Annotated in this window: 123 protein-coding genes, 1 tRNA gene and 1 pseudogene (1 of these 125 running past the window's edge); 67 read left to right on the forward strand and 58 right to left on the reverse strand. The window is 32.4% G+C overall.

The window, feature by feature from the left end:
- Window positions 1–179 precede the first annotated feature (179 nt).
- The 3 genes from HXZ74_RS00005 to HXZ74_RS00015 all read left to right on the forward strand — a co-directional run bounded on the left by HXZ74_RS00005 (window position 180) and on the right by HXZ74_RS00015 (window position 1,585).
- On the forward strand, window positions 180–869 hold the full coding sequence (locus HXZ74_RS00005) for a hypothetical protein (RefSeq protein WP_038331193.1): 690 nt from the start codon (window positions 180–182) through the stop codon (window positions 867–869).
- A gap of 95 nt (window positions 870–964) precedes the next feature.
- Window positions 965–1,309 (forward strand): arsenate reductase family protein, encoded by a 345-nt coding sequence (locus tag HXZ74_RS00010; RefSeq protein WP_038331194.1) that lies wholly within the window; start codon window positions 965–967, stop codon window positions 1,307–1,309.
- A gap of 48 nt (window positions 1,310–1,357) precedes the next feature.
- Window positions 1,358–1,585 carry a hypothetical protein gene (locus HXZ74_RS00015; RefSeq protein WP_038331196.1) on the forward strand — a complete coding sequence of 76 codons (228 nt, stop codon included), beginning with the start codon at window positions 1,358–1,360 and terminating at the stop codon, window positions 1,583–1,585.
- Window positions 1,586–1,635: 50 nt separating this feature from the next.
- On the opposite strand, the gene HXZ74_RS00020 is transcribed toward HXZ74_RS00015, so the two are convergent.
- From HXZ74_RS00020 to HXZ74_RS00045, 6 genes are all read right to left on the reverse strand, one after another.
- Complete coding sequence (locus HXZ74_RS00020; protein WP_244957946.1) at window positions 1,636–2,715, reverse strand: peptidylprolyl isomerase; 1,080 nt, start codon at window positions 2,713–2,715, stop codon at window positions 1,636–1,638.
- A 25-nt stretch (window positions 2,716–2,740) separates the two neighbouring features.
- Window positions 2,741–3,268 carry an FKBP-type peptidyl-prolyl cis-trans isomerase gene (locus HXZ74_RS00025; protein ID WP_280061209.1) on the reverse strand — a complete coding sequence of 176 codons (528 nt, stop codon included), beginning with the start codon at window positions 3,266–3,268 and terminating at the stop codon, window positions 2,741–2,743.
- A complete protein-coding gene (locus HXZ74_RS00030) occupies window positions 3,268–4,293 on the reverse strand; it encodes a DHH family phosphoesterase (protein ID WP_280061210.1) in 1,026 nt (341 codons plus the stop codon). The genes HXZ74_RS00025 and HXZ74_RS00030 overlap by 1 nt, the downstream gene beginning before the upstream one ends.
- Window positions 4,294–4,463: 170 nt before the next feature.
- Window positions 4,464–4,838, reverse strand: a complete 375-nt coding sequence (locus HXZ74_RS00035) for a DUF1203 domain-containing protein (protein WP_280061211.1) — start codon at window positions 4,836–4,838, stop codon at window positions 4,464–4,466.
- Between the two features lie 256 nt (window positions 4,839–5,094).
- Window positions 5,095–5,925: a DUF2705 family protein gene (locus HXZ74_RS00040; RefSeq protein ID WP_286473348.1), complete on the reverse strand. Its 831-nt coding sequence runs from the start codon at window positions 5,923–5,925 to the stop codon at window positions 5,095–5,097.
- A 1-nt stretch (window position 5,926) separates the two neighbouring features.
- Window positions 5,927–6,823: an ABC transporter ATP-binding protein gene (locus HXZ74_RS00045; protein WP_280061213.1), complete on the reverse strand. Its 897-nt coding sequence runs from the start codon at window positions 6,821–6,823 to the stop codon at window positions 5,927–5,929.
- A gap of 74 nt (window positions 6,824–6,897) precedes the next feature.
- On the opposite strand from HXZ74_RS00045, the gene HXZ74_RS00050 reads away from it, so the two are divergent.
- The 8 genes from HXZ74_RS00050 (at window position 6,898) to HXZ74_RS00085 (ending at window position 14,322) form a co-directional block, all read left to right on the forward strand.
- A complete protein-coding gene (locus HXZ74_RS00050) occupies window positions 6,898–7,782 on the forward strand; it encodes a ChaN family lipoprotein (RefSeq protein ID WP_280061214.1) in 885 nt (294 codons plus the stop codon).
- Window positions 7,783–7,864: 82 nt separating this feature from the next.
- A complete protein-coding gene (locus HXZ74_RS00055; RefSeq protein WP_280061215.1) occupies window positions 7,865–9,235 on the forward strand; it encodes a Gfo/Idh/MocA family protein in 1,371 nt (456 codons plus the stop codon).
- Window positions 9,210–10,145, forward strand: a complete 936-nt coding sequence (locus HXZ74_RS00060) for a nucleotidyltransferase family protein (protein WP_286473350.1) — start codon at window positions 9,210–9,212, stop codon at window positions 10,143–10,145. The genes HXZ74_RS00055 and HXZ74_RS00060 overlap by 26 nt, the downstream gene beginning before the upstream one ends.
- A gap of 6 nt (window positions 10,146–10,151) precedes the next feature.
- Window positions 10,152–11,183: a phosphotransferase enzyme family protein gene (locus HXZ74_RS00065; RefSeq protein ID WP_125349268.1), complete on the forward strand. Its 1,032-nt coding sequence runs from the start codon at window positions 10,152–10,154 to the stop codon at window positions 11,181–11,183.
- A complete protein-coding gene (locus tag HXZ74_RS00070; RefSeq protein WP_038331212.1) occupies window positions 11,155–11,643 on the forward strand; it encodes a GNAT family N-acetyltransferase in 489 nt (162 codons plus the stop codon). The genes HXZ74_RS00065 and HXZ74_RS00070 overlap by 29 nt, the downstream gene beginning before the upstream one ends.
- Window positions 11,640–12,737, forward strand: a complete 1,098-nt coding sequence (locus HXZ74_RS00075) for a Nif3-like dinuclear metal center hexameric protein (protein WP_409450510.1) — start codon at window positions 11,640–11,642, stop codon at window positions 12,735–12,737. Before HXZ74_RS00070 ends, HXZ74_RS00075 begins: the two co-directional genes overlap by 4 nt.
- Window positions 12,738–12,739: 2 nt before the next feature.
- A complete protein-coding gene (locus HXZ74_RS00080; RefSeq protein WP_125349270.1) occupies window positions 12,740–13,525 on the forward strand; it encodes a zinc ribbon domain-containing protein in 786 nt (261 codons plus the stop codon).
- A gap of 143 nt (window positions 13,526–13,668) precedes the next feature.
- Window positions 13,669–14,322: a hypothetical protein gene (locus tag HXZ74_RS00085; protein WP_219034331.1), complete on the forward strand. Its 654-nt coding sequence runs from the start codon at window positions 13,669–13,671 to the stop codon at window positions 14,320–14,322.
- Between the two features lie 71 nt (window positions 14,323–14,393).
- Here HXZ74_RS00085 and HXZ74_RS00090 read toward each other — a convergent pair whose 3' ends face one another.
- A complete protein-coding gene (locus tag HXZ74_RS00090; RefSeq protein WP_115000890.1) occupies window positions 14,394–15,728 on the reverse strand; it encodes an NAD(P)/FAD-dependent oxidoreductase in 1,335 nt (444 codons plus the stop codon).
- A 297-nt stretch (window positions 15,729–16,025) separates the two neighbouring features.
- Between HXZ74_RS00090 and HXZ74_RS00095 the strand changes: the two genes are divergently transcribed.
- From HXZ74_RS00095 to arfB, 8 genes are all read left to right on the forward strand, one after another.
- Window positions 16,026–17,105 carry an NADH:flavin oxidoreductase/NADH oxidase gene (locus HXZ74_RS00095; protein ID WP_286473351.1) on the forward strand — a complete coding sequence of 360 codons (1,080 nt, stop codon included), beginning with the start codon at window positions 16,026–16,028 and terminating at the stop codon, window positions 17,103–17,105.
- A 3-nt stretch (window positions 17,106–17,108) separates the two neighbouring features.
- On the forward strand, window positions 17,109–17,498 hold the full coding sequence (gene gloA2, locus HXZ74_RS00100) for an SMU1112c/YaeR family gloxylase I-like metalloprotein (RefSeq protein ID WP_280061221.1): 390 nt from the start codon (window positions 17,109–17,111) through the stop codon (window positions 17,496–17,498).
- 8 nt (window positions 17,499–17,506) lie between these two features.
- On the forward strand, window positions 17,507–18,661 hold the full coding sequence (locus HXZ74_RS00105) for an MFS transporter (RefSeq protein WP_115000887.1): 1,155 nt from the start codon (window positions 17,507–17,509) through the stop codon (window positions 18,659–18,661).
- Window positions 18,662–18,741: 80 nt separating this feature from the next.
- Window positions 18,742–19,536, forward strand: coding sequence for a LytR/AlgR family response regulator transcription factor (locus HXZ74_RS00110; RefSeq protein ID WP_280061222.1), 795 nt, complete (start codon window positions 18,742–18,744; stop codon window positions 19,534–19,536).
- Window positions 19,523–22,555 carry a sensor histidine kinase gene (locus HXZ74_RS00115; RefSeq protein WP_286473352.1) on the forward strand — a complete coding sequence of 1,011 codons (3,033 nt, stop codon included), beginning with the start codon at window positions 19,523–19,525 and terminating at the stop codon, window positions 22,553–22,555. The genes HXZ74_RS00110 and HXZ74_RS00115 overlap by 14 nt, the downstream gene beginning before the upstream one ends.
- Window positions 22,556–22,816: 261 nt before the next feature.
- Complete coding sequence (locus HXZ74_RS00120) at window positions 22,817–23,770, forward strand: aldo/keto reductase (RefSeq protein WP_115000882.1); 954 nt, start codon at window positions 22,817–22,819, stop codon at window positions 23,768–23,770.
- 1 nt (window position 23,771) lies between these two features.
- Window positions 23,772–24,953 carry an MFS transporter gene (locus HXZ74_RS00125; RefSeq protein ID WP_286473353.1) on the forward strand — a complete coding sequence of 394 codons (1,182 nt, stop codon included), beginning with the start codon at window positions 23,772–23,774 and terminating at the stop codon, window positions 24,951–24,953.
- On the forward strand, window positions 24,953–25,345 hold the full coding sequence (gene arfB / locus HXZ74_RS00130; protein WP_038331233.1) for an alternative ribosome rescue aminoacyl-tRNA hydrolase ArfB: 393 nt from the start codon (window positions 24,953–24,955) through the stop codon (window positions 25,343–25,345). Before HXZ74_RS00125 ends, arfB begins: the two co-directional genes overlap by 1 nt.
- Window positions 25,346–25,350: 5 nt before the next feature.
- Here the strand turns inward: arfB and HXZ74_RS00135 are convergent, their stop codons facing one another.
- Window positions 25,351–25,620, reverse strand: a complete 270-nt coding sequence (locus tag HXZ74_RS00135; protein ID WP_286473354.1) for a DUF1294 domain-containing protein — start codon at window positions 25,618–25,620, stop codon at window positions 25,351–25,353.
- 146 nt (window positions 25,621–25,766) lie between these two features.
- Here HXZ74_RS00135 and HXZ74_RS00140 point away from each other — a divergent pair, with 146 nt between their 5' ends.
- The 8 genes from HXZ74_RS00140 (at window position 25,767) to HXZ74_RS00175 (ending at window position 31,937) form a co-directional block, all read left to right on the forward strand.
- The gene (locus HXZ74_RS00140; RefSeq protein ID WP_280051155.1) at window positions 25,767–26,486 is read left to right on the forward strand and encodes a 3-ketoacyl-ACP reductase; all 720 of its coding nucleotides are present in this window, start codon (window positions 25,767–25,769) and stop codon (window positions 26,484–26,486) included.
- A 118-nt stretch (window positions 26,487–26,604) separates the two neighbouring features.
- Window positions 26,605–27,237: a hypothetical protein gene (locus tag HXZ74_RS00145; RefSeq protein WP_286473355.1), complete on the forward strand. Its 633-nt coding sequence runs from the start codon at window positions 26,605–26,607 to the stop codon at window positions 27,235–27,237.
- 9 nt (window positions 27,238–27,246) lie between these two features.
- Window positions 27,247–27,546, forward strand: a complete 300-nt coding sequence (locus HXZ74_RS00150) for a winged helix-turn-helix domain-containing protein (RefSeq protein WP_038331250.1) — start codon at window positions 27,247–27,249, stop codon at window positions 27,544–27,546.
- Between the two features lie 65 nt (window positions 27,547–27,611).
- Window positions 27,612–29,015, forward strand: coding sequence for a cell envelope integrity protein CreD (creD, locus tag HXZ74_RS00155; RefSeq protein ID WP_286473358.1), 1,404 nt, complete (start codon window positions 27,612–27,614; stop codon window positions 29,013–29,015).
- Window positions 28,997–29,596: a hypothetical protein gene (locus HXZ74_RS00160; RefSeq protein WP_286473359.1), complete on the forward strand. Its 600-nt coding sequence runs from the start codon at window positions 28,997–28,999 to the stop codon at window positions 29,594–29,596. The genes creD and HXZ74_RS00160 overlap by 19 nt, the downstream gene beginning before the upstream one ends.
- A 12-nt stretch (window positions 29,597–29,608) precedes the next feature.
- A complete protein-coding gene (locus HXZ74_RS00165) occupies window positions 29,609–29,809 on the forward strand; it encodes a hypothetical protein (protein ID WP_125349284.1) in 201 nt (66 codons plus the stop codon).
- Between the two features lie 220 nt (window positions 29,810–30,029).
- Window positions 30,030–31,319 (forward strand): branched-chain amino acid transport system II carrier protein, encoded by a 1,290-nt coding sequence (gene brnQ / locus HXZ74_RS00170; protein WP_286473361.1) that lies wholly within the window; start codon window positions 30,030–30,032, stop codon window positions 31,317–31,319.
- A 279-nt stretch (window positions 31,320–31,598) separates the two neighbouring features.
- Entirely contained in the window at window positions 31,599–31,937 is a 339-nt protein-coding gene (locus HXZ74_RS00175; protein WP_115000866.1) for a cysteine-rich CWC family protein, read from the forward strand.
- 291 nt (window positions 31,938–32,228) lie between these two features.
- Here HXZ74_RS00175 and HXZ74_RS00180 read toward each other — a convergent pair whose 3' ends face one another.
- Window positions 32,229–32,999 carry a hypothetical protein gene (locus HXZ74_RS00180; RefSeq protein WP_286473362.1) on the reverse strand — a complete coding sequence of 257 codons (771 nt, stop codon included), beginning with the start codon at window positions 32,997–32,999 and terminating at the stop codon, window positions 32,229–32,231.
- An 810-nt stretch (window positions 33,000–33,809) separates the two neighbouring features.
- Between HXZ74_RS00180 and HXZ74_RS00185 the strand changes: the two genes are divergently transcribed.
- Window positions 33,810–34,154, forward strand: coding sequence for a hypothetical protein (locus tag HXZ74_RS00185; RefSeq protein ID WP_147280008.1), 345 nt, complete (start codon window positions 33,810–33,812; stop codon window positions 34,152–34,154).
- Window positions 34,155–34,199: 45 nt separating this feature from the next.
- On the opposite strand, the gene HXZ74_RS00190 is transcribed toward HXZ74_RS00185, so the two are convergent.
- Complete coding sequence (locus HXZ74_RS00190) at window positions 34,200–34,547, reverse strand: GIY-YIG nuclease family protein (RefSeq protein ID WP_147280007.1); 348 nt, start codon at window positions 34,545–34,547, stop codon at window positions 34,200–34,202.
- Between the two features lie 7 nt (window positions 34,548–34,554).
- Window positions 34,555–34,977, reverse strand: a complete 423-nt coding sequence (locus HXZ74_RS00195) for a MarR family winged helix-turn-helix transcriptional regulator (protein WP_115000858.1) — start codon at window positions 34,975–34,977, stop codon at window positions 34,555–34,557.
- Window positions 34,978–35,130: 153 nt separating this feature from the next.
- Between HXZ74_RS00195 and HXZ74_RS00200 the strand changes: the two genes are divergently transcribed.
- From HXZ74_RS00200 to HXZ74_RS00215, 4 genes are all read left to right on the forward strand, one after another.
- Window positions 35,131–36,018, forward strand: a complete 888-nt coding sequence (locus tag HXZ74_RS00200; protein WP_115000856.1) for an alpha/beta fold hydrolase — start codon at window positions 35,131–35,133, stop codon at window positions 36,016–36,018.
- 57 nt (window positions 36,019–36,075) lie between these two features.
- A complete protein-coding gene (locus tag HXZ74_RS00205; protein WP_115000855.1) occupies window positions 36,076–37,008 on the forward strand; it encodes a helix-turn-helix domain-containing protein in 933 nt (310 codons plus the stop codon).
- Between the two features lie 91 nt (window positions 37,009–37,099).
- Window positions 37,100–37,864, forward strand: a complete 765-nt coding sequence (locus tag HXZ74_RS00210) for an SDR family NAD(P)-dependent oxidoreductase (protein ID WP_115000853.1) — start codon at window positions 37,100–37,102, stop codon at window positions 37,862–37,864.
- Between the two features lie 247 nt (window positions 37,865–38,111).
- The gene (locus HXZ74_RS00215) at window positions 38,112–38,759 is read left to right on the forward strand and encodes a DUF6891 domain-containing protein (protein WP_286473363.1); all 648 of its coding nucleotides are present in this window, start codon (window positions 38,112–38,114) and stop codon (window positions 38,757–38,759) included.
- 12 nt (window positions 38,760–38,771) lie between these two features.
- Here HXZ74_RS00215 and HXZ74_RS00220 read toward each other — a convergent pair whose 3' ends face one another.
- The 9 genes and pseudogenes from HXZ74_RS00220 to HXZ74_RS00260 all read right to left on the reverse strand — a co-directional run bounded on the left by HXZ74_RS00220 (window position 38,772) and on the right by HXZ74_RS00260 (window position 45,216).
- A complete protein-coding gene (locus HXZ74_RS00220) occupies window positions 38,772–39,242 on the reverse strand; it encodes a GNAT family N-acetyltransferase (RefSeq protein WP_115002085.1) in 471 nt (156 codons plus the stop codon).
- A 320-nt stretch (window positions 39,243–39,562) separates the two neighbouring features.
- Window positions 39,563–40,807 (reverse strand): beta-ketoacyl-ACP synthase II, encoded by a 1,245-nt coding sequence (gene fabF / locus HXZ74_RS00225; RefSeq protein ID WP_115000849.1) that lies wholly within the window; start codon window positions 40,805–40,807, stop codon window positions 39,563–39,565.
- Complete coding sequence (locus tag HXZ74_RS00230; protein WP_038331282.1) at window positions 40,804–41,235, reverse strand: PaaI family thioesterase; 432 nt, start codon at window positions 41,233–41,235, stop codon at window positions 40,804–40,806. Before HXZ74_RS00230 ends, fabF begins: the two co-directional genes overlap by 4 nt.
- Window positions 41,236–41,285: 50 nt before the next feature.
- Window positions 41,286–42,689, reverse strand: a pseudogene (lpdA, locus tag HXZ74_RS00235) (dihydrolipoyl dehydrogenase).
- Between the two features lie 84 nt (window positions 42,690–42,773).
- The gene (locus HXZ74_RS00240) at window positions 42,774–43,367 is read right to left on the reverse strand and encodes a TetR/AcrR family transcriptional regulator (RefSeq protein WP_115002083.1); all 594 of its coding nucleotides are present in this window, start codon (window positions 43,365–43,367) and stop codon (window positions 42,774–42,776) included.
- 113 nt (window positions 43,368–43,480) lie between these two features.
- Window positions 43,481–43,687, reverse strand: a complete 207-nt coding sequence (locus HXZ74_RS00245) for a GDCCVxC domain-containing (seleno)protein (RefSeq protein WP_115000847.1) — start codon at window positions 43,685–43,687, stop codon at window positions 43,481–43,483.
- A complete protein-coding gene (gene merTP, locus HXZ74_RS00250; RefSeq protein ID WP_115000845.1) occupies window positions 43,688–44,287 on the reverse strand; it encodes a mercuric transport protein MerTP in 600 nt (199 codons plus the stop codon).
- Window positions 44,284–44,658: an ArsR/SmtB family transcription factor gene (locus HXZ74_RS00255; RefSeq protein ID WP_115000843.1), complete on the reverse strand. Its 375-nt coding sequence runs from the start codon at window positions 44,656–44,658 to the stop codon at window positions 44,284–44,286. The genes merTP and HXZ74_RS00255 overlap by 4 nt, the downstream gene beginning before the upstream one ends.
- Before the next feature lie 165 nt (window positions 44,659–44,823).
- A complete protein-coding gene (locus HXZ74_RS00260; protein ID WP_115000842.1) occupies window positions 44,824–45,216 on the reverse strand; it encodes a barstar family protein in 393 nt (130 codons plus the stop codon).
- Window positions 45,217–45,334: 118 nt separating this feature from the next.
- Here HXZ74_RS00260 and HXZ74_RS00265 point away from each other — a divergent pair, with 118 nt between their 5' ends.
- Together HXZ74_RS00265 and HXZ74_RS00270 are read left to right on the forward strand one after the other, a co-directional pair.
- Window positions 45,335–45,784, forward strand: coding sequence for a nuclear transport factor 2 family protein (locus HXZ74_RS00265; protein WP_115000840.1), 450 nt, complete (start codon window positions 45,335–45,337; stop codon window positions 45,782–45,784).
- Window positions 45,785–45,805: 21 nt separating this feature from the next.
- Entirely contained in the window at window positions 45,806–46,171 is a 366-nt protein-coding gene (locus HXZ74_RS00270) for an MmcQ/YjbR family DNA-binding protein (protein ID WP_115000839.1), read from the forward strand.
- Window positions 46,172–46,278: 107 nt separating this feature from the next.
- Here the strand turns inward: HXZ74_RS00270 and HXZ74_RS00275 are convergent, their stop codons facing one another.
- Window positions 46,279–46,668, reverse strand: a complete 390-nt coding sequence (locus tag HXZ74_RS00275) for a VOC family protein (RefSeq protein WP_115000837.1) — start codon at window positions 46,666–46,668, stop codon at window positions 46,279–46,281.
- 42 nt (window positions 46,669–46,710) lie between these two features.
- Here HXZ74_RS00275 and HXZ74_RS00280 point away from each other — a divergent pair, with 42 nt between their 5' ends.
- On the forward strand, window positions 46,711–47,919 hold the full coding sequence (locus HXZ74_RS00280; protein WP_221408234.1) for an MFS transporter: 1,209 nt from the start codon (window positions 46,711–46,713) through the stop codon (window positions 47,917–47,919).
- Window positions 47,920–47,921: 2 nt separating this feature from the next.
- Window positions 47,922–48,671, forward strand: coding sequence for a DeoR/GlpR family DNA-binding transcription regulator (locus tag HXZ74_RS00285; protein WP_115000835.1), 750 nt, complete (start codon window positions 47,922–47,924; stop codon window positions 48,669–48,671).
- 141 nt (window positions 48,672–48,812) lie between these two features.
- Here HXZ74_RS00285 and HXZ74_RS00290 read toward each other — a convergent pair whose 3' ends face one another.
- The 6 genes from HXZ74_RS00290 to HXZ74_RS00315 form a co-directional block, all read right to left on the reverse strand.
- Entirely contained in the window at window positions 48,813–49,235 is a 423-nt protein-coding gene (locus HXZ74_RS00290; protein WP_038331309.1) for a winged helix-turn-helix transcriptional regulator, read from the reverse strand.
- A gap of 76 nt (window positions 49,236–49,311) precedes the next feature.
- Entirely contained in the window at window positions 49,312–50,430 is a 1,119-nt protein-coding gene (locus HXZ74_RS00295) for an alkene reductase (protein WP_038331311.1), read from the reverse strand.
- A 279-nt stretch (window positions 50,431–50,709) separates the two neighbouring features.
- On the reverse strand, window positions 50,710–52,161 hold the full coding sequence (locus HXZ74_RS00300) for an MFS transporter (RefSeq protein ID WP_286473365.1): 1,452 nt from the start codon (window positions 52,159–52,161) through the stop codon (window positions 50,710–50,712).
- Between the two features lie 265 nt (window positions 52,162–52,426).
- The gene (locus tag HXZ74_RS00305; RefSeq protein WP_286473367.1) at window positions 52,427–52,927 is read right to left on the reverse strand and encodes a helix-turn-helix domain-containing protein; all 501 of its coding nucleotides are present in this window, start codon (window positions 52,925–52,927) and stop codon (window positions 52,427–52,429) included.
- 30 nt (window positions 52,928–52,957) lie between these two features.
- Window positions 52,958–53,227: an AraC family ligand binding domain-containing protein gene (locus HXZ74_RS00310; protein WP_286473370.1), complete on the reverse strand. Its 270-nt coding sequence runs from the start codon at window positions 53,225–53,227 to the stop codon at window positions 52,958–52,960.
- 115 nt (window positions 53,228–53,342) lie between these two features.
- Window positions 53,343–54,206, reverse strand: a complete 864-nt coding sequence (locus tag HXZ74_RS00315; protein ID WP_038331319.1) for an SDR family oxidoreductase — start codon at window positions 54,204–54,206, stop codon at window positions 53,343–53,345.
- 166 nt (window positions 54,207–54,372) lie between these two features.
- On the opposite strand from HXZ74_RS00315, the gene HXZ74_RS00320 reads away from it, so the two are divergent.
- The 5 genes from HXZ74_RS00320 to HXZ74_RS00340 all read left to right on the forward strand — a co-directional run bounded on the left by HXZ74_RS00320 (window position 54,373) and on the right by HXZ74_RS00340 (window position 57,533).
- Complete coding sequence (locus HXZ74_RS00320) at window positions 54,373–54,750, forward strand: winged helix-turn-helix transcriptional regulator (RefSeq protein WP_038331322.1); 378 nt, start codon at window positions 54,373–54,375, stop codon at window positions 54,748–54,750.
- Window positions 54,751–54,854: 104 nt separating this feature from the next.
- Window positions 54,855–55,634 (forward strand): helix-turn-helix domain-containing protein, encoded by a 780-nt coding sequence (locus tag HXZ74_RS00325; RefSeq protein ID WP_435653703.1) that lies wholly within the window; start codon window positions 54,855–54,857, stop codon window positions 55,632–55,634.
- Between the two features lie 127 nt (window positions 55,635–55,761).
- Window positions 55,762–56,145, forward strand: a complete 384-nt coding sequence (locus HXZ74_RS00330) for a nuclear transport factor 2 family protein (protein ID WP_038331726.1) — start codon at window positions 55,762–55,764, stop codon at window positions 56,143–56,145.
- A gap of 40 nt (window positions 56,146–56,185) precedes the next feature.
- Complete coding sequence (locus HXZ74_RS00335; protein ID WP_286473371.1) at window positions 56,186–56,818, forward strand: YceI family protein; 633 nt, start codon at window positions 56,186–56,188, stop codon at window positions 56,816–56,818.
- Between the two features lie 7 nt (window positions 56,819–56,825).
- Window positions 56,826–57,533: a DsbA family oxidoreductase gene (locus tag HXZ74_RS00340; RefSeq protein ID WP_038331329.1), complete on the forward strand. Its 708-nt coding sequence runs from the start codon at window positions 56,826–56,828 to the stop codon at window positions 57,531–57,533.
- 84 nt (window positions 57,534–57,617) lie between these two features.
- On the opposite strand, the gene HXZ74_RS00345 is transcribed toward HXZ74_RS00340, so the two are convergent.
- Complete coding sequence (locus HXZ74_RS00345; protein ID WP_038331334.1) at window positions 57,618–58,436, reverse strand: class I SAM-dependent methyltransferase; 819 nt, start codon at window positions 58,434–58,436, stop codon at window positions 57,618–57,620.
- 304 nt (window positions 58,437–58,740) lie between these two features.
- On the opposite strand from HXZ74_RS00345, the gene HXZ74_RS00350 reads away from it, so the two are divergent.
- From HXZ74_RS00350 to arsB, 4 genes are all read left to right on the forward strand, one after another.
- A complete protein-coding gene (locus HXZ74_RS00350) occupies window positions 58,741–59,070 on the forward strand; it encodes an ArsR/SmtB family transcription factor (RefSeq protein ID WP_038331335.1) in 330 nt (109 codons plus the stop codon).
- Between the two features lie 63 nt (window positions 59,071–59,133).
- Window positions 59,134–59,598, forward strand: coding sequence for a DUF6428 family protein (locus tag HXZ74_RS00355; protein ID WP_286473374.1), 465 nt, complete (start codon window positions 59,134–59,136; stop codon window positions 59,596–59,598).
- 10 nt (window positions 59,599–59,608) lie between these two features.
- Window positions 59,609–60,226: an arsenate-mycothiol transferase ArsC gene (locus tag HXZ74_RS00360; protein WP_115000834.1), complete on the forward strand. Its 618-nt coding sequence runs from the start codon at window positions 59,609–59,611 to the stop codon at window positions 60,224–60,226.
- The gene (arsB, locus tag HXZ74_RS00365; protein ID WP_115000832.1) at window positions 60,227–61,261 is read left to right on the forward strand and encodes an ACR3 family arsenite efflux transporter; all 1,035 of its coding nucleotides are present in this window, start codon (window positions 60,227–60,229) and stop codon (window positions 61,259–61,261) included.
- Window positions 61,262–61,500: 239 nt separating this feature from the next.
- On the opposite strand, the gene HXZ74_RS00370 is transcribed toward arsB, so the two are convergent.
- Both HXZ74_RS00370 and pdxR read right to left on the reverse strand, forming a co-directional pair.
- On the reverse strand, window positions 61,501–62,118 hold the full coding sequence (locus HXZ74_RS00370; protein ID WP_115000830.1) for a GNAT family N-acetyltransferase: 618 nt from the start codon (window positions 62,116–62,118) through the stop codon (window positions 61,501–61,503).
- A gap of 76 nt (window positions 62,119–62,194) precedes the next feature.
- Entirely contained in the window at window positions 62,195–63,667 is a 1,473-nt protein-coding gene (gene pdxR / locus HXZ74_RS00375; protein ID WP_115000828.1) for a MocR-like pyridoxine biosynthesis transcription factor PdxR, read from the reverse strand.
- 332 nt (window positions 63,668–63,999) lie between these two features.
- On the opposite strand from pdxR, the gene HXZ74_RS00380 reads away from it, so the two are divergent.
- The 4 genes from HXZ74_RS00380 (at window position 64,000) to HXZ74_RS00395 (ending at window position 66,458) form a co-directional block, all read left to right on the forward strand.
- Window positions 64,000–64,070, forward strand: a tRNA-Cys gene (locus tag HXZ74_RS00380).
- A 17-nt stretch (window positions 64,071–64,087) separates the two neighbouring features.
- Window positions 64,088–64,939: a pyridoxal kinase gene (pdxY, locus tag HXZ74_RS00385; RefSeq protein ID WP_286473376.1), complete on the forward strand. Its 852-nt coding sequence runs from the start codon at window positions 64,088–64,090 to the stop codon at window positions 64,937–64,939.
- Window positions 64,936–65,679 (forward strand): AAA family ATPase, encoded by a 744-nt coding sequence (locus HXZ74_RS00390; RefSeq protein WP_115000825.1) that lies wholly within the window; start codon window positions 64,936–64,938, stop codon window positions 65,677–65,679. Before pdxY ends, HXZ74_RS00390 begins: the two co-directional genes overlap by 4 nt.
- Before the next feature lie 38 nt (window positions 65,680–65,717).
- Window positions 65,718–66,458: a YggS family pyridoxal phosphate-dependent enzyme gene (locus HXZ74_RS00395; protein WP_286473377.1), complete on the forward strand. Its 741-nt coding sequence runs from the start codon at window positions 65,718–65,720 to the stop codon at window positions 66,456–66,458.
- Between the two features lie 78 nt (window positions 66,459–66,536).
- Here HXZ74_RS00395 and HXZ74_RS00400 read toward each other — a convergent pair whose 3' ends face one another.
- The 10 genes from HXZ74_RS00400 to HXZ74_RS00445 form a co-directional block, all read right to left on the reverse strand.
- A complete protein-coding gene (locus tag HXZ74_RS00400; RefSeq protein ID WP_115000821.1) occupies window positions 66,537–67,658 on the reverse strand; it encodes an FAD-dependent monooxygenase in 1,122 nt (373 codons plus the stop codon).
- Between the two features lie 352 nt (window positions 67,659–68,010).
- Complete coding sequence (locus HXZ74_RS00405) at window positions 68,011–68,583, reverse strand: Crp/Fnr family transcriptional regulator (RefSeq protein WP_260392463.1); 573 nt, start codon at window positions 68,581–68,583, stop codon at window positions 68,011–68,013.
- Window positions 68,584–68,610: 27 nt separating this feature from the next.
- Complete coding sequence (locus HXZ74_RS00410; protein WP_115000817.1) at window positions 68,611–69,138, reverse strand: condensin complex protein MksE; 528 nt, start codon at window positions 69,136–69,138, stop codon at window positions 68,611–68,613.
- Window positions 69,119–70,351 carry a hypothetical protein gene (locus tag HXZ74_RS00415; RefSeq protein WP_115000815.1) on the reverse strand — a complete coding sequence of 411 codons (1,233 nt, stop codon included), beginning with the start codon at window positions 70,349–70,351 and terminating at the stop codon, window positions 69,119–69,121. Before HXZ74_RS00415 ends, HXZ74_RS00410 begins: the two co-directional genes overlap by 20 nt.
- Entirely contained in the window at window positions 70,351–71,046 is a 696-nt protein-coding gene (locus HXZ74_RS00420; RefSeq protein WP_286473378.1) for a hypothetical protein, read from the reverse strand. The genes HXZ74_RS00415 and HXZ74_RS00420 overlap by 1 nt, the downstream gene beginning before the upstream one ends.
- A 100-nt stretch (window positions 71,047–71,146) precedes the next feature.
- Window positions 71,147–73,864: a coiled-coil domain-containing protein gene (locus tag HXZ74_RS00425; RefSeq protein ID WP_115000811.1), complete on the reverse strand. Its 2,718-nt coding sequence runs from the start codon at window positions 73,862–73,864 to the stop codon at window positions 71,147–71,149.
- Window positions 73,865–73,994: 130 nt separating this feature from the next.
- Complete coding sequence (locus HXZ74_RS00430; RefSeq protein WP_115002075.1) at window positions 73,995–74,525, reverse strand: GNAT family N-acetyltransferase; 531 nt, start codon at window positions 74,523–74,525, stop codon at window positions 73,995–73,997.
- Window positions 74,526–74,536: 11 nt separating this feature from the next.
- Window positions 74,537–74,902, reverse strand: a complete 366-nt coding sequence (locus HXZ74_RS00435; protein WP_115000809.1) for a DUF4180 domain-containing protein — start codon at window positions 74,900–74,902, stop codon at window positions 74,537–74,539.
- An 18-nt stretch (window positions 74,903–74,920) separates the two neighbouring features.
- Window positions 74,921–75,487: a TetR/AcrR family transcriptional regulator gene (locus HXZ74_RS00440; protein ID WP_115000806.1), complete on the reverse strand. Its 567-nt coding sequence runs from the start codon at window positions 75,485–75,487 to the stop codon at window positions 74,921–74,923.
- Between the two features lies 1 nt (window position 75,488).
- A complete protein-coding gene (locus HXZ74_RS00445; RefSeq protein WP_280061267.1) occupies window positions 75,489–76,379 on the reverse strand; it encodes a DMT family transporter in 891 nt (296 codons plus the stop codon).
- Between the two features lie 145 nt (window positions 76,380–76,524).
- Between HXZ74_RS00445 and HXZ74_RS00450 the strand changes: the two genes are divergently transcribed.
- Entirely contained in the window at window positions 76,525–76,758 is a 234-nt protein-coding gene (locus HXZ74_RS00450) for a RidA family protein (protein WP_147280005.1), read from the forward strand.
- 483 nt (window positions 76,759–77,241) lie between these two features.
- Here the strand turns inward: HXZ74_RS00450 and HXZ74_RS00455 are convergent, their stop codons facing one another.
- Window positions 77,242–78,126, reverse strand: coding sequence for a LysR family transcriptional regulator (locus HXZ74_RS00455; RefSeq protein WP_115000800.1), 885 nt, complete (start codon window positions 78,124–78,126; stop codon window positions 77,242–77,244).
- A 117-nt stretch (window positions 78,127–78,243) separates the two neighbouring features.
- Here HXZ74_RS00455 and HXZ74_RS00460 point away from each other — a divergent pair, with 117 nt between their 5' ends.
- Together HXZ74_RS00460 and HXZ74_RS00465 are read left to right on the forward strand one after the other, a co-directional pair.
- Window positions 78,244–78,993: a sulfite exporter TauE/SafE family protein gene (locus HXZ74_RS00460; RefSeq protein WP_038331736.1), complete on the forward strand. Its 750-nt coding sequence runs from the start codon at window positions 78,244–78,246 to the stop codon at window positions 78,991–78,993.
- A 955-nt stretch (window positions 78,994–79,948) separates the two neighbouring features.
- The gene (locus HXZ74_RS00465; protein WP_286473379.1) at window positions 79,949–81,070 is read left to right on the forward strand and encodes a redoxin domain-containing protein; all 1,122 of its coding nucleotides are present in this window, start codon (window positions 79,949–79,951) and stop codon (window positions 81,068–81,070) included.
- A gap of 1 nt (window position 81,071) precedes the next feature.
- Here the strand turns inward: HXZ74_RS00465 and ybaK are convergent, their stop codons facing one another.
- The gene (gene ybaK, locus HXZ74_RS00470; protein WP_280061270.1) at window positions 81,072–81,563 is read right to left on the reverse strand and encodes a Cys-tRNA(Pro) deacylase; all 492 of its coding nucleotides are present in this window, start codon (window positions 81,561–81,563) and stop codon (window positions 81,072–81,074) included.
- Between the two features lie 66 nt (window positions 81,564–81,629).
- On the opposite strand from ybaK, the gene HXZ74_RS00475 reads away from it, so the two are divergent.
- From HXZ74_RS00475 to tyrS, 4 genes are all read left to right on the forward strand, one after another.
- A complete protein-coding gene (locus tag HXZ74_RS00475; protein WP_280061271.1) occupies window positions 81,630–81,998 on the forward strand; it encodes a hypothetical protein in 369 nt (122 codons plus the stop codon).
- 1 nt (window position 81,999) lies between these two features.
- The gene (locus tag HXZ74_RS00480; RefSeq protein ID WP_280061272.1) at window positions 82,000–82,302 is read left to right on the forward strand and encodes a hypothetical protein; all 303 of its coding nucleotides are present in this window, start codon (window positions 82,000–82,002) and stop codon (window positions 82,300–82,302) included.
- A gap of 21 nt (window positions 82,303–82,323) precedes the next feature.
- A complete protein-coding gene (locus HXZ74_RS00485) occupies window positions 82,324–82,458 on the forward strand; it encodes a hypothetical protein (RefSeq protein ID WP_260392460.1) in 135 nt (44 codons plus the stop codon).
- A gap of 202 nt (window positions 82,459–82,660) precedes the next feature.
- Window positions 82,661–83,863, forward strand: coding sequence for a tyrosine--tRNA ligase (tyrS, locus tag HXZ74_RS00490; protein ID WP_280061273.1), 1,203 nt, complete (start codon window positions 82,661–82,663; stop codon window positions 83,861–83,863).
- Between the two features lie 42 nt (window positions 83,864–83,905).
- Here the strand turns inward: tyrS and HXZ74_RS00495 are convergent, their stop codons facing one another.
- Window positions 83,906–84,745 carry a GNAT family N-acetyltransferase gene (locus tag HXZ74_RS00495; protein ID WP_115000789.1) on the reverse strand — a complete coding sequence of 280 codons (840 nt, stop codon included), beginning with the start codon at window positions 84,743–84,745 and terminating at the stop codon, window positions 83,906–83,908.
- 588 nt (window positions 84,746–85,333) lie between these two features.
- Between HXZ74_RS00495 and HXZ74_RS00500 the strand changes: the two genes are divergently transcribed.
- Window positions 85,334–86,659 carry a DcaP family trimeric outer membrane transporter gene (locus tag HXZ74_RS00500; protein WP_115000787.1) on the forward strand — a complete coding sequence of 442 codons (1,326 nt, stop codon included), beginning with the start codon at window positions 85,334–85,336 and terminating at the stop codon, window positions 86,657–86,659.
- Window positions 86,660–86,674: 15 nt separating this feature from the next.
- Window positions 86,675–88,057, forward strand: coding sequence for an MFS transporter (locus HXZ74_RS00505; protein ID WP_115000785.1), 1,383 nt, complete (start codon window positions 86,675–86,677; stop codon window positions 88,055–88,057).
- A gap of 128 nt (window positions 88,058–88,185) precedes the next feature.
- Here HXZ74_RS00505 and HXZ74_RS00510 read toward each other — a convergent pair whose 3' ends face one another.
- The 4 genes from HXZ74_RS00510 to HXZ74_RS00525 form a co-directional block, all read right to left on the reverse strand.
- Window positions 88,186–88,473: an HU family DNA-binding protein gene (locus tag HXZ74_RS00510; protein WP_019975917.1), complete on the reverse strand. Its 288-nt coding sequence runs from the start codon at window positions 88,471–88,473 to the stop codon at window positions 88,186–88,188.
- Window positions 88,474–88,605: 132 nt separating this feature from the next.
- Window positions 88,606–89,547, reverse strand: coding sequence for a methionyl-tRNA formyltransferase (gene fmt / locus HXZ74_RS00515; protein ID WP_286473380.1), 942 nt, complete (start codon window positions 89,545–89,547; stop codon window positions 88,606–88,608).
- A 2-nt stretch (window positions 89,548–89,549) separates the two neighbouring features.
- Window positions 89,550–91,412 (reverse strand): RecQ family ATP-dependent DNA helicase, encoded by a 1,863-nt coding sequence (locus HXZ74_RS00520; RefSeq protein ID WP_286473381.1) that lies wholly within the window; start codon window positions 91,410–91,412, stop codon window positions 89,550–89,552.
- Window positions 91,413–91,578: 166 nt separating this feature from the next.
- On the reverse strand, window positions 91,579–91,860 hold the full coding sequence (locus tag HXZ74_RS00525; protein WP_135836558.1) for a hypothetical protein: 282 nt from the start codon (window positions 91,858–91,860) through the stop codon (window positions 91,579–91,581).
- A 62-nt stretch (window positions 91,861–91,922) separates the two neighbouring features.
- Between HXZ74_RS00525 and HXZ74_RS00530 the strand changes: the two genes are divergently transcribed.
- Together HXZ74_RS00530 and HXZ74_RS00535 are read left to right on the forward strand one after the other, a co-directional pair.
- Complete coding sequence (locus HXZ74_RS00530; RefSeq protein ID WP_286473383.1) at window positions 91,923–92,600, forward strand: hypothetical protein; 678 nt, start codon at window positions 91,923–91,925, stop codon at window positions 92,598–92,600.
- A gap of 25 nt (window positions 92,601–92,625) precedes the next feature.
- Entirely contained in the window at window positions 92,626–93,468 is an 843-nt protein-coding gene (locus HXZ74_RS00535) for a hypothetical protein (protein WP_286473384.1), read from the forward strand.
- On the opposite strand, the gene HXZ74_RS00540 is transcribed toward HXZ74_RS00535, so the two are convergent.
- The 4 genes from HXZ74_RS00540 to HXZ74_RS00555 form a co-directional block, all read right to left on the reverse strand.
- A complete protein-coding gene (locus tag HXZ74_RS00540) occupies window positions 93,465–94,466 on the reverse strand; it encodes a hypothetical protein (protein ID WP_286473386.1) in 1,002 nt (333 codons plus the stop codon). The two genes, HXZ74_RS00535 and HXZ74_RS00540, sit on opposite strands and share 4 nt — an antisense overlap.
- A 61-nt stretch (window positions 94,467–94,527) precedes the next feature.
- Complete coding sequence (locus HXZ74_RS00545; RefSeq protein WP_286473387.1) at window positions 94,528–96,570, reverse strand: S9 family peptidase; 2,043 nt, start codon at window positions 96,568–96,570, stop codon at window positions 94,528–94,530.
- Window positions 96,571–96,602: 32 nt separating this feature from the next.
- The gene (locus HXZ74_RS00550; protein WP_286473388.1) at window positions 96,603–97,379 is read right to left on the reverse strand and encodes a hypothetical protein; all 777 of its coding nucleotides are present in this window, start codon (window positions 97,377–97,379) and stop codon (window positions 96,603–96,605) included.
- A gap of 7 nt (window positions 97,380–97,386) precedes the next feature.
- Entirely contained in the window at window positions 97,387–98,145 is a 759-nt protein-coding gene (locus tag HXZ74_RS00555; RefSeq protein ID WP_125349842.1) for a hypothetical protein, read from the reverse strand.
- A gap of 188 nt (window positions 98,146–98,333) precedes the next feature.
- Between HXZ74_RS00555 and HXZ74_RS00560 the strand changes: the two genes are divergently transcribed.
- Both HXZ74_RS00560 and fsa read left to right on the forward strand, forming a co-directional pair.
- Window positions 98,334–99,086: an SDR family NAD(P)-dependent oxidoreductase gene (locus HXZ74_RS00560; RefSeq protein WP_125349843.1), complete on the forward strand. Its 753-nt coding sequence runs from the start codon at window positions 98,334–98,336 to the stop codon at window positions 99,084–99,086.
- A gap of 83 nt (window positions 99,087–99,169) precedes the next feature.
- The gene (gene fsa, locus HXZ74_RS00565; RefSeq protein WP_038331430.1) at window positions 99,170–99,826 is read left to right on the forward strand and encodes a fructose-6-phosphate aldolase; all 657 of its coding nucleotides are present in this window, start codon (window positions 99,170–99,172) and stop codon (window positions 99,824–99,826) included.
- 387 nt (window positions 99,827–100,213) lie between these two features.
- Here the strand turns inward: fsa and HXZ74_RS00570 are convergent, their stop codons facing one another.
- The 4 genes from HXZ74_RS00570 to gldJ all read right to left on the reverse strand — a co-directional run bounded on the left by HXZ74_RS00570 (window position 100,214) and on the right by gldJ (window position 105,111).
- A complete protein-coding gene (locus HXZ74_RS00570; RefSeq protein ID WP_038331432.1) occupies window positions 100,214–101,317 on the reverse strand; it encodes an endonuclease in 1,104 nt (367 codons plus the stop codon).
- Window positions 101,318–101,584: 267 nt separating this feature from the next.
- Complete coding sequence (locus HXZ74_RS00575) at window positions 101,585–102,109, reverse strand: hypothetical protein (RefSeq protein WP_038331434.1); 525 nt, start codon at window positions 102,107–102,109, stop codon at window positions 101,585–101,587.
- Between the two features lie 21 nt (window positions 102,110–102,130).
- Window positions 102,131–103,411, reverse strand: coding sequence for a UDP-N-acetylmuramoyl-tripeptide--D-alanyl-D-alanine ligase (locus HXZ74_RS00580; protein ID WP_038331438.1), 1,281 nt, complete (start codon window positions 103,409–103,411; stop codon window positions 102,131–102,133).
- Window positions 103,412–103,476: 65 nt separating this feature from the next.
- Window positions 103,477–105,111, reverse strand: a complete 1,635-nt coding sequence (gldJ, locus tag HXZ74_RS00585) for a gliding motility lipoprotein GldJ (protein ID WP_448371213.1) — start codon at window positions 105,109–105,111, stop codon at window positions 103,477–103,479.
- 158 nt (window positions 105,112–105,269) lie between these two features.
- Here gldJ and porU point away from each other — a divergent pair, with 158 nt between their 5' ends.
- From porU to HXZ74_RS00605, 4 genes are all read left to right on the forward strand, one after another.
- Window positions 105,270–109,148: a type IX secretion system sortase PorU gene (gene porU / locus HXZ74_RS00590; RefSeq protein WP_286473389.1), complete on the forward strand. Its 3,879-nt coding sequence runs from the start codon at window positions 105,270–105,272 to the stop codon at window positions 109,146–109,148.
- Between the two features lie 36 nt (window positions 109,149–109,184).
- On the forward strand, window positions 109,185–110,390 hold the full coding sequence (gene porV, locus HXZ74_RS00595; RefSeq protein WP_038331444.1) for a type IX secretion system outer membrane channel protein PorV: 1,206 nt from the start codon (window positions 109,185–109,187) through the stop codon (window positions 110,388–110,390).
- A 126-nt stretch (window positions 110,391–110,516) separates the two neighbouring features.
- Window positions 110,517–111,437 (forward strand): pirin family protein, encoded by a 921-nt coding sequence (locus HXZ74_RS00600; protein WP_115000764.1) that lies wholly within the window; start codon window positions 110,517–110,519, stop codon window positions 111,435–111,437.
- Window positions 111,430–111,831: an OsmC family protein gene (locus HXZ74_RS00605; RefSeq protein WP_115000762.1), complete on the forward strand. Its 402-nt coding sequence runs from the start codon at window positions 111,430–111,432 to the stop codon at window positions 111,829–111,831. The genes HXZ74_RS00600 and HXZ74_RS00605 overlap by 8 nt, the downstream gene beginning before the upstream one ends.
- A 50-nt stretch (window positions 111,832–111,881) precedes the next feature.
- On the opposite strand, the gene HXZ74_RS00610 is transcribed toward HXZ74_RS00605, so the two are convergent.
- The 3 genes from HXZ74_RS00610 to HXZ74_RS00620 all read right to left on the reverse strand — a co-directional run bounded on the left by HXZ74_RS00610 (window position 111,882) and on the right by HXZ74_RS00620 (window position 114,539).
- The gene (locus HXZ74_RS00610) at window positions 111,882–112,787 is read right to left on the reverse strand and encodes a polysaccharide deacetylase family protein (protein WP_286473390.1); all 906 of its coding nucleotides are present in this window, start codon (window positions 112,785–112,787) and stop codon (window positions 111,882–111,884) included.
- A 79-nt stretch (window positions 112,788–112,866) separates the two neighbouring features.
- Window positions 112,867–113,682: an HAD family hydrolase gene (locus HXZ74_RS00615; RefSeq protein WP_280061332.1), complete on the reverse strand. Its 816-nt coding sequence runs from the start codon at window positions 113,680–113,682 to the stop codon at window positions 112,867–112,869.
- A 50-nt stretch (window positions 113,683–113,732) separates the two neighbouring features.
- A complete protein-coding gene (locus tag HXZ74_RS00620; RefSeq protein WP_038331456.1) occupies window positions 113,733–114,539 on the reverse strand; it encodes a TerC family protein in 807 nt (268 codons plus the stop codon).
- A gap of 182 nt (window positions 114,540–114,721) precedes the next feature.
- On the opposite strand from HXZ74_RS00620, the gene HXZ74_RS00625 reads away from it, so the two are divergent.
- On the forward strand, window positions 114,722–115,343 hold the 5' portion of the coding sequence (locus HXZ74_RS00625) for a DMT family transporter (RefSeq protein WP_115000757.1). It continues 254 nt past the right edge of the window; 622 of the gene's 876 nt are visible here — the first part of the coding sequence; it begins with the start codon at window positions 114,722–114,724; its stop codon lies beyond the right edge, outside the window.

Below are 115,343 nucleotides of genomic sequence, written 5' to 3' on the forward strand. Positions count from 1 at the left end.
AATATTTGCTGTTGTTAAAAGAGAGGAACCTTTTGTAAAATTAATTGCTTAAATAGTTGGTTTTATCTTAGAATGCTCAGAGGAATAATAGAAAATTAAACTATTTGTAACATTTGTCCAATGCTGCTTTTGATATTTTTCTATTATTTTTATTACATATTTAAAACATATACATTCTGATGAAAAAATTACTTTTACTTACCTTATTTGTTGTTTGTTTCTCATGTGAAGATGATGATAATAAATACAATTTGAAAGCTGGAATTGCGACTAAAATAAGTGGAGAAATAACAGACGAAGAAAATAAACCTTTTGTAAATGTTAGAATTCTCGTGAATGAATATAAAAAAGGAGGCGTAATGGGAATGGGTGAATTTGTAAAAATTGTTGATTCTGTATTTACAAATTCGGAAGGAAAGTACGAGAAAACGTTTTATACAACAGGTGCAGGTAGAGAATATAGATTAAGTATTACTGGAGCTCCAATTTTAACACAAGATTATTTTGGAGATGTCCGTGATGTAGTGATTAATAATATTGGAAAATCTTTTACCTACAATCATTCATTTATAAGACTCTATCCTTGTGATATTACGATTAATACAGAGAATACAACTATTTTTCCGTTGTTAATAAGTCAAGGAACTACAAATATGAATCATTATCAAAATAATGATTATCAAATTCTTGAAAAAGGAATTGTTACAAAAAGATTTTATCTTGCGAAGAACTTCTTTCAACCTATTGATTTTTACAGAACTGTTTCCTCTACAAAATCTCAAAGAGCAAGTTATATTCTCGAACCAATAAAAGGAGCAGGAAATTATCCACAAGTATTAAGAATAGAAGATAAAGATTTTAAGGATTAGAAAACTTTATAGACAGCTTTTATCTGTTTTTTTCTAATGATACTTACTTGTAAATCTTATTTCATTAACTTTATCTTTTAAAAAAGATAATTAAAATGTACACAATATTACATAATTCTCGCTGTGGGAAAAGCAGAGATGCGATGAAAGTTTTAGAAGAATCTGGAAAAGATTTTGTAGTAAGAGAATATTTGAAAGAACCTTTAACGAAAAATGAATTGAAGGAAATTTTGACTAAACTAAATTTAAAACCAATTGATATTGTGCGTACAAATGAGGAAGATTGGAAAGCAAATTTCAAAGGAAAAGAACTTTCTGATGATGAAGTTTTGAATGCTTTGGTTGAATATCCAAAATTGATTCAACGTCCGATTGTAACAGATGAAAAAAATGGAGTAGTAGGTCGTCCAAAAGAATTAGTAGAAGATTTTATTAAATAAAATTGGTTTGATAATTGTTAGTATTTCTAAAACTAAACATAAAAAGCTATGAAAATTTTAGAAGCATTAACAAAAAATCACACCGAGAAAGGAACTAAAATAGGTCTTTTAACAACTGCAGCTACAACAGGCGTAACCGTTGCTAAATTTCTAGGAAAAAGGTCTATTTATGGAATAATTGGAGGGATTGCTGTGACATTGGCAGCAGAGTATATCCGAAAAAAATACGAGAAGAAAGTTGAAGCAGAGAATGAAACTGTTTTAGAGAATAAATAAAGAAAGCCACTCAATTTGAGTGGCTTTTCTACTTATTTTGAATAGATAAATTATTTATCTAAAACTTCCATATCAAAATATAAAGTTGCGTTTGGTGGAACAACACCTCCAGCACCTCTTGATCCGTAACCTAATTCAGCAGGGATAATTAAGAAAACTTTAGAACCTCTGTTGAACATTGTCAATGCTTCCATCCAACCTTGGATTAATCCTGTTACACCAACTGTTGCGTCTAATGGTTGATTGCGATCGTAAGATGAATCTAATTTTTCACCATCGTTTAAACGTAAAGTATAATGTACTTGAATTGGATCTCCTTGAACTGGTTTTGCTCCGTTACCTTCTTCTAAAATTACATATTTTAATCCAGAAGGAGTTGATTGAGCTTTTGCTTCTAATTCTTTTTGACGAGCAATTTCTGCATCTTTTTCAGCTTTTGCTTTCGCTTCAGCTTCAGCTTGTTTTTTTGCGTGATTTGCTTTTGCAGCTTCAAATGCTTCAGCTCCGTTGTATTTAGCATATTTATCACCTTTACGAGCGATTTCTACTTTTTCAATTACAACTGGAACAACTGGTTTATCACTTGGCGTTTTTTCTACATTTGCAATAGAATCAACTACATCTAAACCTTCTACAACTTGTCCGAAAATAGTGTGACGTCCGTCTAACCATGGTGTAGGAACTTCTGTGATGAAGAATTGAGAACCGTTTGTAGCTGGTCCTGAATTTGCCATAGATAAAACACCTTTTTTATCGTGTTTTAAAGTTGGTTCAAACTCATCTTCGAAATCGTAACCAGGTCCACCTGTACCAATTCCGTCTGGATCACCACCTTGAATCATAAAATCTTTAATTACACGGTGAAAAATGATTCCATCATAAAAAGGAACTCCTTTTGCTTTTGCTTTATTTTCTTTTGTACCTTCTGCTAATCCAACAAAGTTAGCAACCGTCATTGGCGCTTCTTCTTCGTATAATTTGATTGTCATTGCACCATGATTTGTTGTCATTTTTGCATACAATCCGTCTTCTAAACTTTTAAATTCTTCTTTACTCATCGATTTTGGAATTTTAACGCCACAACTAACAAGGGTAGTGATGACAGTTAAGATTAATAATATTTTTCTCATTTTAACTTTACAGTCTTTGTGTTTATTAGTGTTTTTTTATTTTTAAAACTTTTACATCCATAATAATAGGCGAGTCTGGTGCAATTTTTTGCGTATCGCCATAACCTCCATAAGCTAAAAACGAAGGTAACAATAATTTAGCAGTTTCACCTTCAGGAATCAATTGTAAACCAGCTTGTAAACCTCTCACAATATCAGCTTTTCCTAAAATTATTTTCTGAACTTTATTATCGTTAAACGAATATAAAATGTTGTTTTCGAGATCAGTTACTTGGTATTCAAATTCGATATAATCTCCATTATTAGCTGTTTGAGCTGTTCGTTGACCACTGTTCGAAATCCAAAATCCCGAACTCGTTTTAACAAATTTTAGGTCAGATGTTTTCATATAATCATCAAACCATTGCAATTCTTCTTGATGCAATAATTTTCCACGCTCTTGCGAACGTTTCATAAAATCATCATTAGAATATGAAACGGGATATTGTATCACTTTTTGATCACAACTCATCAACGCAAAAATAGCGAAAGTGAATAAAATAACTTTTTTCATTAGATAACGATACTGGCTAATTTTTCTTGATATTCTGGTAAAAGCGATTGGAAATAAGCAATTGTTTCTTCCATATTCATGTCCGAACGACCTCCAGCAGCATTCATATGACCACCGCCGTTGAAATGTTTGCGAGAAAATTCATTCACATCAAAATCACCTTTAGAACGTAACGAAATTTTAATGAAATTATGATGTGTATCTTCAATAAAAATTACAGAAAAGATAAAATTCTCTACACTCAAACCATAATTTACAAAACCTTCTGTATCTCCTTTCTGAAAACCATTTGCTAATAAATCTTCACGTTTTAAGAACATGAAAGCTGTACGATGTTCTGGTAAAAAAGTTAGATTATTTAGCGTTAATGATAACAATTTTAAACGTCCTTGCGTTTGCGAATCGTTTACATACGAAGTCACTTTGTCAACTTCTACACCTTTATCAATCAATTCTGCAACAATTCTGTGCGTATCTGCCGATGTATTACGAAAACGGAATCCGCCTGTATCCGTCATTATTCCAGTATAAATACATTCAGCAATGCCTTTGTCAATTTTATCCAAATCATTCATCGCTTCGATAAAATTATAAACCATTTGACAAGTCGCTGGCATTTCGATATCCGAATACATAAAATCAAATGTATCTGGTTCACGGTGATGATCGATTAATATTTTTGGTGCTTTTGAACGTTCAACCCAGTTTCCTAAGTCGTCAATTCGTTTTACGGTATTAAAATCTAAGATAAAAATTAACTCAGCTTGATGTATAATTGCTTCGGCAACTTTTGGTCGGTAATCTGCAATTACAATATCTTTTGCTGAAGGCATCCATTTTAGGAACTTCGGAAAATCGTTTGGTGAAACAATGTTACACGTATGTCCCAATTTATTTAAATAATGAAACATCGCCAATGTAGAACCTATCGCATCTCCATCAGGATTTTTGTGCGGTAGAATTGCAATTTTCTTTGGTGTTGATTTTAAAAGAGTTTTTAACTCTTCGAAATTTGTCATTTGCATAGTTGCAAAGATAATCAAACAAGTGAAATTGTAAATTGCTTTGAAGAAGAAAACTGCAAATTTTAGATGAATTAATTATTTTTTTTGAATTGATTAATGGTAATAAAAAAATAAAAACCTTTGTAAACTAAAATTCAGATTTAATTTTTTAACAAAAATACTAATTAGCTTTAAGCTCTTTCTACTAAGCAATTATAACAACCAGGTCTTGCGTTGTGAATATGAATGTATTCGACTTCTTGGTTTTCTAAGATTTCATTTAATTTTTCTTTTAAATAACCTCCTTTTATTGCATCAGCAAAAATCATTATTGAATTCTTGTTGTAAGCACGAATAGACAAAAACCGATGGTTAAACATTATTGGAATTTCATTAATAGAAGATTTATAAGTTTGTGCGTTTTTACTTATAAAAATAGGACCAGATGCCTTGTAAGGAGAGTTTACCGAATGATGTTCAAAATTAAGTAGAATAACTTCTTCTCCAACTTGCACATCTGTTAAACTAACTCGGCAAGGATATCCTGGGAATTTATCTACAATCATTCTCGAGATATTTTGTTTTGACAATTCCTTATCACTTAGATTAAAATAATCACTAAAAAGCTCATTATCTAAGGCGACTATTCTAAAGTTATTTTTCATTTTAATTTTATTAGATGATTGATTATAACTAATTTAAATAAAAAACAATAATTTAAAAAAAATAAAATAAATATTAACGTAGTAGAAATGTAAAAAAAACTAGAGCATGAAGTAATTTCAAACTCTAGTTTATAACTTGATAATTTATTATAATAAATTATAAATCTCTTTTCTTGATAATTAATAAGGATAAACCAAGAAATAAAATGATGTAGAAAATATTTACCGCAAAATGATCCCATTGTACATGATCGGCAACAAATAACTTACCTTCCATAATTGCTTTTTGTATATCTACAGAAGGATAATCAACTATTTTTCCGTTTGAGTTTAGTGGTAAATAATTAGTTAAGATTTTAATTTCTTCAGGATTTTTTGGAGGATTTTTACCAAATCGAACTAAAAATTCAACAACTTTAGCAACAGATTCTATAATATTCAAAACAATTAAAGACAAAATTGCAAAAGCACTTTTCTTTAATAGAAATGATAAAAACATTGCAAAAACAATGTAAGCGAAGATTTCGACGAAATATCCACCTAAGAATTCGATTCCGTTTACAAAATCAAACTTTTCGCTAAAAATAGAACCTAATGCAAAAACTAAAACACCAACTAAAAATGTAGAAATAAGTGTAATAACAACGTTCATCAAAACTTTTGTATTTAAAAATTCAGTTTTTGATAAACCATCAATTGTATTTTGTTTGAAAGTTCCGAAAGAATATTCGTTGGTAATATTATTAATGACAATAATAGCTAAAAAGAATTTTCCAAAACCAATTAACCATGTGATGTTATGCCAAATTACAGGGAATTCTAACGCGCCTAATTTGATTAAATCAATTTCGATTCCATTCATATTTGGTTTGAAATTCGGCAACGTAATTCCCATTAACAGAATCATCACGAAGTATAAAATAATAAAAATTCGTGTTCCTTTGTTGTAGAATAATTTATTCCATTCTATGCTAAATAATCTTTTCATGTTAGTTCTGTTTTTGGATTAATTGGAAAAATTGTTGCTCTAAAGATTCTTTACGTTTTACCAAATGATTCACGATAATTCCTTGTTCATAAAGCATTTTATTGATTTCTGCAGGATCTTTTTCTTCTGATAAAACAGCAAAAAGTTTGTTATTTTCTTTAGTAACTTTCGAAACGAATGAGAACGTTTTTAATGTATATTCCAAACTTTCCATATTTTGCGCAGCAACTTCGATGCTTCCAAAACTTGAATTCATTTGATCTACAGAACCCGCATAAAGCATTTTTCCTTGATTAAGAACCACCACATGCGAACATACTTTTTCGACTTCGTCTAATAAATGACTGGCCAAAATAATTGTTGTCCCTTGTTGCGCAATTTTAATAATCAATTCTCGAATCTGAATAATTCCTTGTGGATCTAAACCATTTGTAGGTTCGTCTAAAATCAACACTTCAGGATCATTTAACAACGCCGCTGCAATTGCCAAACGTTGTTTCATTCCCAACGAATATTGTTGAAATTTATCTTTTTTACGAGAAAGTAATCCAACTAATTCAAGTTTTTCGTCAATTTTCGCATAATTAACTTCTTTAATATCAGCAACAATTTCAAGATTTTTTTCTGCTGATAAATATGGATAGAATTTTGGACTTTCGATAATGGCTCCAATTTTTTTCAACGAATCGTTATCTGGTTCTTTATCAAACCATTTCCATGAACCCGCTGTAGGATTGATTACATTAAGAATCATTCCTAATGTTGTCGATTTTCCACTTCCGTTTGGACCAAGTAATCCATAAACGTTTCCTTTTTCTACCGAAAAAGAGACATTGTTGACCGCTGTAAAACTGCCAAATTTTTTAGTAAGTTGATTAATTTCAAGAACTTTATTCATAGTAGTTGAATTTGTTTTCTTTATATGTAGACTTTTTTGTTAATTTGTTACAATTTAGAATTAATTTAAATAACATGAGAACGATACTTTATACCTTATTAATTGTACTTACAATTCAGGCTAAAGCGCAAAACGGAAAAACTTATCAAATTTATAATCAACAAGAAAAGAAAGTTGATTTTGATAAAATGATTAAAGAGTTAGCAAAATATGATGTTGTTTTATTTGGTGAACATCATAATAATGCGGTAAATCATTGGTTGCAATTGCAAACGACAAAAGAATTGTATAAGATAAAAGGAAATCAATTGATACTCGGAGCAGAAATGTTCGAGCGCCATCAACAAAATGATTTAACGAATTATTTGAAAGGCAAAACGACGGATGAAGAATTTCAAAAAAGTACAAAGCTTTGGAATAATTATAAAACAGATTATAAACCGCTTGTTGATTTTGCGAAAGAAAAGAATTTGGATTTTGTAGCGACTAACGTATCACGCAAATATGCTTCGTATGTCGCTAAGAATGGACTTGAAGCTTTGGATACAGTTCCAAATAATGAGAAAGCTTATATTGCGAAACTTCCTATTACGATAGATTATGATGCGCCTGGTTATCCTGAAATGATTAAAATGATGGGAGATCATGCTGGAGTGAAGGCAAAACAGTTTGTTGCAGCGCAAGCTACAAAGGATGCAACAATGGCAGAATCAATTTTGAATAATTTGAAGAAAAATAATCTATTCATTCATTACAATGGTGATTATCATTCTAAAAATTATGGCGGAATTTATTGGTATTTGAAATATTTTCGACCTGAGCTCAAAATCGCCGTAATTGAAATTCTAGAAAGTGAAGATTTAAATGAAAAATTATCTGTAATTAAATCTAAAAACGAAAATGTTACTACGACAGAATTTATTATAGTATTTGCTAAGGATTCGCCTAAAACCTACTAATTTTACTGATAAGCAGAAAGTTTTATTGATTATTTTTCATATTTTGCATTTTAAAAAATAAAGCAAACAATTAAATACAACTATGGACAGAAGAAATTTTATTAAATCGACTGCTGCAGCATCTACGGTAGCATTAGTATCACCAGATTCATTATTTGATTTTTCATCAAAAATTGATAAGGTGAAAGTAGGAATTGTTGGCTGTGGAATGAGAGGGCAGGTACATTTAGATGAGTTATTAAAAAGAAATGATGTAGAAGTTGTTGGGATCGCTGAACCAGATCAACGAATGATTGATCGTTCAAACAAAATTTTTGCAAAACATAATAAAAAACCTGTAGAGTATTTTAAAGGTTTAGATGGATATAAAAAATTATATAAGAATAAGAAAATTCATGCTGTAATTATAGCTACGCCATGGGAATTTCACGCTGAGCAAACAATTGCAGCAATGAATGCGGGTAAAATTGTAGGTTTAGAAGTGTGTGGAGCGATGAATTTACAAGAATGTTGGGATTACGTAGATACATACGAAAAAACGAAAGTTCCTGTGTTCATGATGGAGAATGTTTGTTACCGTCGCGATGTTATGGCTGTAATGAATATGGTTCGTAAAGGAATGTTTGGACAAATTGTTCATGGACAAGGTGGTTACCAACACGATTTAAGAAATGTATTATTTAACGATGGTAAACAACCTTATGGTGGTGGAGTTGAATTTGGAGACAAAGGTTTCTCTGAAGCTGCTTGGCGTACAAATCATTATGTAAAACGTAATGCAGAATTATATCCAACGCATGGTTTAGGACCAATCGGTACAATGATGGATGTTAACCGTGGAAATAGAATTACACATTTAACTTCTATGGCTTCTCAACAAGCTGGTTTAACTGATTATATCGTAAAAAATGGAGGAGCAGATCACCCAAATGCAAAGGTTAAATTCAAACAAGGAGATATCGTTCAAACAATGTTAAAATGTGAGAACGGAGAAACAATCTTATTAACGCACGATACATCTTTACAACGTCCATATAACTTAGGTTTCCGTATTCAAGGAACTGATGGTATTTGGCAAGATATCGGTTCAGGAGGATTTAGTCAAGGTTTCATTTATTTCGAAGATGAAATGAGACATTCTCACAAATGGGCAAGTTCAGAAGATCATTTAAAAACTTACGATCATCCATATTGGAAAAAATACGAAACTCAGGCAGAAGGTGCTGGGCACGGAGGAATGGATTTCTTCTTAATGAATGATTTTATCGAATGTATTAAAGCAAACAAAGAATTCCCATTCGATGTATATGATTTAGCAACTTGGTATGCAGTAACACCATTAAGTGAAAAATCTATCGAAGGAAATGGTAGTTCTCAAGAAATGCCAGACTTTACAAGAGGAAAATATAAAACAAGAAAACCAGTTTTTGGTACAGAAGATTATGGATTCTAAAACCTTATCATTAGTCATTTTAGCAGGTGGAATGGGAAGCCGCTACAAAGGACAAAAACAAATTGATCCAATTGGACCAAGTAAAGAAACGTTGATGGAATATTCAATTTTCGATGCTTTTTCTTGTGGAATAAAACATTTTGTATTCATTATTAATGAACAATTTAATGCAGAAACTAAAAAATATTTTCAAAATTTAATTGAAAAAAATGGAGGTAAAGTAGAATTTGTTCTTCAAACGACGTATACATCTGTTCCGAGAGGAATTTACGATACAATAGAGAAACGTGAAAAACCTTGGGGAACTGGGCATGCGTTAATGATTACAAAAAATCATTTAAACAATCCATTTATTGTGATTAATGCAGACGATTTTTATGGTCGTAAAGCTTATGAAAAGGCGAACGAATTGGTTCAAAATGAAAAAATTACAGCAAATACTTATGGTATGGTAGCGTACAAATTGGCCAATACGATTAGCGAAAATGGTTCTGTTTCTCGCGGAGTTTGTACGGTAACAAACGGTCATTTGGAGAATGTTGTAGAGCGTACAAATATCTATTCTAACGAAAATGGAGAAATTGTTTTCGAAGAAGATGATAACGTTTTACCATTGGACGGAGATACGGCTGTTTCGATGAATTTCTTCGTTTTACATCCTTCTATTTTCAGAAAATTAGAAGATAAATTTGAGGAATTTCTTCATGAAAATGCTTCTCAATTGAAAGCAGAATTTTTCTTGCCGAAAGTTGTAAATGATATGATCAAAGAAGATCAATTGGAAGTGATTGTAGAAAAATCGGATGACAATTGGTTCGGAATGACTTATCCAGAAGATAGAGAAGTTGTAGTAAATTCTATTCAAAATTTAATCAATGATCAAAAATATCCAAATTCACTTTGGACATAAAATATAATGGAGAAAATATTAAAACATTATTTCGAAAATATAGATCAAGTTAGTGTTAATCCAATCAGTTCTGGTTGGATTAATTCTACTTATGAAGTTGAGTACGAAGGAAAAAAAAATATTTTACAAAAAATAAACACGCACGTTTTTCCTCAACCAGAAGTAATTTCTAACAATATTGACATCATTTCTCGTCATCTAAAAGCAAAGAATTATCAAAATTCGGTAATCGAAATTGTAAAAGATTTGCAAGGAAATTTATTAGCAAAAGAAGATGGAGAAATTTGGAGGATGACTTCTTTTATTCCAAATTCTATTTGTTTTGAGAAAGTGGAATCTGCGGAACAAGCATACGAAGCGGCGAAAACAATTAGTGAATTTCATTCGTATTTGTTAGATGTTAATGTTGATGAAATTCATCCTTCGATTGTCGGGTTTTTAGATTATCATAAACGTGTAAATGATTTCAAAAATGCATTGAAAAATGCTTCAACAGAGCGTTTAGAAGAAACGAAAGAAGAAGTTGCTTATATTTTGGATAATCTATATCAAGTTGAAAAATATTTAGAAATAGATTTCCCAAAACGTGTCGTTCATGCCGATGCAAAAATCAGTAATTTCTTATTCAATAATGATAATCATTCGCAAGCAATCGCTGTGATAGACTGGGATACAATAATGCCAGGAAATATTTTGTGCGATTTTGGAGATATGATTCGTACATATGCAAACCTGAAAGCTGAAGACGATCCAAATGGAGAAAATGGTTTTTCGGCAGATTATTATTTGGCTGTTAAAAAAGGTTTTCAAGAACACCTGAAAAATGTGTTGACGCCTGTCGAGCTTGATAATATGGATTTTGTTGCGTATATTGTGATTTATATTCAAGCGGTTAGATTTTTGGCAGATTATTTAGAAAACGATATTTATTATTCGATTTCTTATCCAAAACAAAATCTAAATCGTACGATTAATCAAATCAATTTATTAAAAGCATTAACAAAATTTCATGAAGAAAATTCGGTTCGAAAAATATAAACCTACAGATTTTAATAACTTTTTTAAACTTGTTCAAGACGACGAAGTGATGAAATACATCTCTGGTAAAGGTTTGAACGAAGAGCAAGCAAATCATAAATTTACATCAATCTTAGAAAAAGGAGAAGCTGATGAAAACTTAGGTTTTTTCAAAGTTTATGATGAAAATGATAATCTTTTAGGTGATTGTAAATTGGTGTATAATAAACATATTGAAAATTCACTTGAAATTGGTTATTTATTGAAAAAAGAATTTTGGAGAAAAGGTTTTGGATCAATGATTTGCGAACATTTATTAGCAGAATCAAAAGAAAAATTTCCTGATTTGCAAGTAATGGCTGTCATCGATCCTGATAATGTTGCTTCAAGAAAGTTGTTAGAAAAGTTTAATTTTGAATCGTATTGGAAAGGCATCGAAAATGATTTGCCTACAGAAAAATTGCTTTTAAAAGAGAAATGATACGAGTAAAAGATGTCGCTTTGGCGATGGAAGAAATAGCGCCTTTGGCGTATGCAGAAGATTTTGACAATGTTGGATTGCTTGTTGGTGATTACAGTGATGAGGTAACAAGAATCTTGGTAACGTTGGACACAACGCCAGAAGTTGTGGAAGAAGCGATTGAGAAAAATTGTAATTTGATTGTGAGTTTTCACCCAATTATTTTTTCTGGTTTAAAGAAATTGAACGGAAAAAATTATGTTGAAAAAGCAGTGATGACAGCGATCAAAAATGGAATTAATATTTATGCAACGCATACGGCTTTAGATAATTCGAAAGTTGGTGTTAATTTCAAAATTTCTGAACAATTATCTTTATTGAATACTAAAATTCTTATTCCAAAGTCTCAAACCATCAAACAATTGATTACTTATGTGCCAACAGAACATGCTGAGCAATTGAAATCTGCGTTGTATGAAGCGGGTGCAGGAAAAATTGGGAATTATGATTCGTGCGGTTTTGCGGTAGAAGGTACTGGAAATTATAGACCAACTGCTGGCGCAAACCCTTTTATTGGTGAAGTTGGTAAGCTAGAAACAGTAAACGAATCGCGAATAGAAGTTGTGATTCCGCAACATTTGGAAGGTGATGTGATGAATGCTTTATTCAAAAATCATCCGTACGAAGAAGTTGCTTATTCTGTTATTTCGTTGAATAATCAAAACAATTATATTGGAATTGGAATGATTGGAGAGTTAGAAAATGAAATGGAAGAACTCGATTTTTTCAATTATCTAAAAACTCAAATGAATACACCCGTTATTCGTCATTCGAAATTATTAAACAAAAAAATAAAGAAGGTTGCTGTACTTGGAGGTTCTGGCGCATTTGGAATAAAAAATGCAATTTCGGCTGGAGCGGACATTTATATCACGGCAGATTTGAAATATCACGATTTTTTTACTGCTGAAAATAAGCTTGTTTTGGCAGATATTGGGCATTTTGAATCGGAACAGTTTACAAAAAACTTAATAACTTCGTATCTTAAAGAAAAATTTACTAATTTTGTGGTCTTTAATTCTGGAATTAATACCAATCCTGTTAATTATTGTTAACTATGTCTGAAACAAAAAATATCAAAGAACTAAGCGTAGAAGAAAAACTTCGCGCGTTATACGACTTGCAATTAATTGATTCACGTTTAGATGAAATCAGAAACACAAGAGGTGAATTACCTTTAGAAGTTGAAGATTTGAGCGACGATGTTGCACAATTAGAAACGAGAATCCAAAAAATAGTTGACGAAACTAAAGGTTTGGATGAAGAAATTAAATTGAAGAAAGAAGCAATCAAAAATGCTGAAGCTTTAATTAAAAAATACACGAAACAACAAGATAACGTACGAAATAACAGAGAATTTGATGCTTTAGCTAAAGAAGTTGAGTATCAAGGTTTGGAAATTGAGTTATCTGAAAAACGTATTCGCGAGTTTACAGTTAAAATTTCTCAAAAAAATGCACAAGTTGAAGAATTTAATGCAAAATTAAATTCAATGAAAGAGCATTTATCTCACAAACAAGCTGAGTTGGATACAATTGTAAAAGATACAGAAAAAGAAGAAAGTAATTTATTGAAATTATCTTCTGAATATTCTGCTAAAATCGAACAAAGATTATTAGATGCTTACAGCCGTATCAGAAATTCTGTGAAAAATGGTTTAGCTGTTGTTCCTGTACAACGTGGAGCTTCTGCGGGATCTTTCTTTACAATTCCACCACAAAGACAGATGGATATCGCTCAACGTAAAAAAATTATCGCTGATGAACATTCAGGACGTATCTTGGTTGATTTGGAATTGGCTTTAGAAGAGCAAGAAAAAATGGAAATCGTTATCAAAGGATAATTTTCTGTTAAAAAATATTTTATTTAATATCAAAGTGTTGCACGTTTGTGTGACACTTTTTTTATGCCAAAACTGGTTGTTGTTATTTTTTAGCACGCTATTTGTAATATTGGCATTATAATTAGTTTGAAAATTTAGAAATTATGAAAAAAATTATATTTTTAGCAATGTTAACGGTCTCGTCTATATCATTAACATCTTGTGTGAATAATGATGATGGATACTATGACAACGGACCAGAAATTGTAAATGTTGGACAAATCAATTATGATGGCGTTTCTTTTCCGCTTCGAAATGCAGTTGTAGCTGATATTGAAAAAGCAGATGGAGGATATTATTATAGTGTAGAGTTATCGACGAATCCGGTTCCTAAAAATGGAAAATTATATGGCTCTTATTTGTATTTAGAAATCTTTCAAAGAGGTGATTTAAATTTTAATGGAACTTACGTAACAGAAAATAATGATAGAGGATTGGATTATATCGAATATTACGAAGATCCTATTATGCAAAATTATGTACCAGTTCTTAATTCAGGAACATTTGCATTATTAGATACAGATTTCTCTTCAGGATCTATTAACTTAAAAAATTATTTTGATCCTTATAACAGAAGTTTATTGTCTACAAACTTTGCTTTGAGAGTTTCGAATGGTAAAACATTGACGGGTGATTTTGACGGATTGTTTGATTTCATTCAATTATACAACAAATCTGCAAAAGGTGCTGTAAATGCAAAATCAGCAACAACAGAAAGAGTAAAAACAGGAGTGAGAAGACCTTCTGCAAGAAAATAAAATTTCAATTTATAGATAAAAAAAACTCCGCTAAATTTTTAGCGGTGTTTTTTATTGATATACTTTTTTGATTAAGCTTCTACTTCTTTATCACGATTCTTTGGGAAACGGCGATAACCTTTCAAATTAAATCTAAAATCTTTTTTCGTTGGACGAACAATAATACGTAATGATGAATCATTTGTAAAATAAGTTTGTGCCCAGTTTAAGAAAATAGCTAATTTGTTACGTACAGTCAAGATTAACATCAAGTGCAAAAACATCCATGTAAACCATGCCAAACGTCCAGAGAAAGAGAATTTAGGTAAATCGACAACTGCTTTGCGTTTACCAATTGTTGCCATAGAACCTGGATCTTTGTATTCGAACAATGTCAATTTATCTTCAGATAAACCTTGTCCTAATTTGTCAAAGTTTTTCGCCAATTGTTCAGCTTGATCTCCTGCAACACGTGCTAATTGTGGATGTCCATGAGGATACTTCGGTGTTTCCATCGAAGAAATATCTCCAATTGCATAAATGTTTTCAGTTCCTAAAACTTTAGAAGTACGATCTACTTTCAAACGATTTCCTCGTTGCAAATCTTCTTGTTTTACTGCTCCTTCAGGCACATTTCCCATAACTCCAGCAGCCCAAATCAAATTTCGAGTATTGATTGTACGACCATCAGCCAAAGAAATTGTTTTTCCATCGTAGTCAGTTACGCGACCTTCTGTCCAAACATTTACGCCCATATTTGTCAAATATTCATAAGACTTTTTGTGCGCCAATTCAGACATTGGACCTAATAAATTTGGACCTCCTTCAATCAAATAAATATTCAATTTAGAGAAATCTAAATCTGGATAATCTTTCGGAAGAATGAATTTTTTCATTTGCGCAATTGCACCTGAAAGCTCAACTCCTGTTGGTCCTCCACCTACAACGACAATATTCATAATTTCTTCCAATTCTTCTGGAGATTCTGCAGAATATGCACTCTCGAAGTTTGTTAATAATCGATTTTTAAGCGTTAAAGCTTCATTTGTCGATTTCATTGGGAATGATAATTCCTCAATTTGTTTGTTCCCGAAGAAATTTGTGGTACATCCCATGGCAACAACCAAATAGTCGTAGGAAAAATCCCCGATTGTGGTTTCAACAATATTTTGATCTTTCTTAATTGCTGTAACTTCGGCTAAACGAACGCTCACATTTTTACTCCCTTGAAATACTTTTCGAATAGGGAACGAAATATCACTTGCGTTAATCGCTGCAGTTGCAACCTGATAAAATAAGGGTTGAAATTGGTGGTAATTATAGCGGTCAATAAGTGTAACAGAAAAGTGTGGGTTATTATTTAATTTACGGGCTAATTTAAGTCCGGCAAATCCAGCACCTAAAATGACAATCTTTTTCTTTTCCAAAATTCACTTTTTTGTAAAATTACGAACAAACTAAGAAACAATGAAAGATTTATTAAAAATTATTCTGAACCTTAGATATTTACTATGATATCGGATTGATTATTAGATTTTTTTAAATTTATGTTTTTTGTCAGTTTTAAATAAATTGTTAAAATTATTTATGATTTTGTGTATTTCGACGCTTTTTTAATTTTTCTGAAAGATTAGAATTTAAACTATTTTTAAGCTGAATCATTTTAAGAAATCAATCAAATTCACGAATTTTATTCCAAATTAATCAAATCAAAAAAACAAGTAATGAGCAAATTATTTGAATCAATTAATATAAATGAATCTATTTCATTAAAAAATAGAATTATTATGTCGCCAATGTGCCAATATTCTTCGGAAGATGGTTTTCCAAATGATTGGCATTTTCAACATTATGTTTCGCGTGCAGTAGGTAATGTTTCGGCGATTATACAAGAAGCTACCGCGGTTGTTGTAGAAGGTCGAATTTCATATGGTGATTTAGGAATTTGGAAAGATGAACATATCGAAGCGTATCAAAAATTAACTTCTGAAATCAAAAAATACAATTGCGTTCCTGGGATTCAGTTAGCGCATGCAGGACGAAAAGCAAGTACAGAAAAACCTTGGTTGGGACACAATCAAATAAAATCTGACGAAAAAAATGGTTGGAAAACAGTTTCGAGTTCTAATTTACCTTTTAATGAATCGGATGAAATTCCACATCAATTAACAATTTCTGAAATTGAAAATGTTGTAGAAGAATGGGGAAAAGCAACTGAACGTGCCATAAAAGCTGGTTTTGAAATTTTAGAAATTCATGGTGCGCATGGTTATTTGGTTCATCAATTTCTTTCGCCTTTAATTAATAATCGAATAGATAAATATGGAGGAAGTTTCGAAAATAGAATTCGTTTTGTGTTAGAAATTGTTGCTGAAATGCAAAAATATATTACAACTCAATCGCTTTGGGTTCGTTTGTCAGCTTCGGATTGGGCAGAAAATGGTTGGAATTTAGATGAAACAATTGAATTGTGTAAAATATTAAAACAAAATGGAGTAGAAGTGATTGATGTTTCGTCTGGAGGAGGAGTGAGTCATCAAAAAATTGATGTCAAAAAAAATTATCAAGTCCCATTCGCAAATGAAATTAAAAATCAAGTTGAAATAATTACTGGAGCTGTTGGATTAATTTTTGAACCAAAACAAGCCGAAGAAATTCTTCAAAATAATGAAGCTGATTTAATCTTTTTAGGAAGAGAATTATTACGTGATCCATATTTTGCATTGCGTGCTGCAAAAGAGTTGGACGAAGATATAAAGTGGTTGCCACAATATGAAAGAGCAAAAAATAATCATTACGCATAAACCATGTTAGCATTAAAAAAAATCCATCATATTGCAATCATTTGTTCAGATTATCAAAAATCGAAATCCTTTTATACAGAAATTTTAGGATTCGAAATTGTGCAAGAAGTTTATAGAAAAGAACGTGATTCTTATAAATTAGATTTAGCTTTGCAAAATTATTACTGCATCGAATTATTTTCTTTTCCTAATCCGCCAAAACGTGTTTCTCGACCAGAAGCTTCTGGATTGAGACATATTGCTTTTGCTGTGGAAAATATAGAAAATGAAGTAGAAAAACTAACGCAGTTGAATGTGACGGTAGAGCCAATTCGTGTGGATGAATACACGCAAAAGAAGTTTACTTTTTTTGAAGATCCCGATGGTTTGCCGATAGAATTATACGAAGAATAGAAGAATAAATGGTAAAAAAGAGTTTACTTGCCTTAGCAATGGGAGGTTTAGCCATCGGAATGACGGAATTTTCGATGATGGGAGTTTTAGAAGATTTTGCAAAAGATTTGAATATTTCAATTCCAACAGCAGGGAATTTTATATCAATGTACGCAATGGGTGTAATGGTTGGAGCTCCAACATTAATTATGGCTACAAGTAAATATTCTCCAAAAAAAGTGTTAATCTTTTTTATGTTATTGTTTACTATTTTTAACTCACTTTTTGTTATTGCACCAAGTTACAATACCTTATTAATTGCTCGTTTCATGTCTGGTTTACCTCATGGAGCATTTTTTGGTGTAGGATCTGTTGTGGCAGCACAATTAGCAACAAAAGGAAAAGAAGCGCAAGCCATTTCGATTATGTTTGCAGGATTAACGTTTGCGAATTTGGTAGGTGTTCCATTAGGGACGAAATTAGGACAAGTTTTTTCGTGGCGATTAACATTTGGGATTATTGCAAGTTTAGGATTAATCACGATGTTAGCGATTTCTCTTTGGGTTCCGAATCTTAAAAATACAAACAAAGGAAGTTTGGTAGAACAATTAAGTTTCTTCAAAAAATGGGAAGCTTGGGTATTAATTGTGATGATTTCTATCGGAACTTCAGGATTATTTGCGTGGATAAGTTACATTTCTCCGTTAATGACAAACGTAGCAGATTTACCCAAAACAAAAATTCCAATTATTATGACTTTGATTGGTCTAGGAATGTTTGTAGGTAATTTTATAGGTGGAAAATTGGCAGACACCATGTCTCCAAATAAAGCTGCAATCATCTCTTTTGCGTCGATGGCGGTTTGTTTAGTGATTGTTTATTTCACTTCTCATATACAAATTATGGCGTACATCATGTCGTTTATTACAGGATTAATTGCGTTTACAATTGGTTCGCCAATTCAAATGATGTTGATTAATAATGGAAAAGGATCAGAAACTTTGGCAGCAGCGGCTGGTCAAGCAAGTTTTAATATTGGAAATGCTTTAGGTGCATTTTTAGGAGGAATTCCGATTGCTATGGGATTAGGATTTAATTCACAACTGTGGGTTGGCTTTATTATGGCTTCTGTCGGATCAATAATTGCAGCAATCTTTTTACAATTAAAATCGAAAAGAGTTTAAAAATATTACTTCAATCATAATCAAAGGATGTTCTACGGAGCATCCTTTTTTAGTTTATATTTGTAACAAATTAAACTCAAATGAATCATTACAAAGCTCTTATTATAGACGATGAACACTTTGCTCAACAAGGGTTAAAGAAAATTATTCAACATGCTTTGCCAGATTTTTTTGTTTCCATTGATACGGCAAATTCTGTAAAAGAAGGTGTAGAAAAAATTAAGGAAAATCAACCAGATATAGTTTTTTTGGATATTCAGATGCCAGAGGAATTTGGGTTTAAATTATTTGATTATTTTGATGATATTACGTTTGATGTCATTTTTACAACAGCTCATTCAGATTATATTTTAGAAGCTGTAAATCAATGGGGATGTTTGGGTTATTTGATGAAACCTATTTCAATTTCTGACCTTAAAGTATTATTGAATCGTTTTGTAGAACGTCAAAATCAAAAAAAAACAACGAAGGAGGTTGTTAATATTTCAGATGATTTTGAAGATGAGGTAGAAACAGATAATCTGAAAGATGTTTTCAAAAATGAACATGGAATTATTTTTATTCCATCTATAACAGAGGTTTTGGTACTGAAAATTGAAGATATTATTTACTGTAAGGCAGATGATAGTTATTGTACAATTTTTACCGAAAAAGAGGCGTACATGGTAACTAAAACGCTGAAAGAGGTCGAAAACTTAATTGATCAAACCAATTTTTTTCGTGTCAATAGATCATATTTAGTAAACATTAATTTTGCTAAAAAATTTGATAAACGAAACAATTTATTGATTCTGAATTGTCATCCAAAAGATGGCGAATCAAATCTGCCTGTGACTTCTTTGGGGTATAAAATTTTATCGAATGTGGTTGCGTAACTTCATTTTTTTACTTGTTTTATTTCTTTGTTCACATCAACTTTCTGCGCAATATGTTTTGACAAAACAATACACGTACGAAAATGGTTTGCCTGCCAATGAGATTTTGAGTGTCTACAAAGATTCTCGCAAAATTTTATGGGTTGGAACTCGTTTTGGCGTGTTTGTGAAGGACATGGATAATTTCAAAATGATGAAACGCTTCGAGAAAGTACAATACAATAATGTTTGGACAATAATAGAAGATAGTCAGCATAATATTTGGTTTGGAAGTTATGGACAAGGAATATTGAAATTTACTGGTCAACGTTTTGAACAAATTAATACAGCGAAAGGGTTGGTTTCGGATCGTGTTCGAAATTTATTTTACTTAGATGATTTAATATATGTTGCAGCGCAAGGAGGCGTTTCGATTATTGATACAAAATCAAAGAAAATTTACAATCCTTCTTTCGAAAAAAATAACAATATTGTGTTCGAAACGGTATCTTTTTTCGAATATCAAAATAAGGTTTATGTTGCAACAATCGATCATGGTGTTTATGAAGTTCTTCGTGATAAGTTGAAGTTGGTCAATCCTTTCAATCGAATTAACTATAGTTTTTTGTATAATAATGATTTGTATTTGTCATCGTCTAAAGGTCTTAATGTTATTCCGATAAACGATTTCTTGAATAAAAAATTGAATTTTAAAACGTATGATTTTCCAGTTTTTAGAAATCACAACATTTCAGATAAACGTCATTCTCTTTTATTAGCTGGTTACGAAACGGGTGCGGGAAATGGTATGGTTGCGGAGTTAAAGAATAATAAAATAACAGATCAAACAGAAAATTTTAAAATCACTTCGGATTATCCATATCGAGTTTTTAGTAGTAAAACCGATGATTTAATTTATGTTGGAAGTGCTGATAAAGGACTTTTTGAAGTTCATTTTAATCATTTCTTAGATTTTTATACGATTGATAATAAAAGGGTTATTGAAATTTTAAAAGTTGCGAATACACAATATTTTTTAACGCCAGATGGACTTTATTTTCAGGAGAATAATATATTCAATAAGCAGATAAAGAGAGATGCTTTTTATCAATATATGCTTAGAAATAAGTCAAAATTCAAAGATTTTTTAAGTCAATCAAATAAAGATTTTTATGAAATTGATTTTGATTTGAAAGAAAAAAACCTTCGTTTTTATAAAATGATTATCCGTCACAATTCGTTCATTATAGCAACTAATTTAGGACTTTTCGAGTTAGATTTTAATGGAGAATTCAAAGATTATTTACCTAATCGAACAAGTCAATTTACGTATTTTAATAATCAATTTATTCAAACAAATCCTTTTGGAGGAATTTTGGTTTTTGATGATTTGAATAACCTAAAATATCACTCATATTCCGCTGCGCAAGCCAATGTTCCGAAAGATGTTGTTTCGATTTGTCAAAATAAAAAAGCTGTATTTTTTGGATCTTCTTTAGATGGATTATTCAAGTATGAAAATGGAAATTTTATTTCGTATTTGCAAAATAATCAGTTTAAAGAATCTAAAATTAAAATGATAAAATGTGTTGGAGATAATCAGTTGTTGGTTGCAACAGAATTTGCGAAAGTTTATATTTTAGAGATAAAGGGAGATGAGTTAATCACAAAAAAAGTAATTAATATTCGTGAAATTGGTGGAGAAAATATTAGTTCAATTGACATTTTTGAGAACTCAATTTTAATTGGAACCAATCGTAATTTACTCGTTTTCAATAATGGTAAAACATATATGATTGGCAATGAACAAGGTTTTGTGAATAAGGATATACATTCGTCTATTTTTGACGGAAAAACGGCTACAATTGGTGTTGAAAATGGTTATTATAAGTTAAATCTTGAGAATTTATTAAAGCAAAAAAATCAGTCGAAAGAGATTATTATTACAAGTTTTAAAATTAATGATGAATCTTTTGGGATAGATAAATTTATGTGGTTTGATTTGATTGATAAAGATTTGAATTTAAAAAATAATGAGAACAATATTACACTAAATTTTGCTGTCGTTGATGCTAATTTCGCTCAAAGTTATAAGTACAGATATCGTGTAAATCCTGATGAAAAGTGGAATGAGTATTTTTATAACCCATCTATTTATTTGCGGAATATACCATATGGTAAATATCGTATTCAATTAGAAATAACAGATACAAGCAACGGACAAAAACAAATTATTGATTTGGTTTCGTTGAATGTTGACGAACCTTTTTACTTGAATATTTATTTTATTTTGTTGTCAGTCTTAACTTTAGGATTGATTATTTATCGTTATAATACAAATAAAATCAAGACGTTAAATAAATTTAATCAATTAAAAATTAGTCAATTAAATGAGAAAAATACACAAGAAAATCAACGTTTGCAATTAGAGCGACAATTAACCGAAACGAAGTTAACAGCCTTACAATCTCAAATGAATCCGCATTTTATTTTCAATGTGTTGAATTCTATTCAGTTTTATATTTTGGATAATGATATTGATAATGCGTTAAATTCGTTGGGACGTTTTTCTCATTTGATTCGTCAGATGTTAAATCTTTCAACAAAAGATGAAATTAGTTTGAAAGATGAAATTGATTTTTTGAAATTATATGTTGAAGTTGAGAATTTTAGATGGAAAAATAAAATAGAATTTGATGTTCAAATTGATAGCCAATTGGATATTTATCGTATCAAAATTCCGCCAATGTTGATTCAGCCAATTATCGAAAATTCTTTTGTTCACGCATTTGATCAAAACCATTTGCAACCGATTATCAAATTGATTATTAGAATAAAAATTGATTATTTAGAAATAATTATTGAAGATAACGGAAAAGGAAATACAACACAAATTACGCAAAATAAAACTCACGATTCGAAAGCACTTAAAATTATTAATGAGCGTTTACAATTGCTTAATCATAATATTGAAGAAAATATTTTTATAGATTTTCATGAAAAAGGAACAAAAGTTCGAATGATTTTGAAAGTTGATTAAAATTTCACCTGAATAAATTTACAATTCACCTTGCTGAAACGTGAATTAACGAAATCTAAACTCTATTTTAATGATAGATATTATTCAGTATATATATTTGCAGTATCGATTTCAAACTAAGTATTAAACTTTGATGCTTTGTTTTCTAAACCTATGAAGACACCATAAAGTATCTTAAAAGTTACATTTTTCGACGTGTGAGTCAAAAAATTTTACAACAAGAAGCTACTGCAAAGTAGCTTTTTTTTTATCTTTATACCCATGAAAAATGTACAATTAGGAAATACAGATTTAGAGATAAAACCAATTTTTTTCGGAGGAAATGTTTTTGGTTGGACATTGAATGAAGAAGAATCTTTTCGAATTTTAGATGGATTTTTGGACAGAGGATTTAATGCGATAGACACTGCAAATAACTATTCGTATTGGGTGGATGGTAACGTTGGAACAGAATCTGAACGAATTATCGGAAATTGGATAAAATCGAGAGGAGTGAGAGATCAAATCGTTTTGGCAACGAAAGTTGGTGGACGAAATATGATTCAAGATAAGCCAAATACTACAAAAGCTCATGTCTTAAAAGAAGTAGAAGAATCACTTATCCGTTTACAAACAGATTATATTGATTTGTATCAAACACATTATGATGATGTAAATACACCTGTTGAAGAAACTTTATCCGCTTATAATCAATTGATAAAAGAAGGGAAAGTGAGATATATTGGTGCGTCTAATTTTTCTTCGGAGCGATTGATTGAATCGTTGGATAAATCAGAACTTTACAATTTGCCGCAATACAAAACCTTGCAACCTGAATATAATTTGTATGATCGTCAGCATTTTGAAGAATTTTTGCAACCTGTTGCTGAGAAATACAATTTAGCTGTTATTCCTTATTATAGTTTAGCGAGTGGATTTTTATCAGGTAAATATAAAACTGAAGAAGATTTACAACAAAGTTTACGAGGAGAAGGAATCAAAAAATATTTGAACGAAAGAGGATTCAAAATTTTGGACGCTTTACAAACTATTTCTACGCGATATAATATTTCTTATTCAGCAGTTGCTTTGGCTTGGTTAATGGATCAGAAAACAGTTGTAGTTCCTATTGCGAGTGCGACTAAGGAACAACATCTTGATGCTTTTGTAGAAGCTGTAAATGTGCAATTATCTCATGATGATGTGAAACTTTTGACCGAAGCAAGCGAATATTAGAATGGAAAATTTACAAATGAAACCCAAATTAACTCCAATCATTTTATGGATAATGATTATTGGGAGTGGTTTGGTTGTGGCGAATAATTATTACAATCAGCCCTTATTGTCATTAATTGCAAAAGATTTTAATGTTTCCGAAAGTAAAGTCTCTAATATTGCAATGCTAACACAAATAGGTTATGCCTGTGGATTGTTATTTATTATTCCTTTAGGAGATTTATTGAAACGAAAACGAATGATTTTAATCGATTTTGTTTTTATTATTGCAGCTCTTTTGGGAATGTATTTTGCACCATCTGTAAGTTGGCTTTTTCCATTAAGTTTCCTTATCGGTTTCACTTCAGTTATTCCGCAAGTTTTTGTGCCAATGGCATCTGAATTAGCAGAACCTCAAAACAAAGCACAAGCTGTCGGAATGGTTATGAGTGGTTTGCTTGTTGGCATTCTACTTTCTCGCGTTTTTAGTGGCTTTATTGGCGAATATTTAGGATGGCGAGAAGTTTATTTGATAGGTGCAATTTTAATGTTTGTACTATGGATATTCATCTATATATTTTTACCAGAAATACAGCCAAATTTCAAAGGAACTTATGGTAATTTGATGAAATCGATTGTGGATTTAGTAAAAGCTCAACCTCAATTAAGATTAGCTTCTTTTCGCGGAGCTACAGGTTTTGCAGCATTTAGTGCATTTTGGACAACATTGGTTTTTCACTTAGAAGAAGCACCTTTTTTTGTTGGAAGCGATGTCGCTGGAGCTTTTGGTTTAATTGGTGCAGTAGGAGCGTTGGCAGCAGCATTAGTTGGAAAAGTTTCAAAAGTTTTGTCTACATCAAAAATAATCTTTTATTCCATTCTCATTATGCTAATTTCTTGGGGATTTTTCTACGAATTTGGTTATACATATTGGGGATTAATTGTTGGTGTAATTTTGATCGATTTAGGTTTACAAGCAATGCACGTTTCTAATCAAACTATTATTTTTGGATTAGATGCCAAAGCAGGAAATCGAGTGAATACAGTTTATATGACGAGTTATTTTATTGGCGGATCTTTAGGAACATTTATTGCTGCAAATGCATGGGATAAATTTCAATGGAATGGAGTGGTTGCTGTTGGCGTATTTTTTACTTTAATTTGTTTGATATCTCATATTTTATTCAATAAAAATAATAAGTGATGAAAGATTTTTCTTCTGAAATAACATATAAAACAGCGAGAAGTAGTGGTGCTGGAGGACAAAATGTAAACAAAGTTGAAACAATGGTTTTAGCAAAATGGAACATTGAATCTTCTCTATTTTTTTCGGAGGAAGAAAAAGCATTAATTACAGAAAAGCTAAAAAATAAGATTAATTCAGAAGGATTTCTACAAATCAATTCACAAGAATCCCGCTCTCAATTGGACAATAAAGAATCTGCCACAAAGAAAATGTTAGAATTGGTCGAAAAAGCATTGATTATTCCAAAGTTTAGAAAAAAGACCAAACCTACGAAAGCTTCTCAACAAAAAAGATTGAATCAAAAGAAACAACAAGCTGAGAAAAAAGATGGTCGTAGGTTTAAATTTTAGAACAATTATATTCGATCAACTAAAAAAAATAATATACTACATTGTATTGCTATAATCATTACTATTTTAAAAATAAAAGACTTTTTTCTTGTTTTATGACGATAAATCTGCATTGACATAAGAGAACCTATTGTCCCGCCAATCAAAGTCACAAAACAAAGTGCTAACTCAGAGATACGCCTTTTACCAATAATTGAATTTTTTTTATCTATTTTGAATAAAAAAAAAGAGAGGACGTTGATAAGGAGGAGAGTAAAAAATAAATATTTATCCATTAAGTGTGTAATTAAGGTATAAAAATACTTATAATTAAGTAGATAAAAAATATTTTCACTAGAAATCTATGTTGTTTATCTTTGTACTTCAAAATTACAAAAAATCTTCAAAAAATAAATTGTAAAAATCTAATTATAAAATAATTATGCAAGATTTAAAAGGAAAAAATGCTTTAGTTACAGGAGGTAGTAGAGGTTTAGGAAAAGCTGTTGCTTTGGCATTGGCTAAAGAAGGTGTTAATGTAGCTGTGACAGGACGAAATACAAAAACATTAGAAGAAACTGTAGAGGAAATTAGAAGTTTTGGAGTAAAAGCGGATTATTCAATTTTTAATGTAGCCGAAAAAGTTGAAGTGAAAATGCAGCTTGAACGATTAATTGAGAGTTTTGGAGCGTTTGATATTTTGATTAATAATGCTGGTATAGCGGCTTTCGGAAGTTTTTTGGAAATGCCAGAAAATGATTGGGAAGATATTGTGCGTACCAATTTATTTGGTCCGTATTATGTTTCAAAAGCAGTAATTCCTTCGATGGTAGAATTAGGAAGTGGTGATATTATTAATGTATCTTCAACAGCAGGATTAAAAGGAAACGCAGTAACTTCTGCTTATTCAGCATCAAAAGCGGGATTGATAGGTTTATCAGAATCATTAATGTTCGAATTAAGAAAGAAAAACATTCGTGTTACGACCTTAACTCCAAGTACAATTGCATCTGAAATGTCAAAAGATGTATTGAAAATCACAGACGGAAATCCAGAAAAAGTATTACAACCAGAAGATTTTGCTCAATTAATTGTCGATTTATTAAAACTAGATAAACGTGCAATGTTGGCTTCAGCATCTTTGTGGTCTACAAATCCTTAAGAATAATTTGATTCATTATATTTTAAAATCCAATTTCTAAATGAAATTGGATTTTTTTGAAAAAATATTTTGCAGAATCATTTTTTATATTAACTTTGAATTACAAAGTACTTTTGATATGAGCACAAATAATCCTGTAGAAAGTTTAAACGAAATCAAATCGATGATGCTACGCACCTCAAAATTCACAAGTATTAGTGGATGGAGCGGTGTTTGGGTTGGAGTAGTGGGAATGATTTCTGCATTTATCGCTTATGTTTTGATTTTACAAGATGCGCTTCAAGTAAATTACAGAGGAACAATGACGCCAATCTTAATGAAAAATTTAGAAATTAAATTATTCATTTTAGGAGTTATAACTTTAATAGTTGCTTGTATAGGAGGTTTCTTTTTTATGACCAAAAAATCGACAAAAGATGGCGTTAAATTTATAAATCCAGTAACCAAACGAATTTTACGTAAATTTCTTTTTGTTTTAATCGTTGGAGGATTAGTAAGTATAATCTTTATCAATAATTTTAGTTTTGCTTATGTGGCTCCAGCAACGCTTTTGTTTTATGGTTTGGCGCTTTATACAGTGGAACGAGACACGATTGTTGAGATAAAATATTTGGCGATATGCGAAATCTTTTTAGGATTATTGGCTTTCTATTTTGTTTTCAATGGTTTATTGTTTTGGTTTATCGGTTTTGGACTTTTGCATTTGATTTTTGGAGTTTGGATGGTGCGAAAATATGATTACAAAGCTTAAATTTGCAACATGGATTTTAATCTTAATAAATTAAACAAAGTCTTTGATAATCGTATTCGTGTAGGAATTATGAGTGCTTTGGTGATGAATGAAGAAATTTCTTTTAAGGATTTGAAAGACTTTTTGGATTTGACTGATGGTAATTTAGCTTCACATTTAAAAAACCTAGAAGAAAACGATTATATTACTGTACACAAAGGATTTATAGGTCGTAAAACGAATACAACTTATTCGATAACAGCACTTGGAAAACAAGCTTTTCAGGAGCATTTGAACTATCTTGAAAAATTAATAAAGAATATAAAATAATTTTTTTTGCATTTAAACTTTGAAAAACAAAGTACTTTTTAAAATAAAAAATAAAATTCAAACTTATGGAAAACAATGATTTAGAAAACGAGTATCAAACTGAAAATCAATCAGTTTATTCACAAAACAAAACAATGATAAAAGGATTTTTGGTATGTCTTTTAGTTTTAGGACTTTTAATTCCGATTCCGTTCATATTAAATTTAATAGAAGAACGACAAGGAAACAAAGAAAAAGTAATTACCGAAATTTCGGACAAATGGAGTGGAAAACAGACAATTTATGGTCCTTTTATCGAGGTTGCTTACATGGAAAATGTAAATGATGGGCAAGGAAAAGTTGTGAAACAACAAATGAAAAAGTATGTTTCTGCAAATGATTTAAACATCAATGGAACGATTGATACGCAGTTAAAAAGTCGTAGTATTTATGAAGCTGTTGTTTACAATTCGAAACTAAATATCAATTCGAAATTTAAGAATTATTCGGATATGCTTGCAGAAATGGAAGTAAGCCCTGAAAATGTAGTTTCGACTAAAATTGTTTTTGGAATCTCTGATTCTAAAGGATATGAGAACAAAGTGGTTGTACAATCTAATAACAAAAATTATCCGTTGAATATGGATAATTCGAGTACTACAATTGATATTCAACCAGAAGTTAGAGCAGAAAATGGAGAATATTCGGAACAAACGACTACCACTAAAAAAGTGATGCCTGTGCAAATGATGTCTCAAAAAATTGATCCTTCTACATTCGATTTTAATCAAGTTTCGATCAATTTGGTAATGAAAGGTTCGCAAATGTTCAATATCATTCCATCAGCGATAAATACAAAAGTTGATCTGACTACAAATTGGAAAGATTTGAAATATGATGGAAATTTTTTACCTAATTCTGATCCTGAAACGAAAAATGGAAAAAACAATGTAAAATGGTCTATTTATCAACAAAATCCATTGCAAGGACAGATTTGGCAAGACGCTTCTAACTTTTCTGATTATAGTTTTGGCGTCAATTTTTTGCAAATGAACGATCATTATGACAAAACATATCGTTCGACAAAATATGCGATTTTGTTCATTGGATTAACGTTTGTAGCGTTTTTCTTTATAGAAAGTCGAAATAATTTTAATATTCATTTGGTACAATATGCCTTAGTTGGCTTTGCAATCTGTGTCAATTTTGTGTTATTGTTATCGTTATCAGAATATTTAGGATTTGATATCGCTTACTTTATTTCATCTGGTGCAACCATTTTATTGATTACATTTTTCGTCAATTCTTTCCTAAAATCATTTGGATTAACATTCAAAATTACATTAATGTTAATCTTATTATACGCATTTATTTACAGTGTTTTACAACTCAAAGAACACGCATTATTAGTGGGAAGTATAGGATTATTTATCATTGTTGCAATCTTAATGTACTATTCAAAAAACATCGAATGGAACAAAACAAAATAACATTTGCACACTTATTTTTGGGGATTTCTGTCATCGGTCTTGTACTGATGGCAATTTCCTTTACGGATATTGTGGTTAAAAATAATGATACAATTTTCAGCTTTTCTATTTTTATTTTAGAGCTTGTGATTTGCCTATTTGCAATGTCATTTTATTTGAAAATTGATAAGATTTCGGAGTTGTTTTTAGGAAAAATTTTCTCCAATTCTGGACAAATATTTGTTTGGACCAACATGACATGGCTTTGTATTTCAGTAGCTTTTGTTTTGGATGAAACAATCATTCGTGGATTTCATGATTTAAGTTTTTATTTGCCGTTTTTAGGTTATTTATTGTTTCTTTTAATTATAGTCAATTTTTTTGCTGCAATATTCTACACTAATTTCGATGATGAAGAAACGATAGGTTTTAGTTATCTTAATTATTTTTCGATTTTTTTAGCGGTTGTTTTAATACTATTTTTTAGTTTGATTATAATACTTTTCGCTGTTTTTGAATATCCTTCAATATCAATTTGTTTTATGATGTTTAATATTTATCTCATAAATATTATCGCAAAAATTTTAAAATCAAAAGTTTAATAATATTCTATTATGAATGTTTACTTCGGAATTATCATCTTATTTATTTTAGTAACGAGCATTGTATTTTTGATTATTATAGGTTACATTATTTACGGTGTTGTGAAAAAATATTTTAATAAGAAAACAGCTAATTATTCTATTATTTTTTATGTTTTAGCGATTGTTTATATTTCAATCAATCTATTTTACAAAGACGAATTGTCTCTTTAGATAAAATTTCAAATGAGTTGAGATTTGATGATATCGATGATTAAAACATTCATAATATATAAAGTTTAAATTTTGATAAATATAAAAATTGTTATTCAAATCTGTCGAATTTATAAATTGGCTGTGTGATTATCGAATAATTCTACTAAGTTTAAGGCTTCAAAATGCAATTGTAGTAATTTGCGAACCGTTTTTTAAAATAGATAGAATTATTAAATATATGAAAAGTAAAAAGTTAACCAATGTATTAACGCTTGGATTTGCGTTGTTTGCGATGTTTTTTGGCGCAGGAAATCTTCTTTTACCTCCTTTGATTGGATTAGAAGTAGGCTCAAATTATTTCGTCGCGATGATTGCATTTGGATTAACTGGTATTTTATTGCCATTTACTGGTATTTTATCTGTTGTTTTTTCGGGCGATAATTTTAATGACTTAGGACATCGTGTGAACAAGCATTTGGCGGCTATTTTAGGTACAATTATTATGATTTGTATCGGACCATTAATTGCGATTCCACGTACTGCAGCCACAACATTCGAAGTCGGATTAAAACCATTTTTTCCAACATTGGATCCGATATGGGGCTCATTAATATTTTTTACAGTAACACTTATTTTAGCGATTCGTCCTTCTAAAGTGGTCGATGTTATTGGAAATTATTTAACTCCGGTATTATTGATTTTATTAACCCTATTAATTGGATTTGGAATTATACATCCAACCGCTGACTTTTTGCCTTCAGATTTAACAATGATGCAATCTTTTTCGAAAGGTTTTATAGAGGGTTATCAAACATTAGATGTTTTGGCTTCTGTTATTTTTGCTGGAATTATCATAGCTGCAGCGCGAGATAAAGGGTATACTGATACAAAAAGTAAATCTCAAATTGTAATCGTATCAGGTTTATTGTCTACGACTTGCTTGTTATTTGTTTATGGTGGATTGATTTATTTAGGAGCAACTTCTGGGATTACAAATCCAGAAATTTCTCGTGCCGAATTATTAATCGAAATTTCTCGAAATACATTAGGACAATATGGAGTAATTGCAATTGCGTTATGTATGGCATTTGCTTGTCTTACCACAGCAATCGCATTAACATCTGCGGTAGGTACATTTTTCGGACGTTTAACAAACGGAAAAGTAAGTTATACAGTTTTAGTGGTTTTATGTACAGTGATTTCGTTTGGTTTATCGATAAAAGGAGTAGACGAAATTATCAATTTTGCATATCCGCCTTTGGCTTTCGTTTATCCAATTACAATCACGTTAGTTATTTATATTGTGTTGTTTGGGAAAACGATTAAAAGTAAAACGCCTTATATTTTTGCATTAATAGCGTCTACAATTATTGCTATTTTTGGTTTATTAAAATTGTTAGGAAAGTTAGATGAATCGACAATAGAAAACCTGAATAAAATTCCATTTTTCGAATATGATTTAGGTTGGATTGCTCCGTCGATTATCGGTTTTGTAATTGGTTTATTGATTGATAGATTAAGAAAATAAAAAAATCCTCGGAAGAATTTTCCGAGGATTTTAACCAATCAAAACTACTATAAAAACACTAATTAGAATAATAATGTCTATTACTTATTCTTTTACAAATTTCTTAAAGTTTTGGGAATAAACTTCTTATTGATTACAGATTTATTTTATGTCTAGATAGAATTAATTTATATCTATTTATTAATCATAGATGTAGAGAATTTGAATGAATTGATTTAGGAAAAGTTTAAGAATTTTTTGTAATTTAAAAAACGAATAGAAATAAATAATCCAATAAAAATGATCGAAAATTGTTCGCGTTGTAACGAAACAATGGAATGTAAGGTAGATGATATTGCGAATTGTGCTTGTACTACAATTGTGATAAAAGACGAAATAAAAGAGTTTTTGAAGAAGACGCATTACAAATGTTTGTGCAATTCTTGTATAGAAAAACTGAATTATTTTGTAGAACTAGATCAACAATATCCACATCCAACAATGCCTTCGGAGTTTGTTCCTCATATACATTATTATATCGAAAATGGGTATTGGGTTTTTACAGAATTTTTCCATTATCAGAAAGGAAAATGTTGCAAAAATGGTTGCAGACATTGCGCTTATGGTTATAAGAAATAAAAAATGGTTCAACTTGCATTGAACCACTAACCAACCTAAAAATACTATAAAAAAACTCTATTTGATTAAGGATATTCTTCTTCAGAAAATCAACTTCATTATCCTTAACAACTATGAATAAATTATTTATAGTACAAAGGTAGGCGTTTTTCTTAATTTGATAAATAAATTGTTATTTATTTTTTTATGCTAGGATAGATAAGATTTATATTAATGTTAAGAAATTATTAAATCTACCTATTTATGAGTATTTCGTAAAAAATCAATACTATATTTTCGAATGTTGTAATTTTAAGAAAAATATTGCATTATTTTTTTCGAAATTGTTTCAAAAGTTGTTTTATCTCCAGTTTCTTCCAAAGTTGTGACATAATCTTCTAAGAAACTTTTGATTTCTTGTTGATTAGAACCTTCAAAATTTGCTAAATAATCTTCGAAATCGATATTTCCTAAAACACGATCAAAATAAGTTTTGGCTTCATCATATTTTTTCATGTTCACTAGTAAAGGCGCAATGCTATGACTGATATAAAACTTGTTTACAGCAGCTTGTTCAGCATTTTCTTCTTTTTGGAAATGTGCAGAATTTAAGTAATTATTATAAGCTTCCACAGCTTTTTCATTTTCTCCTAAAACCTCGTAACAACGTGCTTTGAAGAATTTAATTTCATAAAATTCGTCTTCATTCAGTTTATTGAAAAACGTAATACTTTCTTTCGGATTTGAATAAAATTTTCGGTATCCAATAATAAAATCCTCTACAAATTCTGTATCCGTCTGTTCTATCGCGAAATTCAATAAGTTCTGAGATTGCTCTTCTGTTAATTGTCCAATAAAAGCTTCCCAATAATTCACCAAAGTATTGAAATCATACGCCAAATCTTCCACAAAAATTTGTGCAGCAATTCGTAGAAATTTATCTCCCAATTGATCGATTATTTCATGGTCTTCATCAGAAAAATCAGTCGAATTATACAATAGATTTTCGATAATTTCTGATGCTTTATCTTCAGAATAATCATTATTTAATTGTTTCAAAGCATTGCTAACATTGAATTCCATTTGTGTAAATTTTAAATTAAAGTTTTTAGAAAAAACTGTATTGATTGAATAATAAGTTTTTATAAGATAATCGTAAAAACTAGGTAACGATTTGGTAACGGTGATTATTGCTTTGTTTTTCAACGTATTTCCTTTCGCTCATTGCAAATATACAAAATTTATTACCGCCTAAAATCTATTTAGTAAAAAGAAGAATTATGCGTTTACTTTATTACCATAATATTCTCTTGCATTTTTTTATGTTTCTTACTAAAATAGTTCTTTTCAATGTAAACTTTCTCGATTGCTTTCTTAAAATTTTGTTTATGACTAGTTGTATGGACATAGCCTTTAAACCCAATTTCTAAAAAGAGGTTACTTTGTTAGTAATCACTATCAATATAGTAAGGCTGGGAATTTTGATTTTAGTTTGTGTATCTGGATTAAAAGTTGTTACTTGAAAAGTTAAGGTTAATTGTACAGATTTGGGACAATTTTGTTAATGCGTATAATTGAGATAATCTGTCCTCAATAAATCTTGAGCGTCCTGATAGTTTAACTATAATCAAGCATACATCTTAGATAAATACAACTCATGACGCTTTGGAAAGTATGCTTTCGTTTTTTCAAAGGCATTGATTTATTTGCAAATAATAAAGTTTGAATAAATTTGCTAGACTAAAAAGACAAAAAATAATATTTGAAAAATTGTTTAATAAATATTCAGATCGGAAACAATTCAACAAAAAAATAAATTTTAATCAAGTCACTAAAACCGTGAAGTTAACTTTCCAAAGCTATCCAATAAAGATCACAATTCTGCTTTCCGTAATGCTATTAGGTTTTGCGATTGGAACAACGACGCACATTTTTGACTTGATGAATCACGGTTGGATATTAAATCCCGAAGTTCCGAAATGGAAAAATATCTTTTGGGTTTCACTTACTTTTTTTGATTTTTTAATTGTTGTTTTACTTTTAACAAAGCTGAAATTGGGGCTTTTGTTTGCCAATATCATTATCATTGCGGATGTTTTGGTGAACACCAACTTTTTTAAATTCGACAGACTCGGTTATGACGACGATTACAAAATTTATCTTCAAGTTATTTTCGCGATTTATGTCCTTATTTCAAGTTTGATAGTATTGAAATTAAAACCTTGGAATACGGTTTAGATAAAGGATTGTCATTATTTTTGAAGTTTCAAAACTTGACTTTAGTTAGTACATATTCTTTTCGTTTTTGCTATACGACTCACGAATCCTCGCTTCCATTTTCTGAAGTTCCTTTTGATAATCGAAGTATGGATTTTCGTTTTCTTCCAGTTCTTCAATCATTTCAAATTGGAATCGATTTTCGCCCAATTGTTTCCAATCGGCTTGAATTTCGGCATTTTCAAATTGTCCCATTTTCAAAATGAATTTGGCTTTGTTCTCCCATGCTTCCGCATTCATCGTTGATTTTACAAATGTTTTATCCGTTTCCAAATTGCGAATCGAGAAAACGCCCATCGACACTTTTCGGTTGTTGAAGGCTTCTCGCATTAATTTCTTTTGTTGTTTATCCATTGTTTTTTTATTTAAAATTGACATCCAAATCAATAAAAAGCTTCGTTAATGTTGCTAATTCTTTGGCTTTAAAATTTGGAAAAACATCGTCTGCTGCTTCCTCTGCTGTATTTTTAGCATTGTTGAAGATTTCCTTTCCCGTTTCGGTTATCACTACAAAACTCACACGAGCGTCACGCGAATGCGCTTCACGAGCCACTAAACCAATTTTCTCCAAAGGCGCTAATAATCGCGTAATTCCTGATGCGGTGATGCCCAATTGGTCAGCAAGGTCTATTCTTCGGCATTTATTTTCTGGGCTATTTATTAAAACATACAAAATCATAAAGTCGCTAAGTCCCAAGCCATGAAGATGCAGTTTATCAAATTTTCGAGCCAAAATTGATTGTGCTTTCATCAAAGAAAAGGCAATTAAAAGCTTGTCATTCATTGTTAATTAATATTTGAGTTGTCAAGTATTTGGCAAAGATATAAAATTTTAATAAAATAAAATTAGTATTTTTATAATTGGTTGAAATTTAAATACATTTGCAAAATATTTATTTGAGTAATCAAGTATTTGTAAAGTTTAAATTATTTAAAAATGAGTTCAAAATATATAAATGTCAACGGTATTTCGACTTGCTACGAACAGTTTGGCGAGGAAAATAAAGAATGTATTTTGTTGATTTCCGGATTGGGAAGTCAGATGGTACGATGGAATTTAGATTTTTGTCGAAACTTGATGAACAAAGGATTTCGTGTGATTCGATTTGATAATCGCGATGCTGGGAAAAGTACTTTTATCGAACATAAAGTTGCTGATGTTGGGCAATTAATGCAACTTCTGCAACAGGGAAAAATTCCAGAAAATGCTTATTCACTTATGGATATGGCAAAAGATGCAATTGGATTGTTAGACGCCTTGAAAATTGAAAAATCGCATATTGTTGGTCGCTCGATGGGCGGAATTATCACTCAAGTTTTAGCAGCCGAATTTCCTGAAAGAGTTTTGAGTGCGACGATAATTATGTCCACTTCTTTGAATCCCGAACTTCCGCAAACTGCGCCAGATGTTATGGAAATGATGATGCAGAAAGTTCCAGATTTTAAAACGGATAAAGAAGCTTTTCGTGAAAACCGTTTGAAGTTTGCCAAACGAATTTCGGGAAGTTTGATTCCATTTGATGAAGATGCAGAATGGCAAATGCTTATTGAGGAAAATCAGCGTGCAGTTCCAGCACAAACCTTGGGACATATTATGGCGATGACTTTAACTGGTTTTAATGCCGAACGTTTTGATAGAATTAAAGCGCCAACTTTGATTATTCATGGAACCGAAGACCCAATTTTCCCTTTGGCTTGTGCGGAGGATTTGCATGCTCGAATCAAAGATTCAAAACTTTTAAAAATTGAAGGAATGGGACACGAAATTCCAATGCTTTTGAATGATAAAATCGTAAATTTAATTTCAGATTTAGCAAAGATTTAAACGCAATAAATTATTGATTGAAAGTTTTGCGTACATTTGATTTTTGCAAATATTGCCATGAAAAAGAAAACCAGCATCGACCAGTTTTATCAGGAAATGTCTAATGCAACGGGACAAAATATCTATAGTTTTTTGCCGCCTGATATTTCTAAGGATATTGGACATTTCAATATTTTTGATATTGCCGAAACTTTTAACGAAACGCGTCGAACGCAATTAATGCCTTATAACAAACGGATGTATTACAAAATCAGTATGATTCGTGGGCATAATTTAGCGGAATATGCGGACAAAACTTTCGAAATTAATAAGAATGCTTTGCTTTTTGCAACACCCAAAATTCCATATCATTGGTTGCCTCAAGATGAGCATCAATCGGGGTTTTTCTGTGTTTTTACCGATGATTTTTTAGTTCGAAATAAAACAGGAGTCGTATTGGATGATTTGCCGATTTTCCAAACGGGTGCTTATCCGATATTTCAAATTGATGATGAAAAAGCAGAAGAAGTGTTGCAAATCTTCCGAAAGATGCAACAGGAAATGCATTCCGATTATCGTTTCAAGTATGATTTGATTCGAAATTATGTTTTGGAATTGATTCATTACGGACAAAAACTACAACCTTTAGACGAACAAAATTCTTCTCATAATGCGTCAGCAAGGGTAACTTCACTCTTTATTGAATTATTAGAACGACAATTTCCGATCGAATCTCCCAATCAAAAGCTAAATCTTCGTACAGCAAAGGATTTTGCAGAAAGATTATCAGTTCATGTCAATCATTTGAACAAAGTTTTAAAAGAAAGTATAGGCAAAACCACGACAGAAGTAATTGGTAATCGCATTGTTCAGGAAGCTAAATATTTACTCAAACAAACCAATTGGAATGTTTCTGAAATCGCATACAGTTTAGGTTTTGAAGAGGTAGCACATTTCTCTAACTTTTTCAAAAAACATACACAATTAACACCTTTGGCTTATCGAAACTAAATGATTTGAATTTTACAAATCATTCATTGATTCGCGCAATAGTGAATTGCTGATTTTCGTGCAACTTTGCATCATTAAATAAAACAAAAATATGAGTACAGAAAATAAGATTGCTTTGGTAACTGGTGGAAGTCGCGGTTTAGGCAAAAATATGGCTTTAAGTTTGGCGAAGAAAGGTGTAGACGTGGTTTTAACCTACAATAGCAACAAGGAAGAAGCGGACAAAGTGGTTGCCGAAATCCAAAATTTAGGACAAAATGCCGCGGCGTTTCAGTTGGATGCGGGAAATGTAAAATCTTTCGACACTTTTCTAAAGGAAGTGACTGATCATTTAACCGAAAAAACGGGAAAACCGAATTTTGATTATTTGGTCAATAATGCGGGAACGGCTTTGTACGCACCTTTTGCAGAAACTACGGAAGAGCAATTCGACAATGCAGTAAACATTCATTATAAAGGCGTATTTTTCTTGACGCAGAAAGCTTTACCTTTCTTAAATGATGGTGGTAGAATCGTAAATATTTCAACTGGTTTGGCTCGTTTTTCCAATCCTGGTTCGTCGGCTTATGCAGCCATGAAAGGCGCTGTCGAAGTTTTGACGCGCTATTTGGCAAAAGAATTAGGTTCTCGCGGAATTACGGCAAACACTGTTGCACCAGGTGCGATTGCGACGGATTTTGGTGGCGGAAGAGTGCGTGATAACAAGGAAATCAACGATCATGTAGCGCAGGTTACGGCTTTAGGCAGAGTTGGTTTGCCAGACGATATTGGTGGCGTTGTGGCTTTCCTATGTAGCGATGACGCACGTTGGGTTACTGGTCAACGCATCGAAGTTTCGGGCGGAATGAATTTGTAAACGCTATTCAATTAGAATTAAAAAACCACAGAACATTTGATTTTCTGTGGTTTTTTGTTTTTAGACGAAATAAACTTTTAAACTGTCATTTTTATTTCTTTTTAAATTAATTCTTTTCAAACGAAAAACAGGTTTGATTTTAAAAATCAAATCATTGTTAAAATTATTTTAAAACGATATTGAAATACTATTTGATCTAGGAAAAAGTCTTATTTTTAAAACAATTAAAACCTACAAACACTGAAAAATGACTGAAAACGAAGCTTTTATTTATGAATCGATTGAGAACCAAGTTCGAATGGGATTTTTGTCGCTTGACGAAATTAAAGACAATATTTTAGATGAAATTGAAGACAACGAATTCGAGAACGAAATCTCGGAAGATTGGGCAACTCAACATATTGAAGCTGAATGGCAATCGATGTTAAACGAAACTAAAACTTGGAAAAGTCCAACGGATATCGAACGTTTGATAGCCGCTTTTGACGAACTTTGTGATCAAAACATTATTGCGCTTCACAATGCAGGTTACACGACTAGCGACGGCGAATATGAGGTTGTAGATGTGGAGCGAAAGTTGCAAGACAACGGAATTGTTTCCGATGGATATTGCTTTTATCACGAGCAAGATTTGTCAAGGGCGATTGCAAAGGAAGACCCGAGCTTGTATATCGCTTTTCAGAAAGTGGATAATGAAGATGATGACGTAACCATAGCGGTTGGCAAAAAGGTGGTTGAAGTTTTAAAGAAACATCAATTTGAAGTTGATTGGAACGAATCGCCAACATCCAAAATTCTAATCCCAAACTTTAAATGGGAACTATTCTACGACGAAAATAATGTTGATTTATTGGATTATGAGGCGGTTGCAAAACATATGATTGCGAAGAAATAGAACGTTTAGAATCTATTCAAACTTCATCAAAAGAATCCTGCCATCTTCCGATTCCTTTTCGATTTTAAAACCTACTTTTTTGTAAAGATGAAAAGCAGACAAATTATCTTTAGCAACTTCCAAGAAAATATCAGTTTCGGGAAGTCGCTTTTTGACTTCTTTTAAAATGAATTCTAATAATTCTCTTCCGATATTTTGACCTTGGTATTCAGGTTTTACAAACATCTGAATGATATTTCCTTTACCATTTTTATCTTTCGCAAACGTACAAATGCCAATAAGTTTTTCACCATCAAAAGCGCCACAAACAAATCGATTAATGCTTTGATTTTCGATTTCAGTTTCGAAAGCTAATTTTTCTTGCTTCACTGAATCTTCATATTTCGCTTCAAAGGAATCGGGAAATGTTTTTAAACTTACCAATCGAATTTCACGATAAATTTTGCTTTCCTTTGGCAATAAAACTCGGTAGATAATGGACATTTGGTTTTTAATATTAATTAAAAATACAGAATTGAGTTTTAAATAAGATTCAATGCTGTTTCCAAAAAGCAAAACTAACTCGCAGTTACGAGTTAGTTTCTTCAATTATTTATTTTGAACTCATTAAACGCAAAGGTGCAAGTCTAAAAACAAATAAAGATGTAATTAAGGCGCAAGAACATTTCGACTTTGCTCAATGCAAGGATTTCCAATTTTCAATCAGTGAAATTTTATCGAAGATAAAATCCTTGCGCCTTAAAAATGTTTTTAATGTAAATAGAATTGCGCCTTTGCGTTAAAAATCATTTAAATCAAATTAATTACTCAACAAACTCTTTAAAAACCACCGTCGAATTATGTCCACCAAAACCAAAAGCATTGCTCATAGCTACTTTCACGGGTTTTTCTAAAGGTTGATTGATGACAACATTGATGTCTGTAGGGATATCGTCGTCTAATTCTTCAACATTAATCGTTGCGGGAATTATATTTTCGTTGATACTTTTTATGGCAATAATCGCTTCAATCGCTGCCGCAGCGCCTAATAAATGTCCCGTCATAGATTTTGTAGAACTGACGTGAAGTTGATGGTCGTTGCCAAAAACTTTCTGAACGGCATTTAATTCTGCAATATCACCAACTGGCGTAGAAGTCGCATGAAGATTGAGATAATCGATATCTTTTGGTTTCAAACCGGCTTCTTCAATCGCCAATTCCATAGATTTAGCGGCACCTAATCCTTCAGGATGCGGCGAGGTCATGTGATAAGCATCCGCAGTCATCGCTGCGCCCACCAATTCGGCATAAATCTTTGCACCACGAGCTTTCGCATGTTCGTATTCTTCCAAAATCAAAGCACCTGCACCTTCTCCCATCACGAAGCCGTCACGGTTTTTATCAAAAGGTCGGCTAGCCGTTTTTGGGTCGTCATTGCGCTGACTCATCGCTTTCATGGCAGAAAATCCGCCAAAAGAGGCAGGAGTAATGCCCGATTCCGAACCGCCTGTCACAAAAACTTTAGCTTTTCCCAATCGAATGTAATTGAAAGCGTCCATTATCGCGGTATTTCCCGTTGCACAAGCCGAAACTGGCGTATAGTTGATTCCTTGCAGACCATATTTCATCGAAATCATTCCCGATGCCATATTAATCAACAATTTTGGAATAAAAAACGGATTAAAACGTGGGTTATAATCGCCGTTTACATAGTTTTCAACTTCATTTTCAAAGGTTTGCATTCCGCCTTGACCAACGCCCCAGATTACACCAAAATCGAAAGGATCGATTTTACTCAAATCAAAATTGGCATCTTCCATCGCCTGTGATGCGCTGTACAAAGCATATTGCGTGAAAAGATCGGTGCGTTTTACTTCCGCTTTATCCAAATATTTGGATGCATCAAAATCCTGAATTTCGCACGCCACTTGCGACCGAAATTTGGAAGCATCGAATCGTGAAAGCTTTTGCCCAGCGCTTTTGCCAGCTTTTATGTTCGACCAAAAACTTTCAATATCATTTCCCAAAGGGTTAATAGTCCCAAGACCAGTTACTACAACACGTTTCATTTCTGTAATGAGGTTTTAAATAAATTAGAGGTTCCGCGGGCGATCATTCTCGTATGATCGGGGTTCCAGATTTCGCATTCAGCGTGCACAAATTGCTTGCCTTTCTTGATAATTTTGGTTTCGGCTGTAATTTTGTCACCTGCTTTTGCCACCGAAAAATAATCGATGGTGTTGTTGATGGTCGTGTAAAAACTGTCTTCGCCCAAAGAAAACATCATGGTTCCGATAACATCGTCGATAATGGCGGCAGTAACGCCACCGTGGATATTATGCATCGGATTTAGCCATTCTGGACGAACCGTAAATTCGAATACAATTCTGCCTTCGGAAGCATCGATAACCGTTGGTGCAAGCCATTTTGTGAAAGGTGACGGCGAAATATCGAAAACTTTGCCTTTATACGATTGTAATAATTCTATTGGTGTCATTTATTGTTAGATTTTTGGTTAAAATTCAAGAATTAATTGAATTTTAAAATTTAAATATTAATCGCAGCTTGTCCGGAAGCCAGCATATAAGCCTCTTTCAAAACTTCGGAATAGGTTGGATGCGCATACGACATCGTGAACATATCTTTGGCAGTAACTTCGTATTCCATCGCCACAACGGCAGATGCGATAAGGTCAGCCGCACGAGCGCCGATGATGTGAACGCCTAAAACTTCGCCATATTTGGGATCAACCAAAACTTTAGCAAAACCATCCAAATCCATTGAAGCACGAGCTCTGGCACTTGCCGAAAACGGAAATTTTCCTACGTTGTAAGCGATTCCGTCACGTTTCAATTCTTCCTCGGTTGCGCCTACAGAAGCCACTTCTGGCCACGTGTACACTACGCCAGGAATACGATTGTAATGGATGTGCGGTTTTTGTCCGTTGATGGTTTCAGCAACAAAAACGCCTTCTTCTTCGGCTTTATGCGCCAACATTGCACCGCCAATAACGTCGCCAATGGCATAAATATTAGCTGCTTCGGTTTGTAGTTTTTCGTTGACTTGGATAAAACCTCTTTACGTCAACTTTACACTTGTGTTTTCCAATCCTAAACCTTGTGTGAAAGGACGTCTACCAACCGCCATCAACACATAATCCGCTTGTAAAGTTTGCTCAGTTCCGTTTTTATCTTTAAACCAAACTTTTGCCGAATCGCCTTGATTTTCAACTTTATAAACTGATTGTTGCAACTGAATATCAACGCCTTCTTTCTTCAATATTTTTTGCAACGTTTTGCCCAACTCGTGGTCCATTGTCGCAATCAGATAATCGGCGTACTCCAAAATGGTTACTTTGGTACCAATTCTGTTAAAAATAGAAGCCATTTCCACACCGATAACGCCACCGCCAATAATGATGATTTCTTTAGGTTGCTCGGTCAATGCCAAAGCTTCGGTTGATGTGATGATGCGCTTTTTATCGATTTCGATTCCAGGAATGGAAGAGGGTTTAGAACCCGTTGCAATGATAAATTTATCACTTGAAATTTGAGTTTCCGTACCAGAAGCATCCAAAATTTTCACTTCATTATTATTGACAAAACTGGCTGTACCATGCAATTTGGTGATGTTATTTTTCTTCATCAAAAACTCCAAACCTTGGGTGTTTTTCAGAACAACGTCTGCTTTGCGGTCGTACATTTGTTTAAAATTTAATTGTATCTCGCCAACTTCAATTCCTTGCACTTTGAATTTGTGCAAAGCGTCCGAAAAATGGTGCGTACTATCCAGCAAAGCCTTTGAGGGAATACATCCAACGTTGGTACACGTGCCGCCCAGCGTGTCATATTTTTCGATAATTGCAGTTTTGTAACCCAATTGAGCGCTGCGAATTGCCGCTACATAACCGCCAGGACCCGAACCAATTACGGTGATATCAAAATGTTCCATTGTCTTTTTGTTTTTAATTACATCATCTTTTTAGGGATGAAAATATTGTTAAATACCAAATGGTATATTTATGCTTAAAAATTTTTAAATTTTAATTTCGGTTTCAATGATTTTTAAACCTCGGTCAACTGCCAAATCCATGTACTTTTTATCATCCAAAGTGCCTGATAAAAGGATGCCGCCCTCAATTAGCATAATGAATTCCTTGGCATAATTATCTGCCGAAATGTCTTTTTTGAAATAACCTTGTGCCTGACCATCTTCTATAACCTTGATAAATTTCATCTGCCAACCTTGAAACTGTCGCTGAACTGTATTTTTAAGAAAATCCAAATGATTGTCGGCTTCCGTTGCTGCATTTAGCATTGGGCAACCGCCAGTTTTTAGGACTTGCATCAACTTTTCACGATGATATTCCAGCATGCCGATTAACGCATCCAAAGGATTTTGGGAGGCAGAAATAACTTCATCCAAGCCACCACTGCGCTTAGAAACATTATAACGAAGAGCCTCGATGACAACTTCCTCTTTATTCTCGAAATTGCCATAAATACTACCTTTAGTCAGTCCAGTCGCTTCCGTAATATCAGCCAAAGAGGTCGCAGCGTAACCTTTTCTGTTAAAAATAGGTGCCGTTTTTTCGATGATAAATTGTCTCGTTTTTTCTGCTTTACTCATGACCATACTTGAATTATTATCGCAAAGTTACAAATAATATACCAATCGGTATATTTTATTTCAAAAAAATGTCTTCAAAAATTTTAAAGACAAATTTTGCAAGCTGTTAGGAATCAGCAACATTTCTTGTTTACCTGTATTGGCGGGCATTTTGCTGTGCCATAGCTGCAATAGACGCAGCAATCGCCTTGTTTTGGTTTTAGAACCGACTTGCATTGTTCACATTCGTAAAAATACTGACACGCATTTGTCGGCATCACTTCCTCTTTTTTGTGTCCGCAATTAGGACATGTAATTGTTGAATTTAATATAATTTCCATTTATTTTTCAGTTTTGTTAATCACTTTGTAGCCCGTGGAATTGATGGCTTTTTCGATTTCGGCGATTGTCGTTTTGGACTCATCAAACTCCACAATAGCATTCCCGTTTTCATACGAAGCCGCAGATTTTACGATACCTTGCAACTGGTTCACTTCATGATTAACATGGTCGCCACACGCATCGCAAGTCATACCGCTAATTCCAAATTCGACCGTTTTCAGATTAGATTTTTCAACAACAAGAACTTCCTTTTCCGTTTTAGGATAAAATATATTGGCATAAAATGGAAAGCTGAGCATCAAAAGCGCGAAAACACTGATGATTGCAAGGAAAGTTTTGGATTGCACAAATTTTGGTTTCTCCTGAGTTTCACAATTGCAATCGACTTCTTTCTTGGGTTTTAGTTTCTGATACCACGCAAAAACCAATACCAGAACGGTGATTGCAATAAAATAAGGTCTGGCAGGTTGAAGCCACGAAAAAGTTGAAGCCACACCGCTGGCACCTGCGAAAAGCGCAAGAACAGGCGTAATGCAACAAAGCGACGCAGCAATTGCCGTTAAAAGTCCAGCGCCTAAAAGTTTATTTTCTGATTTCATATTGATTCGAGGATTTCGGATTTATCAAGAATTTTGAAAATGGGTTGCAAAATTTTATCGTATTCATCGGTCAAAGAATAGAAAATGGTCTGCGCTTCTCTTTCGGTTTCGATGAGTTTTCGGTCCTTTAGTTTTCGTAAATGTTGCGAAATTGCAGAAACTGTCATTCCCAAAATATCGCTCAAATCGCACACGCACAAACGCTTTTCCTCATTTAATAAATAAAGAATTTTCAACCTAACATTATTGCCAATTAGTTCCAAACCTTGCGACAAATAATCAAAAGTATCATCCAGTTCCGAAACCTTTTCTTTGCAACGATTGATTTGATGAGCATCCGCTTGCTGCCTTATACACGAAATTTTTTCCATAAGGCAAATGTAGTTAATTTTATTATTTAAGCAATTGCTAAAATAAAAGTTTTTGAATTTGAAATTTAAAAGAAAATAAGTTTAAGAATGGATTATAAAAAGCGGATTTTTGAAGAGATGTGGATTTCTGAGATATATAAAAAAATGGAAGTTTTTATTTACCATTTATTTCGTCACCAATTCAATATTAGAATGACTTTCAATGATTTCTAAGATAATTTCGAAATAGGTTTTTCCGTTTCCATTTTGCAGTTCATCAATAGAATTTTTAATCAAATCTTTATTGAAAATTTCTGGATATTTCAGCTTGTTTTGGTAAAAATTTAAGGTAAAGTCATAACCAAAAAATTCTTTCATTCGCTCAAAATCTGTCCAAACAAGTCGAATGGCTTCGTTGCCATTAATTTCGCCAAAACCGCCGTACAATAAATCGTCCAAAGCATCCAAACTTTCGCCCAATTCCCAATCTTCGTTAGGCATCAATTTGTCATTAAATTCCTTATACAAACTTGTCAAATCTTGAATTTTGGCTCCATCAATTTGGATTTCTTTTTTCATTTTTCGTGAATTTTATTGCGTTGATAACTTACAAAAATCAAACTTTTTTTAGCCTTTTTGATTTTGTTGAAAAGCATTTTTTTTCTAATTTTAAACTCCTATTTTAAACATAAATCTCATGTCAGAAAATACAAATAATAATCAAGTCGATAGAAATCATCCTGCTTTTCGCGAAAATGCCGATGCGTTTTACAATATCGTGATGCAAGGTTTGAAAGGCGAAGTGGATGGCGAACATTTTTGGGATGCTGTGGATGAAAACGCTGTGTTCGAGTTTTTGTACAATTTCCCGAATTTTCCCAATAGAATAGAAGGGAGGCAAGCCTATATGGATTGGTTTGGCGGTTACGAAACGCAGCTCGATTCGGCACATGGCTTACATGTTTACAAAGACCAAGCGCAAGGAATTATAACTTTAGAATATGCCGTTCATGGTACGATTCCAGCCACGGGAAAGCCTTATGACAACAGGTTTTGTTCGATAGTTACGATTAAAAACAGGAAAATTGTGCATTGGCGAGATTATATGGATTCATTTGCTGTAATCATTGCGAATACCAAAGATTAATTTTAATTAAAATCACCTTTTATGAACATCGAAGAACTTCGCGAATATTGTTTGTCTATTCCGTTGGCGACGGAAGATATGCCTTTTAAGGATGAATATCTGATGTTTCGGGTTTATGATAAATGGTTTGCGGTGATTCCCTTAAATGATGCTGAACTTAAAGTTTCGCTAAAATGCAATCCCGAGGAAGCTATTGAACTTCGTGAACGTTACGAAAGTGTGACCGAAGCTTGGCATTTCAACAAAAAATATTGGAATACGATTTTGCTAAATGGCGATATGGACGACGAAACCTTGAAATCGTGGATTAAACATTCGGTACAGGAAGTCGTTAAAAAGTTGCCGAAAAAATTGCGGGATGAATATGCGGAATTCAATTCAAAATAAACCGCTTTGTAGTATTAAAGCGGCTCACCGAATGATTATTTAAAATCAAACTTTACTTTTCTTCTAAGCTTCTCAAAAGTCTTTACAATGAATTACCGACAATTCTTTTAAGCCGATATTTCGACGTAATTCCCCTCAGGATCTAATACAACGCTTTCGTAGTAACCATCTCCAGTGGTTCGCGGCTCGCTCTCGATTACGTAATTATCAGCACGCAGTTGCTCTGTCAAATTGTTTACCGCTTCTTTGCTCCCCACAGAAATCGCGAAATGGGCAATCCCTTTCGCAAAGCCTCTCTTTTCGGGTTCTGCGTAAATATCTTCATGTGTCATAATTTCAATTCGGGTTTTTCCCTCACCAAAAGTCAAAAAGTAGGACGCAAATTTTTTCTGAGTGTTGATGTACTTTTCGCCGCTTTCTAAATCAAAATACTTCAAATAAAAGTTTCGCATCACTTCTAAATCGTCTACCCAAATTGCTAAATGTTCTATTTTCATGTTAAATACTATTTTAAGTTTTAAATTCTAACTTGCAATATTATGCAAAATTTCATAATATTGCAAGTTAGAATTTTAGTTATGACAGAAAAACAATTAAGACAAGCCAAAAAAGCTACACAAATCATTTTCTTGGTTTGTGGTTTATCCCTTTCCAGTTGGGCTCCGATGGTTCCTATTGCAAAAGATCGATTCTTTTTAAATGAAGCCGAATTGGGCGTTTTACTTCTTTTATTAGGTGCAGGTGCCTTGTTAATGATGCCTTTAACAGGTTTTTTAATCAGCAAATTGGGAAGTCGAAAAGTAATTTTGGTAGCCGCACTTGTTGTTGCACTTATACTTCCATTGTTATTGATTATCAACAATGTATATGCGATGGGCACTGCGCTATTTGCATTTGGATGTTGCATTGGATCGATAGATGTTGCCATGAATTCCCACGGCATACAAGTACAAAATGCTTCACAGAAAACAATTATGTCGTCATTGCACGGATTGTTTAGTGTAGGCGGTTTGCTGGGTTCTATTGGAATCGGATTTCTTATAAAAATGGGATTGAATCCTGTATTTTCAGCAATTCTTATTTCGGTTCTTTTGGTGGTTTTGGTGATTTATCAATATCCATATTTATTGAATTACAAGTCTGAGCGAGAGATTATTCAGCAATTTTCGCATGTTGATGAAGATTTGGTTGTCAATAAAAAGTCGCAATGGTTTAACAAATCCGTTTTGCTTTTGGGATTGATGTGTTTTATCGTTTTTTTGGCAGAAGGCGCAATGCTGGATTGGAGCGCTATTTTTCTACGAGAGTTCAAAGGCATTTCATTAGAATTTTCAGGAATTGGTTATGCGGCATTTTCGGTTGCCATGGCGGTTATGCGACTTTTAGGTGATTCGATAATTACGAAATTGAGTAGCAAAACCGTGGTTGTTGGTGGAAGTTTGTTGGCTTTTTTAGGAATTTCAATTTTGGTATTTAGTCCGTGGACTGGGATTTCTGTGTTCGGTTTTGTACTTTTAGGTATCGGCGCAGCCAATATTGTTCCCGTATTTTTCAGTGAAGGAGGCAAGATTGATGGCTTGTCGCCAACCGTTGCCATTCCAATGATTTCGACTTTAGGTTACGCTGGGCAACTTGTGGGACCTGCGCTTTTGGGCTTTATTGCGCATCAATTCTCTTTGATAATAGCATTTGAAAGTTTAGCTTTGTTATTTGTAATTGTAGCCGTTGTTTATAAATTTCGAAAGTAAATATGTTAAAAGAAGAGCGATTTGAAGTAATTTTAAAAGAACTTCAAGCCAAAAAAGTGGTGAAGTTTGAAGAGTTGGCAATTCTTTTGGATATTTCGGAAGATACCGTTCGTAGGGATATTGATTTTCTGCATCGCAATGGTCTTCTTTCTAAAGCCAGAGGTGGTGCGATGTTGCGAGAAAAAGATCCTCTTAATTTTCAGGATAGAAAATCGTTTTCGACAAAAGAAAAAGATATTATAGCACTGAAAACGCAAGCTTTTATAAAATCTGGAATGACGATTTTTATTGATGGCGGCACGACTTTGATGGCGGTTGTCAACAATATGCCGTTGGATATTAAACTGAGGATTATCACCAATAATTTATCATTAATTCCGATTGTTGAGAGATTTAAAAATGTAGAAATCGTGGTATTAGGCGGGAATTACGATTACCAGCTTGGGATTAGCCACGGCATTACGACTTGCAACGAAATTCCTAAATACATCGCCGACCTTTATATCATGGGAACTTGCGCGGTGGATGCCAAGTTTGGAATTACTGCAATCTCCATTTCTGATGGGGAAGCAAAAAAAATGATGCAAAAATGTGCAAAAAAGACAATTGCTTTGGCGAATGATAGCAAACTGAATTATACCGAAGCTTTTAAAGTTTCGGATATTCAGGATATCAAGGTTTTGATAACGAATTTGGATTCTAATAGCCCTGATTTAGACAGTTTCCGAAATTTGGGAATTCAGATTGTTTAGATTCATTGAATTTCGGTTTAAACAAAATAAATATGGTAAGTTAAATTTGTTTCAAACTTTAAACAAAAAATCCCGACACAAATTTTTAGCCGTAAAAGTCTGTATCGGGAATGTTTAATTAGAGAAATCACTTTTCTATATTTAAACGTAAGTTTCGGGCTGATACATTTTCAAACGTTCCATCAAATGACCTGTCATTTTTTCTATGGTTTTGTTATATTTGGTCTTCTTTGCAGGCTGCGTTTCGTCGGCATTCTGCAGATTTCCCCATTTTACAAATTCCATAACCAAAGGAAGCAGGCTGATTCCTTTTTCGGTCAAAGTGTAGCCTACACGAGCTTTTCCAGAAACTTTATGTTTAAAAATAAGTTCGGCACATTCCAAATTTTTAAGTTTATCTGTCAAAATATTGGATGCAATTTTTTCGTTTGATGCCAAAAAATCCCCGAACGTCATTTTATCCGAAAACATCATATCCCTCAAAATAAGAATGCTCCATTTGTCGCCAATAGTGTCCAAAGTGCAGCTAATAGGACAAGTTGATCTATTTTTAATTGTGCTCATTTACTTGCGTATTACAATTGCAAATATAATAGTTTCAATTTTTAGAAGAGAAAACATTAACTAAATCACAACACAACTACGAAATAGCCAAAGTTGCATAATCCGTATAACCTTTTTCGGTACCACCATAAACTGTTGCATCGTCCAAAGGATTAATTTCTATATCATTAATCATTCGATTTGTTAAATCTGGCGTCGAAATAAAAGCTTTCCCAAAAGCGATGGCATCGGCATAATTTTTCTCCAAAGTTTTTATTGCTATCTCACGGTCAAATCCACCTGCTGTGATAATTGGATTGCTAAACAATTTGCGGTAACGTGCTACCAATAGGCTTTCAACATAAGTTTCGACTTCGCTTTCCGATTGTAAATTTTGTGGTTCTTGAGATTCGATGATATGCAAATAAGCAAGATCGTATTTTTCCAATTTACTAACGATGTAGTCGTACAACTCGAAAGTTTGAGGATCTAGGTCGATTGGCCCTGTAAAGAATGGCGAAATGCGCACACCTACTTTCTTGTTTGGAACAACACTCAATACTGCATCCAAAACCTCGAACAAAATACGCGTGCGATTCTCGATGCTTCCACCATATTCGTCATCACGAACATTGGAAACGCTTCTGAAAAACTGTTCCATAAGATAACCGTTTGCAGCATGGATTTCGATACCATCAAAATCCGCTTCCATCGCATTAATCGCAGCTTGGCGATAATCTTCAATGATTTGCTTGATTTCTGGAATGCTCAATGCATGCGGCGTTTCGTAAGGTACACGACCCCAATCTGGTAAAAATGCGTTTCCAATCGCAGGAATAGCCGATGGTGCAACAGGCAAGCTATTATTCACCTGAAATGCCGAATGAGAAATGCGTCCCACATGCCACAATTGCAAAAATATACGTCCATTATTTTGGTGAACGGCTTTGGTTACTTTTTTCCAACCATCGATATGCTCTTGATTATAAATAGCTGGTGTGGTTGGATAACCTTGCGCTTGTTGACTAATTTGGCTCGCTTCTGCGATAATAAGTCCAGCGTCGGCACGTTGCGCGTAATATTCTGCCATCATATCATTTGCCGCAAAATCCTTGTCAGCACGCATCCTTGTCAGCGGTGGCATTACGATTCTGTTTGGAAGTTCTAAATCTCCGATTTTTAGAGTTTTGTTAAATATTGAATTTGTTGTATTCATTTATTTTGTACTTTTAAATTGCAATTGCAAATGTATAAATAAAATTGCAAAACGCAAGTGTAAATATTATTTTATTTAAAATGAATGCTTTGATTTTAATGTTTAATTGAAAGGGAATATTGGATTAAATGATATAACTATTTGTAAATGTGTTTTTTATTTTTAAAGCTGAGGGGAATGCTTATTTTTAACATTTAAGATGACTTGAACAATAATTCATAAAAAAGCTTGCCTAAAAAATTAGACAAGCCTTTTACATTAAATTGATTTGAAAATATTCTACTTCGTCTTTTTCAACATCAAACAAAGGATAATTGCAAGCAAAGGAGCAATAGCAAAGGAAGCGTAAAGGTAAATGGATGCTTGAGTTGTTCCGATAATTCCTCCAGGATTGGTAATTCCGCCAAAGTTGGTAACAAGTCCAGCAATCGCAGCACCAAATGATGTTGCAATCAGTTGTACAGTCGTTACAGACGATGAGGTAAGATCTTCTTCACCTTTTGGAGAAAGTGAGAATACTTTTGTCAGCAAATGTGGCCAACCCATTCCGATGCCGATTCCGATGAGTAGCAGGAATGTGCATTCTATGATGAGTTTCATCGTGAAGGTGTGTAAAGTTGCAATCGAAAAATAACAAAGTCCCAACATGCCGATCAACATTACAAATGCACCAAAAAGGATGATTTTGTTTACTCGATTTCCTTTAATTCCAGAAAATAGAATAGAAGATAATGTCCATCCAATGGCGATTAACACCGTAAGATAGCCCGATTCCAAAGGTGAAAGTCCGTCGATAATCTGTGCAAAATAAGGCACATAAATTTCGATGGATGTAGCAATGGTTAGCAATGCCATTATGCTGTAAGTGGTACCCAATTGCGAAGATATTTTATAAGCGCCAGTTGGGAGTAAGCGGTTTTTGGAATTTTTCTCTGAAATCACTAAAATCAGTAACAGAAGAAATGCAACACAAATTCCGATGAGACTTCCGACTATATTTTTCTGAATACTTCCAATAGAAACCGTTAAAGCTGCCAATCCCAAAAGTAAAAGTTTGAGATAAGGAATTTGCGAAACCTTTTCTTGAGGTTTTGTTTTGGGTAAAGTTTTGGAAGATAAGATGAATAAGAAAACGCAAAAAATCAATAGCACGCCAAAAGCCATTCGCCAATGACCATGCTCGGCGAAAATCCCGCCAATAAAAGGTCCCGAAAATGCTGCCACGCCCCACATTCCCGAAATTAAAGCCATTGCTCTGGACCATAATTTTTCGGCGAAAATCAATCTAATCATCGCATAGGATAATGCGAATAATAATCCGCCACCAAATCCCTGAATAAAGCGTCCAAGTAACAATACATACATTGTCGGCGCCAAACTGCATAATAAAACACCGACTGTAAATAATAAAATTCCGATTTGATACGCTTTTCGAGGACCCGATTTTCCCATATGATTTGCCGAAACCACCGACCCAATGACCGATGCGACGATAAAGATAGTGGTGTTCCAAGCGTAATATTCCAAACCACCGATTTCCTTAATGATTGACGGCATTATCGTAGTTGCCAAATACACATTTGTTGCGTGTAACATCACGCCCAAAGCCAATGTTGTGGCTTTTAATCCGTTTCCGTTCGAGAAAAGATCCTTCCAGGTTGTATCATTTTTGTTCATATAAAATTGTATTAAAATAATAATGCAAAATTCGGTGGAGCGGGAGATTAGCACAATATCGAATCTTCGGTAAAAGATTCAATTTTTACGGATTATACAATTTGGGAGGAGCGATTTGGTTGAAACAAATGATAAATATTTTAACGCAAAGGCGCAAATGTATTACCATGTGAAATGCATTTAAGGCGCAATAAAATCAAAGATTTTCATTTTTTGCATACTAAATTTATCGAAGATAAATTCTTTGCGCCTTAATGAGACGTAGTTATAGTAAATCGGTAGCGCCTTTGCGATAAAAATCACAGGACATTTCCTCATTTTACTTACTTTTCCTGTAATCGTTGGGCGAAATCATCAAGTAACGCTTAAAAAATCGTGAAAAATAAGAAGCGGTTTCAAAGCCCAATTGGTCGGCACATTCTTTAATGGAGCGAGTCGTATGTTTTAGAAGATATTGACTTTCCAACAATATCCGTTCGTGGATAATCTGCAAAGCCGTATTTCCCGTTTCTTCTTTAATAACTTCGGTCAAATGTTTTGCCGAAATTCCGAGATGGGAGGCGTATTGTCCAATAGAATTCCACGTTGAAAAATTCTCATCAACCAGTTTTTTAAATTCGTAGGTAAGCTGATAATTTCGGTTCATGGTTTTCTCAAATCCCAACAAACAATATTCGCAAGCCCTGTTATATTCGTACAAAATCTCCATGATGATTAAGCGAATAATATCTAAATGATAAGCGTATTTTGAGTTTAATTCCCTTTTTATTTGGACAAACTTTTCCTTCACCGAAGTAAAACTTTCGTTGAGTTCATACATCGGTGGATATTTGGTATTTAACAAAAGTAATTAGTCAATAATTCCCTCTTTCAGAATGATTTTCTGCAAAAATACCTTTGTAAAAAGGATTTGTTTTACTTTGAAATTATCAGAAACATTTTGAGTAGAAATGAGGACATCGGGAGGCAAAATTGTGATTGTTCCGGAAGTAATTTCAAAATGATGAAAACCAATTTTAATCCTAGCATTTCCCTCCGAACAGATTAAAACCGTGTAATAATCGTTCTTGATGGGACTTGCCAATCTTAAGTTATCCGTTTCTTCCGAATATTTTACCATAATTCGTATCTCAATAATGAACAAAATTAAAAAATAATTTTTCCTCAAAAAATCATCTCAACTAAAAAGCTTGCCTAAAATTATAGACAAGCTTTTAACTGAAATCAAATTCATTTTAAAAGTTATAAATCTCCCGCAAACTTTCTTTTAACGGTAAAGGTTTTCTACCCAAAAGATGTTCTAAATCATTGGATAATAGCTGAAATACAGCATTTCGCTTGTCGGTAACAAATCCAGAAATAGCAAACAGTTCACCTGCATGAACGCCTTTTTTCATTAAATGATTTTCGTATTCTTCAACCGTCGTTTCCGCATAAAAAGGCACTTGCTTTCCTGATAATTCAGACAAGGCATCGGCAACATCGGCGTAAGTGTAATATTCAGAAGCGGTCAATTCGTATTCTTTGTTCAAATGTTTTTCGCCCAAAAGCGTATTGGCAGCGGCTTCACCCAATTCACGTCTCAGTGCAAACGGAACTTTTCCATCTGCAGCATGAAGATAAACACCGTTTTCCAAAACATCGTTGCCCACAAAAAGAGGAATTGCATCCGCATACATCGTGTTTTTCAAAATGGTGTAAGGAATTCCACTTTCCTTTGCATACTTTTCGGTATCCAAATGCTGCTGTAGTAAAGCTTTCAGCGGAGATTTTTCGATATTTTTCACCAAAAGACTGGTGTAGAGAATATGTTTTACGCCGTGTTTTTTTGCGGTATCAATTACATTTTTGTTTTCGCTAAAAATTGTTCCGCTTGGCGACGGAATCAAAAGCAATTGGTCGATGCCTAGCATGGCTTGTTCCAGAGAATTTATGTCTTCGTAACTCCCAATTTTCACGTTGATTCCTTGGTCGATAAAAGTTTGTGCTTTACTTTCGTTTCTAACCAAAACTGTGATCTCTTTAGCATCTTTGGATTTTAATAAATGCTTTATGGTTTGTTGTCCCAAAGCGCCTGTTGCTCCAGTTATTAGTATCATTTTCTGTTATTTTAATGAGAATTTTCCGAAACTTTTTCAGAATATTTAATTGCAAAATTAGAGGAGTCATTTGCGATTTATACTATTGGTTTCCAACAGGAAACTGGTGTGTTGTAGGAAACCATATCGGAAATTTGTTACCTTTATCAACAATAAATTACGCATTTTGAAAGACGAAAAAAAAGTTCTGAATCCAAGCCAATGCAGCCTGAGAATGGTGGGTATGAACGACGCCATGAGTATACTTTCGGGCAAATGGAAATTCCATATTCTGTCGGCACTTATCGTTTTTGGGAAAATGCGCTTTAGTGATTTAAAGCGTGAAGTAACGGGCATTGGCGCAAAAATGCTATCGAAAGAATTGCAAGATTTGGAAATGAATCTTCTGATAACAAGAAGCGTAAAACAAACAAAACCCATCACCGTGGAATATGAAATTACCGATTTCGGACGCACTTTGGAGCACATCATCGTGGAGCTTGCAGAATGGGGCATTGAATACCGAAATGTGTTGATTAATAAAAATGCTTCAACGGAAGTTTAAACCGGATTTTAGTGGAAAATGCAAACAAAATAATTAAAATTTCTACCACACCTTTGGATGAAAACTCGTCGAAAGTGCGGCTGGATTTTGATGGTTATTCGGTTATGGAGCAATGCAGCAATACGGCGCAACATGGCAGCTTCTTTCTGGAAGAACATAGCCTTTTCTTTTTGTTGGATGGCAGTTTGAAATTAACGCATGGTAAAGACGTTTTCGACTTGAAGAAGAATGAAATGATTTTATTCAAAAAAGCGACTTTCCTAAAATTTGAAAAATCTGCCAATGGCGGTCCAACCTACGATTGTATTATTGTAAGCATTAAAGACGCGGTGCTAAAATCTTTTTTGACATCATCGGATATGAAACCAATTGCAAAACCAGATGCAGAAGCCAATCCAGTCATTTTTCCGATGCCCGAATGTCAAATTCATTTCGCCCAATCTATAAAAATGTATTTGTCGGGAACTTATCCTGTTCAGGAAGGGCAAATCCACATCAAAATGATGGAAATGCTTTATAACATTGCTATTGGCTCGCAACCGATGTACGCACAACTATTGCAATTTGACCAACCAGTTCGTGTGGACATTCAGTCGGTGATTGAAGCCAATTATACCTCACCAGCTTCGCTCCAAGAACTTGCGTATCTCTCTGGCAGAAGCCTTTCGGCGTTCAAAAGAGATTTTCAAAATATCTTCAATATGCCGCCTGCACAATTAATTCGAGAAAAAAGATTGGCAAAAGCAAAGGATTTGCTGGAGACAACGGCGATGTCCATTAGCGATATTTGTTATACTATTGGTTTCGAAAACGTCTCACATTTTTCTCGCATTTTCAAAGATTTGTACGGCATTTCTCCATCCTCTTATCGCCATCATTTATAGTTTTTGGGCGTTTTAATCCATTTGGACTTTATAGAAAAGAAACTTGGACTGCTGGGAAAAGTAGTCGGCTAAAAGCTGCTTTACCTTTGCAGTACAGAAAAATAAAGTTTAACATTAATTGAAACAAATGGAAAATAAAAACGCGAATTCCATCACGGATTACGAAGCAATTATCAACACGATGAAAACCTATACAGAAGGTTTTAGAACAGGTGATACAAAGATTTTTAATGACGTTTTCACGAAAGATGCTGTGATGTATGGCTATTGGAACGGACATTTTGTAGAAGGTTCTATCGAAAATTTATACGCCTCGGTAAAGCAAGCAGGTGCAGCGCCCAACATTATTTCGCATGTCAGTATTTTGGATAAAACAACCACGACAGCACTTGTACGAAACGAAGTAGAAGCCAATGCAACGGGCGATAATTTCACCGAATTTCATTCTTTAATTAAGGAAGGTGATGTTTGGAAAATTGTTTCAAAAGTTTTTCACAAATACGATCATTAATTTTAAAACAACGTAAAGAACAATGAGGATAATTATTATAATGGCTATAGCTGGAAGCATGTTTGTTGCTTGCAATAATAGCGGCAACAAAGTTCAGACAGCTGACGAGCAACAAGTATTAAATCAAAGTGGTACTTCTTTTTATGTAGATACACTTAATAGTAGCTTGCAATGGAAAGGTTTTCATAAAGGTGGTTTAAACCCCAGGTTCGGAATACTTAATGTGGAAGGTAAGGTTTATATTTCGCAAAACAAACTGTCGGCAGGGAGTTTTACGATAGATATGAATTCTGTAAAAACGGATGAAAAATCAATTGATCTAAGCACAACAGGTGGTAAAACTGCTGCAGATATGGATGCACATTTAAAAAATGCAGATTTTTTTGAAACAGACAAATATCCTGTTGCAAAATTTGAACTAACCAATGTGCTGGAGGATAGTACAACCAAGGGCTATTACATAGTGAGCGGCAATCTTAGTTTAAAAGATAAAACTGTGAATATTCAATTTCCAGCCCAAATAAATATCTCTGAGCAGCAGGTACAGATAAACGCAAATTTTACAATTAATCGAAAAGATTGGGGACTGTCTTACGGAACAGAAGGCGATCCTAGGGATTGGTTGATTTCTAAAGATGTAGAGATTACCTTGAACATTAACGCCAATAAATAGAGAAAATATGAAAATAGAAATTTGGAGCGACGTTGTTTGTCCGTTTTGTTATATCGGAAAACGAAATTTGGAACTTTCATTGGCACAATTTTCACAACGAAATCAATTGGAAATTACATGGAAAAGTTTTGTTTTGGATCCTCATCTTTCCGAAACAGCCGAAGATAGTTACGCCGATTATTTGGTGAAGCGAAAAGGTTTGGCGTTGGAGCAGGTCAACGGAATGATTGCCGGAATTACACATACCGCGAAAAATGTTGGTTTGCATTTCGATTTTGATCGTTCGGTTCTGGTCAATTCTCAAAAAGCGTATCAACTAATCCAGTTTGCCAAGACAAAGAAGCTTGGACAGCAGGCAGAGGAAGTTTTGTTTAAAGCTTTTTTCACCAACGGACAAGATACTGCTAATACCATAACCTTGTTACAATTAGGCGAAAAAATTGGTTTGGATAAAACGGAATTGCGTTTGGTTTTAGAAAATAAAAGCTTTTCCGAAGCAATTGAAAAAGACATCGCCGAAGCCCGAAATATCGGCGTAAACGGTGTTCCGTTTTTCCTGATTAACCAAAAATATGCGATTTCTGGAGCTCAACCACCCGAAGTTTTCCTTAGTACCATAACCAAAGCATTTGAAGAATGGCAAAGGGAAAATCCTGCCAATAATTTAGAAATTATTGAAGGACAATCTTGCGGATTGGACGGCAATTGCCAATAAAATATTGATTTCAAAAGCAAGCGAGGTTTCCCCAAAAAGAGCACCTCGCTTGCTATTTAAAAACTTTGGAATTAATAACCGACGTTATTTTATAGCTGCAATCATCATATGTGGACTAAAGGGCAGCAAGGTTTCATCATTTTCTGTTGTGATCAATAAATCATTCAAAACACCTCTTCGCTTAGGATTGAGCATGTTAGCATAATAATCTTTGTCAAGCCAAATAAAACCCTCAACCGCAAACATTTTATCAATTTTAAAATTGCATTGCAAGAATTCGTCTTTCAAAATCCTTGGTTTATGATAAAAAGCCTCAGCTAACAACCACGGAAAATCGTCTGGAGGCGTATGGATTCCTGATTTTAATTCAGATTTACACATGTCAAGAAATGTCGGTTTGTAGATCAGTCCATTTAAAAGACCTACTAAAGTGGAAGCTGTAGAATTAATGCCAAAACCCAAAATAATTCCATTTTTCTTCAAAACCCTTTTGGCTTCGTTAATGGCAAGAATGCGGTCTTCGGCGTTTTGTAAATGATACAAAGGCCCGTGGAGTATGACTAAATCTGCAAAATTATTAGGAAAGTCCAAATTTCTTGCTTCGCCTTTTATGACTTTGAACTTATTTTTTAATTTTTGCGATCTACTTTGGGCAATTTTTAGGTGTTTATCAACAGGTTCTATCAAGTAAACGTTGTGATTTAGTTTGGATAACCATTCCGAATATTTCCCTGTACCACCGCCAATATCAAGAATTGTGGAAGAATTTTTAAGATACAAACTGATCAAATATTTTATGCGCTCAAATTCGAAAACGCCCATTCCTTTTGAAAGTCTATCTTCTTCGGACGCTTTATTATAGAAAAGTTCAATAGCAGAACTTATTAAATTATGTTTTTTCATACTAAGATTAGTGCAAAACACTGTAAGATTAATTTATAGAAATAAAAAACCGCGACTACAAAAAGTAATCGTTAAAACCTCTGAGAAACGAGGTTGTGATATGTACACTTAGTATAAGATGTTGCAAAATTAGAAAAAATATTTAAAATTGAAAATTATATATAAATAATTGATTGTCAGTTTTATAAATTGAATTTATAAACGATTTGCTACAGCCATTCTCAAACTAAATTTCAAAAAAATAAACAAAACACTTTGCATTTTTAATTTATCATCGTAATATTGCAATGTTAAATAAAGACAAATGGGCGTTACCAAATCGGATATTTTTTCGGTAGAACAAAACAAACTTGCAGGCTTTTTCAAAGTTTTGGGACATCCAGCTCGTGTGGCGATTTTACAGCATATTATCAATCAAAAAAGCTGTATTTGCAACGATTTGGTAGAAGAATTGGGTTTGGCGCAAGCAACAATTTCTCAGCATTTGAAAGAGCTGAAAAATATCGGAATTATTAAAGGTTCCATCGAAGGAAAATCTGTTTGCTATTGTATTGACGAAGAAAAATGGAAACAAATTCAACAGGATTTTGATGTATTTTTTAATCAAAATGTAAGCACCAACCAATGCTGTTAAAGGCATTTTTTTTGACTTTTAATATTGTAATATTGCAATATATAAATGATAGAATTAAATTGTATGAAACTATCAAAAATTAAAGAAATCTTACCTCAATTGAGCAATGTAGAGTTTCAATTGGAAAATGAAAATTTTGTTCCCGAGCATTTTCATGTGACGGAAGTGGGCATTATCACTAAGGATTTTATCGATTGTGGTGGAAAAATTCGACATGAAAAAACAATCAATTTTCAGTTGTGGAATGCCAACGATTTTGATCATCGTTTGAAACCCGCAAAATTGCTAAGCATCATCCAATTGTCCGAGGATAAACTGGGTATCGAAGACGCGGAAATCGAGGTGGAATACCAAAGTGAAACCATCGGGAAATACGATTTGGATTTAAATGGCGAGCATTTTTTACTGAAAAATAAACAAACGGCTTGTTTGGCTGGCGATGCTTGCGGCATTCCTGTTCAAAAACAAAAAGTGAATTTATCTGATCTCAATACTACTAACTGCGCACCAAATACTGGATGTTGCTAAATCTAAAATTATGTATAAAAATTTAACCGAAACTATTACCAGCATTGCTTCTGCGAAGAATCTAAACGAAGATCGAAAGGAAATTTTACAGCCATTAATCGATTATATTCAACAGAAAATAAATCAAAAAGAAAGCGTCAATATTCAATTCATTTGCACACACAATTCGCGACGAAGCCATCTGGCGCAGGTTTGGGCACAAGTTTTTGCAGAATACTTTCAAATTCCAAAAGTGAATTGCTTTTCGGGCGGAACCGAAACCACGGCGCTTTTTCCAAAAATTGTTGAAACGCTTACTGAGCAAGGTTTTTCCATCACAAAAATTTCAAAGGATGAAAATCCCGTTTATGTCATAAAATTTGACGAAAATGCATTGCCGATTATCGGTTTTTCGAAGCTATACGACCATGCTTTTAATCCCGCTTCCAACTTTGCGGCGGTGATGACTTGCTCGGAAGCGGACGGCGGTTGCCCATTTATTGCAGGTGCCGAAAAAAGAATTCCGATTACCTACGAAGATCCAAAAATCGCCGACAATACCTCGTCTCAAACGGAATTATACGCAAAACGCAGTTTGGAAATCGCTACTGAAATGTTTTATGTTTTCTCAAAAATCAATCGCTACTAAATGCAAACTAAACTAAAATACCTCGATCGTTACCTTAGTTTATGGATTTTTCTGGCGATGGCAATTGGCGTTGGTTTGGGTCATTTTTTTCCAAATATCTCGAACGCTATTAGCCAAGTTTCGGTTGGGTCTACCAATATTCCGCTGGCAATGGGATTGCTTTTGATGATGTTTCCGCCGCTCGCAAAAGTCGATTATTCGCTGCTTCCAAAGGCATTTTCAGACAAAAAATTAATGCTGATTTCCTTGGTTTTAAACTGGATTGTCGGTACGGTTTTGATGTTTGGACTAGCGATTTTGCTTTTCAGAAATCAACCCGATTATATGTCGGGATTAATCTTAATTGGCTTGGCAAGGTGCATTGCGATGGTGATTGTGTGGAACGATTTGGCAAAAGGAAACCGCGAATACGCCGCAATGTTGGTCGCCCTCAATAGCATTTTTCAGATTTTGTTTTACAGTTTTTTGGTTTGGCTTTTCATCAACGTTTTGCCCGCAAAACTCGGATTGGCAAAATTCAACATCAATGTCTCTGCAAAAGACGTCAGCCAAAGCGTTTTCTTGTATTTGGGCATTCCTTTTCTTGCAGGTTTTCTCAGCCGATATTTTTTGGTAAAAACGAAAGGTCGGACGTGGTATAATCGGAAATTTATTCCCAAAATTTCGCCGTTATCCCTTTATGCGCTTTTGTTTACCATCGTTTTAATGTTTAGCTTAAAAGGCGATAAAATCATCGAATTGCCGATGGATGTGCTTCGGATTTCGGTGCCGCTCATCACTTATTTTGTCCTCATGTTTTTCGTCAGTTTCTTTATCAATAAGGCTTTCAAAGTTCCGTACGACAAAAACGTGTCGATAGCATTCACCGCAACGGGCAACAATTTCGAGTTGGCAATTGCGGTGGCTATTTCGACTTTCGGGATCCATTCTTCACAAGCATTTGTCGGCGTTATCGGCCCTTTGGTGGAAGTTCCCGTCCTTATTTTGTTGGTTAAAGCAAGTCTGTGGTTAAGGGATAAATACTATAAAAATTAATCGATTATTCATTTTAAACAATAATTAAAATATTAACGCAAAGGCGCATAATTTCTAAATTTTCAGTGTATAATTAAGGCGCAAAAAATCAAAGATTTTATTTGTACGCTAAAAATTTATTGAAGATAAATCTTGCGCCTTAAAAACATTTTTAATGTGAATAAAATTGCGCCTTTGCGATAAAATTAACGGCGTTATTAATTACGGATATTCAATGAAATCTAAACGCTTCCCACAACCTAATTTCCAAGATTATTTCTTTTCCAAAGTTGATCGATTTTGTAGGTAAGTGCCACTTTACAGGTTGGCCATTCGTTTTCGATAATGGAGAAAACAACGGTATCACGAACCAAACCATTCGCCGAAATCATATTGTTTCTAAGTACGCCATCTTGTTTTGCGCCCAATCTTGCAATCGCATTTCGGGATGGAAGATTGTACCAATTGGTGCGAAATTCAACGGCAATCGCCTTTAAAACCTCAAAAGCATGCGTCAATAGCAAAAATTTGCATTCGGTGTTTACATAGGTTTTTTGGTAAGATTTTGCATACCAAGTATGCCCAATTTCCAATTTTCGATATTCGGGAACGCCGTTCATATAACGGGTTGTGCCGATAATTTTATTCGCTTTTTTGTCAATCACCACAAAAGGCAAACCTTTGTCGGCATTATGCTCTTCCAACGCCGCCGTAATGTACTTTTCAACCGTTTCTTCAGTCGGGACTGTCGTAAACCAAAGCTCCGACAAATCGCCATCTTTGCTGGCTTCCACCAAATCGTTTTTATCTTCGATAGTGAGTGGACGAAGTAACACATTTTCAGTTTCGAGGACTATTTTGTTGAACCATTTTTCCATTGTTAAATTTTTTATGTTTCTAATTTCAGGAGCAAAATTACTGACAGAAAAAATGCACTTGGTAGCTCAGATTTGATTATTCTGATAGTCCAGATTGTTGGTCGTCCATTTTCTTGAAAAGTTTAGCGAGATAGGTTACCGTAATCGTCAATTCCTGTTCATTCATCGATGCAAAACCAAATCTGAACGCATTGAGCGCCTCGTCCCAACGTTTGATTTTCAACTGCGGATCTTTTACCAAATCCTTGATTTTATAAGGCGCTTTTAACTCAATCCAAAACGCCATTCCACCAGACGGAATATTGTATTGAACATACTTGCCGAGTTTTTTTTCTAAAAGTTCGTTCAAAAAATCACGTCGAAAATGATAGGCTTTTAAAGCTCTTTTCAAATGCCTTTTTAACTCTCCATTTTTGATGAGCGAAGCCAACGCATTTTGCATATAACCGTCGCCACCAACGTCAATCAACTTTCGAAGTGCGACCGTTTGCGCAATAAAATTTGCTGGCGCCACCATAAAACCAATGCGCAACGACGGATCCAAAATCTTGGAAAAAGAACCGATGTAGATGACATTTCCGCTGTGATTGGCGTTTGCCAAAGGCAAATACGGCGACGAATTGTAGTGATAATCGTAGTCGTAATCGTCCTCGATAATCACGAACGAATATTGCTGCGAAAGCGCCAACAACTTCATGCGACGCTCCACGCTCAAAGTCACAGTCGTTGGATAATGATGATGCGGAATGACATAAACCGCCGTGATTTTTTTCTTTCTACAGATTTGCTCAATTTTATCAACATCCAATCCATTCGCATCCACATTTACTTCAAGTAATTTTGCACCAACTTCCTCAAAAGTCTCATTAGCGTTGGAATAATTGGGATTGCCCACAACAACGATGTCGCCGTCATTTAACAACAATTTTGAGGCTAAATAAATACTCATTTGTGCGCCGTGCGTAATGAGAATATTGTCTGGTTTTATGTTTAAACCACGCGATTCTGCAAGAAACTCAGCCAATTCCTCACGCAAACTTATCGTGCCTTGGTCGTTGCCGATATGTGCATTTTCAATCGCGTAATTTCGGGCTAAATACGAGCGGTACGTTTTCAATAATTCATCCAACGGAGAAAGTCGAACATCGGGATAACCGTCGTTTATCGTAATTTTTGAATTATCATTTTCAGAATTTTTAGCTTCTTTTTTTACGATTTTAAAAGGTAAGGACAATTTATTTTCATACGCCAAAATTTTGTTTTGTTTAGCATCAATTTTGGGATAAAGTATCGGAATTTGGTTAGAAACCGTGATGCTTTTGCGTGGACTACTTTGTATCCAATCCTGCGCACTCAGTTCCTCATAAGCTGCAACAATGGTTTTACGATGCAAGCCCAATAATTTCGACAATTCGCGGCTACTCGGCAGTTTTGCACCAGCTTTCAAAGTCCCGTTATTGACGGCATTAATGATGGAAATTGCGATTTGTTTGTAAATGGCAATATTGCTGTTTCGGTCAACGTGGATAATATTTTCGAATGGAAGCATCTGGACTATTGATTAAAACAATTCTCACAAGCAAATATAGTCCTTTAGTGAAATATCTATGTTCCTTTTTTGGTTAAATAATTTCAATTTGAATACAATGTTTTTGAACTTAAGATTAGGTCGCTACAATTAATGAGAATCTTTAATTTAATAGTTCTCGATACGCTGAGCTACTCGAACTGACGGCATTCTTCCAACATAACGTTTAAAGAAAATTAAAATTTTTGCTATCGTTTTCAATTAAACAAAATTCAAAAATTGGACTACCTATATTCTTAAATCTGGACGATAAAGACCATCCAAAATAATCTTAGTTTTGCATTGTTAATTAAGGTCGGATGGCTGAGTGGTTAGGTGAAGGCACGCAATGTCTTTTACAGTGGTTCGAATCCATTTCCGACCTCTATTTTTAGAAAAAGCATGAACAAAAAGAAAATTATCATCATCCACAGCAAGGTTTCCAACGGCTTTGTAGGTCTTAATACGACGGCGTTGGTGCTTCAATTGAGCGGTTTCGAAGTCATCACCATACCGACGGTGCTTTATTCCAATCATCTGGGATTAGCCACGGTTGGTGGCGGTCCTGTTCCAGACGATTTGTTTCTGGATTTGTTAGATGGTGTTTTGAAGTTGGATTTGCTCAACGACGTTGCAGCGATTGTTAGCGGTTATATTGGTACGGAAACTCAGGTGGAAATGACGGCTGATTTTGTTCAAAAAATAAAAAAATCGCATCCATCGATTACGTATTTGTGCGACCCTGTGATGGGTGATATTGACGCAGGTTTGTACGTAAATCCGAATGTTTCGACGAGTATTGAAAAGCTTTTGCTGCCGCTTGCCGATATGTCGACGCCCAACCAATTTGAAATTCAAAAAATTCTGAATACCACTACAAATTCTGCTGATGAAATATTGGATTTAATCCGTTCTAATGCGCTATTTTCTACTCAAAAAATTGTTATTACTGGTGCAAAATTCAAAACTACTTTACACGGAACTTTGGATAATTGTATTGTCGAAAATGGCGAGATGACCATTATCCGAAACAAAGAAATTCCTGTTCAAATGGCGGGAACGGGCGAACTTTTCGCTGCACATTTACTGTCTTTTTTGCTCAAAGGAATTCATTTAAATGAAGCCGTTTTGTTGTCGGGCGATATTCTGTCGAATGTTTTATTGAGAATGTTCAACAACGGCAGAATGGATTTTAACAGCGAAGATATCATTGCTTCACTGAATATTTTAAACCTTAATTCTTGCAGTAAATGAGCGTATTTGATTTAATTATTCAAAAAAAAGAAGCGGTAAAACTGGAAGATGTTTTCCTGAATGCGGCGAACAAAAAAGCGATTTCGCAACTCATAAAAGAGCATAGTTATTTGCCAGAATTGCAGAAATATGGACTTCCTGTGAATAACAAAATTTTGTTGCATGGCAGCTCTGGTTGTGGTAAAACGACGACTGCGAAAGCGATTGCCAATGCTTTAGGGAAACCGATTTTAATCTTAAATCTCAGTAATATTGTCAATGCCAGAATTGGCGAAACCTCCAAAAATATCAAAGAAGTTTTCGAGAAAGCTGGAAGAGAAAAAGCGGTACTTTTCCTCGATGAATTCGACCAAATTGGTAGGGCGAGAGGCAGCGACGACAAGGATGTTGGCGAAATGCGACGATTGGTAAATACGCTCATTCAGTTGATTGATTATTTTCCTGAAAATGCCTTATTAATCGCTGCTACCAACCATTCGGAGATTATAGATACGGCACTTTTAAGACGTTTTCAGTTGCATATTTCTTTTGAAAAACCGACCAAAAACGAACTGAATTTGTTTTACGACAATACTTTATCAGCAATCCCAACGCATTTAAAAAACTTCGACAGAAAATATGAAATTTCGTACGCCGAAGCCAAAGATGATGCTTTCACACAGGTTAAATCGCTATTGATAGAACAATTGGAAAAAGAAAATGCCAAGAATTCAGATCATGCTGAGAAAGTTGATTTATGATACATTCAGAAAGGTGGTTAATTAAAATTTATTAAATTATGAACAAGAACATCCTCGAAAATATCGCAATAATCGTCGACCGCATGCATAATGCTTGTCAAAAAAGTGGTCGAAATCCAAACGATGTGAAATTACTTTTGGCAATTAAAACCGTGGATGCAGAACGTATAAAAATAGCTTTGGATGCTGGTTATATCATGATTGCAGAAAACAGAGTGCAAGAATTGAAAGAAAAATACGAAGCTCTAAAAACGACGCCCCACACCAATCATTTTATAGGGCATTTGCAAACCAACAAAATTAAAGATATCATCAAATACGATGTGCAATGTTTGCAATCTTTAGATCGATTGGATTTAGCGGAAAAATTACATCAACGTCTTCTGTTTGAGGGAAAAAAGATGGACGTTTTTATCCAAGTGAATACTTCTGACGAGGAAAGTAAATTTGGAATTCATCCTGACAAAGCGATTGAGTTGGTACGTCAAGTCTCTCATCTGGAAACCTTGCAAATAAAGGGTTTGATGACTATTGGTCTGTTGAGCAATCATTCGGAGAAAGTACGAGCTTGCTTTAAACTCCTTAAAAATCTGCAACAAAAAATCATTGCTGAAAATATTCCAAATGTTGAAATGAACGAGTTGTCGATGGGCATGAGCGGCGATTTGGAAATTGCGATTGAAGAAGGCGCAAGTATTATTCGCGTAGGTTCTGCCATTTTCGGAGAGCGCATTTATCCTGACAGTTATTACTGGAATGAAGGAAGTAATTTGACCTAAAACAAAATCAAGACGCAGGATTTTGCTCAACTCGTTTTGCTGCGTCTTGATTATACTTAGAATGTATTGATATCACTGCTAATAAGCAATATCAAAGACTTTTTCCATTTGTTTTTCGTTGACCGAATTTGGCGTTGCTTTTACCAAAGTATTGCGAAGCCAAACTGCCAAAGCGTTTTCATAATGCGAAACTTTACCAATAGCAGCGCTGGTGTTGACGATATAATGGGCTTTTTTCATACGTAAGTTTTCGTATTGTGTGAATACTTCTTCCACCGTTTTTCCTTCGCCAAAAAGCTTTCCGAGAACATACGCATCTTCAATCGCTTGACAAGCACCTTGTCCCATATTTGGCGTGGTTGCATGCGCTGCATCGCCAATTAAACAAACACGATCTTTTTGCCATTGCGAAATCGGTTCCAAATCGATAATGTCGCTCACAAAGATGTTTTCCTTTGGGGTTTCAGAAATCATTCTGACAACATCTTTATTAAAATCGGTGAAAAGTTCCGCAAGATTGTTTGGGTTTTTTACCAAGTTTTCGTTCACAACTGCATACCAATAGACTTTTTGGTCGTTGATTCGCACAAAACCAAAACGTCGGCCTTTTCCCCAAGCTTCATGAGCCTGATGGTTGTATTTCCTTGCCCAATCCATGTCTGCAACACCACGCCAACATTTTTGTCCAGAATCTCTAAGTGTTCCGATGTTCAAAATTTGATTTCGAACCGCCGATTTTATTCCGTCGGCGCCAATAACAACATCCGCATTTGCAATAGTTCCGTCCTCAAAAGTGAATTTATAGTCCTCGTTTTTCTCAATTTTTGCCAAACGTTTGGAAAGCTGAATGTTTTCAAAACCGATTTCCCCAGCCAAAATTAGCTGCAAATCGCCACGATGGATGGCAACATTATGAACGCCATATTTACTTTCGAATTTATTCAGTTGTACGTCAGATAAGGTCTTCAACTGCGGGTCTGTAATTTTAATATTTGAAATTTTATGACCAGCATTTTCAATTTTGTGTCGAATACCCAATTTATCAAAAACCTGCATTGCATTATTTGCCATGATAATCCCAGCGCCGACAGGTTTTATTTCGGGAGCACTTTCGTAAATCGTTACATCTAAGTTGTTTTTTTGTAAGGCTAAAGCTGTTGTCAAACCGCCAATTCCGCCTCCTATAATTGCTATTTTCATTGTGATTATGTTTAAATGATGAGGCAAAATTACAAGTCCGAAAAGCCAAAAACGTTCACTTAAGTTAATTTCGGAAATACAAAAACGCTAAGGCGCAAATTTAAAGTTTGCTGAAAGTATAATCAAGGCGCAAGAAATCAAAGATTTTCCTTTGTCACCTCCTCATTTCCAAATGATTTACCGAGAAATTTTCCGTTTTTGAAAAGTTCTCGATACGCTTCGCTACTCGAATTGACGAAGCGTTTCATGCTTTGTTTTTATAAGAAATCTAATTTATCGCAGATAAATTCTTTGTGCCTTAAAAATGAAGTATTTAAAATAATTCGCGTCTTTGCGTTTTAAAATAATCACATCAATAAATCCGTTTCCGAATTCTGCTCAAAGATTGTGGTGTAATTCCCAAATAGGACGAAATATATTTCTGGGGAATTTTGTTCAGAATCTCAGGCGACTTTTTCAAAAGGTTTAGATAACGCTCTTCGGGCGTGTAAAAAAACAATTCGTCCAAACGTTGTTTTGCATCCAAAAAAGCCAAATCGGACATGTGTTTTGCCAAACGAAGCCAAAAAATATCTTTCTGAATCAAAGCTTCAACATCTTTCTTATCGAAATACAGAACTTCGGTTTTTAACAAGGTTTGTATCAAAGCGACCGACTTTTTGCCCGTGATATAACTCGCATAATCGCCGATGACATCATTATTAACCTGCAAAAGATAGCTGATGTCTTCTCCTTTTTCGTTGATGTAAAAAATCCGAACAGCACCATTCAAAATGAATCCCAAACGGTCGAAAACGCCGTTTTTGGGCTCTATCATTTTGTTTTTATCATAGTTGACAACATAACAAATTCCCAAAAACTCGTCCACACGTTCCAACGAAAGTTGAAGCGTTTCTGCCAATTTTTCTTTTAATGTTGTTGTCATCGTTCTAATGATAGTTTTGTTTTAAAATTAATTAATTTCTTGTTGTTCTTTCAATTTGGTGTTTGCAATGTTTACGGCAAATTCGAAAAATAATTTAACTGCCTTTGTAAATTTAAATTGATTATTTGATTTTTTCAATACATTTCTTCGATGCCAAGCCTCAATAAAAGTGTCAAATTTATCAACAGAAGTTTTTTCTAAAATCTCCCACTTTGAAGATTGTCTGAGCAATTGTTCCGTCTCCGAAATGTCAAAGCTAGCCAATTCTATAGTGTCTTTAAAATTTTTTCCGCTGTAATCAAGTTCTCGACATAGTATTGCTAGAAAAAGTACAAAATCTCTTGTGCGCTTTTCGTTGACTTCATTAGAAGACAAGTAAGCAAATTCGGCGTCAATAATTAGTTCGTATTCATAGGTTCTTTTGAAAAACTCTTTGTAATCTTCGGCATATTCATCTTGTTGCAAAATAGCAAAAAGAGGACTTGGATAAATGATGAATTTACCATCTAATAAGCTGTTCACAATGTCCTTATGTTCATTCGGATAATTTTTCATATACTTTTACTTTTGGCATTTTTAATTGGGCATCGGAAAGTTGAATGGGGAATCGCATTTCGTCTGTGTATTCCGCAACAAGGTCTTCTTCTAAAATTAAATTAGAAACAGCAAAAAACTTAGATAATGTTATATTTTCGGTATGTTCTTGCAAAACATCAAAACACCACTGATAGAAATTATCAAGCTTTTTTTCATTTAACAAACGTTTTTTGAAGTAGCTAGAATCTGGCAACCATTCTGTTTCCTCAATTGTTTCTTCATACAAAATTTCAGGTGTTTTGTAATTGAACTGATCTATGTAAAACTCTGCTTCACTACTAAATGTTTTAGAAATTACAGCTGTTCTCGTTTTTCGAAGTAGATTTGGTAATGGAATATTATAGTTTTCGGGATAGTCAATGTTTTCAATGAAATGATAAAAACCACTAACAATAAGAGAATCATTTTTAATCCTTTCTAGTAAAGGTAATAATTCTCGTGTCAATTTACCTATTGTTTGGTCCAGCTCTAATTTTGCATTTACAGTACTAGCATATAGTTTTTCAAATTCTCTTTTTAATGCATATGTATCTGCGAGAATTCTTTTTTCGCTGGCATAATGCTGAACCTGAATAATTGTGTTGATAATGGAATTTGGATTATCGATATTCAAAATAGCGTTTAGAGGAATGATATATTCGTTGATCCAATAATTTGCTTTTTGTATCCGTATAGAAAGATCGGCATTATTTTCTGTGTTTACCTTTAATGATTCCGTATCCCGCAGTAAGCGATAGGTTTGCGCTTGTATATCGTTAAGAAAATCTTCTATTACTTTGATGATTTCACGAATAAATAAGATGATTTTGGTTTCGTCTTTCTCAGTTTGCAAACTTGTGAAATGACTAAAAATAGCTTGATATCTATTTTTTAATGTTTCGGGTAAGTCTAGAACAAAATCATTAAAAATGAATTCTAAAAAAGAAGTATAGGTGCCATTTAGCTTATATTCTCCTGTCGGAAGTTGTCGGCAGAACTTCAAATCGGTTGAAATTCTAGAGAGATAAATTTTGCTTTCGCTTGTGGTATTATATTCGGAAATAAGTTGATGGAAAGGCTCAGAATCAAGGATGAAATCAGGTTTACTAATATCAAAAGCTTTCTGTACGAAATCATAATGATTTAGCAAAAAACGGAGAATATCTTTGCCTGAAATGTTTAAGCTACTCATCAGAATACTGCTTGTTGTTCTACAAAGTGACTTGTTTTAAAAATGTCTGTTCTTATTTTTACTACAATTTCTTCTTGGCTTTCCAAAACTGTTTTGCTGGGTTGTTGTAGTCTTCCATGTTTTGTTTTGATCGTTCTTGATTTGGTTTTCAAAAGTATTTCATAATTATCTGGTACAAATAATTTAGCATTCGGGAAAACACTTTTTACAAGCAAATAATTGTGTAAACCTATATAGTCATAGTCGGGAAAAATGAGAATTTCTTTTGCTTTTACTTTGTTTATTGTTGATTTTCCAAGACCGCCATACGTATGAATAAAGACAAATTCACTAGAAATGATTTGTTCTGCCATCAAGTAAGAATCCAAATTTTCGACAAAACAAATTTTTTCTGTTTCTAGAGATTTTAAAGTTGCTGAAAATGTCCCATATTTTTCAGTGTATTCTCTAAGATTTGTTTCGAAACCATTCAATATAACAGCGTGTTGACCTCTTAACAAGACTAGGTTTTGACTCTTTCTTGTAGCTGCTTTTGTGTTTCTAAAACTATGAACATTATCTATTGCAGTCAAATTGTTTAACTGTGCTTCTGGAAATTTTTCAAAAAAATACTTTTCTAAAGCATTCGCCTTTTTAAGATGATAACTTCCACCACCTGTTTTTGCTGGCAAATGTTCGATAAAGCCAGCATTCAATAAAGTTATAAAATCAGTAGATCGTTTAATTGAAATACCAATTTGCGAAGCATTTATTTTATGTTCGTTCAGTATTTTTTGGATAAAATTTTTAAAGGTTTTATTCTGCATCTCTATATTCTACTGGGAAAGATTGTAATTCGCCAAAAGTGATTTTTGGTTTTTGATTATTCTTAATTTGTGGCTCTTTAACCATATAATATTTTTGAATACCCTCAACTTTTCTTGGCGCCGCAAAAATGGGCACAAAATGATGATCTTTACAAAATTGAATTAAATGCTTTACATTTTTTTGCCCAATTGCATCTAATTCATCCACATAAATTATGATTTTATTTTCTGGTTGAGAATGAACCAAATCTTTCAGAATATTGAGAAATAAATATAGCTTCAAAACAATATTTGTTCCTCTGGATTGGACCTGTTTTGATAAGTCAATTTCTTCAATTTCCCCTGTTACTTTGGTTATTTCTACCTTTATGGAAAACAAATCATATATCGTAATGGGTTTTCCTTTGCTTTCTGACAGCTGTTTTTCCAAAGCTTTTTTACTGTCGGAATAAGCATTGTCAAAATCTAATCCATTCGAAAATTTTAGTTTAGAAATTCGATTCAAGTCCTCAATTAATTCTTCGGCTTCGTGAATTTTTACTTTCACGTTTTGTATATTAGAAACTGGATACTCTGCCAATTTGGTATTATAGCTTTTATAAATAAATGTTTTGAAATCGTTAAAAGAAGCGAGAAATGAAAAGGTTGGACTGCCAATTTCATAGGAAAGTGTATCTAACAAAGTTGTTATTACTTTGTTCATTTCGGGAATGTTTTTCATTTCCTCGTCAACTTGGCGGATAAATTCTTTAATGTCGAGGATGTCTTTATTCAATCTTTGATTAATGTTATCCTTTAAATCTTTGCGATTTTCTTTTGTTGTTCTGAAGCCTTCATAGATTTTAAAGAATTTATCATGTAATTTTTCAAAATCTTCATCTAGCAATTCTTCAATTTCATAAATATCATGTCGCTCTTGAAAATATTGATATTGATTTTTGTATTTTTTAAGATCGGTTTCGTATTGTTTTTTCTCATTCTTTTTAGCTTCTAAGTCAATTTGATCCTTTTTTATTTCATCATCTTTATGCTCAATTTTCTGTAGAATTGCAAGTACAGCTTTTCTAAGCGTATCATTTATTTGAATTTCGTTTTTCTCTTTAGTTTGTTGTAAATCAGGTTTTTGTGTTATTTTTTCAATTAAAATCTTGGTTTCCGAAATGGATTCTCTGAGATCGCTACTTTCTTTCTGTAAAGAGTTTTGATTTTTTATGGCTTCAAGTTGAAGCTTTTTTTCAGATAATTCTTTCTTCCTGATTTTAATATCTTCTTGTAATTCTTTAATAGTCGGTAAAGATTTTATTTCAATATCACTAACATCAATTTGTCCATCAAAGAAAGTTAAAAGAAAATTATCTTGGCTGACTTCTTTTTTTATTTTCGATTTGTCTAGATTGGCGACATCGCTATTCAGATAAGAAAAAGCTTTGCGAATTATTTCGGGGTCTTCTGAGATATTTTGGTACAGTAAATTGTCAAATTGTTTTATAGAATCTTCTTTTTTACTAATCTCTTTTTCCAAATCGTTTATCGATTTTTGAACCTCCGCTAATGTAAACTGACTTCTTTCTAATTGTGTAAGTTGTGCGTCAAGTTCTTTACGTTTTCTATCTTCAGTTTCTACTTTTGTAATTAAACCTTGGTACAGCATATTACTTTCTGTAGGCTCATAAGCTGCAAGTTCTTTTAAGTCAATATCTATCTTGATATTTGTATTCTTTAAAGATTCAATCTTGTTTTCTAATGTTGTTTTTTCCGAAATTAAACCATCCCGCTCTTGTTTATGAACAAGATTAATTTTTATTTCGAGGTCTCGCAAAGCAATAGAAATGGGGCTATTGTCCTTAATTTTTTCAGTTAAATCATTTTCAGCTGCATCAAACTTTCTGAAAAAAGTATTTTTAAGTTTGCCTAAAATTTTTTCTTCATCAACAAACGTATCATTTAGCAACTTTAGTCTTTCAAAATCAGATTTTACAGCGGTAAGGTTGCTTATATGTGCTTTCTTTTTTTCAAAATCATTTATTTTTTCAAAACTTGAAGTCGTAAAGACGTTCAAAAAAACATCTTGTCTGTTATCAGCAATCAACAACGCATTTTTGAATGATTTCTCGTTAATGTCACTTGTTTTGATGAGATGTTTGTAAATATCAGTAAAACTGTTAGAAAAAGCATTGCCTTTTCTTCTTACCTCTCTTTTGATCAAAACGACTGGATTTTTATTTTTATCCGAATTATAGACAAGATTATAAAGATCCTGAGTTCTTAATAGGGCTGGTGGATCTATAGGATTATCTGATGTAAGTTCTTGTAAAACTTTTTCCCATTTTTTAGCTTTAAAACCAGCATCTGATTTTTGGATAAAGTAAGTTTCTTTGTATTCTCCGTTTATTTTGTAATATTCAATAGAGTTTTCGGGTGTAGCTTTTACCAAAATGCAGTAAAAGCCATTTTTGAAAATCTCAAAAATAATGTAACTGTGTTGACTTGTTCCGTCAAAATAATGCTTCATCGAATCTGATAATTTTCTATCATCTTCGAATCTCATTTGGTCTTTGTCCGTTATGTAAAGGAAATTAAGCGTATTCAGAAAAGAACTTTTGCCAACATTATTTTCAGCGGTTATTTGGATGCTCGTATTGTCACCAATGTCGATAGAGGCTTTAGCATATAATTCTGAATTTATTATTACAATCTTGTTTAGCATTTTGATAACTTAACATTTGTAAATTTAATAAATTCCTTAATTATTTTCTTAAAATAATATTCTTTTTATAAATAAAATAAAAATTATCTTGCAATGTCGAAATTCGATGAAATTTGAAAATTAAAAGATTCTATTTCCATTCCTCGCTTAAAATAGCAAAAACCACGTCATCTGCCCAAGTTCCGTTTTGGTAATAACTTTTCACGAAATGCGCTTCCTTACGCAATCCAAGACGTTGCATCAATTTTTCAGACGCTGTATTTCTTGGGTCTAAAGAAGCCATAATTCGGTGCTTTTTCAAATCCTTAAAAAGATAATTAATTAACAAATTCAAAGATTCTGAAGCCAAAGCTTTTCCTTGAAAGGCTTTATCCAAGGTGATTCCAAATTCCACTTGCAAATTTTCTTCACCAAAAAAATGTACACCAATATCTCCAACGAGATTTCCTGTTTCTTTTTCCAAAATCACCAGCTGAAACCACGATTCAGGCTGATTAAATTCCGCTGGATTCTTCTCAATAAATGTTTCTACCTCCTCCAAATTTTCAGGAATCCAACCTTGATAAGCGTTGGCGATTTTGTCAGCACGATATTCTAAAACTCGCGCTGCATCTTGTTTTGCAATAGGACGCAAAATAATTCTTTCGTTTTCTAATTTCATTTTCTTAAGCTTTAAGCTATATTCCATCGAGAGAGCGCTTCATCTTTTGTGGCTACAAAAATAAACTTTCCTGCTTTATTACTTTCAAAAATAAAATCGTTGAGGCTTTTACTTTCATAAACTCTAAAATCACCAACAATCGCGATTTCAAAGCCATATTGCGTGAATTTTTGCAACATTTCGTCCGCCAATTTTGTTTTCAACTCAAAAAAATCGGGTGTAATATTTTCTTGATAAAAAATGGCTTTGTACGCCTGATGTTCATACTTGCAATCCATCATCAACTGCATTGCATCTTCGGTATTTGTCAAAAAAATTCCGTTGCGTGTTATTTCGACGATGTTTTCATCGTTTAATTTTATGATGTTGATGGTCATGTTCTTTTAATTTAAAATTTAACTTAACAACTTCGCAGCCATCGCTTTTGCTGATTCCAACGCAGATTTATTTTTCTGATAATTCGCCGTCATCGTTGCGCCTTCGATAAGAAGAAAAAGAGTTTCTGCCAATTCGGTTTTGGAAAATGAATCATTTTTTGATTCTTCATCCTCAAGAATCTCAAGTATTAAAGATTTGAATTTCATTTTATGTGTGTTGATAATTTCAAAAGCTTTGGTATCATCAAAAGGAATTTCGGAACTTGCTTTTAAAAAGGGACAACCGCCAAATTTGTTAGTCGTTTGGCGTTTAATTCGAAAATCAAACATCGCTAATATCTTAACTTCAGGCGTCTTTTGCTTCTTGATAAATTGATGCAATTGAGCAAACCAAGCATCGTTCGTTTTTTCCAGATATGCGTATAACAAATCGTTTTTTGACTTGAAATGATGGTACAAAGACGCCCTTGCAATCTCGGCTTCATCAATAATCTGGTTGATTCCTGTAGAATTGTAGCCTTGTCGATAAAACAATTCAGACGCGGTGTCCAAAATACGGTCTCTAACGGCAACAGATGATTTCATTTTACTTTTTCTTTAAAATATATACGCCAAACAAAATTAATAAAACCCCAGCAATGTCGACCCATCCGATAGGTTCTTTGCCCAAAGTTGCGCCAACAACTAATGCAACAATGGGTGCGATGTAAGCCACCGAAGCAGCCTTCACAGCGCCCATTTTGTCGATGATAAAATAATACATCAAGAACGCCAAACCTGTTCCCAGTACCGAAAGTCCCAGTATTAAGCCGATAGTTGCAGTCTTGTCTTGTAGAATATTCAGAATTCCATGAAACGGTGTTAAAATCAATAAAATAATCGATGCACCAACTAATTGATAAGATGCTAATGCCAAGCCCGAAATCTGCAAAGGACTGACATATTTTTTAGCATAAATAAAGGAAGCACCAAAACTGATGGAACCAATTATCATGTACAAAACGCCTTCCCAAGTGGTCGCGGTAATGGCTGCATTAAAAGGCTTTGCCAAAAGAATTATCCCCAACATTCCGATGATTAAACCAAGAATTTTTAATGCTGAACTTTTCTCTTCTTTTAAGAATATCAAACCTAAAATAAACGAAAATAAAGGCGTGGAACCGCTGATGGAACCCGCAATTCCCGAATACAAAAGATGCGAACCCATCACAAAACAATAATAGTAAATGACCGCTGCCAACAACGACATCACCAAAAAATGATACCAATATTTGAAGTGCCATTTTTTAAAAGCTTTTCTTGCAAACCCGAATGCCACGATTGGAATTGTTGCCAAAACAACGCGTAAAAATACGACTTGTATGGGCGAAATGTAATGCGCAGCCAAACGCATATACAAGAAATTACTGCCCCAAATGCATCCTAAAGCTATAAAAGCAGCTAAAGCTAAATATTTGTCATTCTTTATTTTATCCATTTTTGTACTCTTGATTTGGCAAAACTAAATATTATAAAACATATAGACAAGTCTGTCTATTAAATTTGTTTTTATATCTTTGAGAAATTATTGCAAAAGGCTGTTGAAATTCAGTAATAAACAGTAAATTTCAAAAAAAGTAGATATGAAGAAAATACTATTGGGTACGTTATTAATTGCGGGAATTGGTTTTGCACAAGCACAAAAAACAAAACCTACTGGTTTTCCGCTAAGTTCTTCCTTAGCTTCTGGTCAACATGTTTTTGTCTCGGGACAAATCGGAATGAATCCGCAAACTTCAAAATTAGCCAATGAAAGTTTTGAGGCGGAAGTTCGTCATACTAATTATTCTAATAACATTTTAAGTCTTACAAAGTAAAATTTTATTGAGATGTTTTTTGATAAGAAAATATTAGGCCGAACTTTTCCATAGTTTGCCAAATAATACCTTTTTGATGATTTTAGTTTCTTAATTATAATATCTTTACTTTATACGATAAGATACCATTACTTCGAAAATTATAGACCAAAAAGATGAAGAAAATATTCTTAATTTCCCTTAAATGGAAAAATAGAAGACTACTAGAAAACTTTCTGTTCCAAATTTAATCAAATTGGAAATTTTTTAGAAAATGAACAAGGATTTTTAGACAGTGAAACCACTCTAGCTATTGTTCACAAACTACAAGGAACCGAATTAATCAGTCTGCTTGAAAATTCTATAGAAAATGAAACTATCAAAATTGCAAAATTATTGGATAATAGTATTTCATCTGAAATGGATTCTAATTTTTCTGTTTTAAAGAAAAGTCTTGATGATTTTGATATTGGAGAGTTTGTGTAAGCAAATTCTTTAATGATTTCAAATTTTCTCTTTTAACAAATTTAAAAAAAGCTCCATTGCTGGGCTTATCCATTTATTGGAATGATGAGCTGCAATTAAAGTAATATTCTGTTTAAAATCTTTAACAACAATTTCCTCAATTTTTCCATTTTTCAATTCATTAGTAACGACAAATCGCGGTAAACATGCGATTCCAAGATTATTCATGACACTCTGTTTGGTTGCTTCAATGCTCCATACTTCTAGTGTTTGACCTGTCATTTGCAGATTCTTTTCTTTTAAATAATCTCTCAAATAAATCTGATAAACTGCGTTGGGATCATTGTTGATGATGGTTGTTTTTTTTATTTGATTTTTAGTATTAAAATCACGTTCTGATTTGGAAAAATTAGGTGAAACCATCAAACCAATACTAAAATCTTTTATTTCAACAACATTAATCTGATTATCATAGCCAAACACTTGATAATGAATGCCTAAGTCTATTTCGTTGTGAACGACATCTTTTTGAATATCATAGGAATTTTTGACTTTAAGTTTCAGTTGTACATTAGGGGCTTTTTTCATAAATTCTATTAAAATAGGTTGAATGATATAAGTCAAAATACTGTCCGAAACCGAAATAGTTAAACTGCCTTCAATAATTCTATTTTTGGCGTTCAACAAACGAATTTGCTCTATTTCATCAAGAATATTTTTAATATGTGGAATAAGTTTTAGGGATTGTTCGGTGGGTACCATTCTTCTCCCAATCTTTTCAAACAAGGGAAACTTGATTTCATTTTCCAATTGCTGCATTTGATAACTAATAGCAGATAACGAGTAATTAAGTTCGTTCGCAGCATCTAGAAAATTACCTTTTTCTACAATGGTTTTAAAGCTTTTAAGTTGATGAATATCCATAGTTCAAAATTATTGAAGTAAAACTACAAATAATTCCGATTGTTTTAAGTGTTTGTGCGTTTTACCTTTGTCAAAAATAAAATGATGTGTCTAGACATCGTAACTAAATACTTCAAAATGATCGAATTTCTTACTTTAAATTTTTTATTGATATTAATTACATTTTTCGTTGCTGGATTTGTTAAAGGCGTTGCAGGAATGGGATTGCCTACCATAGCAATGGGAATATTAAGTATCATCATGTCACCACTAAGTGCAGCGTCATTGCTAATCATTCCTTCCTTTGTAACCAACGTTTGGCAATTATTTACTGGACCAAAATTTCTTGATTTAATCAAAAGATTTTGGGTGATGATGGTCGGAATTATTATTGGAACATTGGCTGGATCTTGGCTCTTAACAAGCATCAATACGCCTTATTCGAGTGTTGGATTAGGTTTAGCCTTGATCATCTATTCGGTACATGGACTTTTTGGTAAAGCATTTTCAATCCCTACCAGACTAGAGTCAAAATTATCACCAATAATTGGTATCACAACCGGACTTCTCAATGGCGCAACGGGAATTTTTACGCTTCCTGCAGTTCCATACATACAAGCGCTGAATCTTTCAAAAGACGACCTTATACAGGCACTTGGATTGTCATTTACAGTTTCAACAATCGCACTCGCAACAGGATTAGCGAATGGTGGTGTTTTTCAGATGGATAATCTTCTATACTCAGCTATTGCGATTATTCCTGCTTTAATGGGTATGTGGGTTGGAGGTATCGTTCGCAAGAGAATCAGTATTAAAACCTTTCGTATCTGCTTTTTCATCTTTATTGCGATGATTGGCATAGAAATTACGCTTCATCCATTTATATAGAGCTATGATGTTGAATAAGCTTTTAAGGGAAGTGTTAGGTTGTTTAATTTTTACTAAGGTTAAATTACTCATATTTATAGCATATATCTATTAGTGCTTAAACTTCTCAGCAAATGAACTTGAATTTTAGAGCAAAACGAAAAGCGTGAAAATTGTTTAATTTTGTTATTCGTAATCATATCGAGTCAAGAATGGAAACAGCAGAAGAATCAAAATTAAAAACAATCAGCTTTTCAGGAATTTTCCTGTTTTGTTTTTACAGATTATAGCGAAAAGTGCGTTCACGCCACACCCGAGCATACCTTGGTTTATTTGTATTCTGGAGAACAAGTGATTGAGGATAGAGATCGAAGGATTGTTTTAAAAGCTGAAAGTTGTGCATTTATCAAAAGAGATCATCGCTTGAAAATGTATAAAAAAATATAGGTGAAGAATTATACAAAGAAATTTCCCTTACTTTCAAACGAATTGAGGTTTTATCGTAGGTAACTTTCATTAAATAAGGTTCTACTTTACATAATGATAATGGAGATTGAATTTTTTCTTGCGCAAAAGAAGTTGATTGACTCCAAGAGTTAAAATCAGAAATAAGTTATTTTTGATAATATTGCAAATCATTTTTCTATTCATCAAACTATTTTCACTTTACTTATTCAAATAATCTGAAAGTGTTTTTTACCTAAAGGCATTCCAGGATCTATTCCTTGCGTGACTATACCATTTAATCCATTTTTATCTATTTTTTTGATGGACGAAAAAAGAAACCTATACAAGCAATAATCATTAAATTAAAATCAACTTAAAGATAACTGATTTACTGCGAAAAAGACTCGATAATTTCAAAAGTTAATCGTCAATTCTAATGAGAATTTAATGAATAGTTTTTTTGAGAAAGTAGAATTTTAGTTATCTTGTGGTAGTTTTTATTTATTAGTTTGTTTAAAATAAACGTTTTATGTTACGAATCTATTCGATATTAATAATTATATGTGGTTTTTGTTTTACAAAAGCTCAAAATTTGAATGTTGGTGCTCAATTCCCGATTAATAAAATTGAAAATGTCAATCAATCTTCAAACTTGAAAATTATTGTATTTACGCCAAGTTTATACAAAACGAATCCGTATGCGAGCATGATGACAACATCGCTGAATTATTATTTTGTGAAGAATTTGGCATTTTCGTCTCAAAATTCTCCAAAAATTGATGTGATTTATATCGTAAATGAAGATGATAAATGGAGTAAAGAACCGCAACAAGCGTTTGCTTTTAGCGAAACTTCGAATCAAAATAAGTTAGATGGAACAAAAGTATTTTATGATGAATCTGGAAAAATCTATAATGCAATTGGTTTGAAACCTTTTAAGCAAAATTCAATTTCGAATATAATTCCAACTTCTAATTCTAACAATGTTTTAGTAGAGAGTTCGATTCTTTTTTTAGTGGATAAAAACAATAAAATTTTGATGCGAGACAATGATTATCGTGCGCAAGGCGAACATCTGAAACCTTTGGAAAGATTGATAAAAAGAACGTCTAAAACTGATAATATAGAAGTAAATGTTACTCAAAATAAAACCTTGAAAGTTGGTGATAAAGCACCAGATTTTATCTTGAATGGACCAAATTATGATAGTAATTCAACGGAAAAATTATTAGATGATAAATCAACTTTTAAAGTTTTAACGTTTTATCCAGCGGCGTTTAGTGGACAAATTTTACCAGATTTTACTTCGATTGATACCAAAGCTGCAATGACTTGTGCTGCTCAAATTCAGTTGATTGATCATAATCCTTTGTTACAAAATGTGAAAAATTATGCGATTTCTAGTTCTACAAATCCGTTGTTAGAATTATGGAAATCAGCTTTGCGAACAAATAATATGACATATTTGAATGATGAGAATTATACAATTTCGTTGATGTATAATTCGTATAATCGTTTAGGTTACAACAATAGAGCGACTTATGTGATTGATAAAAATGGAATTATAGTGTATGCAAATCCAGATTTGACGTTTGAAGATGAAGCAAAATTTCCAACTATTTTAGAAAAAATCATTCTGAATAGTAAGTAAATTATGAATCAAATTGTGTAATATCTTCAAATTTAGCTTCAATCAAGTTTCCTAAATCTTCGGCATTTAGAATAATTTGCAAACCTCTTTTTCCTGCACTGATACAAATCTGATCTTGCAAAATTGCCAGTTCTTCTATGTAAGTAGGAAATTGCTTTTTCATTCCGATAGGTGAGCAACCACCACGAATATAACCTGTAACATTGAGCAAATCTTTCAACGGAAGCATTTCGCAGTTTTTATTTCCAGAAACTTTCGCAAACTTTTTCATATCAAGATGTGTGTTCGCAGGAATTACGGCAACTAAAAATGGTTCTATATTTCCTTTTAAAACCAAAGTTTTATAAATTCCTTCTGGATTTACACCCAATGATTTTGCAACATGCAAAGCATCAATATGTTCTTCATCAACTTCATATTCACGCAATTCGTATGAAATATTGTGCGTGTCTAAAATTCGGACTGCATTTGTTTTAGCAGTTTTATTACTCATTCTATAATAATTTACACAAAGTTAAAACGAAAAACTTTTTTAGACTATTTTTATAGAAAAATACCAATGACTTTAGATGAAATTATACGTATTAATAAATGGATTAATTTTTTAATTGCAGGGTTCGTATTTGTATTAGTACAATTCTATTTTAACTCTGATAATTATAAAGATGATTTGTTAATGAAGTATAGTTTTCAAGTTAGTCGTTATGAATTGTTACAAAAAACTAATGAGTCAGAAAATTTAGATCATTTAAAAAATGTTATTAAACAAACTAATATTGAAATAGGAAAAATAAAAACAGAGAATGAAAAAAGATTTTTTGATAAAAAGTTTATGATATCAATGATGCTTTTTTGTTTAGGGATTGTTTACTATTCTAAAAATAAATATTTTAAGAATAAAATTTTAAAATTAAATGAAAATATCTAAAATGAAATTTTTATACGTATTAACTTTTATGACAATATCTTTTTCTTCATTTGCTCAAAAATCAAATCCAAATTATGATGAAGCATTAGCAAAAGAGTTGAAAGGTGATGATTATGGAATGAAATCCTTTTTTTTTGTTATTCTAAAAACTGGTTCTAATACATCAACTGATATAAAAATGATTAATGAAAAATTTAGAGGACATTTAGATAATATTAATCGTTTGGTAAAAGAGGAAAAATTAGTGGTTGCTGGTCCGATGGGCAAAAATGAGAAGAATTATTGCGGGATTTTTATTTTTTAGAATATTGAATCGAAAGAAGAATTGGAAAAAATTCTACAAACTGATCTTGCTATAGAAGTCAAATTGTTGGATATCGAGATTTATAATTGGTATGGATCGGTTGCACTTCCTATTTATTTAGAGGCTTCGGATAAAATTTGGAAAGAAAATCCTTAAACTAAAAAATAATACTAACTTTGCACAACAAATGAAGTTTTTACAACACATATTACGTTTACCATTTTTTAGCACTTATTATAGTACAATATTTGCTCGGGTAGGCTATGTGTATACTTCGTATTAATTTTGTACGTAAAAATTTAATCATAAATCTACAAGCCCGAGCAGTTTTGCTCGGGCTTTTTTTATTAAAAAAATCATGGAAAATCTAAAAAAATTAAAAGAAAACGTTGCTATTTTTTTACCAGAAAATGGATTGGAAGAAAAATTAATATTAGCTGAAAAAGAAAATCGATCATTACGAATCAAGTTAGGTTTTGATCCTACAGCGCCCGATTTGCATCTTGGTCATGCTGTTGTGTTGAAGAAATTGAAAGAATTTCAAGATTTAGGACATCAAATTGTTATTTTGGTTGGAAGTTTTACAGCTCAAATTGGTGATCCGACAGGGAAAAATAAAAGTCGTCAACCGCTGAATGCAGAACAAGTTCAGAACAATGCAGAAACATACATCAACCAATTGTCAAAGATTATTGATGTAGAAAAGGCTGAAATTGTATTTAATTCGGATTGGTTAGATCAATTACCTTTTTCGGATGTTATTCAGTTGTTATCAAAAGTTACTGTTGCGCAATTGATGCATCGCAATGATTTTAATAAACGTTTCACAGAAAATACGCCAATTGCAATGCACGAATTAGTTTACCCGATTTTGCAAGCGTTTGATTCTGTTCAGATAAATGCTGACATCGAAATGGGAGGAACCGATCAATTATTTAATTGTACAATGGGACGACAATTGCAAGAAACCAATGGAGAAGCTGCTCAGATTGTGATGTGTATGCCACTTTTGAGAGGAACAGATGGAAAAGAAAAGATGAGTAAATCGCTGAATAATATTATTGGTTTGACGGACGAACCAAATGAAATGTTTGGGAAAACGATGTCTATTCCAGATGATTTATTAGAAGAATACATTGCTTTAGCAACTGATTTTTCTATTGGGGAAAAATTAAACTTAAATCAACGATTAAAAACAGATAATCCAATGTTAATTAAGAAATTAGTTGCAAAAAATATTATTACACAATATCATTCTGAAAAAGAAGCTGAGCAAGCAGAAGAATTTTTTAATAATCAATTTCAGAAAAGAAATGATGATAATCGAGTTTTTGAAATAATTGAAATTGATTCATTCAATTTTGAAAATGATAAAATTACATTGTTAGATGTTTGTCATCAATTAAAGAAAGATTTGTCGAGAAATGCGATTAGACGTTTGATAGAAAGCGGCGCTGTACAAATTAATGGAGAAAAAAAAATGGATGCTTTTGATGATTTTGAATTAAAAACCGAAACTAAAATTAAAATAGGAAAACGAGATTTCTTCGAGTTGAAGTAAATAATAAAATGAAAAAAAGCCTCTAAAACAGAGGCTTTTGATTTATAATTCTTTTTTCATTTCGTATTGTTTGTCGTACAATTCTAATCCCATTGATTGAATAAAATCATTTGTAGAGATTTCTCTTTCGTCAACATTAATCATCTTAATTTCTTTGTTCTTCAAATCGCTAAAAAGAATTGAAGCTAAATAACGATTTCGATAATCGTGATGAACACCAAATTGATAAATACGTGTATTATTTTTGTTGATAATTTTATAAGCAACTAAAATTCCATCTTCATAAATTCCATTTATTTGACAATCTTCGATGATATTTTTTACACTTTGAATATCATTTTTCCAAGTAGGTTTTATGTCCCAAAAATTTTCACTTGTAATCAAATCCAAATCACTAAATTCTACAATTTCATGTAATGGATTTACGACCAAAATAGGAATTCCTTTATAACTATTTAAAGTTCTTGTTTTTTCAAAACCACAAGCTTCATAAGCGTTAATTGCAAAATCATTTTTAGTATTTACCTCTAAAAATATATTTTTCACTTGTTGTTCTTTCAATTTTGGAAAACTAAAATCTAACATTTGTTGCGTGATTTTTTTTCCACGATGTTCAGGACAAACGCCTGTTCCACCAATATAAGCTGTTTTTACATCGTTATAATTTCTAATTCCATAAAGTAAAAAACCAACTAATTTTCCATCAATACTAGCACCTACAGAATAATCAAGATTGATATCTTCCATTTTTAATTTTCCCTGAAATTGTTCAGTCGAAAGGTTGATAGAAACGTAATAATTTTGATAAGAAAGATTATATAAGGCTGATAATTCTTCCAAATCAACATGAGTTAATGAGTGTATTTCAATGTTTGTTTGCATAGCTGTAATTTGCAAAGCAAAAATAGCCCCAACATTTAAGTTTTTTCTAAAAAAAATCTTAAAAAATTAGTAAAGATTGAATTTTATTTGAACTATGTAATCCGAATTTGATAAAAATATAATTTATTTAATAATATTGACTGAATAATTATACATAAATTTTAAAAATAGTGTAGAGGATAATAAATAGAATTAAGAAAACTTCTTTTTTTTATGATTTAACATAAGCTTATTATTGATTATGCTGAAGAAAATTCTGTAATCGATAAATTTGCATACATTTTTAAAACTAAAACTACGAGAGAAGTCTAACTTTCTCCTCATTTGTTGAAACAATTATTCTTCTCTCGATTTTTTTTGAAAAATAAGCCTCGAAGAATTCTAGTAAAGTGTATTTCGTACACTAATTAAAATGTCAAATTCTCAAAATTTCTTTCCAAAACTTATTTCAAAATATCTATTTCTCAAAAATTATTTAAAATTTTGATGAATTTAATAAAGCTTTAAAAATTTATCAAAAAATGATTAACGAACATTTGTTAGTTTTTTTCTTTTGATTATTTTAGTCGTTCAAATTATCACAAAAAAATGAGTAAAAATTTAACAAAATTGGCTTGTCTAGCTATATTTTGCAGCTATAGCTATGTCTCTGCTCAACAGAAAACGACAGATAGTGTGGTTGTAGAAAAATTAGAATTAATACAACCAAAAGAAAACAAGGACAAAGTTGATGTGCAGTTTTATGGATTTATCAGGAATGATATTTTTATGGATACGCGTCAAATGATTGGAGCAGGAGAGGCTTTAGTGCCGCTTTATCCAAAAGATCGTTTATCGGATGTAAACGGTGCTGATATCAATGCAGCTTCTAAATTTCACATGTTGTCGATTGTTTCGAGAGCTGGCGTTAATTTGAAAGGTCCAGAATTACTTGGGGCTAAAACTTCTGGTATTTTAGAAGGAGAATTTTTTGGAGCAACAGAAGGAGGAATCAACGAGTTTCGTTTGCGTCACGCATATGTGATGTTGGATTGGGAGAAAACGCAATTAGGGATTGGACAATATTGGCATCCTTTCGTTGTGTTAGAAGCTTTACCAAACGTTGCAAATTATGGAACTGGTGCGCCTGTTTATGCTTTGAATCGTAATCCTCAAGTTCGTTTAACGCATAAATTCACGGACAAATTTAAAGTTATTGCTGCTTTACATTCTCAACGAGATTTTACTCCAAATACAGAGCCTTTCCGAAATAGTGGAATGCCAGCGGCTCATCTTCAATTTCAATATAAATCACAAGTTTTTACTGCGGGAATTGGTGCTCAATATGAGAATCTTAAACCAAAATTATCTTCAGGAAATCCTCCCGTTAAGTCTAGTGAACGAGTTGAAAATGTTTCGTTTATGGCTTATTCAAAGTTAAATACAAAACCTTTACAAGTAACTGTTGCTGGATATTTGATGCAAGATGCGTCGTCTTTTGTACAACTAGGTGGAATTGTAGGTTATCAAACAAGTCCGACAGCTGTTGAAACATACAAACCGATGAATACACATAGTATGTGGATTGATTTGCAACAAAACTCAACAGGTAAATTTTCGTTCGGATTATTTGCAGGTTATGTTAGAAATAACGGTGTCAAAGATCCAGTAGAAGGAGCAATTGCATCAACATCTTATGGTGTAACGACAAATTGGGGCGCAATTTCTGCAACTCCAGGTACACGTACTGTAAATTATTTGTACAAAGTAGTTCCTCGTTTAGATCTTACCTTAAGCAAAGCCTTAAAATTTAGATTCGAATATGATCGTAGTACAGCGCAATGGGCAGATGCGACGATAAAAGGTACGGGAACCGAAAACAAATATTTAGCAAATAACAATAGATTTCAACTTACAACATTATTTAACTTCTAATATCACAAAAAAAACATGAGTACAAATACTTTAGATACTTCGCAAACAGTAGCGAAGAAGGATAATATTTTCCAAATTATTTTAGCATCATCTGTCGGAACCTTAATCGAATGGTACGATATGTTCTTGGCAATCATCTTGGCTAGTGTATTATCGACACAATTATTTCCTAACGATGGTTCGTCACATTTCTTAGAAACACTTGCCGTAGTGGTTTCATCATTTATGTTCCGTCCGATTGGATCATTAATTTTTGGAAGTATTGGGGATCGTATTGGTAGAAAATATTCATTCTTAGTTTCTTTAATTATGATGGGAGCAGCAACATTCTTGATTGGTTGTATTCCAACTTTTGATAGTGTAGGTTGGTTTGCTCCTGTTTTATTATTGTTTTGCCGCATTATGCAAGGACTTGCAATTAGTGGAGAATATGCAGGTGCGGTAATTTATGTCGCAGAACATGCGCCAGCAGAGAAGCGAGGATTTTATACAGGATTTATTCAAGCAACTGTTCCAATTGGATTATTATTATGTTTATCAGTTGTTTTCTTAACACAATCATTTTTATCAGAAGAGGCTTTTGCAAGTTTCGGATGGAGAATTCCATTTTTATTTAGTGGAATATTAGTGATTTTGAGTTACTTTATTCGTCAACGTTTACATGAAAGTCCAATTTTCGAACAATTAAAAAAAGAAGGAAAAACGTCTAAAACACCAATTAAAGATGCTTTTACAACGCCAGGAAATGTAAAATTGATGTTGAAAGCAATTTTTGGAGGAAATGCTGCTCAAAGTACAATTATGCAAACAACATTATTCGTAACTCTTTTCTTTTTACAAAGAGCGGTTAATTTACCTTACGAAACAGTTTTAATTGTTGTTTTATGTTCTACATTATTTAGTTCATTTTTCTATCAATGGTTTGGAGCATTAAGTGATAAAATCGGGCGTAAACCTGTTATGTTAGGAGGAATGATTTGTAGTTTTATCTTAATTCCATTATCATTTTTCTTGTACATGAAATTAGGAAATCCAGAAGGATTGAAAGAAGTTCATGATATTTCGAATTTAACGCTTGTCGGAATTGTTATTGTAAGTTTAATTACTTCAATTGCTGGTGCAGCAACTTACGGACCGCTTGGTGCATTTATGTTAGAAATTTTCCCAACTAAAATTCGTTACACAAGTATGGGATTTGCTCAAAATATGGGGAATGGATTTATTGGTGGAGCAACGACTTTTGTAACGGAATTAATCAAAAGTACGATTATCGTTTCGGCTGCTATGTCACCATATATAGGATTAGCTTATCCATTGATATTAATCTTTATTGCGATTTTAGTGAATTACTTTACAATTCCAGAAACGTACAAAACAGATTTAACAGAAGATAATTAAATCAATATTAGATAAAATGTAAAAATCCTTCAAGTATTCTTGAAGGATTTTTTTTGAAGAATTAATTAAATTTCAAGGCGTAAAAAAAATCCACTCAAACGAGTGGATTTTTTATTGTATCAGAAATATTATTTTTTCTTTTTTGTATCAACTGCTCCTGATAATTCAGATCCAGCTTTAAATTTAGCTACTGTTTTAGCAGCAATTTTAATTTCTTTTTTAGTTTGTGGGTTGATACCTGTTCTTGCAGCTCTCTCAGATGTTGAGAAAGTACCGAATCCTACTAAAGCAACTTTGTCTCCTTTTGCTAAAGCTTTAGTTACATTTTCTGTAAATGAGTTTAAGGCTTTTTTAGCAGCTTCTTTAGAAATTCCAGCGTCAGCTGCAATTGCATCGATAAGTTCTGATTTGTTCATAGTTGTAACTTTTTAAATTAATTTATACACAAATATACTCTTTCCCTTTATTTGTGCAAGTTTCAACGCAATAAATTTCAATAAAAATGCAAAATTTTATGAAATCGGTGTCAAAAATCAGTAAATAAGTACTTATTTTACGAATAAGGTATCCTCGTTTTGATGTCCATTGATAAAATCTTTGGCTGTCATACGGCGCTTTCCTTCGGGTTGAAGTTCTAAAATTTCGTAAACTCCTTGAGGTAGATTGATATAAAGGTTATTTTTTTGTAAAATTAATTGATAATCTTCTCCATCTACAACAATATCCGTTTTTAGACCAGCATATATTTTTAACGATTTGTAATTTTCGCCATTTCCAAAAGTTGTCCACGCACATGGATAAGGAGAAAGTCCTCTAATTTTGTTGTGAATAGCAGTAATTGAATCGTTCCAATCTATTTTACAATCTTCTTTAAAGATTTTTGGAGCATGTTTCAATTCTGTTGTTTCGTCTTGAGGACGCGGTTTTAATGAATCATTTTCTAAACCATCCAACGTTTTCACAACTAATTTAGCACCGATATGCATCAATTCATCATGAATTTTTCCTACATTATCATTTTCTCCAATTTCTACTTTATCAGAAATTAAGATATTTCCAGTATCAATTTTTTCATCAATTAAAAAAGTCGTTACTCCAGTTTCCTGATCACCATTCATTACAGCCCAATTAATAGGCGCTGCACCACGATATTGCGGAAGAAGTGATCCATGAAGATTAAAAGTTCCTTTGGACGGAATTGACCAAACAACTTGCGGCAACATACGAAAAGCTACAACAACAAAAACATCAGCATTCCAGCTTTTTAATGTTTCGATAAAAGCTTCGTCGCGTAATTTTTCTGGTTGAGCCAAAGGCAAATTATGTTCAACTGCATATTTTTTGACATCAGAAATATTCATTTTTTGTCCTCTACCAGACGGTTTATCTGGAACAGTAACAACTCCAACTATTTCGTGATGACTATTTGTATTGATTTCATTCAAAGATGTCGCCGCAAATTCGGGCGTACCCATAAAGACTACTCGCATTTTTATTCTATTAGTTTATAAGAATCGAATCCAATTGGTTGAACTCGCATTTCGTCTATCAAATATTGCAATTCTTCGACGATTTTATCTTTTGGCGAATTTATGAATTTTGAAAGGATTTCGGCTTGCGTTTTTGTACCTTCTTTCAAATATTCAATTAAATCAGATGAATTAAAGCTTTCATTTTGTTTTTTGGATTGACAAACATCACATTTACCACAATTTTGATCAGATTTTTGATTAAAATAGCCAAATAACAAACGTTCTCTACAAATAGTATTTTGTTCGGCATAATAAGCCATTGCTTGCAAACGTTTCCAATTATTCACTTGAATTGATTCGAAATCTTTCCACAATTTATTTTTAAACGCATTCGAATCACGCGGAACAAGAAATCTAAATCGCGCTAAAAATCGATCCGAATAATCAATAGAACCATTTTTTGCATATTCGTGCAAACTATTTCTAATGTCGCCAATACTCATGTGCAATTCAAACGCCATTTTACTCTCCGAAATCTCTCTATTATAAGTATAAATTCCGGGATAATGTCGTTGTAAATAATCAAAAATTCGGTTTTCATTCAAGTTAATCGAATGTGGTGAAGCCAAAATTTGAATGCTACTATTTTGTGAATAATTTTTTTGCTGAATGATTTCTTTCGTATTGAGAAATTCTAAAAATTGAAGAACCATTTTAAGATTTAAACCAAATTTTTCTGCAAATTTTGGAAGATCCAACTGATAATTCATTTCCGTTAATTCGCCTTCCGCCAATTGCAATTGACTAAATAAACAATTACCAATTTTGATAAAATCTTGTTGCGAAGGTAAATTCGCTTTGAAAATATTTTCTGCCTGAATTCGATCATCAGGATTGTATAAATAAATTCCATGCGATTCCTGTTCATCACGTCCAGCGCGTCCAACTTCTTGATAATACGCTTCTATTCCTTGCGGTAAATCGATATGAAAAACGGTGCGAACATTTGGCTTGTCGATTCCCATTCCAAACGCATTTGTAGAAACCATAATTCTAGAATTACTCAACATCCAATCTTGTTGCTTTTGTTCTTTTTCGTCTTTCGTTAATTTGGCGTGAAAAAAATCGGCATCAAAACCATTTTGACTCAAAAAACTAGCAATTTCATAGGTTAATTTTCGATTTCGAACAAAAATAATACTCGAACCAGGATGTTTTTTTAAATAATAAATCAAATCATTTTTCTTATCATTAGAAAGAAAAACATTGTATGAAAGATTCTCCCTTTTTAAAGAAGATTTAAATATTTCTGGTTGATTTAACTCTAATTTTTCTACAATTTCTTGCTGAATTTTTTCTGTTGCCGTTGCCGTCAAAGCTAAAATCGGAACTTTAGGAAGAATAGTTTTTAATCTTGAAATTCGATGATATGCAGGGCGAAAATCATGTCCCCATTCAGAAACACAATGCGCTTCGTCAACTGCAAGCAAACTAATATTGATTTGTTTCAATCGCTCGACAAAAATTCTACTTTGCAAACGCTCTGGCGAAACATACAATAATTTGATTTTGTTGTTTTGACAATCGTCTAAAATTTTTCCAATGGTATTTTGATCAATTTCATTGGTGATATATGCCGTAGAAATTCCTTTGGATTGTAAATTCTGAACTTGATCTTTCATTAACGCAATAAGCGGTGAAATGACCAATGTTAATCCTTCAAAAATAATTGCTGGAACTTGATAACAGATAGATTTTCCGCCACCAGTCGGCAAAATAGCCAACGTATCTTTACCTTCCAAAACACTTGAGATGATTTCCTCTTGCGGCGTTTTGAAAGAAGGATAATTCCAATACTTAAAAAGAATTTCTTTTGGTGTCAAATTACAAAGCTTTGTTGTAAATTTAAGTAAAATATGTGATTTTATGTTTAAACTTAAAACTTCATAAGTTAATTATTTTTTAATTGTAAATAATTTTATGCTTTTATAGCAAAGAAATTGAGTGATTTTTGGTTTTAATATTTAATGAGTTTATATCTTTTTTATATTATCCAATAGATATCCCATTATAATAAACATAAATAATTGAAATCAATAGGACTATAGATTCAATGATCCAAATAAATTTTATCGGAATTTTTATACTTATTATAATAAGTTGTTCAATTAATAAAATAAAAAAGAAAATAATTAATCCAAAAAAAGCGATTGTTCCACCCAAGGCATTTCCTCCATTATTATCAATAAAAAGATAGTTTATAGACATAAATAAAAGGAAGAGTTCTAAAATACTCAACACAATTAATATTGGTGTAAGTTTAAATTTCATTTTAAAATAGTTTCCAGAAATTACAAAGCTTTGTTGTAAATTTAGGTAAAATCTAATGATTTATGAAGACGATTTTTAGTTTAGTTATTTATATACTTCCAATTCTTCTTTTTTCTCAAAAAAAGGATTCAATTTATGCTTTTATAGGAAAAGTAATAGAATCAAATAAAGTAGATTACAAAGAACATTATGGTTTGAAAGATAAAATAACCAATTATTCTTTACAAATAGGAGATACTAAAAATGATTATCAATTAATTGATAAAGCTCCAATTTTAATGGATGAAATGTATGTAACGAAAGTAAAAGTGATAAAATGGTTGAATAATGATATTAAAAAAGATACAATAGAATTTGTTTCATTTGATCATTATGGTAAACCAGATTTTTTATCTGTAGAATATCCAATTTTATATTTAGGATTCAATAAGAAAAAGAAAGAATTCTATCAATACAAATATCAATTTGATATTGCTTATAAAATAAAAGAAAAATGGTTAGGAATTTATCAATTTAGAGATCTTTATATCACTAAATATCTAGCAAATGTAAAAACAGTTTCAGTTAATATTCCTTATAATTTACCTGAAAAATTCAATATTGATAATGAAGAGCAACGTGAAAAATATTTTCCAAGAGATTTTTATGATATTAAATCAAATAGAGAAGCTTTTATTCGAAAACTATATAAAGTTGAAGATTTAGCAAATGTTAGAATGAATAGTTTGACATTGAGATAATATTGAAAATAAAAATCAAAAACCTATGAAGTCAAGAAATCTAATTTTATTAATCTTGTTGATGGTTTCATCATCAATTTTTGCGCAAGAAAAAATCAATAATATTGAACTTTCTATTGGAAATTCAAAAGATTTTTTTGAGAATGTTTATGTAAAAGACCTTGAATCTCAACAAAGAAAAATGCTTAAAGATGGATTTTATATTCTTGAAAATTCTTCTCAGAAAGGAAAATTTGAAATAAAAAATGAATTAATCAATGGAGATATTGTTTTGTATGAAGGAGAAAGTTATAGAAAAGAGTATGCGATTGAGAATTCTAAGATTATAACATTAAAAATATATCATAATGATTTGTTAGAAACTGATGCATTTAGAGCAAATAATAAATTAAATTTCAAGAGCTATAATGATCAAAATAGACTAACCAAAGAAGGTTTTGTGTCTTTGAATCGTCAAGCGCATTATAAAAAAGGAATTACAAAATCGTATTATAAAAGTGGAGGTTTAGCTTCTGTGGAGAATTCAATTTTAGGAATAAATACGAGATACTATGAAAATGGAAATAAAATGGAAGTTCATGGTAAAAGTTATGAAAAATATAATGAAGATGGGACTTTAGGAACAAAACAATATACGAAAGAAGGTGTTTTTTATGTTGAGAATTATTATAAAGGAAAACTAATGTCTAAACAATATGAAACGAAGGATAAGGAAGAGGTAAAGCTTGTTTATGAGCATGATAAATTTATAAGAAAAGAAATTATTAAGAATATTGATGGCGAAAAATATCTTTATAAATATTCGCCGAATGGAGAATTTATTGAAAAAGAGAAATATTATGCACCAGGAAAAGTAACTTCACCTTAATCGATTATACCTTTTTTGTATTTTACAAAAAGTGAAATTTCGTTTACTAATAAAACAATATTAAATCCTAAAAATAAAAGAATCTCCGAACTCATATTGAAGTAAGCTAATTGATCTTCCAAAATCATAAAAGGGACTGCAATTGCGGCTGATAAAAAAATACTGAAAAAAGCAGATTGAATAAGTGTTGCAATGCGAATCATATTTCGTTTTGCAATTTGTGATGGATTAATTATCAGGATAATGGAATTGAAAATGATAAATGCAATTATTCCTGTGTTTATCGATAGAAATGATGATGAATCAAATGATAGAAAGATAGATTTTAAGCTGAAATAAATTCCTTTATCGTAACAAAATTTACAGAAAATAATAAATGAAATTAGCGTAATACTTATCGTAATTGCCTTATTAATTCTGCTTTCTTTAGGTGTTGCAACTAATCTTTTTCCAGTGAAAATGGAAGGGATATAGTTTTTGTTTCCGTCTAAATAATTGTACAACAAAATAATAATGGAAAATCCTGTAAATATGAAAAGTGATAATAATTGTAAAACTAAATCTTGTTCAATCAATTTATAATTTAAATCAGATTCATAAATTTCATTTGGAACAAAAATATAAATTCCAATCATCGCAACGACATAGAGTTGATAAACAATTCCCCAAGCAGGATTTAGGTAAAAAGGCTGATTATAATCTTGGACAATTTCACTATAACTTTTTTTGTGTTTGAAACTATTTGATTCTTCATCAAAATTGGTAGAATTATGAAAAATTATACCAGTAACTGCAATAAAGAATATTGAAGCTATTGCTCCAAAAAATACAAAAGCTGTGATTTGATCGTCAAAAAAGTAATTAGCTCCTACGATTAATGTCGGTGTAATAAGAAATACAATCCATTTTGGACGAATGCTTACTTGCCAAATTTCTTTGAGAATAAGTGTTTGAAATCCAGCAATTGCTAATCCAAAGATTAAGAAAATAAAGGTCATAGAGTAGGTTTGGTTAAAAATACAAAAAGCCAACAAATTTGTTGACTTTTTGATTTGAAATTTATTCTGTAATCCCTTCTAACATAAATAAGAAAGCATCTTCTTTCGCATCTTCTTTCAATGACTCGAATCGACCAGAAGCACCACCGTGTCCTGTATCCATATTTGTATCTAAAAGTAGAATGTTATTATCTGTTTTTAAATCTCTTAATTTCGCCACCCATTTTGCAGGTTCCCAATATTGTACTTGAGAATCGTGTAAACCTGTCGAAACATAAAGGTTTGGATAAGCTTTCGCTTCCACATTATCGTATGGCGAATACGATTTCATGTAATCGTAATATTCTTTTTCGTTTGGATTTCCCCATTCATCATATTCCCCTGTTGTCAATGGAATAGAATCATCTAACATTGTTGTTACAACATCCACAAAAGGAACTTGCGCAATTACTCCATTGAATAATGTAGGCTCATAATTAATCACAGCTCCCATCAGCAATCCACCAGCAGAACCTCCCATCGCATACAAATGTTGTGATGACGTGTAATTTTGTTGAATCAAATATTTTGCTGCATCAATATAATCGAAAAATGTATTTTTCTTTTCTAACATTTTTCCATCTTCGTACCATTCGCGACCAAGATATTGACCACCACGAATATGCGCAATTGCATAAATAAAGCCTCTGTCCAAAAGACTTAATCGAACCGAACTAAAATAAGGCTCGATAGTGTAACCATAAGAACCATAAGCGTAAAGTAGAAGAGGAGTATCGGCAGAAAGAGGCGTATCTTTTCGACGAACTAATGAGATTGGAATCATTTCTCCATCGCGCGCTTTTGCCCAAATACGTTCAGAAATATAATTTTCTTTATCAAAATCACCTATAACAACTTGCTCCTTTTTGATTTCGAATGTTTTATCATTCATGTTAAAATCAATCACAGAAGAAGGAGTTGTCAATGATGTATATCCGTAACGTAAAATGTCAGTATCAAAATCTGGATTTGTGCCAACATTTGCTGTATAAGTTTCTTCGTTAAATGGTAAATAATAATCCGTTGAATTATCCCACGCTTTGATATTCATCTGCAATAAACCATTTGTGCGCTCTTCGATAACCAAATAATTTTTGAAAATTTCGAAACCTTCAATCAATGTTTCTTCACGATGAGGAATCACATCAATCCAATTTTCTTGTTCTGTTTTTTCGACAGAAGTTTTCATTAATTTGAAGTTAAACGCATCATCTTTATTGGTTTGAATATAAAATGAATCACCAAAATGTTCGATTGAATATTCTAAATCACGTTCCCTTTCTTGAAAGATTTTAAACGCTGCATCTGGTTGATTAGAAGGAATATATCTAAACTCATCTGAAACAGTACTTGAAGATCCAATAATAATGTAATCTCTTGATTTTGATTTGTAAACAAACGAATTGAACGTATCATCAGTTTCTTCAAAAACTAAGACATCATCTTCTTGTTTTGTCCCTAATTTGTGTTTCCAAATTTGATAAGCACGCAAGGTTTCATCTTTTCTTGTATAAAATAAGGTCTGATTATCAGCCGCCCAAACAGAACCTCCAGTTGTGTTTTCTATTTTATCAGAAAGAATTTCTCCAGTTGTCAAATCTTTGATTTGAATCGTATAAATTCTTCGCGAAACATTGTCAACCCCAAAGGAAACCAATTGATTATTTGGCGCCATCGAAATTCCGCCCAATTGATAATACGAATGACCTTCTGCCATTGTATTGACATCAAAAAGAATTTCATCTGGATTCTCTAAACTATCTTTACGACGTTTGTGAATCGGATATTCTTTCCCTTTTTGATATTCTGTCAAATACCAATAACCATTCAATTTGTAAGGAACAGACGAATCATCTTCTTTGATTCGTGCTTTCATTTCCTCAAAAAGCTTGGTTTGTAAAGCTTCCGTTGGTTGTAAAATAGCTTTTGTGTATTCGTTTTCTTGGCTCAAATAATCGATAACTTCAGAGTTTTCACGATCATTCAACCAATAATAATTATCGATGCGGATATCTCCGTGTTTTTCTAATTTTTGTTCTATTTTTTTCGCAATAGGTGCTTGCATTTTCTAAAATTTAAGGTGCAAATTTACGATGATTATTCACTAAAATACTCTACTTTTTGCCAAGATTCATTACCGGTTTTATATTCAATAATTAAATTTTGTCCATTAGCATAACCCAAAGTGTAATAATTACCGTTTGGAGTAATCACTTCTACATGTACTACTTTTTCTTTTGAAGAAAGAAATATATTAGCAATTAATTTTTGAGTATCTTTATTAATCAATGATCCTTTTTTATTTGATACTTCTATCAATTCATAATTAATTCCATTTGATACTAAATTATATTTATTTAAAGTTATTTTACTGGAATCTATAGGGATTTTTATTTCACCATTTACTTCTCCTTCAACGGTGTAAGTATTAGTTTTTTTTACAGAAATAGTTGGCTTTTTAAAATCTTTCGCATTTTGTTTTCCAACCTGATTCATAGCAAATGTTAAGGCTTCTTGATAACCTTTTGTAAAATCTTTTTCCTTTGACGAACCTTCATAAGTTGAAATCACATTATTATTACAGTCTGTAAACGTTACTTTTAATTTATTTTTAAAAGCAACAGAAGTATTTTCAATATTTGCTTTTGTAGCTAAACAAGGATTGATTTGCACATCTAACGGAATAGAATTTTCATTTACTATTTCATATTCTTTTTTTCTCAAAGCAGTTTTCAATCCTGTATTCAATTGATAATCTTCTTTTACGAAATCTTTAAATAGTTGAGGAATGATAACATATTTGTAATCAGCTACATTTTGTGCTTGTAATGACGATAAAGCAATAAGAAATAAACTTGATAATATAATTTTCATAGCAAGATTATTTAGCCGATAATTTAACTTCTTTCCAACTATTATTTTCAGAAACCTCATAGGAAATCGTATTTCCACTGATGTATCCTACCGAAAAATAATTCGAATTTCCTTTTGTAACAATTACTCTGTAAATTCCATTTTTTAGGGTCGGTTCAAATTTTGCAACAACTTGATTTCCGTTTTCGGACATCAACATAAAACCACCATTTTGTAGTTCAATTTTTTGATAAGTAGTTGTTCCATCTGTCAATAAATTCGTAGCAGTGACCTGATTTCCTTTTGGTTCTGGCATATATGCAGCTGTTGTTTCTGTTTGGGGTTTTTCTAATTTCACCATTGGAACGGAGGCCTTTGCATTTTGAGATTTCAAAGGATTTAAAGCTAATTTTATTGCTTCTTGGTAACCTTTGTCATATTCTTTAATCTTAGAAGTTCCTTCAAATTTTTCAATATTTTTATTAGAACAATCTGTAAAACTTACCTCTAATTTATTATTCAAAAAACTTTTAACTTTTAAAATATCCGCATTCAAAGCTAAACAAGGATTTTGCACAACTTCTTGTGGCCAAGCAGATTTATCAGAAGGTAAAACTTCGTATTTTTTCTGCGTCAAAATATATCTTAATCGATTATTTAATTGATATTCATCTTTATCAAAACTAGAAAATTTTTCAGGAATATTGATGTACTTATAATCACTTGTTTCTTGTGCATTTATCGTAGAAAAACTACATAAAAGTATAGCAGCTATTAAATTTTTCATTTAAAAAGTTATTTGTATCAAATATAAAAAAATAGAATTGTTTTAACCTAAATATATTTGTTATGCTGAATTTTTCATTCCAAAATAGTTAATAAAATTGAATCATTTAAAATAATATTATTTGTAAGAAATGATTTATAGATCTGATTATAAATGATTAACTTTATTTAAATTAAAATCATAAAATTATGTCAAGTTTAAAAGATAAAGTTGCGATTGTAACTGGTGCTAGTTCTGGAATTGGAAAAGCTGTTGCTGAATTATATGCCAAAGAGGGTGCGAAAGTTGTGGTTTCGGATATTAATGAAGAAGGTGGAAATGAAGTAGTAGAAATTATCAAAAAGAATGGAGGAGAAGCGATATTTTTCAAAGCTGATACTTCTTCGCCAGAAGATAATGAAGCATTAGTAAATAAAACGCTTGAAGTTTATGGAAAACTTGATATAGCTTGTAACAATGCTGGAATTGGTGGTCCTGCCGAGCTGACTGAAAATTATCCGTTAGATGGTTGGAAAAAAGTAATAGATATCAATTTTAATGGTGTTTTTTACGGATGTAAATATCAATTACAAGCAATGGAAAAGAATGGAGGAGGTTCTATTGTTAATATGGCTTCTATTCATGGTACTGTCGCTGCGCCAATGAGTTCGGCTTATACTTCTGCAAAGCATGGAGTTGTAGGTTTGACGAAAAACATTGGAGCGGAATACGGACCAAAAAATATTCGTTGTAATGCAGTTGGACCAGGTTATATTATGACGCCTTTGTTGTCGAATAATTTGAGTGCAGATCATTTAGAGTTGCTTGTTACAAAACATCCAATGGGTCGTTTGGGACAGCCAGAAGAAGTTGCGGAGTTGGTTTTATTCTTAAGTTCGGACAAAGCATCCTTTATGACAGGCGGTTATTACCTTGTTGATGGAGGATATACAGCGGTTTAAAATATTTTTGATCGAATCTTTAAGATTAAATGGTTTTCTATAATTTAATCCTTAATTTTGCCTGAACGAAATACAAACAAACAATGAAATTTTTTATCGATACAGCTAACTTAGCTGACATTAAAGAAGCCCAAGATTTAGGAGTTTTAGATGGTGTAACAACAAATCCATCTTTAATGGCAAAAGAAGGAATTACAGGTCAAGAAAATATTTTGAATCACTACAAAGCAATTTGCGAATTAGTTGACGGAGATGTTTCTGCTGAGGTAATTTCTACTGATTTCGAAGGAATGGTAAAAGAAGGTGAAGCTTTAGCAGCTTTAAATCCTCAAATCGTAGTTAAAATTCCTATGACGAAAGATGGTGTAAAAGCTTGTAAATACTTTTCAACAAAAGGAATTAGAACTAATGTTACTTTAGTTTTTTCTGTAGGACAAGCATTATTGGCTGCAAAAGCTGGTGCAACTTACGTTTCTCCATTCATCGGACGTTTAGACGATATTTCGACAGATGGTTTAAACTTAATCGAAGAAATTCGTTTGGTTTATGATAACTATTTGTACGAAACTCAAATTTTAGCCGCTTCAGTTCGTAATACAATGCATATTGTAAACTGTGCAAAAATTGGTGCTGATGTTATGACAGGACCTTTATCATCAATCTTAGGATTGTTAAAACACCCTTTAACAGATTCTGGATTAGCAGAATTCTTAGCTGATTACGCTAAAGGGAACCAATAATTTGAAATAGAATTTTCTATATATGAGTCGCTTAATTTTAAGCGACTTTTTTTATGAATTTATATTAATGAAAAGCTTTTAATTATCAAGTTGATAAAAATAGTGTTAATAAATAAAAAAAGATGTTTTATTGTGAATAATATAAAATTATTAATTGTAAATTGATAAAAGTATTAGAAACTAAAATATTTCTTATTAGTATGTTAAAAACATTTATTTTATTATCAGTCACGCTTGGTATCCCTTTTTTATTAATCATGTTTCTATATGGAAGCACATTTTTTAAGAAAAATATCAATAATGACTAATAATTTTTTCCATTTACTAAATTAAAAAATCCTTCACTTGTATGAGCGAAGGATTTTTTTATGATGGATTGATAAATGATTATTTTATTACAACTCTTTTGTTGATTTCCATTTGTTTTCCAACAACTTTGATGATATAAACACCTGGAGTTTTGAAATTAACTTCAACTTCTTTTTGATTAGATGAATTTGAAACTTCATTAATTAATTGTCCATTGAAATTAAAAACAGAAACTTTTTGAATTGATTTCGAATTATTTTCAAGTTTAACTTTAATCGAACGATTTGTTACATTGTAAACTGAAACATCATCACGTTTTTGATATTCGAAATCTCCAGTTCCTAAATCCGAACCCCAAATTTTTTCAGCATATTCAGGATGATCAATAAATGGATTTCTATTTCCTTGGTATCTGTATACTAAATTATTAATGTCTTTTTCGCGATCAGAAACAGGATCATTTAAGTGCCAAGTCATTAATATTTTCAAGAAAGTATCTGTAAAAACTTTATCTTTTGTTTTATTAAACATAGCATAAGTCCAACTTTGAATACCATTTTCTTGATAGCGCGTAGCAAAATAAAAATAAGCACGAGCGATATCCCCTTTGAACTCATCAATTGGCTCGAAAACTGTTCCAGAATATCCTGCAGAGTATCCTGAATTTAAGTTACTTCCTAATTTAGAGCCATTTAGTGATGTGTATGTTGCATTACCAACAACACCATGAGGATAGTTACTTCTCATACCATTTACTTTACCATCAGTTGGCCAAATATGATATGGATCTGAAACCATAGGCGAATTCTCACTAAAAACACTCTGAGGGATTAAGTGTTCTCTATTGTAACAATCTCCTTCATTCTTGTAATTTCCACATTCTTTTTGACCAGGTGTAAAATTATATGGATCTTTAGCTGTTGCAATTTCAGAATAGATGTCTAAAATGGTATTATCTTTTTCATAATACTTATCTTGAAATCCATTATCAGAGTCAGTTTGTCTATATAATCCTTTTAAAGCATCGTAACTTTTTGTTGAATGACCTTTTATTATATTATACAGTTGAGTTTTTAATACGAAACCGCTACCAGTTGCATTGTTGTAATAATTAGCAGGCGCTTGAGCAAAAAGGTTAGAACCTACTAAAAAAATACTAAGATGTAAAATTATTTTTTTCATACAGTATGAATTTAAAAAGAGAATTAAGATACGAAAAATATCTTAATTCTCTCATTTATTATTTAATAATTATTTTTTGAATATAGAAACGTTTTTCAAAATTTTTAAATTGAAATTATTTAAATTTAGTTGCTCAACAAGTGGAAGCCTTGTATTATATAACAAAATTGTAGAAATCTGTTTCATATATTTTATCTTGAAAAGGTTACAAATGTAAATATAAAAAAGACATCTAAAATTAATAAATAGTTAAGTTTAGAGCTTCTTTTACTTACTGTAATTCTGATAAATCACCAATGAATCTTGAATTTGATTATTCAATAATTTATATAAATCTGGTTGGTTTAAAGAGACTCCACCTATCGATTTCAATTTTTTCTGAAAATTCTTAGAGCCTGACAAAAATTTTGCTCGATAAGAATCTCTATCCATGACTTTTTTGGCTTGTAAATCTTTAAAATCTTTTCTGATTTTTCGCGCATATAATTCAGACAAGTCAAATTGCAACTGCATTTCTTTTAAAATTTCTGCATGTTGCATAGATAGCCACGAATTACTTTCGTCAAATTTATTGGTAACCCAAAGTTCAGGAAGTTCTCCAGTAGATTCTGCAATTTGCCAACCTAATTTTGAATCTAAAAATCCTTGAGGAACCTTTGTTTGAATAGGTTTCTTTTTAAAGTTTTCGTAATTAAGTTTTACATCTTTTTTCCATTCAATTACAGATTGTGCTTGAAGAGAATGATATGTGAAAAAAGAAATTAAAATAAAAAATAAACTTGATTTATTCATCAGATAATCAGTGTGTTGATTTTAAATATTTTCTAATAAATCAAGTCTCATGCCATGAGAACCTTTTATCAAAATATTTTGAGTTTTGATTGGATTTTCTTTCAAATATTCTTCAAAGGCAACGCGGTTTTCAAATTTTTGAACTTTTGGATTATTCGTAATTGTTTCGCCAAAATTATGTCCTAAAATAAAAATTTGATCAAAATCTAAACTTTCAGCTAAATCTAAAATACGTTGATGCTCAGCTTTGGATTCTTCTCCAAGCTCGAACATATCACCAATAATAATTGTTTTAGAACCTTCAAATTTTGCAAAATTATTTAACGAAGCTTCCATACTACTTGGGTTTGCGTTGTAAGCATCCATCACAATTTTGTAATTTTCTTTATTGATAATTTGTGAACGATTATTTGATGGAAAATAATTTTCGATTCCGTTTTGAATAGATTTTGCGTCAATCCCGAAATGTTGTCCAATTGCAATTGCACACGAAATATTGCTAAAATTATAGTTTCCTGTTAAATGTGATTGAATTTTTAAATCTTGGTATTTAACCGCCAAATATTCAGTTTCACTTTCTATCAATTCGATTTGAACATTAGCATTATGTTGATCAGAAAATGTAATTCGATTAATATCCTCAGTTTTTTCAACTTGAATTGGATCATTAAAATTGACAAAAGCAGTTCTGTTATTTGCTCTCAAAAAATCATACAATTCAGATTTCCCTTTAATCACACCTTCAATTCCTCCGAAACCTTCTAAATGAGCTTTACCAAAATTAGTGATATATCCATAATCTGGTTGAGAAATAGAAGCCAACAATTCGATTTCTTTTTGATGATTCGCACCCATTTCGATCACAGCCATTTCTGTATCTTCTGGAATAGAAAGTATAGTTAAAGGAACTCCGATGTGATTATTCAGATTTCCGAAAGTATAATGCGTTTTGAATTTCTCTTTTAAAACAGCTGAAATCAATTCTTTTGTCGTTGTTTTCCCATTAGAACCAGTCAATCCAATAAATGGTATTTTAAGGTAATTACGATAAGTTCTCGCTAAATCTTGTAGAGTTTCTAAAGCATCATTAACCAAAAAAATATTTTGAGATGTATTTTCAAATTCTTTTTCGTCAACAATTGCCATTGCAGCTCCTTGATTAATCGCTTCTTGAGCGAAAGTATTTCCATTAAAATTAGCTCCTTTTAAAGCAAAAAAGATACAATTTTGTGAGATGTTGCGTGTATCAGTCGTAACGATTTTCGATTTAAGAAATTGATCGAATATTTCTGCTGTTTTCATAATGTAAAAATAAAAAATCTCGATGAAATTAATCACCGAGATTTAAAATATTTTGAAAAGGATTATTATCCTCTACGTTTACGTTTTGATTCGAAACTACCAGAGTATTCTTGTGCTACACGGAAACCAATCCAGTTTGTTGCACTTGCTTGGTGTAAGTAACGTCTTTGTCCTGGATCTATCCAGTAAATAGGGTCTTTCCAAGAACCACCTTTTACAACACGTGTTTCATCAGAGATGTCAGAAGTACGTTTAGAAGAATCTTTTTCTAAAATTACACGACCTTTTTCATCTACTCTAAATTTACGTTGAGGAGCGTTGTACATATCTTCTGTTGCTTGATCAGCAGATTTACCTTCCTCAGTACGTGGTGATAAAGAAGAATTAGGGTCACCATCACGATAATTTGTTAAATCGTATTCTGTTTGCTTTTTGTAAGCACCAGGTAATCCTTTGTAAACTAAACGTCCGTTGTCTAATGTATCATATTCAACATTTGTTTCGTCATATTTTTCAAAACCACCTGCGCCGTTGTCAATTTTTGTTTTTAAAATATTTCCACGGTAGTAGTTGAAATCGTTTGCTTCTTCATCAATAATTGGACGATAAACATCAGAAACCCATTCAGCAACGTTTCCTAACATTCCGTAAAGACCAAAATCATTTGAAGGATATTTGCGCACATCACTTGTAATTGCAGAACCATCGTTTCCAAATCCTCCAATTCCAGAGTAATCTCCACGTCCTTGTTTGAAGTTGTCTAAATATTGACCTCTTTGAGCACCTTTTGTAACTCTCAAGTTATTTTGAGCAACATCTTTTCCTTTGTATTCGTTGTATTCACGATTTCCAGGTAAAGCTAATGCTGCATATTCCCACTCGGCTTCTGTAGGTAAACGGAAAGGTTGTACTTCGTCTGAACCAGTTGCACGATTTGCTTTTAAGATACGAGTATTTTGCGTTTTGATTTGATTCGCTTTCATAATTTTAGTCGAATCAATCGCTTCGTTTACATTTGTATCGCCTAACTTATATTGTTCAGCACTAAATGTTTTATTTCCGTAATTATACTCCTCGTTATTGTAATAATCTTTTGATAAGATTCCTTTGTTCATTAAAGATTTTTCAACAGCACGGTCTGTTAACCAATCACAATAATTAACGGCTTGTAACCAAGAAATACCAACTACTGGGTAATAGCTGAATTCTGGCGAAAATAAATAATTTTCTGTAGAGAAATCATCACGAGATAATTGATTGTTAAAAACCGTTTCATCTGGTAATGCTCCATTATAAATATCCTTGTATTGTGTGTCTTCTGGTGGGAAAACAACTTTCAACCAAGTTAAGTATTCTTTGTATTCGTAGTTTGTAACCTCAGTTTCACCAATGAAGAAAGATTTTACTTGCATACGAACAGGAGAATTATTCCAATCGTGTAATACGTCATCTTTCGTAATTCCCATCGTAAAAGATCCACCTTCGATGAAAACCATTCCAGGCCATGCTTTGATGTTTTCTTTCTTTTTACCTGAAAAAAACCAACCTTTACTATCGTTTGGTTTCCATCCTGTACGACTTGTGAAATTTTTTGTTCCACCTCCTTTTTTCTTTCCTGAACTGCTTGCACAACCCATGAATACACTCATAGTTACAGCTGCAAGGGCAAGAGAAAAAATACGTCCTTTATTCATTTTCATAGAATATTTCTGGTTTTCGAAAATTAAATTTAATGCAAATAAAAGCATTTGACATTAATCTTACAACGAAAAAATGCTTTATTTCTTGTATCAAACGTAAGAATTATTTTTTTATTTTACGATTGAAAATATATTTGTCAAAATAGCGTTATTCAGACATGAAGAAATATTTTATTTTAGTTGCAACTTTGCTTCAATTTCCTCAATTGTTTAGTCAAAATTACAAAATAAATTGGGAGAATAATCAAACAATTTCTTTAACGAATGGAAATAAGGTAAATGTGCCGTTTTTTTCGAATAAAGATAATTATTTTGTTGGAGGATATTTTCTTCCAGAATTTGTCGTTGAGTTAAATTCTACAAATCAAGAAGTTGAATTGTCAAATGTTCAATTTAGAGAAGTACAGAATGAATTGGCTGATTTGAATACCTCTTCGATTACAGATAAAATTAATTTTTCTTCATATAATATTATTGATAAAAATGGTCAGCAAAAACTGATTGTTAAAGTTGTACCATTTGTCAAACAAAATAATAAGATTTTAAAAATAGAATCTTTCTCAATTGTTCCGAAATCAATACAATCTCGAAAAGCATCTTCTCGAAAATTAATTGATAATTCGACTACAAGTGTTTTGAAAACGGGAGATTGGTACAAAATAAAAGTTTCTAAAGATGGAGTTTTTAAATTAGATAAAAGTTTCTTTACTAAAAATGGAATTCCGACTAATTTTAATCCAAAATCGCTAAAAATCTATGGAAATGGAGAAGGGCGTTTGATGGAAAATTTAACGGAAGATAGAATTAGTGCTTTGAATGAAATTCCAATAAAATTTGTTGGAGGTGAAGACAATTCTTTTGATAATTCAGATTATGTTTTGTTTTATGCAAAAGGTCCGCATCAGTGGTATAGAAATAATACGACAACATTACAAGATGCAAAGGTTCGTTATAATTTATATGATGATTTTGCTTACTATTTTATTAGTTTTAATGGAGAAGATGGCAAGCGAGTAGGAGAGCAAACGCTTACTGCAAGTCCTGTAAAAACTTTTTCGACTTTTGATAATTTACAGTTTCATGAAAAAGATTCGATTAACTTAAATGGTCTTGGGCAAATTTGGGTTGGAGAAAATATTGGCTTGAAAGATGGTTTCAAGAAAACGTTCAAAGCGAATTCTATAAATGATGGTGGAGAAGCATATTTACGTTATTCTATTGTTGGGAAAAATGCAGATGGAAACAGTTTTATTGTTTCAACTAATGGACAACAATTTACAGGTGTTTTTTCAGGAAATAGTAATAGTGCAGCTTTTAGATCGGTAGTAGATGATAATTCAATTTCTTTATCTTCAAATACAATTGATATTACGGTTTCTTCTAGCGGAACCAATCCTTCTGGTTTAGCATATTTGGATTATTTACAATTACGTTTCAAAGATGGTTTAACCTATAATAATGAGCAATTCACTTTTCAGTTTTTAGAAGATATTAATAATGGAAGTGTGAATGCTTTTTCATTGAATAATGCTGCAAATGTTTCTGTTTGGAATGTTTCTGATATTCATTCAATTTCTTCAATTGTTCCACAAAGTAATTTGTATAAATTTAGTACAAATCATCTGAATCAGTTTGTCGCTTTTAAGGATGAAAATGCTTTTAATGATGCAAAATATGTTGGAAAAGTAGCAAATCAAGATATTCGTAGTTTAACCGATATTAATTATATAATTGTCACACATCCAAAATATTTGGATCAGGCTACACGTCTGGCGAATTTTAGAAAAGAGCATGATAAAATAAATGTTGCAGTTGTTACAACGGAACAAGTTTACAACGATTTTTCTTCTGGGAGTCAAGATCCTATTGCTATTCGTGATTTCTTTAAATTCTTAAAAGATGGGTCAAGTCCAAATTTAGAATATGGTGTTTTGTTTGGAGCGACAACCTATGATCCGAAAAATAGAGTAAAAGATTTTACAAATTATCTTCCCACTTTTACAGACGAACCTTCTCTTAATATTGATGGTGCGATTGCAACCGACGATTATTTTGCAATGTTAAATGATAATGTAAAAATGTTATCGAATAGCGTAGATGGAATTTATAGTTACGATGCCAATTGGTTTGAAATAGCTGTAGGACGAATTTCTGCTTCTAACTCTGCTGAGGCAAAGATTTTGGTTGATAAAATAATTTCGTATTATGGTAAAGTTCAAGGAAAAGGAACTTCGTATGGCGATTGGCGAACAAAAATTGTTGCAGTTACGGATAATGACAATAATGTAAATACTCCAGGTTTAAATGCCAAAATTGATACAGAATTTTCTAAGCCTGAGAATCAAATTTATACGATTAATAAGATATATTCGGGAGCTCATCAACCCGAAAGTACTTCTGCTGGTGTTCGATATCCAACCGTAAATCAAGCAATTCTGAATGGAATCGAGTTAGGTTCAAACTTCTTGATGTATTATGGTCATGGTGGTCCTCGTAGTTGGGCGCAAGAACGAATTATAACAGCTGAAGAATTAACAAATTTATCCAATTTTAATGCAGCTTATTCACGTTTACCTATCGTCACAACTGTTACTTGTGATTTTACAATTTGGGATTTACCGCAATATAATTCTGCTGGTGAAGCAATGTTGAAAAATGCAAATGGTGGAGCGTTATCTATGATTACGACTAACCGTCCGATTGGAACAGGCTATGGAGATTCGATGAATAATTTTTTGATCGAACAATTTTTTAAGAAGGTTGGTGTAGAAAATCAAACAATTGGTAAAGCGCTTAATGAAGCAAAATTAAATTATTCTCCAAAACATACAAATAACAAAAGTGTAAGTATTCTTGGAGATCCGATGTTAGTAATTCATCGTCCGCAACAAGATATTGAAATATTAAGTATCAAAAATAAAAAAGATGTAGATGCCCTTGCAGGTGGTAAGATGCAAGCGTTAGATTTTATAACGATTACAGGTAAAGTAAATCAATTATCTAACACTTCTATTGATAATAATTTCAATGGGAAAATTGCGATTAGTTTGTATGAAAAACCTGAAACGAAAACCATTTTATCGGAGTCTGATTGGGCTGGAAAAACTTTCGAAACAGAAAATAAAACAATTTATAAAGGAACAGGAAAAGTTGAAAAAGGTGAGTTTACGATTCAATTTTATGTTCCGAAAGATATCAATTACGAGCTAGGAAATCGTAAAATAAAATTTTATGCTTGGGATGAGAAAGATGGTAAAGATGCATCGACTTTAAAAACAATTACGATTGAAGGAATTAATGAAGAAGGATTAAATGATGATGAACGTCCGCAGGGCAAGTTATATATGAATAATCTTCATTTTGCGAATGGAGGAATTACAGATCGTTCGCCTTATTTGGTGGGTTGTTTAACTGATAATTCGGGTATTAATGCAACAGGATCAAGTATTGGACACGATATTGTAGCAACACTTGATGGAAAAGTACAAGATGCTTATGTGTTGAATGAATATTATGATGGAGGTGATGCAAATCCTTGTGTCAATAAGAATTTCGAGGATTACCAGAAAGGACAAGTAATGTATCAATTGAAAAATCTTGAACTTGGTCAACATACTGTGAATTTAAAATTTTGGGATATCAACAATAATTCGAATACTGCAACGTTAGACTTTGTAGTAATGGAAAATGGAACAGGACAATTGCATATTGATAAATTGCTAAACTGGCCAAATCCATTTACTAAGAATACGTTTTTCCATTTTGAACATAATTGTGATTCTGAGTTAGATGTAATGGTTCAGATATTTACAATTTCAGGAAAATTAGTCAAAACAATCCGAAAAACTGTTTCGGCAGAACCTTTTAGAGAAGGATATCGAACAGGTAAATATGCGATAGAATGGGATGGTTTGGACGATTTTGGCGATAAAATAGGAAAAGGTGTTTATATTTACAAGGTCAATGTGAAAGGTGTTGATGATACGGTTTGTAAAGGATCAGCCGCAGCAGTTGAAAAACTTGTCATATTAAAATAATAAATAAAAAGATAAAATATAATCAATATAACACGAATGAAAAAAATTACCGCAAGCTTATTGATTTTAGCATCAGGATTTACTTTTGCTCAAGATACAGGAGGAAATGATACTGGGAACGATTATACAAAATCTAATCCAATTTTAACTGGAGCTCCATTTTTAAGAATTTCTCCAGATGCACGTGCAGGTGGTTTAGGAGATCAAGGTGTAGCCACATCAACAGATAATTATTCACAATACTGGAATGCGGCAAAATATGCTTTTGCACCAGATTATTCAGGAGTAGCATTTACTTATACTCCATATATGGGATCTTTGGTGAATGATGTTTTCTTATTAAATGCAACTTATTACACTTTCTTAGGACAAGATGAGCGTAGTACATTAGGAGCAAGTATCTATTATTTCAATATGGGAGAAATAGAACTTAACCAATTACAAGGAACTGATATTGTTTCGATGGGAAAAGCAAAACCAAATGAATTCTCTATCGATTTATCATATGGTTTACGTTTAACGGATAACTACTCGATGGCGGTAACTGGTCGTTTCATTCGTTCAGATTTATTCAATGGAGTAAGCGATGGTACAGTTCAGCCAGCAAATACATTTGCAGTTGATTTAGCAGGTTATTATCAATCAGAAACAATGGATACCAACAATTTTGAAGGAAAATTACGTGGAGGTTTCCAAATCTCTAATATTGGTCCAAAATTAGATTATTCAAACTCAGAAGATAATGCATCATATTTACCAACAACATTACGTTTAGGTGTTGGATATGATTTCAAATTTGATGATTACAATAAAGTAGGAATTACAACAGAATTTTCTAAATTATTAGTTCCAACTCCAACATATGAGAAAGATGAAAATGGAAATCCAATTCCTGGAACTGGATATATTCCTAATAAAGGAGTAATGTCTGGAATTTTTAGTTCATTTGGAGATGCTCCTGGAGGAGGAAAAGAGGAGTTAAAAGAAATTATGTATTCTGTAGGTGCAGAGTATTCTTATAATGATGCTTTATTTATTCGTGCAGGTTATTTTCACGAAAGTCCAATGAAAGGAGATCGTCAACATTTGACATTAGGTTTAGGACTGAAATACAATGCGTTTGCATTTAATGCGTCTTATTTAATTCCAATGTCAGATACAAACAATGCTTTAGAAAACACATTACGTTTCGGTATTGCTTGGAATTTTGGAGGAGAAACACAAAATAATTACGATTACTAGAAATCGTTAAGATTAAGTTATAATTGGCTAACCTTTTGGTTAGCCTTTTTTTATTTATTAACTTAAATCAAGTTTTAAATTAATAGTTAAAACTAATTTTACATCAATTAAAAAACTAAACTAATTATGTCTAACGTTGGATTAATTTTAGAAGAAAAAGCTGCTGATATAGGAAATTTTTTGGTAGGTAGGTTATTACCATTTCGTCAAAAAAGACATGTCGGACCATTTGTATTTATCGACCATATGGGACCAACAAAAATGAAAGATTATCAAAATCTTGATGTTGGACCGCACCCACATATTGGTTTATCAACTTTGACTTATTTATTTGAAGGAGCGATTATGCATCGCGATAGTTTGGGAACTGAATTAGAAATTCAGCCTGGAGCTGTGAATTGGATGACTGCAGGTAAAGGTGTTGTGCATTCTGAGCGAACTCCTGAATATTTACGTACAACTGAAAAAACATTGCATGGATTACAAATTTGGGTGGCTTTGCCAAAAGAATTAGAAAATATGGAACCAAGTTTTGTTCACGTTGAAGCAGATAAATTACCAAATTGGTCAGACGAAAATGCAGATTATAAATTGATTGCAGGTAAGTTTGGTGAACATACTTCTGGCGTACCTGTTTATTCTCCTTTATATTTTATTGAAATTAAAGCTAAAAATGATTTCAAAGTTTCATTGGGAAAAGATTTGTATGGAGAATCTGCTTTGTATGTCTTAGAAGGTTCTATCAAAGATGGAGGAGAAACGTATGGAACAAAACAATTATTAGTAGCGAAAGAAGCTACTTTGTGTGAGTTTGAAATTGCGGCTGGTTCTACCGTTTATATTTTTGGAGGGGAAGAATTACCAGAAGAACATTTTATCTTTTGGAATTTTGTAAGTTCTTCAAGAGAAACGATTGAAACGGCGAAGGAAGATTGGATTAATCATCGTTTTCCTAAAGTTCCAGGTGATGACGATTATGTTCCGATTCCGCAAGCGCAACAAAAAACTAAAGTAAAAGAAAACGAAAAACAAATTGATAATGAGTGATATTAATGTAACGTCAACTTCGACGGATAAAAATTATATTTCGAATATTAAAGCAGGAAAACACGAATTTAATGTAGATGAACCTTTAGACAAAGGAGGTTTGGATACAGCTGCAAAACCAAGCGAATTATTGGGAGCTGCATTGGCTTCTTGTACTTCGATTACTTTGCAAATGTATATGAATCACAAAGAATTTACTTACAAAAAAGTTGAGGTAGATGTCAATTTTGATATGATTACAACTGAGCCAATCACTTTTCAACGTCATGTTATCATAGAAGGCGATTTCGATGAGAAACAACAAACAAGATTACTGAAAGTTGCAAATTCTTGTCCTGTGCACAAAGTGCTAGAAAAAGGTCACGAGATAGAAACAACGATAGAGTTTATTTAATAAAAAAATCCACTTCAGATGAAGTGGATTTTTTTATCTTAATATTTTATCTAGCTAATCCTGGTTGGATATCCCGAAATTCCTTCGATTACAATTTTCGGATTACGTTTCAATAAAACAATTAATTGTCTTAATTTTTCTGCGTTATAATCTTCATTAAACATATCATCGTGCATTAAAATTACCAAATGATTTTTTTCGAATGTTTTATTTTGATCCAAACGATGTACAATTCCTTCGTATATTTTTTCAGGCGAAGAAAGTTGATGATTTGCAGATTTTTTTCCACTTCTTTCCCATTCATAATCCCAACCGTAAATATAATATTGATTTTTAGCCAATAAATCAGCTGCTGGAATTGCATTTTTTACTGGATCGTCTTTTTTACGTTTGTTCAAACGCCATGTGTTACGCGCAGGCAAACGCACCCAACGAGAATGTATATCTAATACCACCTCATTTTTGCGAATATCTTCGTAAACATTTTCTGGAACACTGTAAAAAGCTTTGTATTTGTTGCGAGCATGCGAAAAAGTATGGTTAGCAATTTCTACATTTGGATTAGCTTTATAATCTTCTACATGTTGTTTCAAATCTTTTGTAAAAGCATTAAAACCAACTAAGAAAACCGTTCCTTTTACATTTTCTTCGGTTAATATTTTATTGATATTTTTGCTTCCTTTGTAAGGCCCATCATCAAAAGTTAAGTAGACATATTGTTTTGTCGAATCAATAGGATTTTGCTTTTCTTCTTTTACAATAGTATCTAATTGCAAAGCTGATGAGTCAATTTTTACTGTATAAATAGAATCAACATCATTCTGCAAAATTTCTTTTGGCTCAGAAGAAGTTGTTGTTTGATTTTGAATTGGATTATTTGCGTTTTTACAAGAAAAAACAAAAAGTAAAGTTCCAATTGCTAGAAAACTTTTTAGATGTTTGTTGATAGTGAACATTGATTGTTTAGGTTTTGTGCGAAATTAATAATTTAATCTGATTTGAAATGTTAAATGATTGATGTTATTTATCAGATTATTAAGTATTTACGGTTTTTAATTGTTGTAAATATTGCTTAATAACTTGAATTACACCATCTTCATCGTTAGAAGGCGCTTTAAAATTCGCTATTTCTTTTACATTTTGATGCGCATTTTCCATTGCAAAACTATATTTTGCCAAATGTAACATCTCCAAATCATTCATAAAATCCCCAAAAACAATGATTTCTTCAGAAGAAATATCCAATTTATTCATCAAAGCTTGTAATGCAACTCCTTTGTTCGATTTTTTATTCATAACATCTAACCAAACTTCGCCAGAAACCACAACTTTTAATCCATATTTTTCAAAATCAACTAATTTTGGAAATACATTAAATTCTGTTCCATCAGCGTGATTTACTGCAATTTTAATAAATTGTTCATTTTCGATTTTAGTTAAATCATCAACCCAAATATTTTTATCGTAATAATTTTTAAAATATTCTAAAAAAGTTTCATCTTTCGATTCCACATAAGCGGCGTTTTTGCCAGCCAAAACGATATTTGCGCCTTCTATTTTACGCACTTCTTCTACGATTTCTTTTACAACAGACCAATCTAATTCGTCAACAAAAATTTCTTCGCCTTTGTAGGTAACATAAGTTCCGTTTTCAGCAATAATTGCCAATTCATCTTTTATATTTTCAAAATAAGAAATGATACTATAGTATTGACGACCACTTGCAGGCACAAATGTGATGTTGTTTTCTTTTAATTCTTCGTAAATTTTATTGAATTCTGGACTTAATGAATGATCAGAACGCAACAAAGTTCCGTCCATATCTGTCACGATTAATTTTATATTTTGCATTGATTTTTTCTTAAATAAAAAAGGTCTCATAATTGAGACCTTAAAGTTAGTTATAAATTTTTGTTTTGTTCTTCTGCGTCGCCAACCATATTTCGGACAATTCCTGGATTCGAATGCTTTTTCTTCATTTTCAAATTCAAGAATTCGACTAAAACAGAGAACCCCATAGCGAAATAAATGTATCCTTTCGAAATGTGTTGATCAAATCCTTCTGCTAATAACGAAACACCGATTAATAATAAGAATGATAAAGCTAACATTTTAACCGTTGGATGATCGTTCACAAATTTAGAAACCGCACTTGCTGAAAGCATCATAACTGCAACAGCAATAATTACAGCCGCAATCATAACTTCGATATGTTCTGCCATACCAACTGCTGTAATCACAGAATCTAATGAGAAAACAATGTCTAAAATTAAGATTTGTACAATAGTTCCTGCAAAAGAATGTACTTTCACTTTTCCTTCAGTTTCTTCAACACCTTCTATTTTGTGGTGAATTTCTACAGTAGACTTATAAATCAAGAATAATCCTCCGATTAATAAAATTAAATCTCGACCAGAGATTGCTAATTTTTCTAACCATTCGGTTGAAGTAATGCCAATCCATTCGCCGATATTGAATAGAGGAGTGGTAAGACTCATCACCCAACTTAACGAGAATAAAAGGATTACACGTGTAAACATGGCTAAAAATAAACCAAGTTGTTGCGCTTTCTTTTGCTGATGTGCAGGCAATTTTCCTGACAAAATAGAGATAAAAACAATATTATCAATCCCTAAAACGATTTCTAACATTGTTAATGTAAATAATGCAACTAATGCATCTGGTTGTAAAAAAATACTAAAATCCATCGATAAATTTTGAAGTTTCGAAAATACAACTAAGAATAACAATTAAAGTTTGAGTAATAATTATTTGATGTTAATTTAACATTAGAACTTATACAAAATTATTTACAGATTAAATCAATTAAATCAATTAAATCGTTTTAGCAATATAGAATTAAACTCTACTTTTGCGAAAAAGGCTTAGAATGATTTCAAAGGTTCAACTTCGGTTGCAGTTTCTCGTACTTCTTTGGGGATTTACAGGAGTTTTCGGAAAATTAGTTACAATGAGTGCATTGCCAATGGTTTGGTATCGTGTTCTTATTGCGGCTATTGCGGTTTTTATTTACATGAAATTCAGAAAAATGGATTTCAAAGTGACCAAAAATGAATTATTGAGATTACTTGCTATCGGTGGAATTGTCGGAATACATTGGTTTACATTTTATTTGTCAATCAAACTTTCTAATATTTCAATTGCGTTGAGTACATTATCGATGGGCGCGCTTTTTAGTGCGATTTTAGAACCTATTTTCTTTAAACGAAAAATTAATCTGCTCGAAATTATTCTTGCCATAATCGTTTCTGCTTGTGTAGCTGTTATTTTTAATGCATCGCCAGAAGATTATAAATTAGGAATTATCATCGGTATTCTATGTAGTTTCCTTTCCGCATTGTTTGCAGTTCTTAATTCGAGATTACCAAAATCAATCAAACCGACTAAAGTTACTTTATACGAAATGATTGGTGGAGTGATCACGCTTTCGGTGGTGATGATTCTTTTTCAACCAGAAGCTATTTCTGAAGTTGTAAATATCAGTTGGTCAA

It is taken from the genome of Empedobacter sp. R750, from assembly GCF_030324345.1.
In the GTDB taxonomy this organism is placed as follows: Bacteria; Bacteroidota; Bacteroidia; order Flavobacteriales; family Weeksellaceae; genus Empedobacter; species Empedobacter falsenii_C.

Coding starts and splice junctions, on each gene's coding strand:
- arsB (WP_115000832.1), top strand. CDS start 60,227: ATGCAAACTAAACTAAAATACCTCGATCGTTACCTTAGTTTATGGATT.
- HXZ74_RS00220 (WP_115002085.1), bottom strand. CDS start 39,242: ATGTCCATTATCTACCGAGTTTTATTGCCAAAGGAAAGCAAAATTTAT.
- HXZ74_RS00445 (WP_280061267.1), bottom strand. CDS start 76,379: ATGGATAAAATAAAGAATGACAAATATTTAGCTTTAGCTGCTTTTATA.
- HXZ74_RS00125 (WP_286473353.1), top strand. CDS start 23,772: ATGGAAAATTTACAAATGAAACCCAAATTAACTCCAATCATTTTATGG.
- HXZ74_RS00440 (WP_115000806.1), bottom strand. CDS start 75,487: ATGAAATCATCTGTTGCCGTTAGAGACCGTATTTTGGACACCGCGTCT.
- HXZ74_RS00030 (WP_280061210.1), bottom strand. CDS start 4,293: ATGCAAATGACAAATTTCGAAGAGTTAAAAACTCTTTTAAAATCAACA.
- HXZ74_RS00230 (WP_038331282.1), bottom strand. CDS start 41,235: ATGACACCAATAGAATTATTACAATCGTATAAAGGCAAAGTTTTCGAT.
- HXZ74_RS00315 (WP_038331319.1), bottom strand. CDS start 54,206: ATGATACTAATAACTGGAGCAACAGGCGCTTTGGGACAACAAACCATA.
- HXZ74_RS00475 (WP_280061271.1), top strand. CDS start 81,630: ATGACTTTAGATGAAATTATACGTATTAATAAATGGATTAATTTTTTA.
- porV (WP_038331444.1), top strand. CDS start 109,185: ATGAAAAAAATTACCGCAAGCTTATTGATTTTAGCATCAGGATTTACT.
- HXZ74_RS00335 (WP_286473371.1), top strand. CDS start 56,186: ATGGCTATAGCTGGAAGCATGTTTGTTGCTTGCAATAATAGCGGCAAC.
- HXZ74_RS00400 (WP_115000821.1), bottom strand. CDS start 67,658: ATGAAAATAGCAATTATAGGAGGCGGAATTGGCGGTTTGACAACAGCT.
- HXZ74_RS00110 (WP_280061222.1), top strand. CDS start 18,742: ATGAATCATTACAAAGCTCTTATTATAGACGATGAACACTTTGCTCAA.
- HXZ74_RS00005 (WP_038331193.1), top strand. CDS start 180: ATGAAAAAATTACTTTTACTTACCTTATTTGTTGTTTGTTTCTCATGT.
- HXZ74_RS00480 (WP_280061272.1), top strand. CDS start 82,000: ATGAAATTTTTATACGTATTAACTTTTATGACAATATCTTTTTCTTCA.
- HXZ74_RS00135 (WP_286473354.1), bottom strand. CDS start 25,620: ATGGATAAATATTTATTTTTTACTCTCCTCCTTATCAACGTCCTCTCT.
- HXZ74_RS00215 (WP_286473363.1), top strand. CDS start 38,112: ATGACTGAAAACGAAGCTTTTATTTATGAATCGATTGAGAACCAAGTT.
- HXZ74_RS00065 (WP_125349268.1), top strand. CDS start 10,152: ATGGAGAAAATATTAAAACATTATTTCGAAAATATAGATCAAGTTAGT.
- HXZ74_RS00180 (WP_286473362.1), bottom strand. CDS start 32,999: ATGGAATTCAATGTTAGCAATGCTTTGAAACAATTAAATAATGATTAT.
- HXZ74_RS00255 (WP_115000843.1), bottom strand. CDS start 44,658: ATGGAAAAAATTTCGTGTATAAGGCAGCAAGCGGATGCTCATCAAATC.
- HXZ74_RS00505 (WP_115000785.1), top strand. CDS start 86,675: ATGAGTACAAATACTTTAGATACTTCGCAAACAGTAGCGAAGAAGGAT.
- HXZ74_RS00085 (WP_219034331.1), top strand. CDS start 13,669: ATGAAAAAAATTATATTTTTAGCAATGTTAACGGTCTCGTCTATATCA.
- HXZ74_RS00500 (WP_115000787.1), top strand. CDS start 85,334: ATGAGTAAAAATTTAACAAAATTGGCTTGTCTAGCTATATTTTGCAGC.
- HXZ74_RS00615 (WP_280061332.1), bottom strand. CDS start 113,682: ATGCAAAATATAAAATTAATCGTGACAGATATGGACGGAACTTTGTTG.
- HXZ74_RS00465 (WP_286473379.1), top strand. CDS start 79,949: ATGTTACGAATCTATTCGATATTAATAATTATATGTGGTTTTTGTTTT.
- HXZ74_RS00345 (WP_038331334.1), bottom strand. CDS start 58,436: ATGAAAAAACATAATTTAATAAGTTCTGCTATTGAACTTTTCTATAAT.
- HXZ74_RS00435 (WP_115000809.1), bottom strand. CDS start 74,902: ATGACCATCAACATCATAAAATTAAACGATGAAAACATCGTCGAAATA.
- HXZ74_RS00390 (WP_115000825.1), top strand. CDS start 64,936: ATGAGCGTATTTGATTTAATTATTCAAAAAAAAGAAGCGGTAAAACTG.
- HXZ74_RS00530 (WP_286473383.1), top strand. CDS start 91,923: ATGAAGACGATTTTTAGTTTAGTTATTTATATACTTCCAATTCTTCTT.
- porU (WP_286473389.1), top strand. CDS start 105,270: ATGAAGAAATATTTTATTTTAGTTGCAACTTTGCTTCAATTTCCTCAA.
- HXZ74_RS00495 (WP_115000789.1), bottom strand. CDS start 84,745: ATGCAAACAAACATTGAAATACACTCATTAACTCATGTTGATTTGGAA.
- ybaK (WP_280061270.1), bottom strand. CDS start 81,563: ATGAGTAATAAAACTGCTAAAACAAATGCAGTCCGAATTTTAGACACG.
- HXZ74_RS00310 (WP_286473370.1), bottom strand. CDS start 53,227: ATGGTAAAATATTCGGAAGAAACGGATAACTTAAGATTGGCAAGTCCC.
- fsa (WP_038331430.1), top strand. CDS start 99,170: ATGAAATTTTTTATCGATACAGCTAACTTAGCTGACATTAAAGAAGCC.
- HXZ74_RS00370 (WP_115000830.1), bottom strand. CDS start 62,118: ATGGAAAAATGGTTCAACAAAATAGTCCTCGAAACTGAAAATGTGTTA.
- HXZ74_RS00460 (WP_038331736.1), top strand. CDS start 78,244: ATGATCGAATTTCTTACTTTAAATTTTTTATTGATATTAATTACATTT.
- HXZ74_RS00190 (WP_147280007.1), bottom strand. CDS start 34,547: ATGGATAAACAACAAAAGAAATTAATGCGAGAAGCCTTCAACAACCGA.
- HXZ74_RS00620 (WP_038331456.1), bottom strand. CDS start 114,539: ATGGATTTTAGTATTTTTTTACAACCAGATGCATTAGTTGCATTATTT.
- HXZ74_RS00020 (WP_244957946.1), bottom strand. CDS start 2,715: ATGAGAAAAATATTATTAATCTTAACTGTCATCACTACCCTTGTTAGT.
- HXZ74_RS00355 (WP_286473374.1), top strand. CDS start 59,134: ATGAAACTATCAAAAATTAAAGAAATCTTACCTCAATTGAGCAATGTA.
- HXZ74_RS00395 (WP_286473377.1), top strand. CDS start 65,718: ATGAACAAGAACATCCTCGAAAATATCGCAATAATCGTCGACCGCATG.
- HXZ74_RS00305 (WP_286473367.1), bottom strand. CDS start 52,927: ATGTATGAACTCAACGAAAGTTTTACTTCGGTGAAGGAAAAGTTTGTC.
- HXZ74_RS00210 (WP_115000853.1), top strand. CDS start 37,100: ATGAGTACAGAAAATAAGATTGCTTTGGTAACTGGTGGAAGTCGCGGT.
- HXZ74_RS00050 (WP_280061214.1), top strand. CDS start 6,898: ATGAGAACGATACTTTATACCTTATTAATTGTACTTACAATTCAGGCT.
- HXZ74_RS00545 (WP_286473387.1), bottom strand. CDS start 96,570: ATGCAAGCACCTATTGCGAAAAAAATAGAACAAAAATTAGAAAAACAC.
- HXZ74_RS00120 (WP_115000882.1), top strand. CDS start 22,817: ATGAAAAATGTACAATTAGGAAATACAGATTTAGAGATAAAACCAATT.
- HXZ74_RS00450 (WP_147280005.1), top strand. CDS start 76,525: ATGAAGAAAATACTATTGGGTACGTTATTAATTGCGGGAATTGGTTTT.
- HXZ74_RS00580 (WP_038331438.1), bottom strand. CDS start 103,411: ATGAAAACAGCAGAAATATTCGATCAATTTCTTAAATCGAAAATCGTT.
- gldJ (WP_448371213.1), bottom strand. CDS start 105,111: ATGAAAATGAATAAAGGACGTATTTTTTCTCTTGCCCTTGCAGCTGTA.
- HXZ74_RS00295 (WP_038331311.1), bottom strand. CDS start 50,430: ATGAATACAACAAATTCAATATTTAACAAAACTCTAAAAATCGGAGAT.
- HXZ74_RS00145 (WP_286473355.1), top strand. CDS start 26,605: ATGAGCACAAATAATCCTGTAGAAAGTTTAAACGAAATCAAATCGATG.
- HXZ74_RS00290 (WP_038331309.1), bottom strand. CDS start 49,235: ATGAGCACAATTAAAAATAGATCAACTTGTCCTATTAGCTGCACTTTG.
- HXZ74_RS00415 (WP_115000815.1), bottom strand. CDS start 70,351: ATGAGTAGCTTAAACATTTCAGGCAAAGATATTCTCCGTTTTTTGCTA.
- HXZ74_RS00245 (WP_115000847.1), bottom strand. CDS start 43,687: ATGGAAATTATATTAAATTCAACAATTACATGTCCTAATTGCGGACAC.
- HXZ74_RS00035 (WP_280061211.1), bottom strand. CDS start 4,838: ATGATTGTAGATAAATTCCCAGGATATCCTTGCCGAGTTAGTTTAACA.
- HXZ74_RS00165 (WP_125349284.1), top strand. CDS start 29,609: ATGAATGTTTACTTCGGAATTATCATCTTATTTATTTTAGTAACGAGC.
- tyrS (WP_280061273.1), top strand. CDS start 82,661: ATGGAAAATCTAAAAAAATTAAAAGAAAACGTTGCTATTTTTTTACCA.
- HXZ74_RS00600 (WP_115000764.1), top strand. CDS start 110,517: ATGTCTAACGTTGGATTAATTTTAGAAGAAAAAGCTGCTGATATAGGA.
- creD (WP_286473358.1), top strand. CDS start 27,612: ATGGAAAACAATGATTTAGAAAACGAGTATCAAACTGAAAATCAATCA.
- HXZ74_RS00275 (WP_115000837.1), bottom strand. CDS start 46,668: ATGAAAATAGAACATTTAGCAATTTGGGTAGACGATTTAGAAGTGATG.
- merTP (WP_115000845.1), bottom strand. CDS start 44,287: ATGAAATCAGAAAATAAACTTTTAGGCGCTGGACTTTTAACGGCAATT.
- HXZ74_RS00080 (WP_125349270.1), top strand. CDS start 12,740: ATGTCTGAAACAAAAAATATCAAAGAACTAAGCGTAGAAGAAAAACTT.
- HXZ74_RS00360 (WP_115000834.1), top strand. CDS start 59,609: ATGTATAAAAATTTAACCGAAACTATTACCAGCATTGCTTCTGCGAAG.
- HXZ74_RS00430 (WP_115002075.1), bottom strand. CDS start 74,525: ATGAAATTAGAAAACGAAAGAATTATTTTGCGTCCTATTGCAAAACAA.
- HXZ74_RS00205 (WP_115000855.1), top strand. CDS start 36,076: ATGAAAAAGAAAACCAGCATCGACCAGTTTTATCAGGAAATGTCTAAT.
- HXZ74_RS00535 (WP_286473384.1), top strand. CDS start 92,626: ATGAAGTCAAGAAATCTAATTTTATTAATCTTGTTGATGGTTTCATCA.
- HXZ74_RS00115 (WP_286473352.1), top strand. CDS start 19,523: ATGTGGTTGCGTAACTTCATTTTTTTACTTGTTTTATTTCTTTGTTCA.
- HXZ74_RS00070 (WP_038331212.1), top strand. CDS start 11,155: ATGAAGAAAATTCGGTTCGAAAAATATAAACCTACAGATTTTAATAAC.
- fabF (WP_115000849.1), bottom strand. CDS start 40,807: ATGAAACGTGTTGTAGTAACTGGTCTTGGGACTATTAACCCTTTGGGA.
- pdxR (WP_115000828.1), bottom strand. CDS start 63,667: ATGCTTCCATTCGAAAATATTATCCACGTTGACCGAAACAGCAATATT.
- HXZ74_RS00140 (WP_280051155.1), top strand. CDS start 25,767: ATGCAAGATTTAAAAGGAAAAAATGCTTTAGTTACAGGAGGTAGTAGA.
- HXZ74_RS00195 (WP_115000858.1), bottom strand. CDS start 34,977: ATGAATGACAAGCTTTTAATTGCCTTTTCTTTGATGAAAGCACAATCA.
- arfB (WP_038331233.1), top strand. CDS start 24,953: ATGAAAGATTTTTCTTCTGAAATAACATATAAAACAGCGAGAAGTAGT.
- HXZ74_RS00510 (WP_019975917.1), bottom strand. CDS start 88,473: ATGAACAAATCAGAACTTATCGATGCAATTGCAGCTGACGCTGGAATT.
- HXZ74_RS00075 (WP_409450510.1), top strand. CDS start 11,640: ATGATACGAGTAAAAGATGTCGCTTTGGCGATGGAAGAAATAGCGCCT.
- HXZ74_RS00185 (WP_147280008.1), top strand. CDS start 33,810: ATGCTATTAGGTTTTGCGATTGGAACAACGACGCACATTTTTGACTTG.
- HXZ74_RS00280 (WP_221408234.1), top strand. CDS start 46,711: ATGCAAAATTTCATAATATTGCAAGTTAGAATTTTAGTTATGACAGAA.
- HXZ74_RS00095 (WP_286473351.1), top strand. CDS start 16,026: ATGAGCAAATTATTTGAATCAATTAATATAAATGAATCTATTTCATTA.
- HXZ74_RS00055 (WP_280061215.1), top strand. CDS start 7,865: ATGGACAGAAGAAATTTTATTAAATCGACTGCTGCAGCATCTACGGTA.
- HXZ74_RS00105 (WP_115000887.1), top strand. CDS start 17,507: ATGGTAAAAAAGAGTTTACTTGCCTTAGCAATGGGAGGTTTAGCCATC.
- HXZ74_RS00240 (WP_115002083.1), bottom strand. CDS start 43,367: ATGAGTAAAGCAGAAAAAACGAGACAATTTATCATCGAAAAAACGGCA.
- HXZ74_RS00455 (WP_115000800.1), bottom strand. CDS start 78,126: ATGGATATTCATCAACTTAAAAGCTTTAAAACCATTGTAGAAAAAGGT.
- HXZ74_RS00285 (WP_115000835.1), top strand. CDS start 47,922: ATGTTAAAAGAAGAGCGATTTGAAGTAATTTTAAAAGAACTTCAAGCC.
- HXZ74_RS00340 (WP_038331329.1), top strand. CDS start 56,826: ATGAAAATAGAAATTTGGAGCGACGTTGTTTGTCCGTTTTGTTATATC.
- HXZ74_RS00555 (WP_125349842.1), bottom strand. CDS start 98,145: ATGAAAAATTTAATAGCTGCTATACTTTTATGTAGTTTTTCTACGATA.
- HXZ74_RS00150 (WP_038331250.1), top strand. CDS start 27,247: ATGGATTTTAATCTTAATAAATTAAACAAAGTCTTTGATAATCGTATT.
- HXZ74_RS00605 (WP_115000762.1), top strand. CDS start 111,430: ATGAGTGATATTAATGTAACGTCAACTTCGACGGATAAAAATTATATT.
- HXZ74_RS00525 (WP_135836558.1), bottom strand. CDS start 91,860: ATGAAATTTAAACTTACACCAATATTAATTGTGTTGAGTATTTTAGAA.
- HXZ74_RS00040 (WP_286473348.1), bottom strand. CDS start 5,925: ATGAAAAGATTATTTAGCATAGAATGGAATAAATTATTCTACAACAAA.
- HXZ74_RS00010 (WP_038331194.1), top strand. CDS start 965: ATGTACACAATATTACATAATTCTCGCTGTGGGAAAAGCAGAGATGCG.
- HXZ74_RS00610 (WP_286473390.1), bottom strand. CDS start 112,787: ATGTTCACTATCAACAAACATCTAAAAAGTTTTCTAGCAATTGGAACT.
- HXZ74_RS00045 (WP_280061213.1), bottom strand. CDS start 6,823: ATGAATAAAGTTCTTGAAATTAATCAACTTACTAAAAAATTTGGCAGT.
- HXZ74_RS00540 (WP_286473386.1), bottom strand. CDS start 94,466: ATGACCTTTATTTTCTTAATCTTTGGATTAGCAATTGCTGGATTTCAA.
- HXZ74_RS00015 (WP_038331196.1), top strand. CDS start 1,358: ATGAAAATTTTAGAAGCATTAACAAAAAATCACACCGAGAAAGGAACT.
- brnQ (WP_286473361.1), top strand. CDS start 30,030: ATGAAAAGTAAAAAGTTAACCAATGTATTAACGCTTGGATTTGCGTTG.
- fmt (WP_286473380.1), bottom strand. CDS start 89,547: ATGCGAGTAGTCTTTATGGGTACGCCCGAATTTGCGGCGACATCTTTG.
- HXZ74_RS00260 (WP_115000842.1), bottom strand. CDS start 45,216: ATGAAAAAAGAAATCCAAATTGATGGAGCCAAAATTCAAGATTTGACA.
- HXZ74_RS00325 (WP_435653703.1), top strand. CDS start 54,855: ATGGAGCAATGCAGCAATACGGCGCAACATGGCAGCTTCTTTCTGGAA.
- gloA2 (WP_280061221.1), top strand. CDS start 17,109: ATGTTAGCATTAAAAAAAATCCATCATATTGCAATCATTTGTTCAGAT.
- HXZ74_RS00550 (WP_286473388.1), bottom strand. CDS start 97,379: ATGAAAATTATATTATCAAGTTTATTTCTTATTGCTTTATCGTCATTA.
- HXZ74_RS00405 (WP_260392463.1), bottom strand. CDS start 68,583: ATGACAACAACATTAAAAGAAAAATTGGCAGAAACGCTTCAACTTTCG.
- HXZ74_RS00570 (WP_038331432.1), bottom strand. CDS start 101,317: ATGAAAAAAATAATTTTACATCTTAGTATTTTTTTAGTAGGTTCTAAC.
- HXZ74_RS00265 (WP_115000840.1), top strand. CDS start 45,335: ATGTCAGAAAATACAAATAATAATCAAGTCGATAGAAATCATCCTGCT.
- pdxY (WP_286473376.1), top strand. CDS start 64,088: ATGAACAAAAAGAAAATTATCATCATCCACAGCAAGGTTTCCAACGGC.
- HXZ74_RS00410 (WP_115000817.1), bottom strand. CDS start 69,138: ATGAAAAATTATCCGAATGAACATAAGGACATTGTGAACAGCTTATTA.
- HXZ74_RS00270 (WP_115000839.1), top strand. CDS start 45,806: ATGAACATCGAAGAACTTCGCGAATATTGTTTGTCTATTCCGTTGGCG.
- HXZ74_RS00425 (WP_115000811.1), bottom strand. CDS start 73,864: ATGCTAAACAAGATTGTAATAATAAATTCAGAATTATATGCTAAAGCC.
- HXZ74_RS00160 (WP_286473359.1), top strand. CDS start 28,997: ATGGAACAAAACAAAATAACATTTGCACACTTATTTTTGGGGATTTCT.
- HXZ74_RS00575 (WP_038331434.1), bottom strand. CDS start 102,109: ATGAATAAATCAAGTTTATTTTTTATTTTAATTTCTTTTTTCACATAT.
- HXZ74_RS00200 (WP_115000856.1), top strand. CDS start 35,131: ATGAGTTCAAAATATATAAATGTCAACGGTATTTCGACTTGCTACGAA.
- HXZ74_RS00175 (WP_115000866.1), top strand. CDS start 31,599: ATGATCGAAAATTGTTCGCGTTGTAACGAAACAATGGAATGTAAGGTA.
- HXZ74_RS00330 (WP_038331726.1), top strand. CDS start 55,762: ATGGAAAATAAAAACGCGAATTCCATCACGGATTACGAAGCAATTATC.
- HXZ74_RS00560 (WP_125349843.1), top strand. CDS start 98,334: ATGTCAAGTTTAAAAGATAAAGTTGCGATTGTAACTGGTGCTAGTTCT.
- HXZ74_RS00350 (WP_038331335.1), top strand. CDS start 58,741: ATGGGCGTTACCAAATCGGATATTTTTTCGGTAGAACAAAACAAACTT.
- HXZ74_RS00025 (WP_280061209.1), bottom strand. CDS start 3,268: ATGAAAAAAGTTATTTTATTCACTTTCGCTATTTTTGCGTTGATGAGT.